Raw genomic sequence first — 115343 nt, 5'->3', positions numbered from 1 at the left:
CATGGCAGCACGGCGTCACACGGTCACGGCAGCACCGGATCACGGCGCCGCGGGGCCCTGATGGCACGGCGTCACAGCGTCACGGCGTCACCGCGAAGTTCCGCAGGATGGCCTCCGCCAGTTCCTGGTCGCCCTCCGTCTTGACGCGGTCCGCCACCGCCTCGGGGGTCACCCGCCCGCAGGCCAGCCGCACATAGGTCTCCCAGTCGAGGGTGAGGGAGGCCACCGGGCCGAGCGCCGGGGCGGTCTCCAGGGTGCCGCGGCCCTGGATGTCGACGCGGATGGTGCGCAGGAACTCCACGGGGCCGTGCACATCGAAGACGACGGCCGAACTGCGCGGCGCGTCCGCGTCCTTCGCCACGATCTTCGGCAGCGCGTCCAGCAGGAGGTCCCGGGCGACGTGCGCGCCGGGCGAGTCGAGGTTGCCGGGGCGGCCGAGGGCCGTACGCAGATCCTGTTCGTGCACCCAGACGTCGAAGGCGCGCGTCCGGTAGGCGTGTTCGAGGGTGATCTCCCTGCCCATCGGGCCGCGCACGGTGGCGCCGGGCTCGCGGTTCTCGTTGCGCATCTGGCGGTTGCGGCGGATGACCGTGTACTCCAGTTCGGCCGTCATCTCCGGCGCCGTGTGGTGGCGGCGGACGTCGACCTGCATCTCCATGTAGCGCTGGTGCTCGTTGGCGACGTGGAAGAGGTCGCGGGGCAGCGAGTGGATGGGGCGCGGGTCGCCGAGCAGTTCGCAGTCCAGGCCGATGACGTGCGAGACGACATCGCGTACCGACCACCCCGGGCACGGTGTCCGCCGGTTCCACTCGGACTCGGCCAGTGGCTGCACCATCTCTGATATCGCGTCGACGGAGTGCGTCCAGGCGTCGGCGTAGGGCTGGAGGGTGGGATGCAGACTCACGGAACGGGACCCCTCGGCGGTCGGTACACGGGCGGGTTGCGGCGGCGGTGCCAGCGGGCGGCGGCGGCACGTCGGCGGGTGTCTGGGAAGCTAAGTTACGCTGCTGGCAGGCACCCCGGCAGTGCTTTCGCGTGACGATCGTAGGCCCGTATGGACGACTCGAATGCCAGGACGGTGGTAGTGTGCGCGCCTCTCTGATCCAGATCGGCGTCGACGAGGGCGAAACGCCCGCCTCGCGCAGAAAGCGCGCGGCCGCGCTGGTCCGGGCCCAGGCCGGGGCCGATCTGGTGGTGCTGCCCGAGCTGTGGACCACCGGCGCCTTCGCCTACGAGGACTTCGGCCGCGAGGCCGAGCCGCTGCGCGGGCCGACGTACGAGGCGATGGCCGAGGCCGCGGCCGACGCGGGTGTCTGGCTGCACGCCGGGTCGATCCCCGAGCGCGCGGCGTCCGCCGACGGCTCCGGGCCGGACGACGGGACCCTCTACAACACCTCCCTCGTCCTCTCCCCCTCCGGCGAACTGGCCGCCGCCTACCGCAAGATCCACCGCTTCGGCTTCGACCAGGGCGAGGCCGTGCTGATGGGCGCGGGCCGGGAGCCGGTGACGGTCCCGCTGCCCGGCACCACGCTCGGCCTCGGCACCTGCTACGACCTGCGCTTCCCCGAACTCTTCCGCGCGCTGGTCGACGCCGGCGCCGAGCTGCTGGTGCTCCCGGCGGGCTGGCCCGAGCGGCGACGCGCGCACTGGACGCTGCTGGCCCGGGCACGGGCGGTGGAGAACCAGGCGTTCGTGCTCGCCTGCGGAACGGCCGGGACGCACGCGGGAGTTCCGCAGGCGGGTCACTCGATCGTGGTGGACCCCTGGGGCGAGGTGCTGGCCGAGGCCGGCGCCGGCGAGGAGGTCCTCACCGTCGACCTCGACCCGGCGAAGGTGGCGGAGACGCGCGAGCAGTTCCCCGCGCTGAAGGACCGCGTCCTCGGGCTGGCGCCGCCCCGGCGTTAGCCGGCCCCGCCCCGCGCACCGGACCCGCGGGCGGTACGGCGTCCCCGCGGGCGGCACGCGCCCCGGCGGCATGCCGGTCGTCCTCCCGCCGGGTCAGTCGTCCTCCCGCTCCTTGTCCGCGAGGTGGATCACGCACACCGCGACCGCGATGATGAGCGCCGGGTCCGCGTCCTCGCGCACGACGTCCACGCCGTAGGTCTCCCGCAGGTGCAGCCAGCGGCGGGAGATCACGGCCAGCACCTCGCCGTCGTACTCGACGACGAACTCGCGGTCGAGGATCTTGCCGCTGACGTCCAGTTCGGAGCCGTCGGCCAGCGCGACGCGGTAGTGGTTGCGCAGCAGCGACAGCCGCTTGCGCTTGATGGTGGCGAGGCCCTCGCCGTCCCGTTCGATCACCATCGTGTCGCGCAGGGCGAACATCTTCTGGTGGATGTCGATCAGGACCCGGCCCTGGGCGTCCTTCAGCTCGAAGGTGTCCCGCAGCCGCATGGCCTTGCCGTCGACGAGGAAGACCTTGCGGCCGTGCTCGTCCTCGATCCAATAGTCTTCGCCGATGCCGAGCAGCCGGTCGCGTACCAGGAATCTCATGTCCTGAGCCCTTCCCAGGTTCGGTGGATTCATCACGGGCGCGTGGGGCGATTCGCGGCGCGCGGACCGCTTTTCCACAGGCGGTGCGGGCGAGTTGTCCGGGTTATCCACAGGCCGAGCGGGATGCCGGGGGCCGGTGGCACTCTTGAGCCATGACCGATTCCGCACCACCCCGGCGCCCCCGCGTCCGTGCTCCCGAGCTGACCGGCAAGGGCGGCTGGCTGAACACGGGCGGCCGTGCGTACACGCTGTCCGACCTGCGCGGCCGCATCGTCGTCCTGGACTTCTGGACCTTCTGCTGCATCAACTGCCTGCATGTCCTGGACGAGCTGCGCGAGCTGGAGCACCGACACCCGGACACGGTGGTGGTGATCGGCGTGCACTCCCCCAAGTTCGCGCACGAGGCGGAACACGCTGCGGTCGCGGACGCGGTGGAGCGGTACGGCGTGGCCCACCCGGTGCTGGACGACCCCGAGCTGGCCACCTGGAAGCAGTACGCGGTGCGCGCCTGGCCGACGCTCGTGGTCGTCGACCCGGAGGGGTATGTCGTCGCCCAGCACGCGGGCGAGGGCCATGTGCACGCCATCGAGCGGCTGGTGACGGAGCTGGCGGCCGAGCACGGGGCGAAGGGCACGCTGCGCCGCGGTGACGGCCCGTACGTACCGCCGGAGCCGGAGCCGACGACCCTGCGCTTCCCGGGCAAGGCGCTGCTGCTCCCGTCCGGGAACCTCCTGGTCAGCGACACCACCCGGCATCAGCTGGTGGAGCTGGCGGCGGACGGGGAGACCGTCGTACGGCGCATCGGCCAGGGCGGCCGGAGGCTCGTCGACGGCCCCGAGGACCGTGCCCGCTTCCAGGAGCCGCAGGGGCTCGCCCTGCTGCCCGACGGCAGCGTGGTGGTGGCGGACACCGTCCATCACGCCCTGCGCCGCTTCGACCCCGGAACGGGCCGCACCACGACCCTCGCGGGCACCGGGCGCCAGTGGATGCAGGGGGCCGCCACCTCGGGACCGGCCCGCGAGACCGACCTCTCCTCGCCCTGGGACGTCGCCTGGTGGCAGGGCCGGGTGTGGATCGCCATGGCGGGCGTCCACCAGCTGTGGACGTACGACCCCGAGGACGGCACGGTCGCGGTCGCCGCCGGGACGACCAACGAGGGACTGGTCGACGGCCCCGCCGCCGAGGCGTGGTTCGCCCAGCCCTCCGGGCTCGCGGCCACCGCCGACCGGCTGTGGCTCGCCGACTCCGAGACCAGCGCCCTGCGCTGGGTGGACCCGGACGGGGCGGTGCACACCGCGGTCGGCACCGGCCTGTTCGACTTCGGGCACCGGGACGGCGCGGCCGGACAGGCGTTGTTCCAGCACCCGTTGGGCGTCACCGCGCTGCCGGACGGCTCGGTCGCGGTCGCCGACACCTACAACCACGCCCTGCGCCGCTACGACCCGGCGACCGGCGAGGTGACCACCCTCGCCACGGATCTGCGCGAGCCCAGCGACGCGGTGCTCGTCGGCGAGGACATCGTGGTGGTGGAGTCGGCCCGGCACCGGCTGACCCGGCTGCGGCTGCCGGAGGAGGCGGTGCGTGTGGAGTCGGTGGCCCACCGCACCCGGCGCGCGGCGACCGAGGTCGCTCCCGGCCGGCTGCTGCTCGACGTCGTCTTCCAGGCCCCGCGGGGCCAGAAGCTGGACACCCGCTACGGCCCCTCCACCCGCCTGCTGGTCTCCTCGACCCCGCCCGAGCTGCTGCTCCGGGGCGAGGGAGCGGGCACCGGCCTGAGCCGGGAACTGGAGCTCGACGCGGCCGTCCGGGAAGGGGTGTTGCACATATCCGCGATGGCCGCGTCCTGCGACGACGACGGGGAGAACGAGTACCCGGCCTGCCATGTGCACCAGCAGGACTGGGGTGTCCCGGTCCGCCTCACCGAGGGTGCGACGGACCGTCTGCCGCTCGTCCTCGCGGGGATGGACGAGCAGGAGAGCGGGTCTCAGACGCCGTAGCCGTCGGTGTAGCCCTCACCGGTGTGGTGATGGCGGTGGGGTCCTCCTCCACGATCGGCGTCGCGGGCGGTACGACGACCCGCCGGCGCCGTGCGATCCCGCTGAACGTGGCGACGCCGATCAGTCCGACGGCCATCAGGATCAGGCCGACGACCGTGAGGTTGACGCCGTGCATGTGCCAGTCGGTCGCGAACGTGAGGATGGCCCCCACGGCGATGAGGATGATGCATCCGCCGAGCCCCATGAGGCTTCGCCTCCCCTTTCGGTTCCGGAATCTCCGGTGCCGTCCGGATACCCCGCGCGGCCCCGAGTAGCCCTGCGCACGGCGGCAGTTCGCGATCCGTCTCTCCGAAAGGCCGTTCGCGGGCGGCCTTTCGGAGGACCGGGGGCCTATCCCTCCAGGAAGGCGGTGAGGGCGTTGGCGAGGAGGAACGGGTCGTCGGCGCCGCACAGTTCGCGGGCGCTGTGCATGGAGAGGATCGCCACGCCGATGTCGACGGTGCGGATGCCGTGCCGGGCCGCGGTGATCGGGCCGATGGTGGTGCCGCAGGGCATGGAGTTGTTGGAGACGAACGACTGGAAGGGGACACCGGCCTTCTCGCAGGCGGCGGCGAACACCGCGCGGCCCGAACCGTCCGTGGCGTAGCGGTTGTTGACGTTCACCTTGAGGATCGGGCCGCCGTTGACGCGCGGGTGGTGCGTCGGGTCGTGCCGCTCCGCGTAGTTGGGGTGCACGGCGTGCCCGGTGTCCGAGGAGAGGCACACGGTGCCGGCGAAGGCGCGGGCGCGGTCCTCGTAGCTGCCGCCGCGGGCGAACACCGAGCGCTCCAGGACGGAGCCGAGCAGCGGGCCGTCCGCGCCGGTGTCGGACTGCGAGCCGTTCTCCTCGTGGTCGAAGGCGGCCAGCACCGGGATGCGGGTGAGCGGGGTGCCGGAGGTCGCGGCGGCGGCCAGCGCGGCGGCGCCCGCGTGCACGGAGAGCAGGTTGTCCATGCGCGGACCGGCGACCAGTTCGCGGTCCCGGCCGAGGTAGGCCGGTGCCTCCACCGGGTACGTCATCAGGTCCCAGCCGGCCACCGAGTGCGCGTCCAGGCCGGCCTCCTGCTCCAGGAAGGAGATCAGGTCGCCGTCGAGCACCTCGTCGCCGAGGCCCCACACGGGCTGGAGGTGGCGCTGCTTGTCCAGCTTGAGGCCCTCGCTGCTGACCGAGCGGTCCAGGTGGATGGCGAGCTGCGGCACCCGCAGCAGCGGCCGGTCCACGTCGACCAGGACGGTGGAGCCGTCGCGCAGGGTCAGCCGGCCGGCCAGGCCCAGATCGCGGTCCAGCCAGGAGTTCATCAGCGGGCCGCCGTAGATCTCCACGGCGACCTGGCGCCAGCCGTGCGCGCCGGTGTCCGGGCGCGGCTTGATCCGCAGGTTGGGGGAGTCGGTGTGCGCGCCGATGATGTGGAACGGCGTGTGCGGCGCGGCGTCCTCGGGGACGTACCAGGCGATGATCGCGCCACCGCGCAGCACGTACCGGCCGCCGCTGGTGCCGTCCCAGGCGTCCGTCTCGGCGACCTGCCGGAAGCCGGCCTTCTCCAGCCGCTCGGCGACGTTCGCCACGGCGTGGTACGGCGTGGGGCTGGCCGCGAGGAAGGACATCAGGTCGTCGGTGTGGCCGCGGTCGAAGGCGAGAGGGGCGCGCGCAGCGCTCGCTGGAGGGGTGACGGCGTGCGACGGGCGGGATGGGGCGCTCATGGCATTCACCTTAACGACGGGCACGGGCCCGCTCCCGGTAAGGGGAGCGGGCCCGTGCACGGAAACGGCAGGGACGTCCGGAACGTCCGGCACCGGCGCCGGGAAAGGGCGCCGGTCCGGGGCGTCCTAGAACGCGGCCTCGTCCAGCTCCATCAGGTCCAGCTCGAGGCCCGTGGCGAGCTTGCGGGCCAGGGTGACGCCTGGCAGGACGTTCGCGGCGAAGAACTTCGCGGCGGCGATCTTGCCGGTGTAGAACGCCTTGTCCTTCGCGGAGGCCGTGGCGAGCTTCTCGGTGGCGACGGCGGCACCCTTGAGCAGCAGGTAGCCGATGATGACGTCGCCGGAGGCGAGCAGCAGGCGGGTGGTGTTCAGGCCGACCTTGTAGATGTTCTTGGCGTCGTCCTGGGTGGCGGCGAGGTCGGTCAGCATCAGGCCGACGATCGCCTCCAGCTCCACGGCGGCCTTGGCCAGGTGCTCGCGGGCGCCGGACAGGTCCTCGCCGCCGGTGCCGAGCGCCAGGAACTTCTTGATGTCCTCGGCGAGCGAGTTCAGCGCGGCGCCCTGGTTGCGGACGATCTTGCGGAAGAAGAAGTCCTGGCCCTGGATCGCGGTGGTGCCCTCGTAGAGGGTGTCGATCTTGGAGTCCCGGATGTACTGCTCGATCGGGTACTCCTGGAGGAAGCCGGAGCCGCCGAACGTCTGGAGCGACTGGGCCAGCTGCTCGTACGCCTTCTCGGAGCCGTAGCCCTTGACGACGGGCAGCAGCAGGTCGTTGAGGGCGTGGTCGGCGGAGGCGTCCTCGCCGTTCGCCTCCTTGACCTGGATCGCGTCCTGGACGGAGGCGGTGTACATCACCAGGGCCCGCATGCCCTCGGCGTACGCCTTCTGCGTCATCAGCGAGCGGCGCACGTCGGGGTGGTGGGTGATGGTGACCTTGGGCGCGGCCTTGTCCATGAAGTTGGCCAGGTCCGGACCCTGGACGCGCTCCTTGGCGTACTCCAGGGCGTTCAGGTAGCCGGTGGACAGCGTGGAGATCGCCTTCGTGCCGACCATCATGCGGGCGAACTCGATGATGCGGAACATCTGGCGGATGCCGTCGTGCTTGTCGCCGATCAGCCAGCCCTTGGCGGGGTGGCGGTCGCCGAAGGTCATCTCGCACGTGTTGGACGCCTTCAGGCCCATCTTGTGCTCGACGTTGGTGGCGTAGACGCCGTTGCGCTCGCCCAGCTCGCCGGTCTCGAAGTCGAACTCGTGCTTCGGCACCAGGAACAGGGACAGGCCCTTGGTGCCGGGGCCGGCGCCCTCGGGACGCGCGAGCACGTAGTGGAGGATGTTCTCCGACATGTCGTGCTCACCCGAGGTGATGAAGCGCTTCACGCCCTCGATGTGCCAGGAGCCGTCCTCCTGCTGGACCGCCTTGGTGCGGCCGGCGCCCACGTCGGAGCCCGCGTCGGGCTCGGTGAGCACCATCGTGGAGCCCCACTGCTTCTCCACGGCGATCGAGGCGATGTGCTTCTGGACCTCGTTGCCCTCCTCGAAGAGGATGCCGGCGAACGCCGGGCCGGAGGAGTACATCCACACGGCCGGGTTGGCGCCCAGGATCAGCTCGGCGTAGGCCCAGATCAGGGAGCGCGGCGAGGTGGTGCCGCCGATCTCCTCGGGCAGGCCGAGGCGCCAGTACTCGGAGTCCATGAAGGACTGGTAGCTCTTCCTGAAGGAGGCCGGGACCGGCGCCGTGTTGGTCTCCGGGTCGAAGACCGGCGGGTTGCGGTCGGCGTCGGCGAAGGACTCGGCCAGCTCGTTCTCCGAGAGGCGGGTCATCTCGTCCAGGATGCTCTTGGCGGTCTCGACGTCCATCTCCTCGAACGGGCCGGTGCCGTACACCTTGTCGCGCCCGAGTACTTCGAAGAGGTTGAACTCGATGTCGCGGAGATTCGACTTGTAGTGCCCCATGGCGACGGCTCCGTTGAGGGATCGGCGAGGCACTGACTCCTCGCATCTGTTTCACGTACCAATAAGTAGCTACGATGATGCTACCCGCCGGTAATAAGACGCAACCCCAGTCCGGCCAAGTGTGAGAAGGGTCTACTCCTGTGGGCCTTTCGGGTCCATCCCTGCGACGGCGCGGATCTCGGTACGCTTGCGCCCATGTACGGATACGGCCAGCCCATGGACGGCGGCGCCGCGCAGCAGCAGTACACGTCGGGGCAGCAGCAGATGGCGGGCGGGGCCGGCGGGTACGGCCAGCAGCCGCCGCTCTATCCGGAGCCGTCCCCGCCCTCGCTCGCGGACGCGGTGCGCGCGTTCACCACCGGGCAGATGTCCCCCGAGGACTTCCAGCAGATCTTCGCGACGTCGAAGGTGTACTGCCCGCGCGGTGACACCCCCGGCTTCCTCGCCCTGCACAACACCCAGCAGCCGGTGATCCCGATGTTCACCTCGCTCAAGGAGCTGCGGCGGTACGCGGGCAAGGAGTCCAAGTACTTCGTGATCACCGGCGCCGAGGTGATCGACCTGCTGCCGACCGGCTACGGCTTCGTCCTGGACATGGAGGGCGAGCACCGGATGGTGTTCGACGCGAAGGCCGTCGAGCAGATGGTCGATTTCGCGATGCGCCGCATGTACGGCTGACCGGACGGCCGGCCGGACGTACGGACGTACGGCAGATCGGCTGAGACTCGTCGTCGCGCGGGCCCGGAGGGAATGCCCTCCGGGCCCGCTCTGTTGTGGGTGGCAAGAAGTTCAACGCTCAACTAAAGTGAGCGTACGAAGGAGGTAGCCACCATGCCTGCAGTGACCGTCGAGAACCCGTTGACGCTGCCCCGTGTGACCGCTCCCGCCGATGCCGTGGCGCGCAAGGTGCTCACCGTCACCACCGCGCCGAGCGGGTACGAGGGCGAGGGCTTCCCCGTGCGCCGGGCGTTCGCGGGGATCAATTACCGCCATCTCGACCCGTTCATCATGATGGATCAGATGGGCGAGGTGGAGTACGCGCCGGGCGAGCCCAAAGGCACCCCGTGGCACCCGCACCGCGGCTTCGAGACCGTCACCTACATCATCGACGGGATCTTCGACCACCAGGACAGCCAGGGCGGTGGCGGCACCATCACCGACGGCGACACCCAGTGGATGACGGCGGGCGCCGGGCTGCTGCACATCGAGGCGCCGCCGGAGCACCTCGTCGTCTCGGGCGGCCTCTTCCACGGGCTCCAGCTGTGGGTGAACCTCCCGGCCGCGGACAAGATGATGGCCCCGCGCTACCAGGACATCCGGGCCGGCAGCGTCCAGCTGCTGACCTCGGCGGACGGCGGCGCGCTGCTCCGGGTGATCGCCGGTGAGCTGGACGGCCACGAGGGTCCCGGCATCACGCACACCCCGATCACCATGGTCCACGCGACGCTCGCGCCCGGTGCGGAGATCACGCTGCCCTGGCGGGAGGACTTCAACGCCCTGGCCTACGTGCTGGCGGGCCGCGGCAGCGTCGGCGCCGAGCGCCGTCCGGTCCACACGGGTCAGACGGCCGTCCTCGGCGCCGGGTCCTCGCTGACCGTGCGCGCCGACGAGCGGCAGGACGGCAACACGCCGGACCTGGAGGTCGTACTCCTCGGCGGCCGCCCGATCCGCGAGCCGATGGCCCACTACGGCCCCTTCGTCATGAACACCAAGGACGAGCTCATGCAGGCGTTCGAGGACTTCCAGAAGGGCCGCCTCGGCACGGTTCCCGCCGTCCACGGCATGACGGACGAGGGTCCCGCGTCCTGACCCTCCCGAACGGGGCGCCCCCGCGGCCGACGAAGTCCGCGGGGGCGCCCGCACGGTCGGCCGGCGCTCACCCGCCCGGGCCCGCACCGCGCGACACCCGGCGGCCGGCGTGATCGGCTGGGGGACGTGCATCTGTTGCCCGAGCCCGTACGGCGGCTTGCCGCGTGGTGCGCCGTGCTGCTGCTGGTCGCCGGGGTCGGATGGGTCGGGGTGCGGCTGTGCGGCGAACTGCGTACGGCCGTCACCGCGGTCCTGCTCGCCCTCCTCGGCACCGCCCTGCTCGGCCCCCTGCACCGGCGGCTGGTGCGGGCCGGCGTACAGCGCTCGGTGTCCGCCGGGCTGACCTGCGTCGCCGTCGTGGCCGTCGTCGGCGGCGCCGTCTACATCGTGGTCGCCGCCCTCGTCGACAGCGGCGACGAGATCATGGCCTCGCTGCGCACCGCCGCCAAGAGCGTCTCCCGGCACTTCGGGGCCGCCGGAACCGGCCTGGAGGACCTCACCACCAACTCCGGGGAGCTGCTGCGCCGGTTCGGCGGCACGGCCGCGTCCAACGTCATCAGCGGGGTGAGCGTCGTCGGCGAGAGCATCGCGCTGGCCGTCCTCGCCCTGGTCCTGGTCTTCTTCTTCCTGCGCGATTCCCACCTGGTGGCGGGCACCCTGCGGTCCCTCGCGCCCCGGGGCACCGGCGACACCCTCGAAGCCGTCGCGCGCCGCGCCTACCGGGCCGTCGAGGGCTTCATGCGCGGCACCACCCTGATCGCCCTGATCGACGCCGTCTGCATCACCGTCGGCCTGCTGATCCTCCGGGTGCCCGGCGCCCTCGGGCTCGGCGCGCTGGTCTTCGTCGGCGCCTTCATCCCCTATCTCGGCGCGTTCATCTCCGGCGCGGTAGCGGTGCTCGTCGCCCTCGCCGACCGGGGCTTCGTCATCGCGCTGTGGACGCTCGGGGTGGTGCTCGCGGTGCAGGTGCTGGAGGGGCATGTGCTCCAGCCGGTGATCCAGAGCCGTACCGTGCAGATGCATCCCGCGGTGGTCATGGTCGCCATCACGGCCGGTGCCTCCGTGGCCGGCATCCTCGGCATGCTCCTGGCCGTCCCGCTGACCGCGGCCGCCTTCGGCGTCCTGCAGGAACTGCGCGAACGCTACGGCCCCTCGGCCGCGGTCGGCTCCCCGGCGACCGGCACCCCGCCGCCCGGCACCCCGTCACCCGGTGCCCCGCCGCCCGGCTCGCCCGGCCCTTCGTAGAGCTCGAACCAGATGCTCTTGCCCTCGCCCCGCGGGTCCACCCCCCACGCGTGCGCCAGGAGCCCGATCAGCAGCAGTCCCCGCCCGGAGGAGGCCAGTTCGCCGGGCCGGCGCTTGTGCGGAAGGTCGTCGCCGCTGTCGAAGACCTCGACCCGCAGCCGGCGCCGCCCGTCCTCCTCGACGACCTCGACCAGCAGCAGCGCGTCCGCGTCGGTGTGCACCAGCACGTTGGTGACCATCTCGGAGACCAGCAGCTCCGCCGAGTCGACCTGGTCGGGGGAGGCCCAGTCGTGCAGCAGATCGCGCACGTTCCGGCGCGCCACGGCGATCCGCTCGGGCTCGTCCTGGCCCACCGACAGCAGCATGCGCCGCACCCGGGGCCGTACCGCCACCGTGTCGTCGCACCCGCAGCCCGGCCCCGGGCGGCACAGCAGCAACAGCGCGATGTCGTCCTCGCGCCGGTCGGCCAGCGGCCCCGTGGTGTGGTGCGAGGACGGCCCGTGCACACCCTGCACCAGCGCGTCGGCCAGCGACTCCAGACCGCCCTCCTGGCCCTCCAGGATCGAGCGCAGCCGCAGCCAGCCGCTGTCCAGATCGTGGCCGCCGGTCTCGATCAGCCCGTCCGTGCACAGCATCAGCGTCTCCCCTGGCTGGAGCGCGAACCGGGTCGTCGGATAGTCGGCGTCCGGGTCGATGCCCAGCGGCAGCCCGCCCGCCGTCGGCCGCAGCATCACCGTGCCGTCGGCCATCCGGATCACCGGGTCCGGGTGTCCCGCGCGGGCGATCTCCAGCCGCCCGCTCGCCGGGTCCACCGCCACGTACAGGCAGGTCGCGAACCGCGGGTCGGACACCTCCTCGTCGTGCGTCATCCCGTGCAGGAAGCGGGAGGCACGCGAGAGCACGGCGTCCGGGCGGTGCCCCTCGGAGGCGTAGGCGCGCAGCGCGATCCGCAGCTGCCCCATCAGCCCGGCCGCCCGTACGTCGTGCCCCTGCACATCCCCGATGACCAGCGCGAACCGGCCGGCGGGCAGCGGGATCATGTCGTACCAGTCGCCGCCCACCTGGAGCCCGCCGCCGGTCGGGATGTAGCGGGCGGCGATCCGCACCCCCGGGACCTCCGGGCCCAGCGAGGGCAGCATCGAGCGCTGGAGGCCCTCCGTCAGCTCCCGCTCCGACTCGGCGGTCTCCGCCCGGGACAGGGCCTGCGCCAGCATCCGGGCCACCGTCGTCAGCACCGCCCGCTCGTCCGGGGTGAACCCCACCGGATAGGCGAAGCCCGCCATCCAGGCGCCCATCGTGCGCCCGCCCACGGTCAGCGGCAGGAACGCCCACGAGCTGCGCCCGAAGGGCCGGGCCAGCGGCCAGGTCACCGGATAGCGGTCCCGGTACTCCTCCGGCGAGGAGAGGTACACCGCCCGCCCGGTGCGCACCACCTCGGCCGCCGGGTACTCCAGCCCCAGCGGCATGCTGGTGAACGGGCCCATCTCGTCGGACTGGTGCCCGTGGTGGCCGATCATCGTCAGCCGGTCGCCCTCCACCCCGAACACCACCAGGCCGTTGGGCGAGAACCCCGGCATCGACAGGCCCGCCGCGACCCGCAGCACCTCCGCCGTGGACCGCGCCTCGGCCAGCGCCCGGCCCGCGTCCAGCAGGAACGCCTCCCGCGAGCGCCGCCAGGGCCCGGTGACCGCGCTGCGGCCGCCCGCCGGGTCCGGGCCCGGCTCGGCGACCTCCTGGAGGGTGCCGGTCAGGACGTAGGCGCGCCGCCCGGTGTCGTACGACGGTTTCGAACGGCTGCGTACGACGCGCAGGACGGTGCCCTCCTCGTCCGTGATCCGCACCCGCACCTCGGCGAGCGTGCCCTCGGCGACCGCGAGCTGCACCACCGCGGTGATCTCGTTCCAGTCGGCCGGATGCAGCCGGGCCCGGGTCTGGGCCTCGGTGAGGGTGGCCGGCGCCGCGGGCAGCCCGAGCAGCCGCGCCGCCTCCGCGTCCACGGTGACCAGCTTGTCCGCGGTGTCCCAGTGCCACAGCCCGGTCGCGAGGGCGGCGAGGACGTCTCCGACGGCCGGGAGCGGCTCACCTGTACGCATTGTCCCCATTTAAGAAGATGCGCTCGATGCGTGCCACCGTAGGGCCGCGGGCCGTAAATCTGTGGGGAGCCGATCTTGGGGTGGCCGGTACCCTTGGATCAGCCGGGGCCGGCAACCCGGGCGATCACCAACTCGAAGCTCCCACGAAGGACGATGAACGACGATGCATCGGTACAGGTCCCACACCTGCGGCCAGCTCCGCGCCTCTGACGTCGGCACCGACGTCCGGCTCAGTGGCTGGCTGCACAATCGGCGCGACCTGGGCGGCATCCTCTTCATCGATCTGCGCGACCACTACGGCATCACGCAGCTGGTCGCCCGCCCCGGCACCCCCGCCTACGAGGCCCTGGACAAGCTCTCCAAGGAGTCCACGGTCCGCGTCGACGGCTCCGTCGTCTCGCGTGGAACCGAGAACGTGAACGCGGACCTGCCGACCGGCGAGATCGAGGTCGAGGTGAGCGAGGTCGAGCTGCTCGGCGCGGCCCAGCCCCTCCCCTTCACCATCAACGCCGAGGACGGGGTCAACGAGGAGCGGCGCCTGGAGTACCGCTTCCTCGACCTGCGCCGCGAGCGCATGCACCGCAACATCATGCTGCGGACGGCGGTCATCTCCGCGATCCGCCACAAGATGACCGCGCTCGGCTTCAACGAGATGGCGACGCCGATCCTGTCCGCGACCTCCCCCGAGGGCGCCCGCGACTTCGTCGTCCCCTCCCGCCTGAACCCCGGCCGCTTCTACGCCCTGCCGCAGGCCCCGCAGCAGTTCAAGCAGCTGCTGATGATCTCCGGCTTCGACCGCTACTTCCAGATCGCGCCCTGCTTCCGCGACGAGGACGCCCGCGCCGACCGTTCGCCGGGCGAGTTCTATCAGCTCGACGTCGAGATGAGCTTCGTCGAGCAGGAGGACGTCTTCCAGCCGATCGAGAAGCTCATGACCGAGCTGTTCGAGGAGTTCGGCGGCGGCCGCCATGTCACCTCCCCCTTCCCGCGCATCCCGTTCCGCGAGGCGATGCTGAAGTACGGCTCCGACAAGCCGGACCTGCGCGCCAAGCTGGAGCTGGTGGACATCACCGATGTCTTCGAGGGCTCGGAGTTCAAGGCGTTCGCGGGCAAGCACGTGCGCGCCCTGCCGGTGCCGGCGGTCCAGGACCAGCCGCGCAAGTTCTTCGACCAGCTCGGCGACTTCGCCGTCACGCTGGGCGCGAAGGGCCTCGCCTGGGTCCGCGTCGGCGAGGACGGGACGCTGACCGGCCCGATCGCCAAGTTCCTCACCGAGGAGAACGTCGCCGAGCTGACCAAGCGCCTCTCGCTGGCCCCCGGCCACGCGATCTTCTTCGGCGCGGGCGAGTACGACGAGGTCTCCAAGATCATGGGCGCGGTCCGCGTCGAGGCCGCCAAGCGCGCCGGCCAGTTCGAGGAGAACGTCTTCCGGTTCTGCTGGATCGTCGACTTCCCGATGTACGAGAAGGACGAGGAGACCGGCTCGATCGACTTCTCGCACAACCCCTTCTCGATGCCGCAGGGCGGCCTGGAGGCCCTGGAGACCCAGGACCCGCTGGACATCCTGGGCTGGCAGTACGACATCGTCTGCAACGGCGTCGAGCTGTCCTCCGGCGCGATCCGGAACCACGAGCCGGACATCATGCTGAAGGCGTTCGAGATCGCGGGCTACGACCGCGAGACCGTCGAGGAGAAGTTCGCGGGCATGCTCCGCGCGTTCCGCTTCGGCGCCCCGCCGCACGGCGGCATCGCTCCCGGCGTGGACCGTATCGTCATGCTCCTCGCGGACGAGCCCAGCATCCGCGAGACGATCGCCTTCCCGCTCAACGGCAACGCCCAGGACCTGATGATGGGCGCGCCGACCGAGCTGGACGAGTCCCGCCTGCGCGAGCTGCACCTGAACATCAGGAAGCCGCAGCCGAAGTAGTACCGCTGTCGTGAAGACGCCCGGAGTCCTTTGGGGTTCCGGGCGTCTTCACGTCACCGGGCGTCCGCCGCCGAGCCCTCTTCCCCCTACCCCTCGTCCTCTTCGTCTTCCTCGTCTTCCTCGTCTTCCTCGTCCGGCGAGGCGCCGTCCTCCAGCAGCCGCTCGGCGATGTCGTCCGACCAGTGCTGGGCCCAGGCCCGCAGCCCGGCGATCTCCGCCTCGTCCAGGCCGTACCGGGTGAACTGGGTGTCGGGGTAGAAGTCGGTGCCGGTCAGCCGGGACTGGAGGGTGGGCAGGTCGAAGGCGTCATCGGTGTGCCGGCGGCCCAGTTCCTCCAGGTCGGGCAGCGAGAACCGGGCCGCCGCGGCCCGCGCGTCGATCAGGTCGACGGCCGCGCCCCGGTCGTAGAGCGCGCGGATCTTCGTACCGACGGCGTCCTCCAGGCACAGGGCGGGCCCGTACCCGGTGAGGTCCGGCGGCCCCCACAGGCTCTCCTTGTGCAGCGCGAGGACCTGCGGCTCCCCGGTCGGCGGGTCGGTGACGGTCAGCCGGGCGGTCCGCGCGGTCGCGTCCTGTGCCCGGACGGTACGGCCCCTCGCCTCCAGGGCGGCCGCGACCGCGGCGGCGATGTGCGCCATGCCCTCGGCACTCTCGGTCGCGAGGTCGACATCCGCGTGCGGGCGCCGGACGAGTCCGTGCGCCTGGAGCGCGTATCCGCCGGCGAGGACCAGACCATGCGGTCCGCCCGCCGTGACGGCGTCCGCGATCAGCCGCCGGTGGGGTTCGGGAAGGTTCACGGGATCCGCACTCTGCCAGGGGGAACGGGGTGATGGAGACGGGCAGGGCCCGGAAGCCATGATGGCGTTCCGGGCCCTGTGTGTCGTGACGACTCGGCTCAGGCGGTCGTCTCGGCCTTGTCCTCGCCGCCGAAGCGCTCCTTGTAGGCGGCCAGGTCCTCGTCCGTCAGCTTGGCGAACAGGACCGGCGGGACGGTGAAGGGGGTGCCGGCCGGGACCGAGGCGAGGGACCTGGCCTCGTCCGCGCTCACCCAGCTCGCGGTGTCCGACGCGAGGGCGAAGGCACCGCGCATGGCCGCGGCCGTGGCCGGGATCAGGGGCTCGGAGACGACCGCGTAGAGGTGGATGAGGTTCATCGCCGTGCGCAGGGTGAGGGCCGCGCCGTCCTTGTCGGTCTTGATCTCCAGCCAGGGGGCCTTCTCCTCCAGGTAGGAGTTGCCGGCCGACCACAGCGCGCGCAGGGCGGCAGCCGCCTTGCGGAACTGGAGGGACTCCATCTGCGACTCGTACTCCGCGAGGAGCCGCGCGATCTCCTCGCCGAGCTTCGCCTCCGCCTCGCCCGGCTCACCGCCGGCCGGGACGTCGTCGCCGAAGCGCTTGCGGGAGAAGGACAGGACGCGGTTCACGAAGTTGCCGAGCGTGTCGGCCAGGTCCTTGTTCACCGTGGCGGTGAAGTGCTCCCAGGTGAAGGACGAGTCGTCCGACTCCGGGGCGTTGGCGATCAGGAAGTAGCGCCAGTAGTCGGCGGGCAGGATGGACAGGGCCTGGTCGGTGAAGACGCCCCGCTTCTGCGAGGTGGAGAACTTGCCGCCGTAGTACGTCAGCCAGTTGAACGCCTTGACGTAGTCGACCTTCTTCCACGGCTCGCGCACGCCCAGTTCCGTGGCCGGGAACATCACCGTGTGGAACGGGACGTTGTCCTTGGCCATGAACTCCGTGTAGCGCACGTCGCTGTCGGCGTCGTACCACCAGGACTTCCAGTCCCGGCCTGCCTGGTCCTGGTCCGCCCACTCCTTCGTCGCGCCGATGTACTCGATCGGGGCGTCGAACCAGACGTAGAAGACCTTGCCCTCGGCCGCCAGCTCGGGCCAGGTGTCCGCCGGGACCGGGACGCCCCAGTCCAGGTCACGGGTGATCGCACGGTCGTGCAGGCCCTCGGTCAGCCACTTGCGGGCGATGGAGGAGGCCAGCTGCGGCCAGTCGTCCTCGTGCCGGGCGACCCACTCCTCCACCTCGTGCTGGAGCTTGGACTGGAGCAGGAAGAGGTGCTTGGTCTCGCGGACCTCCAGGTCCGTGGAGCCGGAGATCGCGCTGCGCGGGTTGATCAGGTCGGTCGGGTCCAGCACGCGGGTGCAGTTCTCGCACTGGTCGCCGCGGGCCTTGTCGTAGCCGCAGTGCGGGCAGGTGCCCTCGACGTAGCGGTCCGGGAGGAACCGGCCGTCGGCGGGGCTGTAGACCTGCCGGATCGCCCGCTCCTCGATGAAGCCGTTCTCGTTCAGCTTGCGGGCGAAGTGCTGGGTGATCTCGCGGTTCTCGGCGGAGGAGCTGCGGCCGAAGTAGTCGAAGGCCAGCGCGAAGCCGTCGTAGACCGCCTTCTGGGCGTCGTGCGCCTGGGCGCAGAACACGTCCACGGGGAGACCCTGCTCCTTGGCGGCCAGCTCGGCGGGGGTGCCGTGCTCGTCGGTGGCGCAGATGTAGAGGACGTCGTGGCCGCGCTGGCGGAGGTAGCGGGAGTACACGTCCGCCGGGAGCATGGACCCCACCATGTTGCCCAGGTGCTTGATCCCGTTGATGTACGGAAGGGCGCTGGTGATGAGGTGTCGAGCCATCGCGGGCTGCTCCCAGGTCGGGTTGTTTTACGAACCTTGAAATGGTAGCCGAGACGGGTGGGCCGCCCGCTTCCCGTTTTACAGGGTGGGAAGGGGGCGGCCGGTGGCCGGACGGGGTTGCGCCTCGTGGCTACGGGCGCCAGGTGGCGAGGACGCCCTCGTAGAGTTCCGTGTCCGTCAGTTCGCGGGGGGCCGGGCCCGCGTGGAAGAAGGCGGTGTTGGGGGTCTTCAGCTTGCGGAGGTAGTCGAACGCCTTGTTGTCCAGGTCACCGAACGCCACGAAGGAGAAGAAGACCGTGGGGTGGGTCTTCGCGGCGGCGGTCAGGGCCTGGGTCGCGGGGGTCTTGGCGTCCGGGGCGCCGTCGGTCTGGAAGACGACGAGGACGGGGGTGCCGGGGGCGACGTTCGCGTCGTAGTGGGCGAGTACGGCTTCCACGGCGGCGTGGTAGCTGGTACGGCCCATCCGGCCCAGGCCCGCGTGGGTGTCGTCGATCCGCGTGGCGTGGTCCGGGTTAAGGGTGAGGTCGGTGGTGCCATCGACCTCGGTGGAGAAGAAGACGGTGTGGACCGTGGCCTCGGGGTCCAGGTGCGCGGCGAGGGCGAGGGTCTGGTCGGCGAGGGCCTGGGCGGAGCCGTCCTTGTAGTACGGGCGCATGCTCGCGGAGCGGTCCAGCACGAGGTAGAGCTTCGCCCGGGTGCCGGTGAGGTCGGTGTGCGCGAGGGGGGCGGTGGCGGCGGTGTAGGCGGTGGCGAGGGTGGGGGCGGCTTCCTGGACGGCGGGGAGGGGGGTGGCGGGGGTCCGGGTGCCGTCCGGTGTGCTCTCGCCGGTGTCCTTCCCGTCCGCGCGGGGGGTTTCGGGGGTGGGGGTTGCCGGTGGGGCGCCTTCGCCGTCGGCGGCTTGCGGGTGGTGGGGGGCTTCGGCGGGGGCCGGGGAGGTGTGCTCGGTGGCGGGAACGTCCGCCGTCGCCTCCGGCTCGGACCCGGGGGTGGCCGCCGGGTCCGAGGGCTCCTCGTCCGTGGGCGCGGTGGGCGCGGCGGCGGCCTCGTGCGTCTCTTCGGCGACCGGTTCCGGGGACGCTTCGGCCTCCGCCGTCTCCGTCGTGGGCTCCAGGCCGGAAGCCGGCTCGGAGGCCGGTTCCGTCTGCTCCACGGTCTCCGGCTCGGCTTCGGCCTGCGGCGCGATGTGCGCCTCGGCCTTCTGCTCGGCCTCGACCGGCACGTCGGTCGCTGCCGCCTGGGCTTCCGCTCGCGGCTCGGTGTCGGCTTCGGCCTCGACCGTCGCTCCGGGCCCGGCCTCCGGCTCGGCGTCGGCGTCAGCGGTTGCCGCAGACGCGGTCCGCTCCTCGGCCTCGGCGTCGGCCGCTTCCGCAGCGTCGGCCTCCGGCTCGTCCTGAGCCGCCGCCTTCGGTTCGGCTGCGGGCTCAGTGGGTGCCTCGGTGTCGGTCTGCGGCTCAGCCTCGGCGTCAGCCGACACCGCAGCCTCGGCCTGCGGCTCGGCGTCCGGCGCGGTTGCGGGCTCGGCGGGCGCCTCGGGCTCGGCTTCGGCCGTCGCCTCTTCAGCCTCGACCCCGGCCTCCGCCTGCGGCGCGATGTCCGTCTCGGTCGCGGTCTTCTCCCCGGCCTCGACCGGCGCTTCGGTCGCAGCCTCAGCCGTGGCTGCCTCGGCCTCCGGCTCGGCCTCGGCGTCAGTGGTTGCCGCAGACGCGGTCCGCTTCTCGGCCTCGGCGTCGGCCTCCGGCTCGGCCTCGGCCTCGACCGGCGCTTCGGTCGTGGCTGCCTCGGCTTCCGCTCGCGGCTCGGCGTCGTCGGCGTCAGTGGTCGCCGCAGACGCGGTCCGCTCCTCGGCCTCGGCGTCGGCCTCCGGCTCGCCCTGAGCCGCCGCCTCCGGCCCGACCTCGGCCTCGATCTGCTCCTCGGCCGCGCCGGCCGCGTCCGTGGCCTCGGCCTCCCGCTCGTCCTCGGCCGCCGCCTTCGGTTCGGCTTCGGACCCAGCGGTCGCCTCAGGCTCGGTCTGCTGTTCGGCCTCGGCGCCGGCCGCTTCCGCAGCGTCGTCCTCAGCCGCCGTCTCGGTTCCGGCTACGGGCTCAGCGGTTGCCTCAGTTTCGGTCTGCGGCTCAGCCGACACCGCACCCTCGGCCTGCGGCTCCGCTGCGGGCTCGGTCTGCTTCTCGGCCTCGGCCCCAGCGGTTGCCTCAGGGGCGATCTGCGGCTCAGCCTCGGTCCTCTGCTCGACCTCGGCCTCAGTAGCCACGGCAGGCGCAGCCTTGGCCACAGCCTCGGGCTTCACCTCCGCCTTGGCGTCGTCCTCGGCCTTCTTCCCGGCCTCGGTCGCAGCCTCGGCCTTCACCTCAGCCCCGGCCCCCGTCCCCTCGTCAGGTTCGCCCGCCTGACTCGGTACCCGTACGCCGTCGAACGCGGCGGCCACCAGGTCGTGTTCCTCGGTGGTCGGCGTGTCCTGTTCGAGGGACGGGGACTCGCGGGGTTCCGGGATGGTCGGGGTCGGTTCCGGTTGGGTCGTCGCACCCTCTGCCTCGGCGGCCCGGGGCTTGCGTGAGCGGCCGAATGCGTTTCGCAGGAGAGTGAGAATGCCCATGTGTGTGCAACCCTTCGCTGAGGTGACACCGTCAATCGCTGGCCAGGACGGACACGTAAGGTTAGCGGCCCTGGATGCGGTGCCCGTTCCGCGTCCGTGCCTACGCGGTGCCGTCCACGCGCGACAGGAAGGCGTGCAGCGCGCGGTTGAACTCCTCGGGACGTTCCAGATTCGGCAGATGCGCCGCGCCCTCGACCACCTCGACGACCGAGTCCGGCACCGCGTCGCCCAGAGACTCGGCGTCCGAGACGGGCGTGTAGGTGTCGTCGGCGCCGACCACGACCAGCGTCGGGACCGCGACCCGGGCCAACACGGGCCGGTAGTCGGGACGTTCGGCGCGGCCGCGCAGCGACGCCGCGGCACCCTCCGGCGGCGTGGCCGTCATCATGCCGTGGACGTGGGCCTTCACCCGGTCGTCGGCGTAGGGCGCGACCATCCGTTCCAGCACCTCGTCGGCGTACCCCCGCATGCCCTCGGCGAGCAGCCGGTCCGCCATCGCGCGCCGGGCCCGCTTCCCCTCGGGCGACTCCGGGGTGGCGAAGGTGTCCGCGAGGACCAGGCCCCGGACGCGGTCGCCGAAGCGGTCGCAGCACTCCATCGCGATCTGGCCGCCCATCGACAGGCCCGCCAGCACGAACGTCTCCACGCCCAGGAAGTCCAGGAGCCCGGCCAGGTCCTCGGCATGACGGGCGAACGGGACGGTACCCGGGGTCACCGGTGAGGCGCCGTAGCCGCGCAGATCGGGGGCGATCACCCGGCGCCCGGCCGAGAACCGCGTCACCTGCGGGTTCCACATCGTGCGGTCGAAGGGGTGGCCGTGGACGAGGAGGAGTGGGGCCCGATGGGAGGTTTCGGGGCCTTTGTCGGTGTAGGCGAGGTAAGGGGGCATGTGGGTGACCCTAGGATGCTCAACTCCTCGGTGCAATAAGATCTTTGCCCTCGGTGCAATCCAGGACCGCGCCGGGAGAGCAGGGCAACAGGGGGATCTGTGAACGACTACCGGCACATCGCCGACCGGATAGCCACCGACATCGCCAACGGACGGCTGCGGGCGGGCCAACGGCTGCCACCACAGCGGGCGTTCGCGCGGCGGCACGGGCTCGCGCCCTCCACCGCGGGGCGCGTGTACGCCGAACTCGTGCGCCGGGGGCTGGTGGTGGGGGAGGTCGGACGCGGGACGTTCGTACGCGCCGGGGCGCCGGACGGGCAGCCGGGGCGCGCCCTGACCGAGGCGGCGGGCGACGAACCCGTGAACCTGGAGCTCAACTACCCCTGTCTGCCGGGGCAGTCGGAGATGATGAGCCCGGCCCTCGCCTCGCTCGCGCGCTCGGACGCGCTGGGCGGCGCGCTGCGGCCGGCCTCGGTCGCGGGGACGCCGGCCGCCCGGGAGGCGGTCGCCGGGCTGCTCGCCCAGGGCGGTGTGCGCGCCGACCCGGAGCGCATCCTGTTCACCGGCAACGCCCGGCAGGCCATCGCCGCCACGCTCGTCTCCCTCGTCCGGCCCGGCGGCCGCATCGGCGTCGAACCGCTGACGTATCCGCTGGTCAAGGAGATCGGCGCCCGGCTCGGCCGGACCCTGGTGCCGCTCGCCATGGACGCGGAGGGACCCCGCCCGGAGGCCCTCGCCGCCGCCCACCGCGCGGCCCCGCTGTCCGCCCTCTACCTCCAGCCGACCCTGCACAACCCGACCACACTGACCATGGGCGCGACCCGCCGGGCCGAGCTGGCGGACGTCGTCCACAGGCTGGGGATACCGGTGATCGAGGACCGGATCTGGTCCTTCCTCCACCCGCCGGACGAGGGCGGCGCGCCCCCGCTCGCGGCCCTCGCCCCCGGTCTCGTGCACCTCGTCGACGGGCTCTCCAAGCGCGTCGCCCCCGGGCTCACCGTCGGCTTCGTCGTCGTACCCGGGGACCGGACGGAGGCCGTGGCGCGGGCGATCCGGTCCGGGGGCTGGAGCGCGGGCGCGTTCGCGCTGGAGGCGGCGGTGCGCTGGATCGGCGACGGGACCGTGGAGCGGCTGGTGGCGGCCAAGCGGCGGGACGCCGCCCGGCGCCGGCGGCTGCTGGCCAAGGGCTGGACGGGTTCGCCGTACGGTCGGACCCGTCCTCCTATTTCGCCTGGTGGGAGCTGCCGGCGCCGTGGCGGGCCGACGCCTTCGCGGCGGCGGCCCGGGAGCGCGGGATCGCGGTCACGCCGGGGTCGGCGTTCTCGGTGGGGCCCGGCGGGGCGCCGGGCGCGGTCAGGCTTGGACTCGGGTCGGTTCCTGAGCCGGAGCTGGCGCGGGCTCTTTTGGTCCTCGCAGACGTCGCACGAGGCGGGCGGGCCGCAGGTTCCGGGTCAGCCAGGTGGTGAGGGCCACCGTGAGGCCGAGGGCCAGCAGCAGCCAGGAGACGGTGCGCAGGGTCCCGGTCAGGGCGTCGTAGACGGCGCCGGCGGCCGGGTGGGGCACGTCGGCGGGCAGTCCGGCGAGGGTCAGGGAGCGGCCGACGGCGACCGCGAGTCCGAGCAGCGCGCCCGCGAGGGCGGTGCCGAGGGCGGTCGCGGCGATGGCCCGGCGGCGGCGCACGGCCAGGGCGATCCCCGCGGCGGCGAAGACCACGGCCGCGAGCGGAAGCCAGAATCCGGCGACTTCGAGCACGTGGAACCCCTTTCGTAGCGAGGTCAGTTCGTCGGCCGGGAGCACGGCGACCGCGGTGTGCTGCACCGGGATACGGGCGGCGAGCGGTATGTGCTCGTCGCTGAGCTGCTGTTTGACCTGGGCGGTGACGGGGGCGAAGTCCACGGTGACCGGCCCGGCGGCCGCGTCGTCGCGGTCCTCGCGCAGGGCCCGCAGCACCGCGTCGTGGGTGACCCGGTTTCCGGCGTCCCAGGCGAGCCTGAACGCCTGGGTCTGGGTGAAGGAGCGCACGGCGTCGTGCACGAAGGGCCGTACGGAGCCCCGCAGCGGGCCGGTGTCCAGCCCCCGGCCGGCCTCGCGGAGCAGGCTGTCGCCGACGGCGTCCGCGACGGCGTCCCGCACGTCCGGGTCGGTGGCGAGCGGGGCCATCGTGGTGACGTACCGGCCCGTGTCGGTGAGCCCGTACGCCGCCCAGAGCGCCAGCGCGCCGAACGGCAGGAGCAGGCAGGACAGGGTGAGCAGGACGGCAGACAGGGCTCTCCTCAGGCGTGACGGCACCCTCTCAGGCAACGGCCCGCGGGCCCGGCACGCGACCGGAGTGCGTCCGCTCGGGCGATCCGGGTGGATCGCGCCCGCCTCAGCGGATCCGCCGTCCGAAGGCGTCCTCGCGGGTGTAGTACCGGTAGAAGAAGACGACGAAGGTGGCCCCGGCGATCAGCAGGGACATCAGGATGGAGCGCAGGATCGAGTGGTCGCTCTGGCTGTAGAGCCAGCCGAAGGCGATGCCGGTGAACGCCGTCCACAGCAGCGCGTGCACCTCCCGGATCATCCGGGGAGCCAGCGTCAGCAGCGCGACGCAGACCGCGGCGAAGACGAGGGCGCTGACGAACCCGAGCAGCAGGTTCCAGCCGGTGATGGGACCGCCGGCGCGGTTGTCGGCCGCGACCCAGTAGCCGTAGACCAGGGCCAGCGCGACGGGGACCGCGATCCGGGCCATGCGATGGGTGCGGGCGTCGAGGATGTCGGGTGTCCGCCGCTGGTCGGGGGAGGTGCCGGCCTGCACCTCGGGCGCCGGGCCGCGCCGGGGTATTCCGCCGGATGTGGGTGCCGCGTGAGCCATGAGAGCACTCCTCTCTCCTCGCCCCCGGTTCCGCTATCCAATGCACACCTGGGGGCACGCTCCGGCAACTCGGCCGGACCTCCGGGCCCGGAATCACGGGGATCACGGGGTGTCCGGGCCCCTGGCGCCGGATAACCCCGCCGGTCTGCCGTGTGTCTGCCCGGAACCTGGAGACTCGGACGCCGTGAGCAGGAGAAGGCCCGAGCCGTGAACAGGGTGAGGTACCCGCGGTGGCGCCCCCGGGGCGTCTGCGGGCGCGGCTACGGCTGGCTGCTGCCGTCGCTGCTGCTCGTCGGCATCGCGCTGCTGGACTTCAACACCGACGCCGAGTTCCGCATCGTCTCCTGGATCGTCCTGGTGCCCGGCCTCGCCGCCGCGGTCTGCGGAGCCGGCACGACGGCGGGGTTCGCGCTGGTGTCGCTGGCCGCGTACGTCCTGCTGGACAACGCCTGGCCCGACCAGTACAAGGCGGGACTGCCCGACTTCGTCCTCGTCGCCCTCGGCGGCCTGCTGGCCACCCTGACGGCGGCGCTGCGCGTGCGGCAGGAACGGCACATGCTGCGCATGGAGGACGTCGCCGAGACCACGGTACGGGCCGTACTGCGCCCGCTGCCCGAGCGCTGGGCCGGTCTCGAACAGGCGGGCATGTACCTCGCCGCGGATGTGGAGGCGCAGGTCGGAGGCGATTTCTACGACATCCAGCCCGGACCGTACGGCATCCGGGTGCTTCTCGGCGACGTCCAGGGCAAGGGGCTCGGCGCGGTGGACGCGGCGGCCGCGCTGCTCGGCACCTTCCGGGAGGCCGCGTACCACGAGAAGGACCTCGGGACCGTCGCCGAGCGGCTGGAGATCCGGATGCTGCGGCACCGGGTGCACTCCGCCGCGATCGGCCGCCGGGACGTGGACCGGTTCGCCACGGCGGTGCTGGCCGACTTCTCCTGGGGCGAGCGCGGGACGGTCGACGTCATCAACTTCGGGCACTCGGCGCCGCTCGCGGTCGGGCCGCGCGGGGTGCGCGAGCTGCCCAGCGGGGACGGGGCACCGCTCGGGCTGAGCGAGCTGGTCGGCGGGCTGCCGCCGGCCCACCGGGTGCCGCTCGCCGAGGAGGAGACGCTGCTGGCGGTCACCGACGGGGTGACCGAGGCCCGCGACGCCGGGGGCGAGTTCTACGACCTGATCGGCGACGTCGCCCGCGCGGTCGCCGCCGATCCCCGCTGCGCCGAACCCGGCCGGCTGGTCCGGCGGGTGCGCGACGGGGTGCTCCGGCACAGCCGGGGCCGGCTGGCCGACGACACCACGGCCCTCGCGATCCGCCGCCTCCCGGAGACCGAGGAGTGCCCGGGGACCGAGCCGCTGCCGGAAGTCGGGGCGCCGCCGGGGAACCGGATCTCCTGAGGGGGCAGATCCGAGGGGACCGGAGGGCAGCCGGAAGCGCCCGAACGGTGATGTTCCCCGGGCGAAGGCGCGTCGCGGGGGTCGCAGCGGCTACGGTGCTGACGGGAGAGAGCGGATCCACAGGGACCGCAGGGCCTACAGGGGGAGGGACCATGCCCGGAACCGTGCTGCTGCTCGCGGCCTCGCCGCTGGGCCGGGGACGCCTGGTGGACGCGGCCGCCGTGCTGCCGGTGCTGGCCGCCGTCGCCCCCACCGTGCTGTCCGGCACCGACACCGCCAACGTCGTGGAACTCGCGGACCCGGTGGAGCCCCAGGGCGTCCTGACCCGGCTGCGCGCCGCCGCGGCCGCGCCGGGGCCGCTCACCGTGTATCTCACCGGCCAGCTGCACCTGGACCGCAGGCAGCGGCTGCCGCATCTGGCGCTGGCCCGCACCACCCCGGCCACCGTCCGCTACACCGCGGTGCCCTGGCACTGGATCCGTGAGGAGCTGCGGCTGCGCGCTCCCGGGCAGACGGCCCTGGTGGTCGATCTGCACGCGGACCCGGAGGTCTGGCGGCACCTGCACGAACACCCGCTGGACTGCGGGCGCACCACCGCGGTCTACGGCCGGATCGCCCCGCCGCACGGGCGCCGGGGCCCGGCCGAGCCGTCGTACATGAAGACGGTCGCCACCCTGCTGCGCAGCGGCCACCGCCCCGCGCTGGACGACCTCCACCAGCAGGCGCTCGCCCGCATCCCGGAGGAGACCCCGGCCAACATCCTGCTGGCCCCGGTCACCGCCGCGGCCCCGCAGCCGTATCCGGCGATCCCGCACCCGGCGCCGGGCGGGGGCCCCGGGTTCGGGCCGGCGGTGGGCGCGCAGCAGACGTACGGCGGTCCCGTCGGTGCGGGTGCGGGTGCGGGCGTGAGCATGGGTGCGGGTGCGGGTGCGGGTGCGGGTGCGGGTGCGGTCGTGGCGCCGGACGCCCTGCTCGACATCCCCCGGCAGCCCGCGTCCCCCGCCCTGGAAGACCCGGCATCGGAAGAACCGGCGCCGGAGGACCTGGCCCCGGAGGACCCCGCCGCCGACCCCCACGCCGCCATCAGTACCGCCGTACAGGCCGGGCGGCACGAGGAGGCGGACGCGATCGCCGCCCGGCACCAGGAGGCCGCCGCGGACGAGCACGGTCCCGCCTCCGAGGACGCCCTGCACTGGGCCGAGGTGCGCGCGGATCTCGCGATGTTCGCGGGGGACGCGGCGCGCAGCTGCCAGGGGTGGATGGAGATCGCCGGGCACCGGCTGGCGGCCGGCCAGGAGGCGGACGCGCCCGCCGTGGAGGCCGCGGCGGACCGGGCGCACCACCAGTGGGGCCGGATCGGCGAACCGGCGCGGGCCCGCGAACTGGGGCCCGCGCTGGCCGAGTTGCGCGCCCGGGTGCCGGGGCGCCGGCGGGGCGCGCTGGCGGATGTACGGCGGCAGCTCCAGGAGCTTCAGGAGATCTGAACCGCCGCCGTACGGCGACTACTTGGTGAAGGTGAAGTACTTCCAGGCGCCGTGCGTGGTGGAGTTCACGCTGTCGCCCGAGGTGCCGTTGATGTACGACGAGCGGACGCGGAAGTGCCAGCCGACGTCCTTGCCGTGGTCGCCGGTGATCTGGACCGGGGACGTGCCGTTGGGCGCCAGCCGGAAGTACTCGGCGTCGCCCGGGTACCACTTGCCCTGGTAGTACACCTCGAACTCGAACTTCTGCGACCGGCCCGGGTAGTACGTCATCTTGGTGTCGACGACCGGGTTCTTGCTCTGGTGGAAGAAGTAATAGGTGTGGCTCCAGGCGGACTTGGACGTGTACGAGCCCGACAGCGAGGTGGAGACGCTCACCCGGTCGTACGCCGTGCTCGTCGCGGTCGCCGACCGGTAGCGGGCGTCGCCGGCGAACTTCGCGGTCACCTTGGTGTCCCGGTACAGGTTCATCCAGACCGAGAGATTGCCGTGCGAGTCCACCTTGCCGGACTTCACCAGCTTGTTCGGCCGGTCGCCGCCGTAGGGGTCGGCCCAGATCTCCACCGAGCGGTTCTTGTACGTCGCACCGAGGTGCGCGGTGAACTTCACGGACTTGCCGTAGTCGTACGTCTTGCCGTTGCCGCTGATGCCGATCGACGGCTTGGCGCGGGAGACGTCGACCGTGCCGGAGCCGGAGCCCGCGGTGTGCTGCGCGTCGCCCGCGTAGGCGACCGTGTACTTCACCTTGCCGCCGGCCGGCGGGGTGTCGGTGAAGGAGAAGGTGCCGTCGGCCTTGACCGTGACCGCCTTCAGGGCCTTGCCCTTGGGGGACTCCAGGTCGGTGCGGGTGACGGACAGCGGGGTGCCCGCGGGCAGCGCGACCGTCGAGGTGACCTTGCCCTTGACGGTGAGCTGCTTGGCGCGGGCGGCGGTGGCCGGGGCGCCCACGGTGACGGTGGTGACCGCCTTCGCGGGCGCGCTCAGGACGCGCAGCGTGTAGGCGCCCAGGCTGTTGTACGACACCGCGAACAGCCGGGAGGCGTCCGGCGCCCAGGCGAGCGCGGAGTCCGCGAGCTCGTCCGCGCCGGACGAGGTGCCCGTGTTCGGGAAGTCGTACGTGCGCACCGCGCTCTCGGCGCCCGGCCGGTAGATGAAGATGTCCGGGTTGTACCAGCCGTCGACGCCCGCCGCGACCGTGCCGTCGGGTGCGATGGCCACCGCGTTCGGGTAGGTGTCGCTGGCGTAGACGCCGTCCGGCGTGAGGTCGGCGGTCTTGAACACCGGGTGGTGGTACGGGTATCCGCTCGCGGTGACGACGTCCTTGCCGTCGGGTGTGACGGCGAGGTCGCGCAGGCCGCCGCCCGCCTGGGTGCTCGCGAGCCGGGTGGGCGTGCCGGTGGAGACGTCGTACGAGACGACCGTGCCGGAGCTGTCCCCGCTCTCCCCGGCGACGAGCGTGTCCGAGCCGGGCGCCGCGTCCAGGAACGGCCCGGCGTACCAGCCGCTGCCCTGGCCGAGGGTGACCTCGTGCTGCTCGGAGGCGAGGTCGACGGAGCCGATGTCGCCGCTGCCGCCGGTGCCGTAGCCGAACCAGAGCCGGCCGCCCGCGACCGCGACACTGAGCGGCTGACTGCCCACGGCGTACGGCGTGCCGGGCGTGTCCGTGGCCGTGTCGATGACCGCGATCCGGTCGGCGCCCTTGACGGCGGCGTACAACGTGCCGGAGTCCGGCGACAGTTCGAGGCCGGTGACGCCCGGCAGCGAGGTCAGCTGCTTGCGCACCGCGCCGCTGTAGTCGGTGACGACGATCTTGCCGTTGGCCGGGTCGCTGATGAAGACCTGCTGGTGGAGCCCGTCGACCACGACGTCGCCGACATGCTTGACCGGCAGGGCGGTGGCGGTGTCGGCGGACGCCGGAGTGGCGGCGAGGGCCGCCGAGCTGAAGAGGACCGCCAAAGTGGTGGCGGCGGTGAGAGTGCGCATACGCACGCTGATTCGAACCCCCCGGAACGAATGAAGACAGGAACGCCTCCGGGCACGGCGGCGCGAGCCCCCAGCTGTGCGAGACCTGTGTGCCCGGTGTGGCGAGTATGCGAAGAGTAGGTCATGCCTCCGACAACAGGGCCAGCGCCCCCGAGACCAGGGTCCGCACCCCCGGGGCGACGGTGGACGGGTCGGGGGCGAAGTGGGGGCTGTGGTTGCTGGGGACGGCGGCGAGCTTCTCCGGGAGGGTGTCGCCGGGGGCGTCGTTCCAGGCGTCGTGGGGCGTGGTGGTGACGAACCAGTACGCGTAGGGGACGGCGCCGTCCAGGGCGAGTTCGGGGAAGTCCTCGCTGCCCATCGCCGGGCCGGGGTCGAACACCGTCGCCGTGCCGAAGAGTTCGCCGTGCACGGCGGCCACGGTGGTGTCGGTGGCGGCGTCGTTCACGGTCATCGGGAAGGTGGCGCCGAGGGTCACCTCCGGCTCGCGGGGGCAGCCTGCGGCCAGGCACTCGCCCTGGGCGATGCGGCGGATCGCGGCCAGCATCCGCTGCCGTACCGCCTCGGACTGGGTGCGCAGGTTCAGGGCGATGCGCGCCTCGTCGGGGATGATGTTGTGCCGGCTGCCCGCCTCGATGCGGCCCACCGTGAGGACGGCGGACTCGCCCGCGGCGACCTCGCGCGAGACCACGGTCTGGAGCCGGGTGACCAGATAGGCGGCGGTCACCACCGGGTCCACGGTCGCCTCGGGGCGCGAGCCGTGGCCGCCCCGGCCGTACACCACGATGTCCACGTCCGTCGCCGCGGACATGATCAGTCCCGGCGCGTGCGGGTACAGGCCCGCCGGGCCGGGCGCGGCATGCTGGCCGAGCAGCACGTCGGGCCGTCCGAAGCGCTCGTACAGGCCGTCCGTGAGCATCCGCCGGGCGCCCTGCCCGGACTCCTCGGCGGGCTGCCCCACCACCAGCAGGGTGCCGCGCCAGGTGTCCCGGCCCGCGGCGAGCGCGGCGGCGGCCCCGGCCAGCCAGGTGACGTGCAGGTCGTGCCCGCAGGCGTGCATCACCCCGTCGGCGGTGGAGGCGTACGGCAGTCCGGTCGCCTCGGTGACGGGCAGCGCGTCCATGTCGGCGCGCAGCAGCACGGTGGGGCCGTCGCCGTGGGCCAGCCGTCCGACGACGCCGGTGCCGCCGACGCCCTCCGCCGTCTTGAACCCGGCGTCCGCCAGCCGCCCGGCCAGCGTCCCGGCGGTGCGGTGCTCGCGCAGGGACAGCTCGGGGTGCCGGTGCAGGTCCCGGTAGAGGTCCTCCAGGCCGGGGAGCGGGAGGTCGGCGGTGAGGTCCCGCGCGGTGCGGGCGGCGGCGGAGGCACGGGCGGCGGCAGGGGTCATGCGGGCAGGCTAGGCGGGTGGCGGGGATTTGGACACCGGTGGTTTCCCGCGGTTCTGGTCAGCGGCCGGCCGGGGCCGAGGCGGTGACCCGCTCCCCGGGGGCCGCCGGGGAGCAGGCGCGGGCCGGGCACGCGTTGGCCGCGAGGATCAGGGACGTCGCGGCTATCACGGCGGCCGCGACGGCCCTGCGCGCGGTGGAGTGTCCGTAGGGAGCGGATGGACGTCCGTACACGGCGACCTCGCAACACGACAGCGGCGTATTAAGCAGGTTTAATACGCCGTTTAACCTAGAGGCATTCCGAACCGAACGGCAAGGTCCACCGGGCCAGTTGGGGGTTGCTGCGGTGCGCGAGCGGGACGATCCGGAGACGGTGGGGCGGCGGGTGCAGCGGCTGCGCGCGGAGCGCGGCCTGACCCAGCGGCAGCTGGCCGAACCGGCCTACACACCGGCGTACATCTCCACCCTGGAGGCGGGCCGGGTGCGCGCCTCCGACGAGGCGCTGCGACACCTCGCGCGGCGGCTCGGGGTGAGCTTCGAGGAGCTGGCCCTCGGCCGCCCCGCCCATCTCGCCACGGAGCTGCGGCTGCGGCTCACCGAGGCCCGGCGGACGCTGGCGGACGGGCGGGCCGAGGAGGCGGCACAGCGGTATGCCGGGCTGCTGGCCGAGGCGGAGGCGCACGGTCTGCCGGGCGAGCAGGCGGCCGCGCTGCTGGGCCTCGGCGAATGCGCCCTGGAGACAGGGGAGCTGGCGAGCGCCCACGCCCACTTCGAACGCGCCGAGGAGCGTCTCGCGGACGCCTCCCCCGCGGCCCGCGCCCCCGCCGTGCGCGGCCGGGCGGTCGCCCACTATCTGGCGGGCGAACTCCGGTACGCCGTCTACCTCCTGGAGACCACCCTCGACGAGCTCAACCGGGGCGGCCTGCACGACCCGGACGCGCTGCTGCTCCTGTACGCCAGCGTCATCGGCCCCTACCTGGACATGGGCGCCCACGCGCGCGCCGCCCAGGCCGCCGAGTACGCGCTCGCGCTCGCCCCGCGCGCCGGGGACCCGGCGCTGATCGCCCGGATGCACCGTTCCGTCGCCCGCACCCTGCTCGCCGAGGGCCGCCCCGCCGAGGCCGACGCCTCCCTCGCCAAGGCCGCCGAGCTGTACCGCCAGCTCCAGCTGCGCACCGAGCTGGCCAACTGCCACTGGATGCGCGGCTATGTGCACGCACAGAACAACCAACTGGAGGCGGCGGAAGCCGAGTTGCGGCAGGCCCTCGCCATGCTCTCGCAGACCAGCGCCGCCCTCTACCGCAGCCAGGCCGCGGTGGAACTGGCCGATGTGCTGCACCGCCTGGACCGCTCCACGGAGGCCGCCACCCTCCTGGAGGGTGTTTTGGGCGACTTCTCCTCCGAGCGCGGCGCCATGCACGCCGCCGCCGCGCACCGCCTCCTCGGCATCATCGCCGAGGACGCCCGCGACACCGAGTCCGCCGAGGAGCACTACGTCCGCGCTCTCAGCCTCCTGGAGCGCGCGGGCGCCGCGGGCGATCTGGCCGACCTCTGCCGCCTCCTGGGCGACCTGCTGCGCCGCACCGGCCGCACGGAGGCCGCGCTGGACGCCTACCGCACCGGCCTGGGCCACCGCACCACCCCCGGCACCACCACCCTGGGCCCGGCCCCGGCCCAGCCGCCCCTCTGAACCCCGCCCCGGCGACCCCCGGCCCCTACACGCCCCCCGCCCCTACACGGCCACCCGCCCCTGCCTGCGCACATCCGCCAGCCGCAGCGCGCCCACCTGCACGGCCGCCTGCGTGGCGTCGTTGGGGACATCGCCCAGACCGCCGTTGGTGAAGGCGAAGGCGTCGTCGCCGACCCGGACGGTGGCGACGTCCAGGGTGAGCCGGACGTCCTGGCCGTCCTCGGTGGTGGCGGAGACGGTGATGTGCAGGCCCTGGCGGGCGTCGCCGACCTCCGGCAGGGCGAGGTCCGAGACCTGGACGTCCTCCTGGACGTTCTGCTGGGTGACGGCGTCGAAGCGGGCGCAGTTCTCCGGCATCGTGCGCAGCCAGTTCAGCGCGGCGTCCACGTCGGAGGGGCGGCGGGCGCCGATCTGGTAGCGGAGCTGGGCGTCGGTGTCGGCGTCGTCCAGGCCGACCGCGACCCGGGCCGGGCCGCCGAGGAGCTGGTCGCTGTAGAGGGCGTCGAGGAGTTTCTGGCACTCGCCGGCCGAGGTGCGCGCCTTCAGCATCCCGTCCCGCCAGGTCGCCGCGCCGCGCGTCGCGGTCCAGGGGGCGCCGAGATCGCTCTGGCCGAGGAGCGCGGCCTGCGCCTGTGCGTCGGTGAGCGAGGAGCCGTCGGGCCGCACGGGAGCCCGGGAACTGCGGGCCGGCCGGTCGATCGTCGGCAACGGCTGCGGCGCCGTCGCCGGCTGCTCCAGCGTCAGCGCCGCGCACCCCCCGACGCCGAGCAGCCCGAGCCCGGTCAGAAACCTCGGCAGGCGGCCGCGCGGGCGTATCCCCTCGAACATCACGGTGCCTCCCGGTCCTGGTGCCTCCTCCCACGGCACCACCACCCCGCCCGCCCCACCAGCGCGGAAGGCCGGACGGGTGAGGCGTGCGAAGGGGACCGGCGAGAGGTGCGAACGGGACGGGCGCGGCGCACGAAAGGCTCCGCCGGCGCGCCCCGCGCGACCTGGCTGAACTACTGTGTGAGCCCCTCGCGCCCCCGGCGGGCCGAGCCGTGCCCCTCCGCCACGAAGGAGCCCCCATGTCCGGCCGTCCCGTGCCCGTGATCATGGACTGCGACACCGGGGTCGACGACGCCCTCGCGCTGCTGTTCGCCGTGCGGCACCCCGGCATCGAGCTGCGGGCGGTGAGCTGCGTGGCCGGGAACACCGATGTGGACGGGGTGGTGCGCAACACGCTGACCGTCCTGGAGCAGGCCGGGGCGCCGGAGATACCCGTGGCGCGCGGGGCCGAGCGGCCGCTGCTGGAGCCGGCCCGGCCCGCCACGCATGTGCACGGGGCGGACGGCATGGGGACCTGGGGCTGCCCGCCCCGACGCGGCGGCCCGCCGACGTGGACGCGGTCACCCTGCTGCGCCGCGAGATCCTCGCCTCGCCCCGCCCGGTCACCCTGGTCCCCACCGCGCCGCTGACCAACATCGCGCTGCTGCTGCGCACCCACCCCGAGGTGACCCGCAACATCGAGCGGATCGTCTTCATGGGCGGCGCGGTCGAGGTCGGGAACGCCACGCCCGTCGCCGAGTTCAACGTCTGGCACGACCCGGAGGCGGCCGCCGTGCTGCTCACCTCCGGGGTGCCGGTCACGATGTACGGCCTGGACGTGTTCCGGCAGGTGGTCGTGGCGGCCGAGGAGGTGCGCCGGCTGCGGGCGAGCGGGGACCGCGGGGCGCGGCTGGCCGGGGAGCTGCTCGCGCACCGTCCGGCGGCCCAGGGCGAGCCGCCCGAGGCCGAGGAGGCGGGCGGGCTCGGGGACGCGGGCGCGGTGTGCGCGGTCGCCGACCCGGGCGGCCTGACCACCCGGCCGCTGCCGGTCGAGGTCAGCCTCGCGCCCGGGCTGGGACGCGGGCAGACGATCGTCGACCGGCGGCCCCGCCCCGGCGAGGCCGAGATCCATCACGGGGTGCGCGAACGGCCGGTGATCGACGTCGCGTTGGCGGTCGACGCGCGCCGGTACGCGCGGCTGTACCTGGAGACGGTCGGGCGGCCCTGACGCCGGGTCCGGTTTCCAAGGTTCGCTTTCCGGGCAATGTGGACAGATTCTCTACGTCGCGTCCGCTTCGTCCGTCGTACCGAAGGGAACCCGTATGGCAGACCTCTCCTCCAGGAGCCCCGACTGGTGGCGGCAGGCCGTCATCTACCAGGTGTATCCGCGCAGCTTCGCCGACGCCGACGGGGACGGACTCGGGGACCTCAAGGGCATCACCCGGCGCCTGGACCATCTCGGGGCACTCGGCGTGGACGCCCTGTGGCTCAGCCCGTTCTACCCCTCCGAACTCGCCGACGGCGGGTACGACGTCGCCGACCACCGGGACGTCGATCCGCGCCTGGGCAGCCTGGACGACTTCGACGCCCTGGTCGCCGAGGCGCACCGGCTGGGCCTGAAGGTCGTGGTGGACCTCGTGCCCAACCACACCTCCCACCAGCACCCGTGGTTCCAGGAGGCGCTGCGGGCCGGGCCCGGGTCCGCCGCCCGCGAGCGGTACGTCTTCCGCCCCGGCCGGGGTAGCCGGGGCGAACTCCCGCCCTCCGACTGGCAGTCCGTCTTCGGCGGCAGCGCCTGGCACCGGGTGTCCGACGGCGAGTGGTACCTGCATCTGTTCGCCGCCGAACAGCCCGACCTCAACTGGGACAACGAGGAGGTGCGCGCCGACTTCCGCACCACCCTGCGGTTCTGGTCCGACCGGGGTGTGGACGGCTTCCGGGTGGACGTGGCGCACGGCCTGGCCAAGGAGCTGACCGAGCCGCTGCGCGACATCGGCGACATCGGCGCCTCCGGGGAGACCGCGCTGCTGCGCGTCCCGCCCGGCGACCACCCCTACTGGGACCGCGACGAGGTGCACGAGATCTACCGCGACTGGCGCAAGGTCTTCGACGCCTACCGGCCGCCGCGCAGCGCCGTCGCCGAGGCATGGGTCCCCGGCCCACGGCGTGCCCTGTACGCCCGGCCCGACGAACTCGGCCAGGCGTTCAACTTCGAGTACCTGGAGGCCGGCTGGAGCGCGGCGGAGCTGCGCCGTGTCATCACCGCGGAGCTGGACACCGCGCGGGCCGCGGGCGCCGCCGCCACCTGGGTGCTGTCCAACCACGACGTCGTACGGCACCACTCCCGGCTGATGCTCCCGCCCGGCACCGACCCCGGCGCCTGGCTGCTGTCCGGCGGTCACGCGCCCGCGGTCGACCGGGAGGCGGGCCTGCGCCGGGGCCGGGCCGCGACCCTGCTGATGCTGGCCCTGCCCGGGTCGTCGTACCTCTACCAGGGGGAGGAACTCGGCCTGCCCGAGGTCGCGGACCTGCCCACCGAGGTGCTCCAGGACCCGATCTGGGAGCAGACCGGGCATGTCCGCAAGGGGCGCGACGGCTGCCGGGTGCCGCTGCCGTGGACGGCGGACGGGCCGTCGTACGGCTTTGGACCCGGCGGGGCCTGGCTGCCGCAGCCGCCCGGCTTCGCGGCGTACGCCGTCGAGGCGCAGAGCGGGGTCGAGGGCTCGACGCTGGAGCTGTACCGCACCGCGCTGCGACTGCGCCGCAAACTGCTCGACGGGGAGTCGCTCATCTGGTCGACCGACTCCCCTGAGGGAGTCATGGACTTCAGCCGCTGCGAGGGCTGGCGGTGCGTCGTCAACCTGGGGGCACAGGCGGTGCCGATGCCCGCCGGGGACGTGCTGCTGAGCAGCGCGCCGTTGCCCGGGGCGGGGTCCTGCCGCCGGACACCACGGTCTGGCTCGGCTGACCGGCGGGGCGAAGGGGCCGGTCACCGGCGGGCCGGCCCCATTGCCGCGCTTTGGTGTACATGACACACGGTTGGGGAAACGTTGACCGGTCCCCGGGAGAAGGCGGGTGGAACGCGGCCCTAGATTCCCCGTATGCCCCCACAGCCACCCCCCAGGATGCCCGCGGCCCGCGCCCCGGGCGCGCTGCCCGTGCTGCCCTACCGCAAGCCCACCAAGGGCCGTGACTACTGGGTCCTGGACGACGTCCTGCCCGACGCGGACGCCGTGCGCGCGCGGTGCCTGGCCAAGGACGACTGGGTCGAGGGGTACCCGTACACCTCCGAGACCTGGCCGGGGCTGCGCGCCATGCCGGGCCTCGAACCCGCCGAACTGGCCGTCATCGAACGGCTGGTGCGCAAGGCGACCGGTGCCAGGGAGCTGTGGGTGCAGAAGGCGCCCGGCGGCGGCACGCTCAACCACAACTGCGTCCAGGTCGTCGGCGCGGGCGAGAGCGAGCCGCGGCCGCACACCGACTCGCGCGCGCTGTGCCGGTACGCGGCCGTGCTGTACCTCAACCCGGGCGTCCCCAAGGACTGCGGCACCAGCTTCTACCGCCAGCACCTGCCCGGCGGCCGGCTCGGCGGCAATGTCGTGCAGGCCCCGCACACCAACCTGGTCGAGGCCCTCGGCACCCGGTTCGTCGCCCCGGACGCCTTCGAGGAGGACGTCCGCGTCCCGCACAAGTACAACCGCCTCCTGCTCTACAACGCCAACCTCGTGCACAGCGCGACCGGTTACACCGGCGCCACGCTGGAGGAGAAGCGCATGACGGCCGTCTTCTTCTGGATGGCCTGACGGCCGGCCCGCCGGTCCGGGGTGCGCCCGGGCCGGGGGTGCGGTACGGATGGTGGGCGTGAGCGTTGTCGCCATCGTGGGCGCCGGTCCCGGACTCGGCGCCGCCGTCGCCCGGCGGTTCGGGCGCGAAGGGTACGCCGTCGCCCTCGTCGCCCGCGACCAGGACCGGCTGGACGCGCTGGTCCGGGAGCTGGCCGGGGACGGCGTCACCGCGCGCGCCTTCCCCGCCGACGTCCGCGAGCCGGAACGGCTGGCCCGCGCCCTCGCCGACGCCGCGCGGGAGCTGGGCGCCGCCGAGGTGCTCCAGTACAGCCCGGTCCCGCACAAGGACTTCATGCGGCCCGTCCTGGAGACCGGCCACCGGCAGCTGACCGGGCCCATCGAGTTCTCCGTGTACGGGCCCGTCGCCGCCGTGCAGCAGGTGCTGCCCGGGATGCGGGCCCTGGGGCGCGGAACCATACTGTTCGTGAACGGCGGGACGGCCGCCGTGCCGCAGGCCGAGCGCACCGGTACGTCCGTCGCGTTCGCCGCGCAGAGCGCGTACGGGCATCTGCTGCACGAACGCCTTGCCGCCGACGGCATCCACGTCGCCCAGCTCGTCGTCCCCGGCGCCATCACCCCGGGCCACCCGCGCAAGGACCCCGCCGTGCTCGCCGAGAAGCTGTGGGGCATGCACCGGGAGCGGCGCGGGTTCCGGCACTTCGCGGACGACCTCGACAGCCGATGACGCCGCTGAGCCGCTGACGGCGCCGACGCATCACGCGAAGGGGTGACGGCCTCTCGGCCCATCCTGCGTGAAGAGCATTTGTAGGCGAATATGGGGACGTTGGCCGTTTTGCTCCTCTCCAAGGGGGCCTTTCATGGCTGTCGAGATTCCGTCGCTGATCAAACCCTCCGCACTGCGGGCGAGGGCCGGCCTGCTGGGCGAGTGCCTGGCGGAGTTCCTCGGGACGTTCGTCCTCATCTGCTTCGGCTGCGGTGTCGTCGCGATGGCCGTCGCCGCGCTGCCCGGCTCGGGCCGCGCCGCCACCCCCACCACGATCTTCCTCGCCGCCGGCGACTGGCTGCTGATCACCTGGGGCTGGGCGATGGCCGTCGTCTTCGGCGTCTACGTGGCCGGCGGCGTCAGCGGCGCCCACATCAACCCCGCCGTGACGCTCGCGATGGCGGTGCGCCGCGGCTTCCCCTGGGTGAAGGTGCTGCCGTACTGGTTCGCGCAGCTGGTCGGCGCCTTCACCGGCGCGGCGCTGGTGTACCTGGTCTACCACCAGGCGATCGGCGCGTACGACGCCGCCGCCCCGGGCCCGAAGGTGAACGGGCATACGAACGCCTCGTTCTCCATCTTCGCGACCTTCCCCGCCGCGTACTTCCACGGCGGCATCTGGGGCCCGCTGATCGACCAGATCGTCGGCACGGCGTTCCTGGTGATGTTCGTCGTGGCCGTCATCGACCTGCGCAACCAGGCCGTGCAGTCCAACCTCGCGCCGCTGATCACCGGCTTCATCGTGGCCGCCATCGGCATGTCCTTCGGCGCCAACGCGGGCTACGCCATCAACCCGGCCCGCGACTTCGGCCCCCGCCTGCTCACCTACGCGGAGGGCTGGGGCAGCCTGGCCTTCCCGGGCAGCCTGGCCGGGGCGTTCAGCGGCTACTGGTGGATTCCCATCGTGGGCCCGCTGGTCGGCGGCGTCATCGGGGTCCTGGTGTACGACCTGTTCATCGGCGACGTCCTGATGGCCCGGCTCGCGCGCAACGAGCCCCCCGAGCCGGGCCGGGCGCGCCCGGAGCCGCCGCGGTAGCCCGGCCGGGACGCGCCGGTGCGGGGTGCGGGCGCGAGGCGCGGGGCGCGGGGCGCGGGGCGCCTCAGGCCCTGGGCTCGGTGAAGCGGATGCGGTTGCCGAAGGGGTCCCGCAGCCCGCAGTCGATCCCGTACGGGCGCTCGGTGGGCTCCTCGGTGAACTCCACGCCCTGGTCCAGCAGCGCCTTGTAGGTGCCCCGGCAGTCGTCCGTGGTGAAGATGAGCCAGCCGCCCATGACGCCCTTGGCGACCAGCTCGCGCACCTGCTCCGCGGTCTGCTCGGACATCGCGGGGGCGCCCGGCTTCTCCAGCAGGATCTGCCGCTCGGGGTGGCCGGGGACGCCGACGGACTGTGTGATCGCGTTGAACATGACGTCCACGCTAGCGAGCGCGGGGCGCGAAAACTTATCCGTAACTGCTCAACCGGGCCGGGTCCAGGCCATGGTGAAGCACGTCGGCACGGCGGCGGCCACCGCCTTTCCGCGGTACGCGCGCGGCGAGCTGCCGACGATGTCGCGGAACGTGCGGCTGAAGGTGCCCGGACTGCCGAAGCCGACCTCGAAGGCGATGTCCGTCACGCGCCTCTCGCTCTCGCGCAGCAAGTACATCGCCCGCTCCACCCGGCGGCGTTGCAGATAGCGGTGCGGTGTCTCGCCGAACGTGGCCCGGAAGGTGCGCGCGAAGTGGGCCGGTGACACATGCGCGACACGGGCCAGCGCGGGGACGTCCAGCGGCCGCGCGTAGTCGCGGTCCATGGTGTCCCGTGCCCGCAGCATCCGGCGGTTGCCGTCCTCGGCGGCGCGGCTCATGTCCCCATTCTCCCCTCCGAGCAGGCCCGTTGGGACGGCCTCCGCGGTGAGGGTCTGGTGATGTTCTCCCTTCGCGAGCCCGCCTTCTTCACCCGACTGCGCGACGCCGGCCGGGTCCTGGTCGCCGGGGCGGGCGGGGGCTTCGACGTCTACGCCGGACTGCCCCTGGCCCTCGCGCTCCGGTCGGCCGGCGCCGAGGTCCATCTGGCCGGCCTGTCCTTCGCGGACCTGTACGGCCTGGACCGGGGCTCCTGGGTCGCGGAGGACGTCGTCGCCGTCCGCCCGGACACCCCGCTGCACGGCGACTACTTCCCCGAGCGCTCGCTGGCCCGCTGGCTCCACTCGCGGCAACTGCCCGCCACCGTGTACGCCTTCCCCCTCACGGGTGTCCGGCCGCTGCGCGCCGCCTACCGGGCCCTGGCGGAGCACCTGGGCGGCGTGGACGCGATCGTCCTGGTGGACGGCGGGACCGACATCCTGATGCGCGGGGACGAGCACGGGCTCGGCACCCCGGAGGAGGACATGGCCAGCCTGGCGGCCGTCGCCGGGCTGGCGGAGGTCCCGCACCGGCTCGTGGCCTGCGTGGGCTTCGGCGTGGACGCCTACCACGGGGTGAACCACTCGACGGTCCTGGAGAACCTGGCCGCCCTGGACCGCGACGGAGGCTACCTGGGCGCGTTCTCCCTTCCGCGGGAGAGCGACGAGGGCGCCGCCTACCTCGACGCGGTGGCCCATGCCCAGCGTTGCCACGCGAGCCACCCGAGCATCGTGCACGGCAGCGTCGCCGCCGCCGTGCGGGGCGAGTTCGGCGATGTGCGCTTCACGGAGCGCACCCGCGGCAGCGAACTGTTCGTCAACCCGCTGATGTCGCTGTACTTCTGCGCCGACCTGCCCGCCCTCGCCCGCGCGCATCTCTACCTCGACCGGCTGGAGGACACGGTGCTGATGCGCCAGATCGGCTCCGCCATAGCCGGCTTCCGCGAGGAGCTCCCCCGGCAGCGGCCGCCCCGGGTGTTCCCGCACTGAGCCCGGCGGCACCCGGGCCCCTGCGCCGGTGCCCGGTCACGACGGGTCACAGCGGCTGGGTCGGCCAGTTCAGCAGCCGGGCGCCGATCACCGCGGTCTGGAGCATGTAGCGGTGCGCGGGGTCGGCGGGGTCGGCCGCGGTGAGCTGGTGGATGCGCTCCAGTCGGTAGGTGAGCGCGCGCACGCTCAGCGAGAGCCGGCGCGCGGTCTCGGCGGCCACACAGCCGGAGTCGAAGTAGGCGACCAGGGTGTCCAGCAGCGGTACGGCGCCGCCCCGGGCCGCGGTCAGCGGGCCCAGGGTGTGCTGCACCAGGTCGGCCATCGCCTGCCGGTCGCGCGCGAGCACCGGGTAGACCAGCAGGTCGGCGGCGTGCAGCACCGGCCCGGGCAGCCCGAGCCGCTCCGCCATCTCCAGCGCCGCGAGCGCCTCCTCGTACGACTGCACGACGCCGCCGGGGCCGGTCTGCGGGCGTCCGACGGCCACCCGGCCGCCCTCGGTGGCGGCGGACGCCTGCCGGGCGAAGTAGTCGAGGACCTCGCCGGTGTCGCCCGGCGCGACGCACAGCAGCCGGCCGTTCTTGGTGGTGAGCAGGATGCTGTGGGAGTCGAAGCGGGCGAGCACCTCGGCCTCCACCCGCCGGGCCACGGCGCCGCCCTCGACGTAGGACCGGGGGCCCTCGGCGACCGCGACGGCGTGCGCGCGCGAGAGCCGCAGCCCGAACCGTTCGGCGCGCTCGACGAGCCGGCCCAGGTCGCTGCGGCCGTAGAGCAGGTCGTCGATGAACTCCCGGCGGGCCGCCTCCTCCCGGCGTACCGTCAGCCGCTGGGCGCGCTCGTACCCTTCGGCGAACACGTCGACGGCCTGTTCCACGGCGGCCAGTGCCGCGAGGGTGCTCTCGGTCGAACCGGGTCCCACCGGCCAGGCGGCGCGGGCGGCGGCCAGATGCGCGACGACCAAGGCGCGCAGTCCGAGCCCCGCCTCGGCGGCCTGTTCGCCCAGCGTCCGGCGGGACTTCAGCTCCTCGCGGGTCAGCCGCCGGCCGGTGCTCGCGACCTCGGCCAGCACCCCCGCGAAGCCCTCCAGATAGCGCCCGGATATCCCCTGCTCGCTCACCCTGCCCCGTTCCCCCGTGATCTTGACGCGCCGGTGACGCTTTCCTAGCGCATTTCCGGCATGAAGACAGTAGTGAACACTGCCGGAAACCGGCAATGCGGAAACGGTCCTCCCGGCCGCACCATCCTCTGCGGGGAGCACTACGGAGGGTTCCGGTGCCGGGCATCGCGGGGGGATGCCCGGCACCGGCGCCTCGGGGGAGCTCCGACCCACCGTCTGACGCAAGGACGTATGCCATGGAAGCCCTCGGCGTGCTCGTCGCCGCCTGTGTGATCATCGCCGTGCTGTTGCTGCTCGGGTTCTCCCGGCTGTACCGCAAGGTCGACCAGAGCCAGGCCCTGATCGTGTCCAGGACGCGGCGGGTGGACGTGTCCTTCACCGGACAGGTCGTGCTGCCGATCCTGCACAAGGCCGAGGTCATGGACATCTCGGTGAAGACCATCGAGATCAGCCGCTCCGGCCGGGACGGGCTGATCTGCCGGGACAACATCCGGGCCGACATCCGCATCCTGTTCTTCGTCAAGGTCAACAAGACCGTCCAGGACGTCATCAAGGTCGCCCAGTCCGTGGGCACCGAGCGGGCCAGCCACCAGGACACGCTCCAGGAGCTGTTCCACGCGAAGTTCTCCGAGGCGCTGAAGACCGTCGGCAAGCAGATGGACTTCACCGACCTGTACACCAAGCGCGAGGAACTGCGGTACCACATCATCGAGTTGATCGGAGTCGACCTCAACGGCTACCACCTGGAGGACGCCGCGATCGACTACCTGGAGCAGACGCCGCTGACCCAGCTGGACCCGGCCAACGTCCTCGACGCGCAGGGCATCCGCAAGATCACCGAGCTGACCGCCGTCGAGCATGTGCGCACCAACGAGGCGAAGCGCACGGAGCAGAAGGAGATCACCCGCCAGGACGTCGACGCCCGCGAGGCCATCCTGGAGCTGGAGCGCCGGCAGGCGGACGCCGAGATCAAGCAGCGGCGGGAGATCGACACGTCCCGCGCCCGCGAGGAGGCCGAGACCGCCCGGGTGATGGAGGAGGAGCGGCTGCGCGCGCAGACCGCGTTCCTGCGCACCGAGGAGCAGCTGGGCGTGCAGCGGGAGAACCAGGCCCGGGAGATCGCGGTCGCCGCGAAGAACCGCGAGCGGGTCATCGCCGTGGAGAACGAGCGCATCGAGAAGGACCGCCTGCTGGAGGTCATCGCCCGGGAGCGGGAGACGCGGCTGACCCAGATCTCCGCCGAGAAGGAGGTCGAGGCGGAGAAGCGGGAGATCGCCGAGGTCATCCGGGAGCGGGTCGCGGTGGACCGTACGGTCGCCGAGCAGGAGGAGTCCATCAAGAAGCTGCGCCTGGTCGAGGAGGCCGAGCGCGAGCGGCAGGCCCTCGTCATCGCCGCCGAGGCACAGGCGCAGGAGAAGCTCGTCAAGGACATCAAGGCCGCGGAGGCCGCCGAGCAGGCCGCGACGCACCGGGCCGCCGAGGAACTCACCCTGGCCGAGGCCCGGTTGAAGACCGCCGACCTCGACGCGCGGGCCAAGCTGCGGCTCGCCGAGGGCGTGCAGGCCGAGTCGGCCGCCGAGGGCCTCGCCGCGGTGCAGGTGCGGGACAAGGAGGCCGAGGTCACGGTCAAGGCCGGGCGCGCCCAGGCGGAGGCCACCGAGGCGCGGCTGCGGGCGGAGGCCGAGGGCACCCAGGCGAAGGCGCTCGCGGAGGCCGAGGGCGCCCGGGCCAGGGGGCTGGCGGAGGCCGAGGGCGCGCAGGCGGCGGCCGCGGCGACGGAGGCGCGGCTGCGGGCCGAGGCGGAGGGCGCGCGGGCGAAGGCGCTGGCCGAGGCCGAGGGCGCCAAGGCGGCGGCGCTCGCGGAGGCCGCCGGTATCGGCGAGAAGCTGAAGGCCGAGGCGGCGGGCCTCACCGAGAAGGCGGCGGCGATGGCCGCGCTGGACGAGGCGTCGCGCGGGCACGAGGAGTACCGGCTGCGGCTCCAGGCGGAGAAGGAGATCCGGCTGGCCGGCCTGGAGACGCAGCGGCAGGTGGCCGAGGCGCAGGCGACGGTGCTGGCCACCGGCCTGGAGAACGCCGACATCGACATCGTCGGCGGGGAGTCCGTCTTCTTCGACCGGCTCGTCTCGGCGGTGTCCTTCGGCAAGGGCGTCGACGGCTTCGTGGCCAGCTCCCGCACCGCCCAGACCCTGGCCAAGCCCTGGCTGGACGGGTCGGGGAGCTTCACGGAGGACCTGGGCCGGGTGCTCGGGTCGGTGGGCACGGCCGATGTCCAGAACCTGACGGTGTCGGCCCTGCTGATGAAGCTCGTGAACGGCGGCGGCGCGGAGGCGACCCAGTTCCGCCAGCTGCTGGAGAAGGCCGGGGAACTGGGGCTGGCGGACACGCCGGTCGCGTCGCTGAACGGCGCTGCCCGCAACTGAGGTGCCCCGTCGGGGGCGCGGGGCCGCCGCATCGGCACGCGGCCCCGCCGCGTGGGCGCGAGCGGCCACGACGCACCCGCACCCCGCGGCGAACCCCGCGCCCCTGACGGCGAACCCGCGGCCCACCCCCGAACCACGAAAGGCGACCATGGCCACCGAGACCGTCGACGCCGGAACGTACGACGTCCTCCGCGACCGGCTGGCCGCACACGCCGCCGAACTGGCCCGGCGGGCCGAGGAACTGAACGCCCGCCGTGCGCGGGAGTTCGGCTCGCCCCCCCTCGAACTCGCCTCCACCACCAGCCTCAGGACCCCCACGCGAGCCTCCGGCAGGACATCGTGGCGGTCGGCGACCGACTCCTCCTCGGCAGCCGGACCCGCGGCAGCGAACCCGTCCTCGCCCTCTACGACCGCGCGGGCAACCGCCTCCCCGAGAGAGACGGCTTCCTCGACGACCCCGCGTTCGTCCGCGAGTTCACCGCCCTGACCCGCTACTACCGCGACGCCCACCTCCTGCGCCTGCGCCGCACCGACGGCCGTCTCCTCGCGGTGTTCCGCACCGGCGAGAAGGCCGACGACATCCGCGCCCTGCGCTGGAACCTGACCGAGGACGGCCGCGCCGAGTTCCTGGACGCCCGCGGCGAGCGCGACGACGCCGTACCGCCGGCCCAGGACGTGACCTGGACCGGCACCGGCCGCGCCGATCACGTGCTGGGCCGGGAGCCGTACGTCGCCGTACCCGGCGGGCTCGGCGTCGCGGCCCTCGGCGGCACCCTCACCGTCCGCGCCGAGGACGGCGCGCGGCTGTACGCCGAGCCCGTCGCGGAACCCCTCCAGTCCCTCGCCGACGCCGCCGTGGCGTACGCGAGCGTCGGCCCCCTGACGCTGCTGCGCGTACGGCCGTACAAGGAGGACACCGATCGCCACCTGGTCTTCAACGCCCTGACCCGGACGGTCGTCCGCCTCGACGGCCTCGGCCAGGCGTGCCGCCGGCTGCCCGAGGAGCAGGGCGTCGTCTTCCCCGGCGGGTACTGCCTGGCGAGCGGCCAGCACAAGACGTACGAACTCGACGTGACGGGCCTCGAGTTCGAGCAGGAGGTCCGCGCGCCCAACGGCGAGGACGTGCTCTACGCGTTCCGGGACCGGGCCGGCGGCGGCACGCTGCTGCTGTCGTACAACACCCTGCGCAAGGAGGTCGCGACCCCGCTGCCCTGCCAGGGCTGGGCGTTGTTCGAGGACGGCGCGCTGGCCGTGCTGCGCGCCGGGGGCGACGAGCCCGCGCACACGCACCCCCTCCAGTGGTGGACCTCGCCGTACGTCTCCGACACCCACGCCGCCGCCCTGCGCACCGGCACCGGCCCGCTCGCCCGCGTCGGCAACGCCGACCTCGTGCGCGGCCTCGCCGACTGCCTGTCCGTGGCCCGGCTGGTGGCCGACGGCATCACCACCGGCGAGGGCTACCGCGCGCTCACCGCCGCGTGCGTCCGCGCCGCCGACACCCACCACTGGCTCACCGACCCCGAACTCGGCTCCGTCCACGAGCCGCTGGCCGCCCTGCGCGAGACCGGCGAGCAGGTGCTGGCCGAGTTCGAGACCGTCCGCGAGCTGACCCGGCAGGCCGCCGAGGCGCTGGACGAGGCCGCGGAGCGGATCGCGTCCGTGGTGCGCCGGCTGCGCGGAGAGGCCCCGCGCGAGGCCGCCGCCTGGGTGCGGGGGCTGACCGAACTCCGCCACGCCCACGGCCACTTGCTCACCCTGCGCGAGCTGCGCCACGTGGACACCGAGCGGGTGGCCGCGCTCGCCGCCGAGGCGGAGTCCGACCTGGCCGCCTTCGGCAGGCGCGCGGTGACCTTCCTGTCCCGCGAGGACGCCTTCACCGCCCAGCGCGCCGAGGTGGAGCGGCTGGTGGCCGACGCGGACGCGATCGGCACGGTCGCCGACGCCGGGCCCGTCGCCGAGCGCCTGGACGAGCTGGCCGACGGGCTGCGCACCGTCACCGAGGTGGTCACCGGCCTCGACATCGCCGACGCCACCGTGCGCACCGCCGTACTGGAGCGGATCGCCGACGTCCTGGGCGGCGTCAACCGGGCGCGCGCCACCCTCGACGCCCGCCGCCGCTCCCTCAAGGACCGGGAGGGCCGCGCGGAGTTCGCCGCCGAGACCGCCCTGCTCGCCCAGGCCGTCACCGCCGCCCTCGCCGGCGCCACCACCCCCGAGACGTGTGACGACCAACTCGCCTCTGTGCTGGCCCGGTTGGAGGACCTGGACGGCCGGTTCGCCGAGTTCGACGACTTCCTGACCGAACTCGCCGGCCGACGCACCGAGATCTACGAGGCGTTCGCCGCCCGCAAGCAGTCCCTCGCCGACGTCCGGGCCCGCCGGGCCGAGCAACTCGCCGTGTCGGCCGGGCGGATGCTGGAGACGGTCGCCCGGCGCGCGGCCCAGCTCGCCGACGCCGACGCGGTCACCGCCTACTTCGCCTCCGACCCGCTGGTCGCCAAGATCGTCCGCACCGCCGGCGAACTGCGCGACCTCGGCGACAGCGTGCGCGCCGAGGAACTCGACGGGCGTCTCAAGGCCGCCCGCCAGGAGGCCGCGCGCGCCCTGCGCGACCGCGGCGACCTGTACGCCGACGACGGCCGCACCCTGCTGCTCGGCGGCCACCGCTTCGCCGTCAACACCCAGCCGCTGGACCTCGCCCTCGTCCCGGCCGGCGACGGCCTCGCCCTCGCGGTCACCGGCACCGACTACCGCGCCCCGGTCACCGACCCCGGCTTCGCCGCCACCCGCCCCTACTGGGACCGGCACCTGCCCTCCGAGTCCCCCGACGTCTACCGCGCCGAACACCTCGCCGCCCGCCTCCTCACGGCGCACGGCCCGGCCGCCCTCGCCGCCGCCGACGACCTGCCGGGCCTGGTCCGCCGGGTCGCGCAGGAGTCGTACGACGAGGGCTACGAGCGCGGCGTCCACGACCATGACGCGACCCTGATCCTGACCGCGCTGCTGCCCCTGTACGACGCCGCGGGCCCGCTGCGCCACGAGCCCGCCGCCCGCGCCCGGGCCCAGCTCTTCTGGGCCCACGGCACCACGGAGCCGGCCCGCGCCGCCTGGACCCGCCGCGCCGTGTCCCTGGCCCGCGCCCGGGACGCCTTCGGGCCGACGGCGGCCCTGGGAGACCTGGTGGCGGAGCTCGCGGCGGCCCTCGCGGAATGGGAGGCGGCCGGCGCCCGCGCGGGGGCGGCTGATGCCCGCGAGGGGGCGGGCGGGGGCTTCGACCGGTGGTCCGCCGAGGCGGCCGCCGCCTACCTCCTCGACGAACTGACCGGCGGCACCGGCCCCGAGGACTTCGTGCTCGGCGCCGCCGCCCGCGCCCTGCTCGACAAGTTCCGCCGGGCGCTCGGCGGTTCGGACTACGGCCGGGACCTGGAGGGGCTGACCGACCTGCGCGCGCGCCGCCAGGCGGTCGAGGCATGGCTCACCGCGTACGCCACCGCGAGCGGCAGCGACGCCGCCCCGGGCGAACTCGCGGAGGCGGTCGCCGCCGAACTGTGCCCCGCGCTGCCGCGCTACGACGGCGACGCCCCGCTCACCGCGACCGTGGACGGCCTCCTCGGCGCCCACCCCCGGGTGGCGGGCGGCCGGCTGGAGCTGCGCCTGGACGAGTTCCTGGCCCGCACCGCCCGGCACACCGCGCACGACGTACCCGGCTTCCGCGCCTACCAGCGCCGCCGCGGAGCGCTGCTCGACGCCGAACGCGAACGGCTGCGCCTGGCCGACCACCGGCCCCGGGTGATGCCGGCGTTCGTCCGCAACCGCCTCGTGGACGAGGTCTACCTCCCGCTGATCGGCGACAGCCTCGCCCGCCAGCTGGGCACCACCGGCGCCACAAAGCGCACCGACACCGGCGGCCTGCTCCTGCTGGTCTCGCCGCCCGGCTACGGCAAGACGACGCTCCTGGAGTACGTCGCCGACCGGCTCGGCCTGATGCTGGTCAAGATCAGCGGCCCGGCGCTCGGCCACTCCGTCACCTCGCTGGACCCGGCGGACGCCCCGAACGCCACCGCGCGCCGCGAGATCGAGAAGATCAACTTCGCGCTCGCGGCGGGCAACAACACCCTGCTCCACCTGGACGACATCCAGCACACGTCGCCCGAACTCCTCCAGAAGTTCATCCCGTTGTGCGATGCGACCCGGCGCGTGGACGGCGTGTGGGACGGCGAGCCGCGCACCTACGACCTGCGCGGCAAGCGGTTCGCGGTGTGCATGGCGGGCAACCCGTACACGGAGTCCGGGGAGCGGTTCCGCATCCCCGACATGCTCGCCAACCGCGCCGACGTATGGAACCTGGGCGACGTCCTGACCGGCAAGGAGGACGCCTTCGCGCTGAGCTTCGTGGAGAACGCCCTGACCGCCAACCCGGTCCTCGCCCCCCTCGCGGCCCGCGAGCGCGCCGACCTGGAGCTGCTGGTCCGGCTGGCCGCGGGCGACCCGACGGCCCGCCCCGACCGGCTGTCCACCGCCCTGCCACCGGCCGAACTCGACACCGTGCTCGCGTTGTTGCGCCACGTCCTCGCCGTCCGCGACACGATCCTCACCGTCAACGCGGCCTACATCGCCTCCGCCGCCCAGTCCGCCGACGCGCGCACCGAGCCGCCGTTCCGCCTCCAGGGCTCGTACCGCGACATGAACAAGATCGCCCAGCGGCTGCGCCCGGTCATGAACACCGCCGAGCGCGAGGCCGTCGTCCAGGACCACTACACGGCCGAGGCCCAGACCCTGACCACGGGCGCCGAGGCCAACCTCCTCAAACTCGCCGAACTACGGCACGCGTTGGACCCCGCCCAGTCCTCCCGCTGGTCGGACATCAAAGCCGCCCACCTCCGCACCCGCACCCTCGGCGGCCCCGACCAGGACCCCCTGACCCGCGCGGTCGCCGCGCTGACGGTACTGGCGGACCGGGTGGCGGCGGTGGAATCGGCGATCATCCGGGCGACCGGCAACGCCCCCGGCTGACGCGTCCGGCCGGCGTCGGCTCGCGCCACCGGTGGCGGTGCCTTTTTCGGCCTCGACGTCCACTCCCTGTGGGCGCTGCTCGCCGTCCGCCCGAACTTGCTGCGCGCCCGGTCGGCGGCCGGGGCGATCCTGCGTGAACGCCTGCCGGTGATGTTGGATGACTCCCGGCTTTCGCCGCAGACTCGGCGGGAGCTGGAGGGCATCCGGTACGCGATCCGCCTCTCCGAGGCGTGAAAGGGGACACCCGTGGATGACCAGGACCTGGCGGACGTGGCCCACTTCCTGTGGGAGGCGGGGACGTTGAAGGCAGCCCGGCGAACAGGCTGGTGGATGGCGGGTGTTCGCGATCCCGAGAGCGTCGCCGAGCACGCGTGGCGTACGTCGGTCATCGCCTCGGTCATCGCCACGCTGGAGGGCGCCGACGCCGCGCGCGCCGCGCACCTGGCGGTGTGGCACGACTCGCAGGAGACGCGTACCGGTGACGTGAACCACCTGGGGAAGAAGTACGCGCCCCCGGGGGACCCGGCCGCGGTGACGGCTGACCAGACGGCGGGCATGCCCGAGGTCCTCCGCTCCGCGATCCGTGCCGTCGTCGCCGAGTACGAGGCGCGTGAGACACCGGAGGCCGTCTGCGCCCGCGACGCGGACAAGCTGGAGTGCATGCTCCAGGGCCTGGAGTACAAGGGGCAGGGGTACGAGGCGGCTCAGCGGTGGGTCGACAACAGCCGGTCCCGGATCGTCACCGAGTCCGGCCGGCTGCTCGCCGACCAACTGCTGGCCCAGGCCCCGCTCGACTGGCTGCGCGCGGCCATGGGCGAGCACGGCTGATCAGGAACGCGCGTTCTTCACGGCTTCCCAGGTGTGGTGTTCGGCGTGACCGTCGAAACAGACAGCAGGCTTCACCGTCGGACCCTGTTGCGACCACCGGGCAGTCCGGCAGGGCGACCAGCTCCGCTTCGGCCCTTTCGCGCCAGCGAAGCCACGTCGCGGTCCCGTATTCGCCGGTGTCGCTGAACAAGCCGTAGTGCTCACCGCCGTCGTGCGAGGACAACTGGCACTGCACCGCCATGTCGACGTGTTCAGTGGCGGACTTCTCCCACGCTTCCTGCACCAGGTCCAAGGGCACCCGGCGCGAGTGCCTGCACCGCGTCACGACATCACCCGCCGAGATCCGCTGGAGTTCTGCTCCGCGCACATGGGGCACGCGCATGGTGGCAAGCGGCCGGAGTCGTCCGGCACCACCGGGTCGTTGCCCACGCGTACCTCCGTGGTAGGTCCCCACGTCCGGCCGGAGTCGTGCGAGACCCGCAGCGTCATCCGTACCTCGTCCTGTCCGTTCGCCATGGTCAGGAGCATCCCGATCCACAGGCTGGACGAGAAAGGCCAAGCGGGATACCCAACTTGGGTAGCATCACCAACGGTTGACCAAGCACAGCGGTCCGTAGTTCTCACGCCGGAGCGTGCCCGATGCCTGAGCCCCGCCGTTCGAAGGAACTCCCGGCCAGCCTGCTCACGGACCCGGCGATGATCGAGGCATGCCAGGCCAGAGACTTCAGCCGCATCTTTTGGCTGGTCAAAGTACGGGCAGGCATCTACCCGTCGATGATTGCGCGACGTTGCGATCTCACCCCGAGCCGCGTCGGCGAGGTTATTACCGGGCGGCGACAGCTGCTGCACATGGACGTGGTCGAACGGATCTCTGACGGACTGCGCATCCCGGGCCATCTGCTCGGTCTGGCCCGGCGTTCGTGGGAGACCCCACAGACCCTGACCGTCACACCACGAGAACCCTTCGAGGAGCCGACGTCCGTCAATGTGCGGTCGGCCGCGAGGCTACCCGGGGCTGACGTGGACAGCATCCTCGCCCTGGCAGCCGAGCGGGACCTCAGCCCGTCGATGCTGGACGCGCTGCATTCGTCGATCTCGGATTATTGGCGCCGGGACGACGAGCACGGCGGCGAGACCTTACGGCCGGCGGTCGTCGGCCAACTCCGCTATGTCATCGGCCTGCTCAAAGAGCAGCGACCCGCACCCATGCGGGACGGCCTGCACAGCATCGAGGCTGAGCTGGCCCGGCTCACCGGGTGGACCTACTTCGACGCTCGCCAGTACAACCAGGCACGCGCCTACTTCACGGAAGCCCTCGGGTTGGCCAAGACCATCGACGACCGTCAGTTCACGGCCAATGTCCTCGCCTGCATGAGCCTCCAGGCCACATATCAGGACAAGCCTGGGGACGCTCTCGCCCTCGTCGCAGCAGCCCAGGACCAAGCCCGAGGAGCGGAGGAGACGACACCGCGCGTGCTGGCCATGCTCGCGATGCGCGAATCGTTCGCGCACGCCACCCTCGGGAACCACAGTGCCACCCATGCCGCGATCTCGGAGGCCCACACTCACTTCGGCCGGATCAGCGCCGACGATCCAGATCCGGCCTGGGCCACCTACTTCGACGAGCCGAAGCTGATCGTGGACACGGGTATCGCACATGGCCATTGATCGAACCACCGGGGCCGTGCCTTCCACGCCTTCTGGCTCGCCCGCACTCAGCTTCAGCGTGGCAAGCTTGACGAAGCCTGCCACACAGCCATCGGTGCCCTCGTCCCGGCGGCGGCCGTCAGCTCGCAACGAGTCGTCGGCCACCTCCGGGAGTTCTACGAGCAGCTGGAGCCCTTCCGTCGGGAGCCGACCGCGATGGCGTTCGAGTCCCGGCTTCGGGAGATGCTGTCGTGCCAGGTCAGCGGGTGGCCTCATCCATGAGCACGTAGAGCAGGCCGACGAGGGAGCCGCTGCTGACGATCTCGCGGCGGTCGATCATGCCCCGCACGTCGGCCAGCGGGATCCACTCGATCCGGTCCGACTCGTTCTTCTCGGTCGGTGGTCCTTCATACGTTGCTCCGTCGGCCCGGAAGACATGGTGCTGGGAGTCGGTGATGCCGTTGGCCGGCTCGGCGTAGATAAGGGGCTTGATGGAACCAGGACGCCATCCCGTCTCTTCCAATACTTCGCGAGCCGCGGCTTCTTCCGGGGTCTCGCCCTCTTCGACCAGACCCATGGGCAGCTCCCAGGCCCACGAGTCCGTGATGAAGCGGTGTCGCCACATCATGAGAATCTCTTGGCGTTCATTGACGACGGCGGCCACGGCCAGGTGCCGAAGCCGGACGACGTGGTACTCCCACCTGCGCCCGTCAGGCTGTTGGACATCGACGAGGCATAGATTTACCCAGGGGTTCGTGTAGATCTGTCGCTCACCGTGCGTCTTCCATTCCATACCTGCGACCCCTCTCGATCGGCCTCCAGGATCTCAGAGCGCGTGGGAAGACTCCCGCGTGTCCCGGCGGCGGGGTCAAGAGTTCGTGAGCTGGGGCTCGGTTGGATTCAGGGTCGCAGCCCGCCCGAGCGCGCACCCTTCAGGGTCTCGATGAAGGAGGTGAAGACGGGGAGGGGGAAGGTGAGGGTGGCTCGGGTGGGGGTCTTGGAGTCGCGGACGGATACGTGGGTGGGGGTGTCGGTGATCTCCACACACGCGTTGCCGTCGCCCGGGCCCGAGTAGGACGACTTTCGCCAGTTCTCCATAGGGGGCATCACAGCTCCTTCGCCAGCCGGTTGATGAAGTCACGTGACCGAGAGGGGTCGAGGGACGCGGTTTCCACCTTACGGAAACTCGTTCGGTAGGCGTTGAGTTGAGCCTCGGAGTCGATGAAGGCCGAGCCGTGCAGCGTGTCGCGGAGCACCGTATCCAGCTTGGGTAGAGGGCCGCAAACGTGCGTCATCGTGCTGGAGGCTCTGGCGAAGTCGTCCAGGTCGAAGGGGATGACCCGCACGGTGACATGGTTCGACTCGGACAACTCCAGGAGTTGTTGAAGTTGGTGTCGTGAGGCGGCGCGGTCGCTGACCCTGATGCGCAGAGCAGCCTCGTGGATCACCGTCTCGTACGGTTGGGCGTGTTGCTGGCGCCGCATGCGGTGGCTGACACGCACATCCAGCTCTTCTTGGGTGAGCTCGGGAACTCGGGCGGAGAAGACCGCGCGAGCGTAGTCCTCTGTCTGAAGCAATCCCGGTACGTAAAGGACCGACACCTCGCGCAGGAGGCGGGCGTGGTGCTCCAGTTCGGCGAGGTCCAGGAACGACGTCGGCAGCAGCCCCTCATACTCCTCCCACCAGCCGTGCGTCCGTTCGGTGGCCATCGCCACCAGCGCGTCGATGAACTCGTGATCGGTGCAGGCATAGTGCGAGGCCAGGCGCCGGAGACGCTGTTCCCCCACGCCCGCGACACCGGACTCGATCTGACTGATGGCCGGACCGGAGACCCCGAGTAGCGCGGCCGCTTCCCGGACCGCGAGCCCCGCGGCCTCGCGAAGCCTGCGCAGTTCCAGCCCCAGGCGCAACTGGCGTGCGGTTGGTTCGCGCCTCAGAACCATCGGGTTCTCCTTGCTTCAACGCATCTGCTGATACCGCTCGTTCGGGGGCAGATTACGCGATTCGCTTGCTCCGGCTTACGCGTTAGCCCTACCTTCGGTGACGTACCGCACACGCAGCGGAAGTGCACCGCACCCTGCGGCAATGCCACCCTGCGCGCGTTTCAACCCCCCACTTACTCCCCGGAGTTGATCACCCATGCCCGAAGGCGAGTCCTGGGACTACACCCTTTGCATCCCCAACGACCCAAGGGCGGTCACGGTTTCCCGTCGAACTCTCCGCCTGATCCTGACCCTCCACGGTCTGATCGGCCTGGTGGACATCGCGGAGCTGCTGGCGGCGGAGCTGGTCTCGAACGCGGTCCGTCACACGAAGGGACCGGCGGCGCTTCGGGTGCGCCGTACCCCGGAGGGGGCGGTGTGGATCGGGGCGTGGGACACGGATCCGCAGTCGCCGCCCGTGGCGCAATCGCGCGCCGAGGTAGCCGAATTGGAAGGTGGCCGGGGGCTCGGGCTCGTCATGGCGTGTGCCGACCGCTGGGGGTGGCAGCCGTCGGCGCGGTTCGGGGAGCGGGGCAAGTTCGTGTGGTGTGAACTCGGTTTCAGGGCGTCCGTCGCGCTGAGTCCGGTGTGAAGCCCCCGGGAGTCCAGCGGGTGGCCTCAGGCGTGGTGATGGTCGGGCTCCCCGCGCCCGCCGCTCCCGCGCCCACCGTCTCCGCCGCTCTCCGGCGCCCCGCCCATCGTCCGCAGCATCGCCGTGCCGCCCGTGCGCAGGAAGCGGAGGAGGAGGGAGGCGGCGAGGAGGAGGAAGGCGATGTTGAGCCAGGTCGTGTAGTTCCAGCGGATGCCCTCCTCGGGGAGCCTCGCCGCCGCCTGGTCGGGGATGAGGCCGAGGCCGCCGAAGAGGAACTCCACCACGTAGCCGGCCACCACGATGGCGGCGAAGAAGGTGGCGAGCAGGAAGCCGGCCATGCGGGCGCCGTAGTACTTCCGGTAGATGTTGAGGATCGGCAGGATCAGCAGGTCGGCGTAGATGAAGGCGATCACTCCGCCGAAGCTGATGCCGCCCTTCCACAGGACCACCGCCAGCGGCACGTTGCCGATGGAGCAGACGAACGTGGCGACGGCGACGAGGGGGCCGATCAGCGGGCCGACCAGCTTGGCCGCGAGGGGGTGGCCGGCCAGGAAGAAGGTGTGCCAGAAGTCCTCCGGCACCCAGGCGGCGATGGCGCCGGCGATCAGCAGCCCGGCCACCAGGTCCCGCAGGATCGCGGCCCACTCCATGACGAAGATGTGCGACACGGAGGTCAGCCCCGCGCGCGAGAGGAGCCGGCGCAGGAAGCCGCCCTCGCCGCGGACCGACATGTCCATCGCCGCGTGGCCCTCCATGGACCCGGCGACACCGCGCTCGGCCTGCTCCCTGGCCGTGCGCAGCAGCCGTTCGCGCAGGAACACGCGGAACAGCGCCGCGAGGACGACGATCATGATCGGACCGCCGGTGAACTCCGCCGCCGTGAACTGCCAGCCCATCAACAGGGCGAGGATCACGCCGAGTTCGATGACGAGGTTGGTCGAGGCGATCTCGAAGGCCATCGCCGCCGTGAAGTTCGCGCCCTTGCGGAACAGGGAGCGGGCGAGGGCGACGGCGGCGTAGGAGCAGGAGGACGAGGCGGCGCCGAGGCCCGCGGACAGGGCGAGCGTGCGCGGGCGGTCGTCGCCGAGCAGCCGTACGACCGTCTCGCGGCGCACCACCGCCTGGACGACGGCCGAGAGGGTGAAGCCGAGGATCAGCGCCCAGGTGATCTCCCAGGTCATCGATCCGGTGATGAACAACGCGTGTCCGATCGCGTGCATGCGGCGCACTTCCTTCACGCTTCACGGTGGTGTGGTCCCGCCACTCGGGCGAGAGTACCCCCATGGGGTATTCCGAAACGCGGGGAAGGTCCCGTTCGGCGATCGGTATCCTCCCGGCATGGAGATCCGGGTAGAGGTCGTACGGGAGCCGTCCGAGGAACTGGTCGACGCCTTCGGGAGGCTGCTTCCACAGTTGTCCTCGGCCGCCGCGCCGCTGGACCGCGCCGCGATCGAGCGGCTGGTGGCCTGTGACGCCAACACGGTGCTGGTCGCCCGCACCGCCGAGGCGATCGTCGGCACCCTGGTCCTGGTCCTGCTGCCCCTGCCGTCCGGGCTGCGCGGCCGGATCGAGGACGTGGTGGTCGACGGCGCGGCGCGCGGCCGGGGTGTCGCGGGGCTGCTGATCGAGGAGGCGGTCCGGCTCGCCCGCAAGGCCGGCGCGCGCACGCTCGACCTCACCTCCCGCCCGGACCGCGCCTCCGCGAACCGCCTCTACGAGCGGATCGGCTTCCGGGCGCGGGAGTCCACGGTGTTCCGGCTCGGCGAGTAGGCGGCCGCCGCTCCGGCGCGAACGGCCCGCCCGTGTCAGCGAGCCGGCACGATCCGGCGCAGTGCCGCGCGGGCCGGCGGGGCCCAGCTGGGCTTGCCGCCGGGGCGGCCGCGGCGGCCCGCCTCGCCGATGAGGAGACAGCCGAGGGCGCGCAGGAGGGCCCAGCCCCGGGCGCGGCGCAGGGTCGCGGTGTCCGGAGCGGGCCCCGGTGCGGGAACGTGCCCGGGATCTCGCGCCGCCCGGTACCCGGGCCGGTACGCGGTGTGGAAGCGGTCGAGGGCGCCGTCCGGCAGCAGGGTCCAGGCGGCGGCGAGATCGCACGCGGGGTCGCCCGCGCAGAGGTCCCCGAAGTCGATCACGCCGCAGAAGGTGCCGTCCGCGGTGAGCACGTTGGCCGGGTGGAGGTCGCCGTGCAGCCAGACCGCGGGCCCTGACCAGGCGGGGGCGGCGACGGCGTCCGCCCAGAGCGAGCGCATCGCCCGGACCGTCTCCGGATCGGGCAGCAGGCCCTGTTCGACCGCCGAGGCCAGCCCGTGCTCGAACCGCCCGGCCAGCGGCGCCAGCGGGCCTCCGCGCTCCCGGCCGGTGGGCGCGTCCTCGGGGGCGGGCCGGTGCAGGGCGGTCAGGAAGGCGCCCAGCGCGTCGGCCGCCGCCGGGCCACGCGTCGCGGGGGCCTGGTCACCGGGTGCGCCCGGCACCCAGGTGGTGACGATCCAGGGCCGGGGAAACCGCGCCGAGGGGGCGCCGAGGCGCTGCGGGACGGGGACCGGCAGGGGGAGGCGCGGGGCGAGGACGGGGAGCCAGGTGTGCTCCTTGAGGAGCAGCGCGTCCGCGGTCGGGGTCGCCCAGGGCAGCCGCACCGCGAGGTCGTCGCCGAGCCGCCACAGCTGGTTGTCCCAGCCGCGCGCGCCCAGCCGCAGGGACCGCTCGGCGAGGTCCGGGTGCTGGGCGCGCAGGAGGTCGCGGACCGTGTCCGCGGTGAGTTCGGGGCCGTCGGGGGTCATGCGGGGCAACCGTAGCCGCCCCGCGCGGGGTGCCGGAGGGGTCAGGAGGGCTGGGACGTCAGCAGGGGGCGCAGGGCGCCCGTGCGCAGCCGTTCCACCAGGGGCGGGGCGATCCGGCGCAGCACCAGGACGGTGACGAGGGAGACGACGCTGCCGACCAGGGCGCCCACGGCGACGTCGTGCGGGTAGTGCGCGCCGACGTACACCCGGGAGGCGCCCATCGCGATGGCGGTGACCAGCGCGAGGCCGCCGAGGCGGCGGCTGATCAGCAGCAGGGCCACCGTGAAGGCGAAGGCGACGGTGGTGTGGTTGCTGGGGAAGGCGTAGTCGTCCGGCGCGGGACACGCCTCCAGCAGGAAGTCATGGGGGAGCGCGCGGCACGGGCGGGGCTCGTCGAAGACGTTCTTGATGCCGCTGTTGACCACGTAGGCGAGGACGACGGCGACGGGTGTCGCCAGTACGGCGGCCATCACGGTGCTGCCCTGGCCTCTGGCCCGCCACCACGCCACCAGCAGGTACACCGCGAACAGGCCGATGCCGATGGCGCTGAACACCGACACCGGTTCGTTCAGCCAGTGCGTGTGCCGGGCGAAGTCGGTGACGTCGGTGTACAGGCCGCCGTCTATCGCCGCGCCGTCGAGCGCCTGGGTGGTCGGGGCGGAAGTCGTCATCAAATGGGTCTCCGGGCCGTGCTGCTGTGCCGCGGGCTCCGGGAAACGGGCGCGGGCACCGATCGGACGTACGGATGAAGCGCGGACGTCCCCGAGGTGAACGTCTACAAGTATGTAGACGATATCAGGTGACCGCGCGGGGTGCCGCCCCACCCTTGCCGCCCGCGGATGCCGCCCCCGGCGCGCACCCGTGCCGCCCCATCCGTCCCGCCTGACCCGAACGGCCCCGCCCTGCTCGCGCCCGCGTGCGCGAGGCGGTGCGCTGGTGATCTGTACGGCGAGGAGGTGCCAGTGACGAACGGTGCGACCCCCGACCACCCCGACGACCCGGACCGCTCCACCCGCCCTGGCGACTCCGGCGACCCCGGCCGACCGAGCGGGCCCGGTGACTCCGGCCGCTCTGGCGATTCCGACGGCTCCGGTGACTCCGGCCGCCCGAACCGGCCCGGTGGCCCCGGCCGGCCGGGCCGCCCTGCCGATCCCGACCGCCCCGGCGACCCGGACCGCCCGAACCGGCCCGGTGGGCCCGGTGATTCCGGTCGCCTCGACGACCCCGATGCCCCTGATCGATCCGGCGTCCCCGACCGGTCCGGCGTCCCCGACCGCCCCGGTGACCCGGATCGCTCCACCCGCCCTGGCGACTCCGGCGGCCCTGGTGACTCCGGCCGACCGAGCCGGCCTGGCGACTCCGGCCGCCCTGGCGATCTCGGCGGCTCCGGTGAATCCGGCCGCCCGAAGCGTCCCGGTGGCCCCGGCCGGCCGGGCCGCCCTGCCGATCCCGACCGCCCCGGTGACCCGGATCGCTTTACCCGCCCTGGCGACTCCGGCGGCCCCGGTGACTCCGACCGACCGAGCCGGTCTGGCGACTCAGGCCGCCCTGCCGATCCCGACCGCCCCGGCGCCCCCACCAACCGGCCCGCTCCGAGCCCCCGGAACGACACGACCGGCCCGGCGGTCCGGACCGGCCCGGCCGCTCCCACCCCTCCGAGCTGGAGGATCTCCGGGCCCGGCTCGCCGCGCTGGAAGCGGAGCGGCACGCGCGGCAAGGGGAGGGGGCGCGGGCCCGGCGCCGGCCCCTCTCCGCGCTCGCCGCCGTGCTCCTCGTCATCGGCTGCCTGCTCGCCCCGCTCGCCGTCGTCGCCACCTGGGCCGCCGACCTGGTCGGCGACACCGACCGCTATGTCGCCACCGTCGCCCCGCTCGCCCGCAACCCCGCCGTGCAGGACGCCGCCGCGAACCGGGCCACCGACGCGCTGATGGACCGGATCCAGCTGCCCACCCTGCTCTCCGACGTGGCGCCCAAGGACCGGCCCCTGCTGGAGAAGGCGCTCGGCGGGCTGGGCGGGGGGCTGGAGAACGCCGTACGGGGGTTCGTGCACGACCAGGCCCGCAAGGCCGTCGCGTCCCCGGCCTTCGCCACGGTCTGGACCGACGCCAACCGCCGGATCCACGCCTCCCTGGACAAGGCGCTGACCGGCACCGGCGGCGGCGCGGTGCAGCTGAAGGACGACACCGTCACCCTCGACCTCGCCCCGCTGATCGAGGACGTGAAGAAGCGCATGGTCGACGCGGGGATGACCTTCGCGAGCCATATCCCGGTCATCCACGCCCAGTTCACGCTCCTGGAGTCCCAGCAGGTCGGCAAGGTGAAGACGTACGTACGGCTGCTGCGGATCGCCGGCAACTGGCTCCCGGTGCTCGCCGTCCTGCTGATCGCCGCCGGTGTCCTGCTGTCGCTGCGCCGCCGCCGCGCCCTCGTCGCGGGCTGCCTCGGCGCGGCCGTCGCCACCGCCCTGCTCGGCATCGGGCTGCGCGTCTTCCGCGTGTTCTACCTGGGCCGGCTGCCCGCCGACGTCTCCCCGGGCGCGGCCGGCGCGGTCTACGACACCCTGACCCGCTTCCTGGAGACCGCGGTACGGATGGTGATCGTGCTCGGTGTCGTGATCGCCCTGGGCGCCTGGCTCAGCGGGCCGGGGCGGCGGGCCGGTCTGGTGCGGGGCCTGTGGAGCGACGGCATCGGCGCGGCCCGCGGCACCGCCGACCACGCGGGGCTGCGCACCGGCCCGGTCGGCCCGTTCACGCGCCGGCACCGCGCCTGGCTCACCTGGATCCTGGTCGCCGTGGCGGCGCTGGTCTGCCTGCTGTGGCCGTACCCCACGGGCTGGGTGATCCTCGGGATCGCCCTGTGCCTGCTGTGCGCGCTGGCGGTGGTCGAGTTCCTGGCGGCGGATTCCCCGCACCGACTTCCGAGGGAGAGCCCCGCACCGCGTTCCTGACCCATCGGCTTCGGGGGCGCCGGCCACCCCGCTGCGCACAGCCGACCGAGGAAGATCACCCCTCTACAAGCTGAACCGAGGGCTCCGGAAGCCGACTTGTCCAGACACCTTCCCTCACCTTCCCTCCATGGTCCGCTCCACCGGCGTTCTTCCGGGCGTACCCGCGCGCCCCTAGATTCCTGCTGTCATGTACGCGCCCCGGTTACGGTCAGGGGCTCACTTCCAGCAGGAGAGCGCATGGTCTCGCGTCGTACCGCTACCGCCCTCGCCACCACCGCGGCCGCCACGCTCCTCGGGTTCGCCGGATACACGGCCCCCGCGGCCGGCGCGACGGGTACCGGCACCGGCACCGGCCTGTCGGTGTTCGCCTGGAACGTCGACCTCCCCACCGCGATCGTGGACAGCACCCAGAACCAGAAGGCCGCCCAGCGCACGCCGGTCATCGAGTCGATCGTCCGGGGGCACGGCGCGGACGTGGTGGTGCTGGACGAGGTCTTCAACAACACCTCGGCCGCCGATATCGCCGGCAAGCTGTCGGACCTGTACCCGTACCACACCCCGGTGGTCGGCCAGACCTGCTCCGGCGGCGGCTGGACCGGCGTCAGCGGCGACTGCTCCAGCTCGCCGTTCGTCATCAACGGCGGCACGATGATCCTGTCCAAGTACCCGATCACCGCCCAGTACGCGCACGTCTTCGCCAACTCCGCGTCCGGCACCTGGGACTACCGCGCCAACAAGGGCGCGGCGCTGGTCCGGATCGCCAAGGGCGGCACGCAGAGCTGGGTGGTCGGCACCCACCTCCAGGCCGACGAGTCCGGCACCTCCACCGACACCACCCAGGCCACCCGGCTCGCCCAGCTCCGCGAGCTCCGCTCCTGGGCGGACTCCGTCGCCGGCACGAGCGGCCCGGTGCTGATCGGCGGCGACCTGAACGTGGAGTACTACGGCGGCCGGGCCCGCGGCGACTACGCCAACGCGCAGACCGCGGTGAACGGCGTCCTCGGCACCCCCGCCACCGACCCGGGCCAGACCCTGCGCACCATGGACTGCCCGGTCTCCGCCTGGTGCCAGCGCACGGCCGTGGCCCAGGGATACCCCACGGACTACCGCGACGACATCGACTACCTCGGCTACCTCAACGCCCCGGGTCGCCCGGTCCCTTCGGCCGTCTCCCCGGTGAAGGTCGACTTCGACCCCCAGTCCGGCTGGACCACCGGCCAGACCGACACCAACGCGCCCAGCGACCACTACCCGATCGAGACGACGTTCCAGCTCGGCTGACCGGGAAGAGCGGACGGGAAGAGCGGACGGGAAGAGCGGACCGGGAAGAGCGGCGGGTCCGGCCCTCCGCCGCGTCGGCGGCCTCGGTCGCCTGCCCCACCGCGCACCGCAACACCGCGCACCGCAACACCGCGCATCACTCACCGGAGAACCGGTGGCCTACCCCGTCCCGGTGGGCCACCGGCCTTTTCCCCGGGGCGCATCGGCCCCCTTTCTCCAGGGCGGCCGACCGGTTCCGCGGGCTAGGATCCCGGTCATGGCCCTGACGGTGGACGACGTGGAGCGGTTCGAGGCGTCCAGGCACCGTCTGGAGGCCATCGCCTATCGCCTGCTCGGCTCCGCGAGCGAGGCGGAGGACGCGGTACAGGAGACGTACCTGCGCTGGCAGGCCGCCGACACCGGGCGCGTCGAGGTGCCCGAGGCATGGCTGACCAAGGTGCTCACCAACCTGTGCCTCAACCAGCTCACCTCCGCCCGCGCCCGCCGCGAGACCTACGTCGGCGCCTGGCTGCCCGAGCCGCTGCTCGCCGGGGACCCGATGCTGGGCCCCGCCGACACCGCGGAACAGCGCGAGTCGGTGTCGTACGCCGTCCTCACCCTGCTGGAGCGCCTCACCCCGAACGAGCGCGCGGTGTACGTGCTGCGCGAGGCGTTCGACTACCCGCACCGGGAGATCGCGGCGATCCTCGACCTCACCGAGACCGCCAGCCAGCAGATCTTCCACCGCGCGAAGAAGCACGTCGCCACCGGCCGGGCCCGCGCCGAGATCGACGAGGCGGCCGCGCGGCGGATCGTGGACGAGTTCCTCGCCGCCGCCACCAGCGGCCGCACCGAACCGCTGGTACGGCTGCTCACCGAGAACGCCATCGCGGTCGGCGACGGCGGCGGCAAGGTCCCGGCCCGCGCCAGGGCGTTCGAGGGGGCCCGCGCGGTCGCGACCTTCATGCGGGGCCTGTTCAAGCCCGGCAAGGCCAAGCGCGATCTGGCCGGCGGCTCGCCCGACCTCCATGTCTCCCTGGTCAACGGCGCCCCCGCGCTCGTCGTGGTGCTCGACGCACGGGTCATCGGCATCACCTGCCTGGAGATCACCGGGCAGGGCATCGCCGCCTTCCGCAGCCAGGTCAACCCCGACAAGCTCGTGCGCGCGAGTCGGCGCTGGGCGGCCTGCGAGCACGGCGACCCCGTGCTGAAGGTCTTCTGACACTCCGCGATGAGCATGTGACGCGGGTCACGCCCTGCTCCTGTCAGGAAACGGCGGGCCGCCCGGTTCAAGGGGCGAACCGCTTGGGATCCCTCCCATGAGCGACAGGAGCAGGCCATGCAGCACCGCGTCATCGTCCTCGGCGCCGGATACACCGGAGCCATCGCCGCCGGCCGCCTCGCCCGCCGGCTGCGCCGCGAGGACGTCGCCCTCACCCTCGTCAACGCCGAAGCGGACTTCGTCGAGCGCGTCCGGATGCACCAGCTCGCCGCCGGACAGGAACTCCCGGCCCGGCCCCTCGCCGCCATGTTCACGGGCACCGGCGTCACCCTGAAGCTCGCCCGGGTCACCGCCGTGGACGCCGACCGCCACACCGTGACCGTCACCGGGACCCGGGGCACGGCCGAGGAACTACCGTACGACACCCTCGTGTACGCCCTCGGCAGCGGATGGCACGACCAGGGCGTCCCCGGTGTCGCCGAGCACGCCCACGACATCGCGGGCCGCCCCGGCGCGCTGCGGCTGCGCGCCCGGCTGGCCCAACTGGCGGCCGGCGCCCCCGTGGTCGTGGTCGGCGGCGGGCTCACCGGCCTGGAGGCCGCGACCGAACTCGCCGAGGCCCGCCCCGACCTGGACGTCGCCCTCCTCGTCCGCGGTGAGCTGGGCGACCGGCTCTCGGTCAAGGGCCGCCGCCATCTGCGCGCGGTGTGCGACCGGCTCGGCATCACCGTGCGCGAGCACACCGCCGTGACTGCGGTGGCCGCCGACCACGTCACCACCGCCGACGGCACCACGCTCCCGGCCGCGGCCACCGTGTGGACCGCCGGCTTCGCCGTGCACCCGATCGCGCGGGCCACCACCCTGGAGACCGGCGCGAACGGTCAGATCGTCGTCGACCGCTCGATGCGCTCCGTCTCGCACCCGCGGGTGTACGCCATCGGCGACGCGGCTCTCGCCCTGGGCCCCGGCGGCAAGCCGCTGCGGATGTCCTGCGCCTCGGGGGTGCCCGTCGCCTGGCAGGCGGCCGACGCGATCGCGGCACGGCTCAGCGGCGGGAAGGTGCCGGTGACGCCGGTGCGGTACTTCCAGCAGTGCGTCTCCCTGGGCCGCCGGGACGGTCTGATCCAGTTCGTCACCGCCGACGACCGCGCGGTCGACCGCGCCCTGACCGGCCGCCTCGCCGCCCGCTACAAGGAGGCGGTCTGCAAGGCCGCGACCTGGGGCGTCGCCCACCCGCTGCTGGTGCCGGGCCGGGCGCGGCGGGTGGTGCCGGAGGCGGGCGCGGCCGGCGCGGAGGCCGTCGGGACGGTGGTCTGAGCGTCCCGTTCCCCGCGAACCGCGCCTGTGAGCGCGGGAGTCGGCGCTACTTCCCGGCCGTACGGAGGTAGTCGATCCCGGTGTCGATCGCCGCTCTGAGGTGGGTCGAGTCGCCGGTGGACATCATGAGGGAGACGCCGCCCTGGATACCCGCGAGCAGGGCGGCGGAGGCCCGGTCGACGTCGAGGCCCAGGGAGACCAGGCCGGCCGCCCGGAGGGCTCGCATGCCCTCGGCGAGGTGGTGCTGCCACTGGCGCATCAGCTCGGTGACGATCGCGCGGGCGCCGGGCCCCCGGCGGCCGACCTGGAGGAAGAGCGAGCCCAACGGGCAGGTGTCGCCCTGGCGTTCGTACCGCTCCACGACCACGTCGCGCCAGCGCTGCCAGGACTCCCAGGAGTCGAGACAGCTCAGATGCGGCTGCTGGTCGGCGAGGACGCGGTCGGCCTCGAACCGGGCGACGGCGAGCAGCAGTTCGTCCTTCCCCTCGGGGAAGTAGTGGAAGAGCTGGCTCTTGCTGGTGCCGGTGCGGGCACGGATGTCGTCCAGGGTGGCGGCGGGGCCCTGCTCGCGCAGCAGCCCGGCGGCGCCCTCGATGATGCGGGCGCGGGTGGCCCGGCCCTTCGTGGTGAGTGTCTCCGGCACCTTCGGCTCCTTCCGCTGAGGCCACCGTAGCCCCGCCCATTCTGGACTTGCTGGTCCAATTTTGGCGGCGCACAGTGGGCGGCACACCGCGAGACAAGGGAGACCGCGTCATGAACGACACCACAGGCGGCCGGCTGGCCGGCAGGACCGCGCTGGTCACGGGCTCGACCAGCAATATCGGGCGGGCGATCGCGGAGGCGTTCGCGGCGCAGGGCGCGCAGGTGATCGTCTCCGGCCGGGACCGGGTGCGGGGCGCGGAGGTGGTCGAGGGCATCCGGGCCGCGGGTGGCCGGGCCGACTTCCTGGCGGCGGACCTGGACGGCGGCGCGGAGGCGTCCCGCGACCTGGCCGAGCGGGCCCGCGCGGCGCTGGGCGGCCGGATCGACATCCTGGTGAACAACGCCGGCGTCTACCCGGGCCGGGACACCGCCGGCACCGACGAGAAGACGTTCGACCAGGTCTACGGGGTGAACGTCAAGGCGCCCTTCTTCCTCACCGCCGCCGTCGCCCCGTGGATGGCGGAGGCGGGCGGCGGGGCGATCGTCAACCTCGGTTCCTGGATCGCCCGTCTCGGTGTCCCGGTCGGCGCGCTCTACAGCTCGACCAAGGGCGCGATGGAGACGCTGACGCGGGCGTGGGCGGCGGAGTTCGGGCCGCGGGGCGTGCGGGTGAACGCGGTGTCGCCGGGGGTGATCCTGCCGCCGTCCCCGGCGGGCACCGCGCCGCATCCCGGCGAGCTCATGATGCGGGGTACCCCGGCGGGCTCGGTCGGGACGCCGGACGCGATCGCGCATGCCGTGGTGTGGCTGGCGAGCGACGAGGCGGCGTTCGTGCACGGGGCGGTGGTGGACGTCGACGGGGGCCGGACCGGGGTGGCGGTCGTCGCGGCCTGAGTCGTACGGGGGTGGCGGTCGTCGCGGCCCGAGCCGCACCGGGGGCGCCCGGAAAGCCTGCCGTCACACGGCGGCCGGCCCTGGTTCACCGGCCCTTGACGCGGCTTCACACCGGCCGCACTCGCGCACTACGTTAGAGATTGAACGACCGGTGCCACCCTGGGCCGAGCCGTGGAGAGGCGGCCGCGTGCGTTCCGTCCCGAGCGCGCAAGGAGCCGCATGCTGCCCTCGTCCTCGCCACCGACCGCCCGCCATGTCACGGGTGTCGACCGACTGCTGACCGCCGCCGTGCGGCTGTCCGGCACCCTTCCGGCGACCCGCTCCACCCTCGGGGTGGTCCGGGGCCGGCACCGCTCCGAACACGAACGTACGACCGCCTTGCGGGCCCGGCTGTCCGAACGGGGCGTCCCCAGCGTGGAGTTGAACCCGGTGCCGGAGCCGGGCGAGCGGGGCGGCGTCCAGCACGGGCTGCCGCCGCGGTCGGTGGGGCTGCTGGTGCACACACCGGGGGTGCGGCCGGAGCAGGCGATGCGGGCGGCGGCGTTATGGCGGCTGCCGCTGCTGATCGACCGGCCGGACGGGGTGGCGGGCGCGGGGGCCTGCCACCAGGACGTCATCGGTATCCACCTCGCGGGCCGCGGCTACGAACTCGCCCTGCGGCAGGTCGACCTGGCGTCCCAGAACGCCGATCCGGGTCCCGTCCGTCTCATCCTCGACAACGAGAAGATCACCGTGCCGGACGGCCGCCGCCTCGGCGTCACGACCACCGGGGCGGGGCTGCTGGAGGTGCGGGGAGAGTCCTTCGGGGTGCGCCGGGTACGCCGCCTGCGCTTCGAACGGGCCTGGGGCACGCACCGGTTGGACGTGGACGGGGTCCCGGTGCGGGAGGTGCGGGCACCGCTGCGGATGGAGGTGGACCCGGGGCGGCTGCACCTGGTGCGGGCCTGAGAGGTTCAGGCCCGAGGGGCTCAAGAGGGGCCGCCCCGCCTCCACGAGCGGGGAAGGGCGGCCTGCGTGGCGCTGCGACTGCTTACGAGGGCGGGAACGTCGGCGGGTGGAATGCTATCGCAAAGAGCATGCATGTCATGGCCACGTAAAAAAGTTTGCTCAAGAGGGTTTCTTTCTAAGTGGCTGTGCAGGGTGAACCGCGCTGCGTAAGAGCGGCCGAGAGGGGCGCTCCGCAGGAGCGGGGGACGCCATTCATATCCCACGGAAGGGCTCTGGATCAACGCGCGCGTGCGGTGCTCTGAAAGGGCCGGTCAGTTCGCGGCGGTTCGCCCATTGGCGCGCAGGACGGCGAGAGTGCGCGAGGCGCGGTCCGCTTCGGCGTGAGCGCCGATCCGCATACTCAATTGGAAACTTTCTTTGGCATATGCCAAAGCCTGCGCCGCGCGGCCGGTGTCCATATGGGCCAGGGCGGCGTCATGGGCCGCGTCGACCACCTCGCCCGCGGCGTCGATGCGCCTGGCCAGCGCGAGAGCGGCGACATGCAGCGGTATGGCCTGCTCGCTGCGGCCGGCCGTGCGATGCGCCCGGCCGATCCGGTTGAGGGCGATGGCCTCCCTGCGCCGGTCGCCCACGCTGCGGAAGAAGTCCAGGCTGTGATGCGAGAGAGTCAGCGCCTCGTCGGCTTTCCCCAGGTCGATCAGGGCGTTGGCCAGGTTCATCCGAAGCGTGGCCAGCTCTCTTCTGTCGGACCTTCTCAGTGCCAGTCGGATGGCTTTACGGTAGGCGTGTTCGGCGCCCTGTGGATCCCCTGTTCTCGTGGCGAGTTCGGCCATGTTGTTGAGTGTGCTGAAAATTCCACGCTCATGATTGATGGCCGTGAATTGCCTCAGGGCGGAGTCGAAATAATCGCGGGCCGAGTCGATTTCCGAGAGGTGGAGATGGGTGACGCCCAGGATGTTATGGCTGCGCGCGATCTGGAGCACATTGCCTGTTTGCATCAGGGAATCCGATACGCCTTCTTGCAGGGACTTGATCACCCCGTACCGGCCCAGCTGCCACAGCGATATGCACATCTGGTCGACGCATTCGATCTCCAGTTCCGCGTCTCCCAGCGCACGGGCCAGCTCCCGCGCCTCGCCCGCCACCGAGATCGCCTCCTCGTAACGGGAGTGATGACTGTGCGCGACGCTGAGGTCGAGCAGGGCGCGCGCCTGTGCCCCGCTGTCCCCGCTGGTGGACCAGTGGTCGACCGCCCGCCGCAGCAGTGACTCCGAGGTGGCCAGGTGCCCCCGCATGTAGAGGAGTCCCATCAATACATGCACGGACAAGGCGAGTTGCCGCTCGGTCCCCTGCGTACTGATCCAGCCCAGCGTGTCCGCCAGGTTGCCGCTTTCGGTGATCAGCCATTGCTCGGCCGCGGGTACGTCATCGATCGCGGGAAGGGTAATGAAATCGTCGGCGTCCAGACTGGTACGGGAACGGTAGGGATGCACTAGACGGTCCGCGCGGTCAGCCGCCCTCATATAGAACGCCGCCAGCCGTTGCGTCGCCGCCCGTGACCGCGTTCCTTCCGCGTCGGTCAGCGAGCGGGCGTACTTGCGCAGAAGATCGTGCAGGGTGAAGCGGTGCGGGGCCGGTTCGGAAACCAGATGCTGGGTGAGCAGCTGCTCCAGTGCCCGTTCCGTCGCGCCGAGGGAGAGACCTGTCAGTGCCGCGACCGCGTGCGCTCCGAACTCCATTCCGGTGTGGAGGCTGATCCGCCGGAACACGAGTTGTTCCTCGGCATTCAGCGCCCGATAGGACAGAGCGAACACATGCTCCAAAGTCCGTTCCCCGTCACGGAGTTCGTCCAGACCGCCCGCCCCCGCGGTCAGCTGGTGCAGCAGGTCCGCCGCGGTCCACGACGACCTGGTCAGCAGCCGGCTCGCCGCGATCTCCACCGCCAGCGGCAGATGCCCGCAGATCCGTACGATGTCCGCGATCTCCGCCGCCCGGGACCGCCCGCCCGTGCCGAGGCGCCGCTCGAAGAGGGCGATCGCGTCGGCGTGGGGCAGGACGTCGAGCGAGACCTGCCGCGCGCCCGGCAGACCCGTGAGCCGGCGGCGGCTGGTCACCACGACCGCCGTCGGCGAGGCCCCGGGGAGCAGCTGCCGTACCTGCTCCGAGCAGACGGCGTCGTCCAGGATCACCAGCATCCGCCGGTCCCGCGCCGACGACCGCCACAGCGCGGTGAGTTCCTCGATGTCCTGCGGCAGCTCCCTGCCCTCGGGGCCGAGCACCCGCAGCAGCGTGGTGAGCGCGCGCACCGGGGCGCCGGCCGCCCCGTCCGCGTCATGGCCGCCGAGCCGTACGAAGCAGCGGCCGTCGGGATAGCGGTCCGCCACCTCGTATCCGAGGTGCACGGCCAGGGCGGTCTTGCCGACGCCCCCCATCCCCTCGACCGTCACCACCGCCCCCGGCTCGCCCCCGCCCTCGCACAGTGCCGAGGTGAGCCGCCGCAACTCCTCGCGGCGGCCGATCCAGGGGACGTCCCGGGGGAGGTTGTCCGGCGCGGGACGGCTCGGCCGGGTGGCGGGGCGGCGGGGGTCCTGGCCGTGGAGGGCGCCGGCCGGGGTGCCGGCCAGGATTCCCTCCTGGATGCGGCGCAGGCGCCGGCCCCCGTCCAGGCCGATGTCCCGGATGACGCGCTGCCGGGTGCGTTGCAGCAGCCTGGTCGCCTCCGCCGTACGGCCGCCGCCGTGCAGCGCGACGGCCAGCAGCCCCACCAGGGCCTCGTCCACGGGGTGGTCGGCGACCAGGGGCGCGAGGACCGGCACCGCCTCGGTGAACTGCTGCGCGTTCATGAGGAGTTCGGCGCGCGTCATGGCGGCGACGAGCGTCGTCTCGCCCACCGCGCCGCGCAGATGCTCCGGCCAGGAGCCGGTCATCCCGGCGAGCGGCTCGCCGTACCGGTGGGCCTCCGCCCGCTCCAGCAGCCTGAGGGCCGCGTCGTCGTCGCTGCCCTTGAGCGCGCGGGCCTGTTCGACACAGCTGGTGTAGGCGCGCAGGTCCACCCGGTCGGGGTCGACGTGCAGGACGTACGAGTTGGTCCCGCTGGTGATGGTCGGCGCGTCGGGGGCGGCGGTCCGCAGGGCGCGGCGCACCCGGGAGATATGGGTGTGCAGGGTCTCGCGGGCGGTGGCCGGCGGATGGTCGTCCCAGATGCGGTGGACCAGGCTGTCCACGCTCACGGACCGCCCCGCGTCCCAGGCGAGGGAGGCGAGGAGCAGGCGCGTCTTCGTGGGGCCCAGCGGCCCGCGCCGCCCGTCGACGAGGACCTCCACGGTGCCCGAAAGCCGTATCTCGAACTCCACCAGAGTCCTCCCGCCGGTAGGACCTGTACGGGCCGGGCCTACGAGGGTGTCATGACCCTGATAACGCTGGCTATGCGTACGCCGCGCGATCCCGAATTTGACCGATAAACAAGATTTTTTCCCCGGCCCGGCGCCCGGGAACAGATGCTTCTAGGGGAGGCGGTCGGCATGCGAAATCCCGGGTGGAGCAGGGACGAGGTACTGCGGTCGGCGTTGGCCGCGTGCGCGGGAAGTCAGGGCTCCCTCGCTTGGCGGGAGTTGGCTCAAGTCGTTCGGATCGCCGATCGTTTCGACGAGGGCCTGGAGTCGTTCTGGCCGCCACAGGATTCCGGACACGCCTCCCTGCGCGCCGCATGCCACCGTCTTGCCCGCGAACTGGACAGGCTCGCTCGCTGTGATGCCGAGACCGACGGGGCGGTGAGGGACTGGTTGACGCGGCACGCGGAGCATACGGTCCCCAGGATCGGCTCGCCGCCCATGGTGAACACCATCGGCGGCGACGCCGTACTGCACGGGTCCAGTGTGCAGGCACGTGACATCTCCGGCGGGGTCCACATCCATCCGGAGCCCAGGCCGACCGACTGGCGGCGTCCCCGGCCGCGTCAACTCCCGCCGATGACCGCGAGTTTCCTGGGGCGGGATGCCGACCTGCGGCGGCTCGACGCACTGCGCGCCCGCTACCCTGCCCGCGTTCCTCAAGTACTGGTGGTCAGCGGACTCGCCGGCGTGGGGAAGACGGCTCTCGCCGTACGTTGGCTGCGTCGGCAGATCGACTCCTTCCCCGACGGCCATCTCCATGCCGACCTGGGTGGACACTCCGTGGGCGACGGATGTGGTCCCGTGTCCGCCGACGCGGTCCTGGAAGCCTTCCTCGTCGCGCTCGGGGTGCCCTCGATACCGTCCGGCACGGCACAGCGGTCCGCCCTGTGGCGTTCGCTGACCGAGAAGCTGGAGCTGGCGGTGCTGCTGGAAGACGCCGCTTCGGCGGCCCAGGTACGTCCTCTTCTGTCGGCTGGTCCTTCCGTACTCACCGTGGTGACCAGTAGGACCAGCCTCACCGCACTGTGTGCCGAAGGCGCCCGGGGGTACCGGCTGGAGGGTCTCTCGATGGGTCCGGCCCTCGAACTGCTGGCCCAGGGTGGCGGCGCGCGCGTGCGTCGGGAACGCCGAGCCGCACGCGAAGTCGTCCGGCTGTGTGGTCGACTTCCGCTCGCAGTCGGCCTCGCCTCCGCCCATCTCGCGCTGAGACCTCACCGGTCCGTGTCCACGCTCGCCCGGTATCTGTCCCAGGAGCCTGGCGCCGTCGACACCCTCCGAGTGAACGGTGAGTCCGTGATCCGAACCGCGCTGGACATGTCGTACCGCCTGCTGCCACCGGACCCGGCAAGGCTCTACCGCAGGATGGGCCTGCTGCCGACGGATCGCTACGACTTCGTCCTGCTGGCCGCGCTCCTTCCCGAGGATGTGCTGTCGGCTGTCCCCGGGCACCGGCACGAGTCCGCGGTCCGGGTGGCCGATGCCGCTGTGCACACACTGGTGGAGGCGAACCTCCTTGAGGAGACCGGCCCGGACGTGTACGAGTTCCCTACCCTCGTACGATCACACGCGCGTCGGCTCGGCGAGACGAGTGCGGACGCCGAACGACGCGATGTTCTGAACCGGCTCGCGGACTGGTGCCTGGCCACTGCCGCCGTGGCGGAGGACATCCTCGTCCCTGGCCACCGGCTGCCGGGGTACGACGACCTTCTGCTGGCCGTTGCCCCTACCGTGCTCAACGGCCCGCAGGGGGCGCTGAGATGGCTGGACACCCGGCGAAGCGCCTTGATGGAGGCTGTGCGGCACTGTGCCCGGGAGGGGCGGCACGCACACTGCTGGCGTCTGACGGACGTCATGTGGCCCCTGTTCCTCCGCTTCCGCCCTTCGGGGTTGTGGATCGAGGCCCATCGCCTTGGCCTCGACGCGGCCCGGCGGTGCGGCGCACGAGCGGGCGAGGGCCGCATGCTCACCTCGGGCGCCATCGGCCTGCGGGCGGCCGGTCAGTACGCGGAGGCCGCCCAGTGGTATCAGCAGGCGCTGGACATGGCAACCGCCGACGGCGATGCGCGGCTACAGGCACAGGCGGTCAACGGGCTCGGGCACCTCTGCCTTCTCACCCACCGGCTGGACGAGGCCCGCGCGTACTTCGAGACGGCACTGAGCCTGCGAGAAGCGATCGGCTACCGGCGTGGGGCCGCGCTCTCCCGGCGTCGCCTCGGGGAAGCGCTTTTGGCCGGCGGGGACCTGCCGGGCGCTGCCCGCTGCCTCCGCCACGCACTGGAAGAGCTGCGGTCGCTCGGCGAGGACTACGAAATGACCCGGGCCCTCGCCCTTCTCGGCCACGCGCGCTGCCTCGCCGAGGACCACAAGGGGGGCGTACGACTGCTGCGGCAGGCTCAGTCGGGATTTCACGCCGACGGAGCGACCCACTCGGAACACTGGGAGGGGCGCTGCCTGGAATGGCTCGGTGCGGCGGCCGAGTCGCAGGGCGACCGCGCGGAAGCGGCCCTGCTCTACAAGGCCGCCCGAAGGCTCTTCCGGAGGCTGGACCTCACCGACGCGGGGCGTCTCGACGAGAGGCTGCGTCACCTGTGATGAACGCCGTGCGGGGTACACCGCGACAGCGGCGCCGGACGCCATCCGTGCGCGACCGGCGCCACGTCCCGACCGGCTACAACCACTCCGCCGAGTCCGGGGAGACCACCCACCGCTCCAGCGGCGGAGGCGCGGCCAACGGGCCGACAGCAGGCGGCAAGGCGGGCTCACCCAGGTGCAACAGACGGTAGACGAGCGAGCGCATACGCCGGTGGAACTCCCCGGGTACCGAGGAGAGCGACGCGGCCACTGCGCGGTACTGGTCCGGACGGCGCCGACCGGCCGCGTACTCCAGCTGCACGCCCAGCGGATCCATGGGGGAGAGCACGGGCGCGACGGCGGCCAGGAGCGCCACCGGTGAGGACGGTGCCACCTCGCGCTCCGGGTCCTGGGTGAGCAGAAGGGTCGCCTCGGTGAGGGAGCCGTACGCGGTCAGGGAGCCGTGGTCGCCGATGATCCAGTCGGCCGCGACCAGCAGGGGTTGCCAGTCCGCCTCCGGGGGAGGATCGCGATTCCCCGCTCGCTGCACGAAGCCAGCCAGGCGTGTACCTGTCGGTCGCCGTGCCCGGCGAACACATTGGGATGGATCAGCAGAGCGATCCGGTAGCGGTCATCCTGAGACTGCTCCAGCAGCTGTGGCAGCAGCGAGCCGAGCCGACCGAACGTGGAGGTGGTGCCCCAGGTCGAATTGACCGCCACGAGTCGCTGGCCGGGCTGGAGCCCAAGCGCACGGCGGTAGTGCTCCCGACGCGGCAGGGCGGCCGTGATCCGGTCCACGCAGGGGTCGCCGACCACATGCGCGAAGGGCAGTGCCGTGGGGCAGGAACTCCCCAGTTCCTTCAGATCGCGCCTGTGTGCGTAGGCGATCGCGGTGGGGACCACGCGGCCTTCGTGCACCAGATGCCGGGGATTCAGCATCCCGGGCCACCGTCGCTCGCCGGGTTCGAGAACGGAGGTATCGGTCAGCGGCTTGATGTGTCCTGCTCCGTGCGAGATGCGGACGACCGGTGCCTGGAGTTCATGCAACCCGCGGGAACCCGCCGCCAGTGCCAGATCGAACTCGGCGCGCCGCGCCTCGTCCCAGTCCAGCGCGGTGATGCCCTGGCGCTCCAGATGACGGGAGACCCCGCTGCTGAACGCATGCGGCGCGATCGTGAAGACCATCTGGACACGGATGTCGCGCTCCAGAAGGCAGTAGACCTCCTTCAGCCGTTGGCCGAACGTCAGGGTGTGCACCACGACCAGCACCCTTTTGCAGCGCGGCACGGTCGGCCAGTGACCCTGCTCGATCAGCGCGGGTCCCGTGGTGCGGAGGGCCACACGTTTCTCTTCGACGTGCGCCGGTGGACACACCCGCCGGCCGGACGGTCGTGGCGCGGGCAACGGGTCCACCGGCCGGGCCCAGCGGAGGGGCACGCGGCGCGGGGAAGCTCTGTCGATCATGGTCGGCTCCAGGGAGGTTCGTTGTACGGTCCGGGGCCCGGGCGTGTGCTGACGGCAGGCGAACTGCTCCGTCGGTGCGCGCGTCGGCCACTGGGACCGGGCCGCGGCGAAGTCCCGCCGCTCGCTCCCGTTTCGGTGACCGGTCGAACGCTTGGTCACTCTAAGTAAATGCGCGGCGTTTCACCGCGCATTCGACAGCAGCTGGACCAGTAGGGTTCCTACCCGTCGGGCTCTCATGGCCCATGAACGGCAATTCTGGGAGGACGGATCGTGCGCAGACCACTCGGATGGCCTAATCAGAACGTGTCGCCGTCATGAGCGTCGGTGGGATGGGAATTCCACGACTTCAGGAACTCTCTTACATCGAGACGGCGGCGCTCGCGGTGGCCCGAGGCGACTCGTTCGAGCAGATCCGGGTGGCCATGGTGAACCAGGCCGAGAACGTCGCCCGGGAAGCGGATCTGGACGGTTCGTTCGTCACCGCGAAATGGGATGCGATGCGCTCGGATCACCGGTCACATGTCCACAACACGGTCGACGTCCTGAAAGAGCTGATGCGCCTCGGCTGGGTGAAGCATCATGTGCTGCCCTCCACGCCGCAGTCCGCCTTCGCGCATGGCCATGTGGTCTTCGAGCTGACCGAGCGGGGCTGGGAGTGGACTGCGGCCGTCACCCAGGACAAGCGGGCTGGCTACAACACCTTGGTCGGTGAACTCCTCGCCGCGCACCCACAGTTCGAGGGGTTCCTGCGAGTGGTCGGGGCACGGCCGGACAGTGTGTCGGACCAGCTGACGGTTCCGCTCCTGCGCTGGGAGGAGGGAGTCCATCGCAACGTCGACGAGTTCTTGCCGGCCTTCGTGGCGCACATGGTCGACTGCCTGCGGCGCGGCGGACTGGGGTGGACCGCAGAGCCGGAAGCTGTCGAGACCGCCGTACTCGACTATGCGACGACGGCCATGCGGCGGGTCGAGACGCGGATCAAGCGGTGGGAGGCCCAGCGCCTCGCCGAGGAGAGGAAACGAGCTGCCGGAGCGCTCGAAGAGCGGGAGCAGGGGAGGACGGCCAAGGCGCCGCCGGCGCTGACGCGCAAGCGGATCGCCTCGTTCTGCGAGGAGGCGGCGGTCCGGTTCGCTTTCGCGGCGGCGGGCTGCCCGATGGACTACATCAGCCATGAACTGCTGCGTCGCTGGAGTGGTTTCATGGGCCTGGCCAACTTCAGCTACTACGCGCCCGGCCCGTCCGCCTTGCGGCTCTGGGCCACCGGGAGCGTCACGGGCAGCGGTCCACAGGCCGAGTTCCGGCGGTCGGTCGGGCAGCCTGTGCGGAGCGCTCTGCTGACGGCCCTGCCGCGCATCTGCCAGGAGGAGGCGGAACGCTCCGCAGAAGCAACCGGGTACTGCGCGGTGTGGCGCGTCCGGGCAGCCGCCTGCTGGCAACAGCGCATCAGCAACGCCGAGTTCGACGCCGCGGTCTGTGACGCCTACCGCGGTCATGTCGAGGGTCTTCCCTTCCGGCTGCATCTGGACGAGGCGTCCGCTACCAGGACCCCGGGGTCCACCCGGCCGCTCGTGGTGAAGACCCATCCGGGGGTTCGCCGGGTCTTCCACGTCATGCGCCTCTTCGAGAAGCAGCGGGAGGTCGCGGCCCCGTGACCACAGCGCGCACAGCTCCCGGGATCGTGTGGATCAAACGCGAATGGCGTATGCGGAAGAATCCGTTTCCGTCTACGGGGATGGCCGGGTTCGGCCGTCAGGACGATCGTGAGAACGGGCTTCTCTATGAACCCGGAGTGCATGCCGAGCAACTGCAGGAGGCAGTCGAGAAGTTTATCCTCGGCATGTCGTACTCCGGTCTCAAATTCGGCTACTTGTGGTCGGTCGGCATCGTACCGGGTGACTCCGACGCACGCGGATTTGGAAAGTCCGTCCTCATGCAGCATCTGGCGAGGGAGGTCAACAAAGATTTCGGAGAATGGGCCTATCTTCAAGCCGGCCTGGATGAGGAGGACGCCTCCGAGGTACCGGTCTGCTGTCTGGTCACCGGCTTCGACACGGCCAATGTGCGGTCCCTCGGGGCCGCGCTGTTCGCCGCGGTGGAGTACGCCGTCACCTATTCCGCAGGCGGGGAGGAACGGCCGTTGGCCGAACGGCTGCGGGAGCAGCTGGTCCAGCGGGTGGGCAGCGACGACGTACGCGATCTGGTGAAGGCGGTCACGGACGAGCACCGGTCGATCAAGGGCCGTACGCTCGGGCCGCCCGACGACAAGCTCATTGTCGCGCTGTGCGAGGACGGCGGGGAAGCCGCAGCCGAGCACCTGCGGCTGGTCACACCGGTGTCACGCAGCCGCAACGGCGCCTCCTGCATGGCCACGTTCCTCCTCTTCGCGGCGGCGGCCGGAATGAAACACGTGCTGGTCTTCTGCGATCAGCTGGAGGATCTGGCGAGCACGACGACGGCCAGGGCGAAGCGCATTCTGGAGGTCGAGAAGTTCCGCGACGTACTCGTGGAGACACTGCCGATGGCCGACATGGTCACCATGGTAGTGACCATGCATCCCCGGGCCTCCCTGGCGATCGGCACGGCCTGGGCCCTCGCCGATCTGCCCCCTTTCGAACTGACCGAGGCCAACAGGCAAAGCACCGTCAGGTTGCCCGCCCTGCGAAACGCCGCCCAGGCCGCTCAGCTCCTCAGGCCCTATCTGACAGCGGCCACCAAGGAGGGAACGGTCAGGGAAGAGGGGGACGAGCTTTTCCCGTTCACCCCCGACGCCATCGCCTGCCTCTTCGACCGTTCCACGCGCAAGCCGCGTGATGTCCTGCGCAAAGCGCACATCGTCACTTCTGCGGCAGCGGCCGAGAACCTGTCTCGCATCGATACCGCGGACGTCCTGAGGTATCTGGACACACCGGTGCCGCCTCAGCCCCATGAGGCCGGTCTCACGGGGATTACGAGCGCCATCGACTGGAGTCAGGAGTGATCTCAAGGTCGCGCAGGCGGACGGGCCCTGGCAGTTTGCCGTTCTTCGGCATCGACAGCTTGTGTACGGCGCTGCCCTCGACCCAGTAATTCCACGCCTTCACATAGAGACCGGTCTGGGGGCGGGTCGTCCTTCGGCGACGGCTGGAGCGACCGGGAACGCTCATCGCGTTGCGCAGGGCGAGGCGAGCGTCGCCCGCGTCGCCCTGCGAGAGGTCAGCTCCGGAGGCGAGCCCGGACAACGACTCCTCGACCTGTGTCGCCGAGGTGCTCCCGTCCACGGTGACGCAGTACCCAACGGCATCGGCGGTGGGCAGGATATGAATTTCGGCTCCGAGCCGGCGCCCGACGGCGGCTGCGCGCCGGTACCCGTCCGGGTCCTTCGCGAGTGCCTCGAGCATCTGATCGTTCGACATCCGGGACTTGGGGCCCGTCCACGGAGCGTTCGGCAGGTTCAGATAGAGGTGGACGTGGCGCACGGTGGAGGCGAGCAGCGCCGCGTCCTTCTCACCGCTGAGTGACAGGGTGTCCGCCGCGCTGCGCCGACGCCCGGTGTCGAGGACGGGCAAGGTCTCCCGGGACATGTTCTCGAAGACCATCATGGGAACTGCCGCCAGCCGCCAGCCTCGGTCCGCCACCCGCCCGCCCCAGACCGGGGCTCCGGGGCCGGCATCCGTTCCTCGTGCCGTGCATCGGTCGCCCCGCACAACTCCCGTCCGCTCACCGGCCGTTCCGGCGCACGGTGAATCGGTGGAACCGCCGCGCGACCGGTCCCCCCGTCCGTCCCGCAGGCCCCTCGCGTCCCTCCGAAACGGCCCCCGGGGACTATCGCGAGCGGTCGTGGGCGGGGGTGACCGGCCGCGCGGACCCGCGGCCCGCGAACTTCTTCACGGCCGCCGGGGTGACGGGCGTGAAGAAGTTGACGAGGTTGCCGTCGGGGTCGCGCAGCAGCAGTGAACGGTTGCCCCAGGGCATCGTGGTCGGCTCGGTGACGAACTCGGTGACGAAGCCGGACAGGTCCCGGTGGACGCGGTCCACGTCGTCGACCAGGAATTCCGTGATCACGCTGTGGTTGTCGGCCGGGCGGGCCGAGCCGGGCGCGAACAGCGGGACGGTGCGGGTGCCGGCGATCGCGAGCGTGGCGCCCGCGGGCCTCAGTTCGGCGAAGTCCTCGGTGGCCCAGTCCGCCCGCACCCCCAGGGCGCGTTCGTAGAAGGCGACGAGACGTGCCACGTCGCCGGTGATGATGCGGATCGAGACGAAGTCCATGGGTTCTCCCTGGCTGGGCTGGAGGCGTGCTGCGTCCCGCAGGCTAGGAGAAATAGGGGACAGAATCGGTCCGCTATCGGGTTTCACGGCGTTAGATTGTGCGCATGCCCCGACCCACCGGCCGCGTCCTGACCCTGCTCGACCTGCTCCAGTCGGGCGGCACCCGGACGGTGGCCGAACTGGCCGACCGCCTCGGCGTCGAGGGCCGGACCGTGCGCCGGTACGTGAACCAGCTGATCGACCTGGACGTGCCGGTGGAGTCGGTGCGCGGCCGCTACGGCGGCTACCGGCTCGCCCCCGGGTACCGGCTGCCGCCGCTCATGCTCAGCGACGAGGAGGCGCTGGCCGTCCTGCTCGGCCTGATCGCCGGGCGCCGGGCGGGGCTGACGACGGCGCAGCGCACGGCGAACGAGACCGCCGCGGCGAAGATCCGGCGCGTCCTGCCCCGGCACGTCGCCGCCCGCCTGGACACCCTCCTGGACGCTTTGGCCTTCACGGACGAGCCCGGCACGTCCAGGGCCCCGGACCCCCCGGACAGCGCCGTCCTCCTCGGCCTCGCCGACGCGGTGCGCCACCGCAGGCCGGTCTCGATCCGCTACACCGACCGCGAGGACCGCCGCAGCGAACGCACCCTGCACCCGTACGGGATCGTCGCCCACGCGGGCCGCTGGTACGTCACCGGCGAGGACGCCGCACTGACCGAGGACCGCACCTTCCGCCTGGACCGCATCACCGCCACGCGCACCCTGCCCGGCACCTTCGAGGCGCCCTCGGGCCCCGACCCGGCCGAGCGCGTCAGGGCCGCCTTCGCCACGGCCGAGTACCGCCACCGGGTCACCCTGCGCGTCCACGGCGCCCCGGCCCGGATCCGCACCCGGCTCCCCGCCACCGTCGCCACCTTGAACGACCCGGCAGCGGACGCGGGCGCGGACCCGGACGCGGACCCGGGGACCGAACGCTGGCTGCGCGTCGAGCTGCGCGCCGAACGCCTCGACTGGCTCCCCCCGCTCCTCGCCTCCCTGGACCGCCCCTTCGTGATCGAGGGCCCGGACGAACTGCGCGCCCTCATGGCGGAGTTCGCCGAGCGGCTGACGTCCCGCGCCCACGCCCGACCGGGCCCGCCGTGATCCAGGGCATGCCGCCTGGCGCGCCCGGCCGCGCGGCGCCCCTCCCCCGCCGCGCCCGGCCGCGCGATGCCCCTCCCCGCCGCGGCCTCGTCACCACCGATGCCAAAAAAGACGCGTCCTCGGACCTGTCGAAGGCCCGAGAACGCGTCCACTCGTCTCGTCAGCGTGTTCCCGCCACGGGTCGGCACTCCAAGGCCCGTCCCGTCAGCGCGTACCGGCTACGGGTTGGTCCTGCGGGGCCGGCGCGCCTGCGCCCCGCCCCGGCCGTTCCCGCCGCGGCCGGCGGCACCCTGACCGCCCTGGCCGCCACCGCTCTCGCCGCGCACGGCGGCACCCTGGCCGCTCCTGCTCCGGCCCGCGCCCTGCCCGTTCGCGCCGCCGCGGCCGGTCGCCTGGCCCGTGGCGCGTCCGGCGCCGCCCTGGCCGCCGCGGCCCCGGCCACGGCCCCGGCGACGGCCGGTGGAACCCTCGCCGCTCTCGCGGCGGTCGTCGGCCGGTACGGCGAGGACGACCGGTATGCCGGAGGGCGTCCGGGCGCCGGTGATGCGCTGGAGCTCGTCCTCGCCGGGGCGCACCCGGGCGGTGCGCGGGGTGATGTCGGCGTCGGTCATCAGCCGGTCCATCGCGCGCCGCTGGTGCGGCAGCACCAGGGTGACGACGGTGCCGGACTCGCCCGCGCGGGCGGTACGGCCGCCGCGGTGCAGGTAGTCCTTGTGGTCGGCCGGGGGGTCGACGTTCACGACGAGGTCGAGGCCCTCGACATGGATGCCGCGGGCGGCGACGTTGGTCGCCACCAGCGCCGTGACCTGGCCGTTCTTGAACTGCGCCAGCGTACGGTCACGCTGCGGCTGGGACTTGCCGCCGTGCAGGGCCGCCGCGCGCACCCCGACGGACAGCAGGTGCTTGGCCAGCCGGTCCGCCGCGTGCTTGGTGTCCAGGAACATGATCACGCGGCCGTCGCGGGCGGCGATCTCGGTCACGGCGTCGTGCTTCTCGGTGTCCCGCACCTGGAGCAGGTGGTGCTCCATCGTGGTGACCGCGCCGGCGGACGGGTCGACCGAGTGCACGACCGGGTCGTGCAGGTAACGCCGCACCAGGAGGTCGATGTTGCGGTCCAGGGTGGCCGAGAACAGCAGCCGCTGACCACGGGCCGGGACCTGGTCGAGCAGTGCGGTCACCTGCGGCATGAAGCCCATGTCGGCCATCTGGTCCGCCTCGTCGAGGACGGTGACGGCGACGTGGTCGAGACGGCAGGCACCGCGGTCGATCAGGTCCTTGAGGCGGCCGGGGGTGGCGACCACGACCTCCGCGCCGGCGCGCAGCGCGCTGGTCTGGCGGCCGATCGACACACCGCCCACCACCGTGGCGAACCGCACGTGCAGGGCGCGGGCGTACGGGGCGAGCGAGTCGGTGACCTGCGTGGCCAGTTCCCGGGTCGGTACGAGGACCAGGGCGAGGGGCTGCTTGGGCTGGGCCCGCTGCCCCTGCAGCCGGGCCAGCACGGGCAGGCCGAAGGCGAGCGTCTTGCCCGAGCCGGTACGGCCCCGGCCCAGGACGTCGCGGCCCGCGAGCGCGTTCGGCAGGGTGGCCGCCTGGATCGGGAAGGGCTCGGTCACGCCCTCGTCGACCAGTGCCTTCAGCAGCTGCTCGGACATGTCGAGATCGGCGAACGCCTCGACCGCGGGCAGCGGTTCGGTGACCGTGGTGGGCAGGGCGAACTCCTGCCGGCGCGCGGCGGGCCGGGCGCTCTGGCCGGTCTTGCGGCCGCCGGTGCCGGGACGGGGGCGCGCGGACCTGCGGGGGGCGCGGAGGTCACCGGTGGTGCCGTTGGTGCGACGGGTGCGGTTCATGGGGGAACCCTCCTCGATGCGGCGTATCGAGGAATTCCGTCCGGCGGTGCCGACCGCGTGAGGATTCGCAAGAATGAGCCGAAGAAATGGTGAAGAGCCGGGCCGCTCTTGGCGCTGGAGACGTCCGCCTTGGCACTGGAGTCGTCCAGGAAAAGGCCGGGGCCCGGAAAAAGACAATGAGCTGGGGCCCGCACCCCGAGAGCGCGGGCCCCAGCCTCATGATGTGCGAGCCGCTCGGCTCGCGACGACGCGTGTCAGCGTCAGGCGACCGGAACGATGTTCTCGGCCTGCGGGCCCTTCTGGCCCTGCGTGACGTCGAAGCTGACCTTCTGGCCTTCCTGAAGCTCACGGAAGCCGGAGGTGGCGATGTTCGAGTAGTGGGCGAACACGTCAGCGCCGCCGCCGTCCTGCTCGATGAAGCCGAAACCCTTTTCCGAGTTGAACCACTTCACGGTGCCAGTTGCCATGTGAATCTCCCTTTGGGGGCAGTGCCGGACTTCGCACCTTGCGAAGCCGAGTCGCCGCTGTGATCACCCCTCCGGAAAGATCCGGAAAGCTCTGCAAAGAAAAAATTCTCTGGCAACCAAAACTGCAACGCGTATCACGCTAACACACGTCCCCTGGCGGCACCGTGGGGTTTTCCGGCGGTCCGGCCGATTCTCGTCCCACCGTGCTCAGCAATTCTGCACCGGCGGGACTAGATATCGGTACCGCGCGCGTCCAGCTTCCGACGCAGTTCCTGGTTCAGCCGGCGGGCGTCCGTCAGCTGGTCCTCCAGCGAGACGATGCGGCACGCGGCCTCCACCGGAGTGCCCTGGTCGACCAGCTCCCGGGCGCGGGCGGCGACGCGCAGCTGCCGACGGGAGTAACGGCGGTGCCCGCCCTCCGAACGCAGCGGGACGATCAGTCCGGTCCGGCCCACGGCCCGCAGGAAGGCGGGGGTGATGCCGAGGACGGCGGCGGCCCGCCCCATGGTGTAGGCGGGGTAGTCGTCGTCGTCGAGATTGCCGACGCCGGGGGCGCTCTCAGCGGGCATTGACACCTTCGTTCCAGGGACTGCGGCGAGGGGCCCGACGCCCGCCCACCATGGATCCGGCGCCGTTCACCTCGTAGGACCACATTAGTGCCGCCGTACGAGGAGATGTGTCCCGGCCGCTGCACTTTTTCGCGCGTGCCGGACCGGCCGGGCCGCACGGCCCCGCCGCGGGGACCGGCTCGGGAAAACACCCTTCTGGTGCACAAGCCGAGGTGATACCTTCGCGAAGGAATTTTTATCAGCGCCCGGCACCCCGCCGGGCCCCGAGGGGAGGTTCCGACGATGACGGTGCTGGCAGGAACGGGGAGCACGGCGCTGGCCGAGGACCGGGGGCAACCCGCCCACCTGGTCTTCTGCGATGTCGACGAGACGCTGATCGACCGCAAGAGCATGTTCGACTTCCTGCGCTTCCGGCTGGTGCGGCGGCACGGGGACGCGGGGGAGGAGCGGTACCAGCGGATCGCCGGGGAACTGCGGGAGCGGGCCGCGCGGGGCGCGCGCCGCGAGGACGTGAACCGGGCCTACTACCGCGCCTACGCCGGGGAGGGCGTGGCCGAGACGGCCGCCCTCGGCAGGGAGTGGTTCTCCCTCGCCGCCGCGGACCCCGGGTTCTTCATCGCCTCCACTGCGGCCGAACTGGCCCGGCACCGGGCCGCCGGCGCCGAGATCGCGCTGGTCTCGGGGTCCTTCGCGCCCTGCCTCGACCCCCTCGCGGAGCACATCGGCGCCCGGCACGTCCTGTGCAGCGCGCCCGTCGTGCGCGAGGGCCGCTACACCGGCGAGCTGACCGAGCCGGTGATCGGCGAGGGCAAGCGGGCGGCGGCACTGCGGCTGCTCGCCGGGTATCCCGGCGTCGACCCGCGCGACTGCTACGCCTACGGCGACCACCCCTCGGACGAGCAACACCGGCACGACTCTTCCTGACGTCGGACCGCCGCTTACAATACATTCCCGAAGGTATCTTTCAAGGAGCGCCCGGAGGATGGACAGCATGGCCGTGGAACCCAGTGCCCCCAGGCCCCTGCCCGACCGGGGCACCGCCCCCCGGCACCGGGACACGGGCCTCAAGCAGCAGCGTGCCGTGCGGACCCGGGGCAGGTGCTCGACGCCGCGGCGGAGGCGTTCGCCACCCGGGGCTTTCCCACCGTGACCGTGCAGGACGTGGCCGAGCTGGCGGGGGTGACCAAGGGCGCGGTCTACTTCCACTTCGCCAACAAGGAGGCGCTCGCCCTGGCGGTCGCCGAGGAGTTCTACCACCTGCTCGGGATCATCGGGCAGGAGGTGAAGGACGCCGGCCTGCCCCCGCTGGCCGCGGTGGCACAGCTGCTGACGCGCACCGCGGTCGCCTTCCGCGACGAGACGATGGTGCAGGCGGGCGCGCGGCTCCAGATCGAGCGCTCGCTGATCGGCGCCGAGCTGCCGATGCCGTACCTCGGCTACACCGAGTCCGTGACCGGCTGGCTCCGCCAGGCCCATGAGGCGGGGCAGCTCCCCGGGTCCGTGAACCCCGAGGCCACCGCCCGGGTCCTCGTCTCCGCCTTCTTCGGCGCCCAGCACATGTCCTGGGTGCTCAACGACCGCGCCGACATCGCCGAGCGGGTGCGGGAGATCCTCGCGGCGGTGGTGCCGGCGGCGTCGGCGGGGAAGGCGTAGGGGGAGAGAGCCGGGAAAGCCGAGAGGGCGGCGGGAGCGGCGAGGGGGACGGGGCCGCCCCGTTCGGCGGGTCCGGCCCGGATCGAGGGAGGTTCCCATGAACCCTGGCATCCCCGCCCCGCGGACCGGTCCGCGCGCCCGCCCGCGTCATGCCTGAGCTGCCGGACGTCGAGGGGTTCCGCCGGGTGCTGGAGTCCTGCGCCCGGGGCCGCGTCGTACGGCGGGTCGAGGTCCGCGACACCGGTGTCCTGCACGGCGTCGGCGCGCGCGGGCTGCGTGACGCGCTGGAGGGGCGGCGGTTCGCCGAGCCGGAGCGGCAAGTGGCTGCTGGCCCGGACCGACGGACCCACCCTGCTGCTGCACTTCGGCATGACCGGCCTGCTGCTGTGCGACGACCCGGACGCCCCGGCCGCTGGCCCGGACGCCGCGCCGGACGCCCCGGCCACCCCGCCCCAGGCCCATGACCGCGTCCTGTTCACGCTGGACGACGGCCACCGCCTCCGCTACCGCGACCAGCGCAAACTCCGCGGCCTGTGGCTGGCCCACGACGAGTCGGACCTCGACCGGCTGCTCGCGCGCCAGGGCCCCGACGCGCTGACGGTCGGCCGGGACGACCTCGCGGCCGCCCTCGCCACCCGCCGCGGCCGGCTCAAGACCACGCTCACCGACCAGTCCGTCCTCGCCGGCCTCGGCAACCTGCTCGCCGACGAGATCCTGTGGCGGGCCCGGCTGCGCCCCGACCGCCGGGCCCGCGATCTCACCCCGGCCGAACTGCGCCGCCTGCACGCCCGGATGCGCGCCACCCTGCGCTCCGCGGTGCCCGCCGGCCGGGTCCCGCCCAGCGCCTCCTGGCTCACCGGCCACCGCGACGACCCGGACCCGGTGTGCCCGCGCTGCGGCACCCCGCTGCGCCGCACGCGCATGGGAGGCCGGGGGACGGTGTGGTGCCCGCGGTGTCAGGGGGACGGCGACTGAGCCGCTCCCGGCGGCCCGGCCCCGAAGCCCGGCGTACAGCCGTCGCCCTAGTCCCCTTCCGGGTAGTCCGGGTAGAGGGCCGGCCGGGCCTCACGGGCGAAGAACGTCTTGGCCCGTACGACCGCCCGCTCGTCGTCGAGCACCTGCCCCGGCTCGGTGCCGTTGCCGAGCAGCACGCCGCCGAAGTTCATCCCCAGATAGGCGGCCGAGTGGTGCAGGGTGAGCTCCAGCGGCCGGGCCACGTTCTCCTCGCGGTGCGCCATCGCCGTCACGCCCCACAGGGTGCGCCCGGCCATCGCCGCCTTGAAGCCCGGGTCCGGCGTGGACAGCCACTTCGACCAGTAGTCGAGATAGCGCTTGGCGTACGAGGACACGGAGTACCAGTACAGCGGGGAGACGATCACGATGTCGGTGGCGGCGAGCGTCGCCTGCCGCAGCGTCTCCTCGTTCTCCTGCTCCGGCCAGGGCATGTCGGCGTGCCGGGTGTCCACGAAGTCGGGCAGCGGCAGCCGCGTCAGATCCAGCCAGCGCCGCTCGGTCGCCGCCGGCAGCTGCTCGGCCGCGGCCCGGGCCAGCAGCTCGCTGTTGCCGCCCTGCCGGGCGCTGGCGAGAAGGAAGAGAAACGAACGGTCCACGTGAACCCCCCGAGTGCGTACGGCCGAGTACCTCAGGTGCAACTCCACGCGCCGACACGGTATTTCCCGCCGCCGTCATCGCGCCCCGGCCCACGGGAGCGGCTGCCCCGCCCGCCGGAATCGCGACTGACAGATCGCCAAAGCGGTGCTTATGTTGCTCGCGATGAAGAACTTCTCCTCGTACGGATTGGGGGAATCGTTCGCTCAGGGTGAGTGCTGATGGCACCTCACCTCGCGGACGACCTTCCGCCCCACCTGCTGATGTGGCAGCGCGTGCGCGAGTACGCCGTGCCGCCGTCCATGATCGAGACCGCGACCGCACGCCGTGCGGCCGGCGACTGGGCGGGGGCCTGCGCCGCCGCCCGGATCGACACCGATCTCGATCTGCGCGCCGTGCGCCACCGCCACGGCACCGAACTCACCGCCCGATTGCGCGCGGACCTGCGCCGGCTGGCCCCCGATCTGCTGCGCTGGCACATGCCCCGGATCGCCCCCGACGGACTTCTCCGCCCCGGCCTGACCCTCCGCCCCACCCCCTGCCGCACCGTCATCGGCCTCTTCCCCCGCCCGACCCACCCCACGGACGACGAGGACCCCGACCACACCCCGGACACCCCACCGTCCTGGGCGCGGGTGGTCACCATCGGCTGAGGGGGACTCCGTGGTGCGCGGAGCTTTCCCGACAAGGTGAGTCAGTCATCGCAGAGTTGACGCGAACTTCCCATGAGGGGACAAAGTCCCTATACACTCCGCAGACCTTGTTCGGCTCTCGCGCGGCAGCTGTCGGTCGTGACGTGGTGGCGGCCGATCAAGGCGGCTCCACTGTCTGTCAGTCGAGGGGAACAGCGGCACGTCATGACCGACCGCGGTGAGGTCCTGGACATCAAGATTGCCGACATCAAGGCGACTGCACCCCGGTTCCACCATCAGAGCGTCGCCCTCGCGCATGCCCTGGCGAAGCTGAAGCAGGGCCTGGAGACAGCCGGTTCGCCGTGGGGCGGCGATGAGCAGGGCGAGAAGTTCCACCAGGCGTACGGCCCGCACGTCCAGCGGATCGAGCATGCGACGCGGATCCTGGCCGATGGCCTGGCCGGCATCCACGAGGCGATGACCGACATGGCCGACGGCCATATCGCCAACGAGGAGTTGATCCGGGACATGTTCCGCGGCGTCCGCATCGGGCACGGCGGCACGGGCGACGGCGGGTGAGCGCCGCGGACAAGGCCCGTGAGGTCGTACAGGACCTCACCGGCACGTGGTGGCCCGCCGCCGACGAGGGCGGACTGCGGGACGCGGCGAGGGCGTGGCGGGGCTTCGCCGACGACGTCGACGATGTCACCGTGGCCGCCGACAGAGCGGCCCGGTCGCTCATCGAGCACAACAAGGGGGAGGCCGTCTCCGCCTTCGCCGATCCGTTCTGGCGCCGCTACCACCGGGACGGCAGCGGCTGGCTGAAGGACCTGGCCGAGGCCGCCCGCGCCATGGCGAAGGCACTCGACACCTATGCCGACTCCGTACACAGCGCGCGGAAGAAGCTGGAACACGAACTGGAGATCGTCGGGGCGACCCTCGTCGCCGGCACCGCGCTGGCCCTGTTCACCGCGGGCATCTCGGAGGGCGCCGCGGTCGCCGCCGCGGCCACCGTCGCGGACGTGGCCGCCGGTCTCGGCGTGGCCGTGACCGAGGAGATCGCCGCCATCGCGGGCACCACATTGGCCACCGCGGCCTTCGCCGGTGTCGAATCCGTCACCGTGGACCTGGCCGTCGCCCAGCCCGTCTCCGTCGCGCTGGGCGAGAGCAAGGGCTTCAGCCTCGACGAAGCCGCCGACGCCGGTCTCTACGGCATGGCCTTCGGCGGGCTGTTCGGCGCCGGGGCGGGCACGGTCAGGGCGGCGACGGAAGCCGGTGACCTCGGCTCCTTCTTCGCCGGTCCGGCCGGGTCCTCCCGGCCGGGTGCCGGGCTTCCCGGCGAACTCGACGCGCTCGGTCCGGACCAACTGCGCCTGATCCGCCAGGACGACGACTTCGGCGGCACCCACAACTCCGTGGGGCTGAGGAAGTCCCGCTTCGATCCGGACAGCGGAATCGTCCCGGCGGACCCGGACGGCGGGATCACCCCTCTCCAGCATGTGCTCGGCGGCAAGAACAGGGCCGCCAAGGAATCCAGCCAGTACACCTCCTTCGCGCCGAAGGACGGCACCGGCAAGGTGTACGGGAGCCAGGAGATCGACCTCGACTACCAGCGGCTCCAGAAAGACATCGACGCGGGGCATGTGCACGGCGTCGAGGTCCTCCCTCCAGCACAGGTCCAGCGATCCATCGGCGACGAGATCGACCGGGCCGCCGGACACCCTGTCGAGGTGCCGCCCACGCTCAAGCCGCACGAGGTCCCCGACTTCGTCGACGGCCTCGGTCTGAGCAGGGGCAAGTCACGTAAGGTGACCGACAGGGTGATGGCCCTGCTCAACACCCGCCGGGACGGCGAGTGGCTGATCAGCGGTGTCGTACCGAAGGAGTACGTCACCGGTCCCTACGCCACCTCGCGACCCTGACCCCGGAAAGGAGCGCCCCCGTGCCCGACGACGCCCCCTGGGAGCCGGATCCCGTGCTGAGGGATCTCCTGTTCACCGACTTCGACGGCGCGCCCGCCGACCCGGACGACGTCATCGCGGACGCCCTCGACGGCGGTTACCGGGAGCGCACGGCGGGCCTGGTGACGATCCTGCGCGACGAGCACGCCGACCCCGCCGCGCGCTTCCTCTCCTGCTGCGCGCTCGCCTCATGGGCCGACCCGATCGGCTACGCGACGGTCGTGGACGCGGCCCGCGCGCCGGACGAACCGGCGTGGCGCGGTCAGTCGTACGACCGTTTCCACAGCCAGGACGACACGTTCGCGCAGCTGGCCGAGGCGGTGGGCCGCAGCCGTGACATGGTCGACGAACGGGGCACCGCGGCCGAGCGCGTCGAGGCCGCGCGCGCACTGATCCGGATCGCGGACCGTGTCCAGCTCGACCGGGGGGCGAACGACCTGCTCTACCCGGAGATCGTCTCGGCGTGCGACGACGACCTGGTCGCCGCCGTCGACCGTGGCATCGACCGCCTCGCGGCAGGCAACCCGCCCGACTGGGACCTCGGCCTGCAACTCGCCCTGTTCATCAACGCGCTTGCCGCGTCCCGGCCGTCCTGGGCCGCCGGCGCCCGCGACCGCCTGTCGGCCGCCCACCCCGGCGATCGCGCCCTGCGCGAACTCACCGAGTCGGGCGGCAGCTCGCTCTGGCTGCTGTAGGCCAAGCCCTCGGCCTGACCCTCCCCTCTCATCGCCGGCGACCTCAACTGGCAAACAGCAGACCGGCCTTACCAACCCCGCCCCGGCACCGGTCAGCCTGGCGCCCCCCTGGTGCCCCCGCCGCCCGATGCCCCAAGCTGACCCGCATGGACTCGCTGCCACTGCTCTCCACCCTGGCCGGTGCCGCGATCGGCATCGTCGCCACCGTCGTCGCCGACCGGAACCGGTGGAAGCACGACGACGCCAAGGAAGCCCTTCGGCTGCGGCTCGACATCTACACGCAGTACACCACCACCGTGAAGGTCCTCGGCGAGACCCTGCGCGCCCTGGCCCAGCGGGAGCACCCGTCCGACGACGAGCGGGCCCTCGCGCTGCGCGAGGCGTTCCGGGACTCGGGCATAGGCATCGCCTCGGAACGGATGTGGCTCATCGCCCCCCAGCCTGTCGTCAAGGCGTCCAACGGCGTCTTCCACTGCCTGCGCCGCATCTGCGACGGTTACGTCGCCGGCACCGCGGTCAGCAGCCCGGAGGACCGCGCCCGCTGGGAGGCACGCGGCCTGGCCGCGGCCAGGATGCGCAAGCTCATGCGCGAGGACCTCGGCGTCGGCCCCCTCACGGAACGCCACAGCCCCCTGCTCGACGACCACGACGAGCCCACCGGGCAGGGAGAGTGAGGCCGCGGAGTCGTCGTAGTACCTGAGGTGCTGACGCCCCGTCAGGCCGCAGCGACAAAGGAAACCCCCACATGCCCGCAGCCCCCGCACCCCCGCCCGGACCGAGAGGCCCCCGGCCGGTACCGAGAATTCATCGGTGAGCTTTGTGCTCTCGCTGACGAGGCTGCCGGGCACTGCCCGACCGGCTGACATGACGTGGTCAGTGGGTGCCGGTGACCGGTCGGCGGTCGGAGCACATGGAGTCGGGCTGTGCGTTCGCGGCCTGCCAGCCCTTGATGTCCACCCGCGTGCCGGGCCCGACGGCGTCGTACAGCTCCTTGCCGGTCTCGTACGGGAGGACGAGGGAGCCGGAGGTGTTGCGGGCGACGCTGAGGAAGGTCTCGGAGGGGTCCAGGGCCCAGAACAGCAGCCGCTCGTGGTGATCGCGGTCGGTGAAGGTGACCGCCCACCGCTTGAGCGGCGATGCCATGCCGCTGCCGGCCGGACCGGGCATGGCCAGCGTGCGGTACTTGGCGGTGACCGTGACCCTCGTCTCGCCGATCGGGCAGACGGGCACGGGCACGGCGATGCCGTACGGCGTCCCCTTGACCTCCACGGATTGGGAGTTCAGGTCGACCGTCACCCGCTGGACGGGCGGAGGGGACGGGACGGGCCGGGGGGTGTGGGACACGGACGTCACGGGAGGCGCGGCCGGCTTGGCGGGGGAGTCGAGGACGCCGGTGGTGACGACGGTGAGGGCCGCCGCCGCGACGACGGTGACGGAGAGCGCGGCGCGTCGGTTGCGGCGCCGGCGTACCGCCTGGTCTCTGACCTGCGCGCCCGAGGTCGGGACCGGTGCCCTGCCGTCTTCGGCCAAGCGGCGGAAGCGGGCGGACAGTTCCGACTCGGTCAGCGACTGCGGGGGCTGCTGCTCAGGCACAGGCTTCCTCCGTCGGGTGCGGTGCTTCGCTCACGAGGTGAGCGGCGAGTGCGGTGCGGCCGCGTGAGAGGCGCGCCTTTATGGTGCCGGGAGCCGCGCCGGTCTCGGCGGCGATCTGCTCCACGCTCAGATCGCACAGGTGATGCAGCACGACGGCGGTCCGCTGGGCTTCCGGCAGGCACCGCAGAGCGGCGACCAACGCCACGTGGTCCGGGCTCGGTTCGGCCACCGGCCGCGGGGCGTGCTCGCCCCGGACCAGCTGCCACCAGTGGCGCGCTCGCCGCCACCGGCTCATCGCCAGGCGGTGTGCGACCGTGCGGAGCCATGCCTCGGGATCCCGGTCGCCGTTCAGGACGGACGCCCGCCTGTCCCAGGCGCGGATGAACGCCTCCTGGACCACGTCCTGGGCCTCTGCCTGGTCGCCCGTCAGGGCGTACAGCTGGCCGACCAGCCGCGGATAGGCAGCCGTGTAGAAGAGGTCGAACTCGGCTTCGGTCACCTGGTGGTGCTCTCTCGCTGCGGCGCGGGGCGGGTGGTGTACCGCCGCCGTTGCGACGGGGGTCATGCGGTCGTGGTGGCGCCCGCGGCGCTGTGGTCGAGCCACTGCTGCCAGGTCAGGTTCCAGTCACCGTAGCCGTTCCCGGCGGCGACCGTGTCCTTGTCCGACCCGGTGACCTTGATGACGTCGCCGACCATGACCTGGCCGTAGAAGCCCTTGGCGGTGGTGGTGGCGAGGCCGACGCAGCCGTGGGTGACGTTGCTGTGCCCGGCCGCCGTGTCGGCGTGCGGGTTCTGGTGCACGTAGGTACCGGACGTCGTCAGGTGCAGGGCCCAGTAGTAGTAGCCGTGGTACGTGTCGTTCGGGCCCATGCCCACGGTGCGGGAGTCCATGAACACCTTGGGCTGCTTGTCCATCACGACCATCGTCCCCTTCCAGGTGTCCAGCCCCGGCTTCCCCGCGGTGATCGGGACGCGGTTCGTCCTCCCGCCGGTGTCGACGGTCATCATGTCCGTCTTCGTGTCGACGGTGGCGATCAGCGAGCGGCCGATGGTGAAGCGGCTCACGCCGTGCGAGCCCCGGCGCAGAGTGACCTTGGTGCCCGGCTTCCAGTACGTGCCACTGGGGCGGAAGTCCACCCGCTGCCCGTCCAGGAGGTTCCTGTCCCGCACCCAACTCCAGGCGCCGGTGGTGCCGGAGGAGGTCTGCACGCGCAGCCAGCTCTCCACGGCCTTGCGATCGGCGGTGGGGACCGGCCGGGGGAAGGTGACGGAGATCGGCATGCCCACACCGACCGTGTCCCCGTCGGATATGTGCACCTGCGCCCGCGCGAGCACGGCGGGCTCCGGCACGGACGGGGCGGACCGGCCGCCGGACGGGTCGCCCTTGCCGTCCTTGTGGCCGCCCCCGGCCTTCGCGGCCGCCGCGGCGGACGCCTCGGCGTCCGGTGTGCCGGCCGTCCGAACGCCGGTACCCGCGTCCGCCGAGCAGCCGACGGCCGAGAGCAGAGCGACACAGGCCGCGACAGCGGCCCCGAGACGGCCGACGGCCCGCCCGGCCGAACGGTTCGAGTGCATGAGGAACTCCCCGTGAGCTGTGGTTGTCGACTCCTCTACGCACGGGCTCGGCACCGGGTTGCATCGCATCGGAAACTTTTCCGGCCCGCGCCGCTTCACGGGCAGGAACAGCAAAAAGGCCCAGGTCTCCGACCTGGGCCTCAATCATGGAGCGGGTGACGAGAATCGAACTCGCGCTCTCAGCTTGGGAAGCGACGGCGCTTGGGCGGGTGCTATGCCTCTGACCTGGGCATACGTCATCTCTTCGGGTGGTCGTGCGGGTCGGTTTGCGCCGCTGTTGACCGCTGCTTTCCGCTCTTAAGGGCACGCTATGGGCACGACGTCGCTGAGCTGTCTGGCTAGGGGCGTGGGTGGTGCTTGCGTCGGCCGATCACCGCTGTTTCCCGGGCGGCTCGACAGCCTCGGTCGCGATTGCACATGTCGCAGGAAGTTGTCGGTCCCGGCACCCGTCGACGGTGACCATTTCGCCGACGAGCAGGGTGTCCATGCAGCCGATGTTCCCGACGCGAACGGCCGCGAGGGGGTGCGACGGTACAGCAACTCCTCAGCCGGTCCCGGGTGTTCGCGGTTTGATCAGCACCATTGTCAGAGGGGTGCGGCAGACTGTCGGTGATTCCTGTGGGAGCCGAGGTGAGGAGCTGACTGGTGAACACCCCCAGGCAGTCTGGCCTGTTGATCCGGTACGCCCTGGATACTCTCGGGGAGCGTAACGCGCATCACGAGTTCGAACAGCTCTGTCTCGACGTGGCCCGTCTGGTGCTCGTGAGCAATTTGGTGCCGGCGACCGGCCCCGTGAGCAGCGGGGGCGATCAGGGTCGGGACGCCGAGAGTTTCTGGACGAACCTTGTCGCGTCACCGTCGCCGGTCTCGGCTTTCGCGCGCCTGGCTTCCAGGGAGAAGGTCGTCTTGGCCTGCACGATCCAGAAGGACCGCGTCCCCGCCAAGATCAGACGGGATTTGGCCTCAATCTGCGGTCAAGGCAGTCCCGTACACCGCGTGTTGTACTTCACAGTGGCCCCGGTGCCGGTCAGCACACGACACACGCTGGAGGACGAGGCGCGCGATGTCCACCAGGTCAAGCTGGAGATCTTCGATGCAGTTGCTCTGACAGATCTCCTGACCAGGCCCGAGCTCTACTTCCTGGCCGAGCGATATCTGAGTCTTCCGCCGCTGCCGGGTATGAGCACCGCGTCCGTCGGCGACCTGTCGGTGGCGGTGCCCGAGGACTTGGTCGAGCACCGGATCCGAGGGCGGGAGGTGCTGCTGACCGCGTTGGAGGAGCGGGTGGCGAATGCTGGCGGGCGATTGGTCCTATGCGGGATGGGCGGCACCGGCAAAAGCACGGTCGCGCTGGCGCTCGCTCGACGGGTCGCCGCACAGCGGACAGTGTGGTGGGTCGACGCCGCGACCCCGTCTGCCTTCGTGGCGGCGTTGCGAGAGGTCGCCGTACAAGCAGGGGTGGAGCGCGCCGAAGCGCGTGAGGTGTGGCGCAACCACGAGGCGGCCCGGGATGTGCTGTGGGACGCTCTGAACAGCTCGACCGCTGGGCCCTGGCTGCTGGTCGTCGACAACGCCGACGACCCGGCCGTGGTGCGGGACTGGATCAGGCAGCCGGTCGCGGGCAACATGGTGGTGGTGACGAGCCGCGACCAGAACTCCGGCTCTTGGTGGACGTCGGCGGCGGTCCATGCCGTTGCCCCGATCTCCGAGGCCGAAGGCGCCGAGATGCTCCGTGAACTGGCGCCGGACGCCGGCTCTGAGCGCGATGCAGTACACCTGGCGCGGCGACTCGGCGGCCTCCCTCTCGCTCTGCTACTCGTGGGCAAGTATCTGGCGATGACCAGCGGCGACCTGGTGCTCCCCGAGTCGGAGGTTCCTCGGACATTCACTGCGTATCGGGACGCACTGGACGCGGAGTTCGCCGAGGCGGTCGCAGCGCTGCCACACGATCCACACGGCCCGCTTGCCCGTACATGGGAGATGTCGCTGGATCTACTGGAGATGCGGGGCATAATGGCCGCGCGGCCACTGTTCCGGCTGATCTCGTTCTTCGCACCTGAGCCGCTGCCGGTCGCCCTGCTTCGTAGGAGCGTGCTCGCTACCGCAAACGACTTCAAGGACTTGTCCTCTCCCGGGCTCGAAGCTGCGGTACGCGGTCTGCTGGGGTGCGGACTGCTGCACCGTCGGCGCTTCGAGGGGCTCGGTTCGACGGCCGAAACTTTGATCGTCCACCCGCTCGTCCGGGAGATCACCCGTACCCAGCCGGCCGCCGTCGAGGCGGCACCGTTGTACACGACGCTGTCGACCGCCCTGCTCGCGATGGTGGCGAAGGGGCTCGACCCGGTAGCCCCGGCGAACTGGCCTATGTGGCGGCTGCTGCTGCCGCACTGCGTCCACGTGGCGGCAGACACGACGCACGCTGCCTGGCTGGAGCACCGGATGCGAGGCGATCTCGCGAACCGGGCGGCGGTGTACGCGCAGCAGTCAGGCCAGTGGTCAGTGGCGGAGGAGCAGTTCAGCCATGCCCTGACCGCGTACGCACGCACCGCTCCCGATGACGGTCCCAGAACCGTCCTGGCGGCACGGCACAACTTCGCCCTGCTGAAACGCGATCAAGGTCGTCTCGACGAAGCGGAGGCAGACTTCGGTGACGTTCTGCGCACAGCGACGCAGGTCCTCGGTCCGGATCACGAGAACACGTTGACCGTTCGCCACGAATTGGTCCGGATTCGCCTCCAGCGGGGAGACGTCGAGGGCGCGCACGCGGAGTTCTCTGGACTCGTTCCGCATCTGACCGCCGTCCTGGGCCCCGAGCATTCGACCACCCTCGCGGCGCGCCACGAACTTGCCAGAGCGCTGCGTGGCCAAGGAAACCTCGCCGAGGCCCGCAGCTCGTTCGAGCAACTGCTCCCCGACATGGCGAACGCGCTGGGCGACACCTCTCCCACCACGCTCATCGCCCGCCACGAACTGGCGGACCTGCTGCTCGAACTCGGTGAGGTCGAGCAGGCCCTCGTCGAGTTCGAGGCGACTCTCCGCCTGGAAGGACAGACGCTGGGCCACGATCATCCGAGCACTCTGGTTACCCGGCACAACGTCTGCTACGCGTTTCTGCATCTCGGTCGGTTCGACGAGGCGGAGGCAGAGCTGCGCGATATCCACGCGACGTGGGCCCGTATTGCCCCCCGAGGGCATACGTCCTCCCACCGGGCCCGGGGTACTCTCGCTGGGTTGCTCGCCGAGACGGGAAGGCCCGCCGAGGCCGAGGAACATTTCCGTGCTGCGGCCGAGGCATTGGCAGCAGCGCTTGGTCCCACTCACCCTGAGACAGTCGACGCTCGCCTGGGCCACGCCGACACGCTTCGTCTGCTCGACAGACACGTCGAGGCCCAGGCCGTGCTGCAGTCCCTGTCGACCTATCTCCTTGCCTCCCACGGCACCGGCCACCCCATTCTGCTCTCGGTGCGTCGACGCCTGGCGGACCTGTACTTCGAGCTAGAGCAGGACACCGCCGCCGAGCATCAGCTGCGGCTCTTGGCTGAGGCGCAAAGCGACGTCCTGGGCGCGAGGCACCCTGATACCTTGAGAACGCTCAGTCAGGCGGCGGCGGTCGCTCTGCGTCAGGGCCGAGTAGGCCTTGCCGCTCGCGAACTGGATGCCCTGGTCGACCCACTGGCCTCGCACCTCGGCAGCGACGACGAGGAAACCCTGAGCGCCCGGCTGAACTTGGCCTACGCGTATCTGCTCCTTGGCGAACCCGCAGCGGCAGATCGGCAACTGATCGATGTCGTGATGGTGTACGAGAATGGTTGTCGCGCCCCGGACGGGCTGTTGGCATCTGCACGGGACATGCAACGCCAACTCGGCTAAAACTGCTCTGAATTGGTTCCAGGCATGGTTGGCATGAGCAGTCGGCACGGCCACGGCCACGCCAACGTCCTCGTCGCCCAAACCCTCGCCGAGGGCAGCGGCAAGTGATCAGGCTGGGACGCTGAGCCTGTCGGTCAAGCTCAGCGTTTCGGCATGGTCCGCCTCGCCTGTGCTGCTTCGGGGGCGTCGCTTGGGGGCGGATCGTCGGCTACCAGCGCCCTAGACGTAGCTGGGGACACTCTCGTAGTACCGGTAGTGATCCGCGTCATAGGCGTCGTGACCTCTGTTGACCTTCCTGAAGGTGATCTCGAAGTTGTCGTACTGGCCGTCGTCATAGGAGACGCCATCGTCGCCGAGCCGCTGACGCAACGTGTACTCGTCCATCGGCCGCTCGATCTCCTCAGGCTGCCAACTGCGGTAGCCGTACAGGTAGTCGAGATACCAGACGAATCCGCCGTGCTTGTCGTCGTAGAAGACACCCCGCGGGCGAATCTCGTGCCCAACGGGCAGTGAGATCGAGGCGACCCTGTCCAGGCGTTCGTCGATCCAGCTGAGCGGGAATCCGACCGCGCTCCCGTGTCGGTTGGCGACACGGAGGTAGAAGCCCCGGGTGATGCCAATGAACCGGTTCGGCTCACTGGTGGCGAAGACCTTCCAACCGCTGGCTTCGGCGCTCACCGGGAAGAACCGCTGGGCCACCGCCCAGCCTCGGGGACTCGCGAGCATTCGTTCGAGCTCCACCCCGTCCCACACGTGGGTGTGCACGCCCTTGGTTCGCTCGATCGATTCCAGCCTCGTTACCAGAGCGCTTGAAGGTTGGGTGGAGCAGACGAGGAGGAACCCATCAGCGTCATGCTGAGAAACGGCATCCACGATGCCGCCAATGCTCCCAACGTCCTCACCGTTGACCGAACGTCCGGCACCATCCTTGGCGTGGGCCATGTGCTTGCAGGAGATCACCCATCTCCGTGTCTTCGCCCCGAGCAGGGCATCACCTGGTTCTTCCAGGAGGAGATCGCGTCCGCCGTCGGCTCCCCGACCGGACCACTTGGCTCTGTAGCCGAGAGCCAGGGCGAGCTCTCGGACTAGTTGCTCCAAGCCCTCGCCATCTGGCGCCAACTCGCGAAAGTCGAGCATGGGTGCTCCCTGTCAGTGAAGTGCGGTGTCGATCAGTATGGGCGGACGCCCTGCGCTGAGCGGGCGGGGCTGGGCAGCGCTGGGCTTGTTGGTTGAAGGACAGGCTTACCAGCCGTCACTGACACGGCTGATCTGTCGCTTTGAGTAGTCAAGTGGCGGGCTCCCGCCGGCTGTGCTCCGGTCGATCGCACCCAGGCCGAAGTCGCCGGGCAATCGCAGGCCCTCACGATCACCACAGCCAGAGAGCGCAACCGGTGAGTCGAGAGTGGTTCAGTTCAAGCGTCGCGGCGAGGGCCCGGCCACTGGCCCTACTTGGCTGGCGCGCTGCTGCGGGCACACAACCATGCCGGTGAGGTGACCCCTGACATGCTGGCCGGTGATGTGGTGAAAGCGGCCTTAGAACAACCCGAGGCCCCCGTCCTGATAGGACGAGGGCCTGGCGGCTGCCGTGGCACGATCACCGGCTGACCGCCAACGGCGGTTTAGCCCCCTTACAGAAAGCCAGACCACGAAACTTGTTGCGGATGACCGTCAGTGGCTGGCGGGCGCGGGTGTAATGGAGCTTGTTGGTCAGCAGGTCCGCCACCTGTCCTGGGCGGGGGAGACCCACATGCCGGTGCCCGTGGGTGGTGCCGAGGGCTGGGTGCCAGAACAGGCCGCGCTCGGGCTGCAGGTCGCCGGTCTGCACGGTCAGGGAGTAGGCGCTCCACTCTGGCGCCGAAGCCGGCCTCTGCGGCGCGGTGGTGGGGTTGAGCAGGTAGCGCAGGAAGACAGCCAGGTCGTCGAGGACGGTGAAGGTGCCGGCGATGCCGCACAAAGTCGCGGCCGTCGCCGTCGCTGCCCAGCACGCAGGGCCCCTTGGCCTCGACGGCGCTGACCAGCCCAGTGATCACCGAAAAGAGTGACCGAGGTCCGCTCTGTTGACGAAGAGGGTGGAAGTGCCAGGAAGAGCTGCAGGCGTCCGAGTGATCGTTGTGCTCGGATGGGGCGTGCTCGCGTATCGTCCGTGGGGTGATTGATGCCACCGTGGCGGCCCGAAGCGATATCGCCGAGAGCGTGCTCGGAGAGTTGATCGATGCCTTCGGCCTCGGAGAGGTGCGAGAGCGCCGCTATCTTGCTGACGGGCTGATGAACGCGAACTGGAGGCTGGACACCCCGGTCGGGCAGTTCGCTTTGAAGCGGGTCACGGATGTCTCGCTGGAGCGGGTGCAGCGCAATCTTGGCGTGCTGGCGACCCTCAGTGCTGATGGTGTTCCGGTGAGTGCCCCTGTCCCCACGATCTCGGGGTCGCTGGTGGCGCAGGTCGAGGGTGCCGCCTGGTGTCTGTTCCCGTGGGTGGCCGGTTCTCATCTCCGAGGTGTTGATCTCATCTTGTCCCAGGTGAGCGCACTGGGCACCCACCTGGGACGTCTGCACATGAGCCTGGGCAGGGCTTGCGGTCGAGGGCTGCTGCCCGGGGTGCCAGAGACGATCACCGTAGACGTCACGTCGCCGGAGCGGGCGGTGGAGAAGGCCGAGCGGCTGTCCGCAGCCGTACGCGACAAGGGCACAGGCAGCGACTTCGACAAGGAAGTCGCTGCTGCCTTGGACCACCGGCGGGCCCTCGTCCTCAAGTACGCCGATCATCGTCCGCGATCTGTGACGCCTGAAGGTGGTCACGGGTGGACGCATGGTGACGTGCAGTACCGGAATCTGCTCTGGCAAGGCGGGGAACTTGCCGGCGTCCTGGACTGGGACCGGATCGCGGTGCGCCCGTACGCGGAAGAGGTCGTACGGACAGCGCAGGTGCAGTTCGGCGTGGGCGGGGTGTTCGACCTCGCGCGGGTCTCCGCGTTCGTCGAGGGGTATCGGTCGGTGGTGCCGCTGGAGCCGTCTGCGCTGGTGGATGGTGCTCGTCGGCTGTGGTGGAAGCGAATGACGGACTTCTGGCAGCTGGAGTTCCACTACGACCGCGGTGACTTCTCCTTCGATGAGCTGTTCACCGCGGACGAGGCGTTGCTGCACTGGTGGACAGACCGGCTGGATCAGGTCGAGGGCGCGTTCGCCGCAGGGTAGATCCCGAGGCGTTCGAGGTCCGGTAGACGGGGGCGGGTGAAGGCGGTCGCTCGTTGCCGAGCTTCCTTTCCCAGGGTGTGGTGGTCGGCGGCGCGGAGGGCCTCCGCCCACTCCTCCGCGCCGGCCTTGGCGGAGAGCACGATCCCCGTGTTGCCCAGGGCTTCGGGGATGCCGCCCCGGTCGGTGCCGATGCTCGGGGTCCCGTGCAGTGCAGCTTCGATGATCACGCGGGGGAAGGCGTCCTCCACCGTGGAGGGCACGAGCAGGAGGCGGTGGCTGCGGTAGAGGGGACTCATGTCGTAGACCCTGGGCATGTAGGTCACGTTGGGGTAGCTGGCGAACTCCTCGGTGGTGTTCCACCAGCCTTCCACCAGGGTGAAGCGCTGCTCGGGCATGCGTCGGATGAGCTGGTGAAGGAGGTCGGCGCCTTTCGCCGGGATCGGGTTGACCATGAGCACGGCGTTGGTTCGCTCGCGGCGGCGCTGCCCCGGCTCCGGCAGTGTGAAGGGCGGGTACAGGACGGACAGCCGGGTGCCGTCGGTCCGGGGCGCACGTCGGAGAACGAATTGGGAGACGGCCAGTCCATGGTGCGGGCGCCCGGTGAGCACGCCGAGTCCCGTCTTGGAGACTGAGTGCAGGATGCCTGCGACGAGGGCGCTGGGCCGGGCTTGGGCGGCGATGCCGGCCGCGCCTTCCTGTGAGGTGAACACTACGTCCGGCCGCACCCGGGCCAGAAGGCGCTGCAGAACTGACGTGATCTTCTGCTGCGGCACTGCGATGCAGTCCATTCCGTTCCACCTGTAGCGCAGCTCCTCCTGGGACTCCTCGTACGCGGTGTCGTGCTCGTCGAGGAAGGTCCGCACCTGGGTGACCTGTGGGGCCCGGTCCCAGGGCGCTTGGTGGGAGCCGAGGTAGACGGTGCGCCATCCGGCTGCCGCGAGTTCTTCGGCGAGGAGTTGCTGGGTGACCTCGGCTCCGCCGATGAGGAACGGAGGCGGGGTACGCCGCCAGGCGAAGAGGGCTGTGGGCATCGGCCGGTCACCTGGCCCAGTACGTTACGAGGGCTTCCACCGCATGCGCGACGGCATCCGGGCTGGCGTCGGCGGGGATGACGGTCACTTCCCGCGACAGAGGTGGCTGAGCTGCGGAGACGAAGTAGTCCCGCGTGTGGGTGAGGAACGCCGGCTCGTGGAGGAAGTACTCGGACTCCGCCGCCGTATGCCCGGCTGCCTTGCGGCGCAGGGCCAGTTCTTCGGCCGGCACGTCGAGGTAGAGGGTGTGGTGGGGGCGCAGGAAGGGCAGCTCCTGGAGGCGGTCGCGCAGGCGGTGGTGGATGTCGTAGCCGAACAGGGCGTCGAGCGCGTGGGCGTGGGCCAGGAGGGTGTCCACCGAGCGGTCGAGGAGGACGACGGGCTTGGAGCTGGCGAGTGCCTGGCGCACGCGAGCGCCTTCGATGCCCATGAAGGTCTCGAACGCGGCGAGTTGTTCGGCCGCGGATGCGGTGTGGGCGGGCGGGATGTCGGTGCGACGGGCGATGTGTTGGACGTAGCAGTCCGAGACGAAGGCCCGCTCCTGGATGCTGCGCGTGCACAGGTGGCGAATGGCGGTGGACTTCCCGGCGTACGACGGCCCTTCGAGCGCGATGATCTTCACAGCGACTCCGTCCGGTAGAAGCGCTCGGCGAATGCGCCCGTGCTGCTCAGGAGGTCGGCCGCTGTGGTCCAGGCGTGCCGGATCGGCCGGTACATCTTCCGCGCGGGGTGCATCTGCGAGCCGTGCATGTGCAGCAACGTGACCTTGTCGAGCACGACGTCGGTGATGTCGACAAGCTCGGGGAGCAGGGAGGAGCGGGTGCGTGCTCGGAAGAGGTGCTGGTCGCAGCCGGCCAGGGCGTAGGTGGGCCAGAAAGCGAGGTCTTCCCAGAACCAGCGGCATCCGAGTCGTACGGCTGCCGCATGTACGAGGAGGTGGTCGGGGTGGCGGGTGACGGAGGCCGGGGCGAGGAGTTCGGCGTCGGGGTGGGCTTCGGCGATCTCGCGGAGCTCGTCCGTGATCCGGTCCAGACGGTCCTGGTCGAAGGGGCGGTACGGGGGTTCGGCGTCCCTGTGGCCGAGGAGGATCCGGTCGGCCGCCAAGGGTGCCAGGGCGGCGGCGCCTTCCCGGTTGCGCAGGTCGGATACGGCGGACTCGGTGCCGTAGGTGCCTTCCAGGGTCGGGTGGACGCTGGTGGAGCGGGTGAACACCGTGGTCACGGTGAGCGGTCGGGGATGGGCAAGGAAGGTGCCGGAGGCGGACAGGGCGAAGTCGTCGTGGTGCGGTTCGATGACAAGCACCGGGCGGCCGGCCGGGCGGCGCATCTCGATGAGGTAGCGATGCCTGCTGTGCGGGGCCTTGAGCTCGATGATCCGGTGGTTGTGGGCGCGGTGGCGCTCGGCCAGGTGCTCGGTCCACCGCTGGTGGGCGTGCAAGAGGCCGTTGGGGAAGGTGTAGATCCCTTCCGCGTCCGGTACGGGCAGCGTCGCGGTCATGATGGGCTCCGGGGTCATCGGACGGTGGTCTGGTACCAGTGACGCCACATGCGTGGGGAGTTGAGCCGCAGCCGGGCGGTGACGGGGTTCTGCCACCACAGCATCCGGAGGCTGGACCACTGGTCGTAACGGCGGGTGGAGGGGCGTACGCGCAGCTCGTCGAGGATCACGACCGGTGCGTTCGTGCTGCGGCCGTGGGCCGTCAGGCGGCGGAAGAACTCGACGTCTTCGCTCATGAACAGGTCGTCGCGGTATCCGCCGACCGCCCGGAAGGCGGCGGCCGTTGCGAACTGGGCGACGCCTTGCGCGCCGCCGTGCGTTTCCCGGTAGTGGTCCCAGTAGGCGCACAGCAGCCGTGCGCCGAGCCGCTTGGGGGTGTACAGGGGCGGGATGGCACCGCCGACGGCGCCGTTGTCCATGGCGGTGGCCGCGGCGGTGATCGCCTCCATGGGCAGGGCGACGTCGGCGTCCGTGAAGAACAGCCTGCGGCCCTCGGCGGCAGACGCTCCGGCGTTGCGGGCCCGGCCGATGTTGCGGACGGTCTCGCTGATCACCCGGACGCCGAACGAGGCGGCCATGTCGGCGGTGGCGTCGGTGGAGGCGTTGTCCACCACGACCACCTCCCCTCGTTCGCCGCTCGTCTCCTGCCAGCGTTCGAGGGAGGCGAGGACGGTGGGCATGTAGTGGGGCAGGTAGGCGGCTTCGTTGTGGGCAGGAATGACCACCGTCAGTCCAGGGCTGGTCATCGGGGTGTCCCTTCGCTACGTGGCGTGCGGAAGAGGTGCGGTGTCTGACGGGCCAGGTCGGCCAGGCGGTCCGACCACAAGCGGCGGCTGGTGCCGGGCGTGGCGTGAACCCAGCAGCGCGCCGTGTGGACGACCACCCACGCCGAGAGCCGGGTGTCGTTCAGGGGCGCCGCGTAGGCGTCGAGCAGGGTGCGGCGGTCCCATGGGGCGTGGGCCGCGGTCATGACGAGGGCGTGAGCGACGTCTGCCTCTCGCCGACCCGGGGCGGCATCGGTGAAGTCGACCAGGTAGCGCGTGCCGTGCGGGCCGGAGAGGACGACGTTGTCGAAGTGGATGTCGCCGTGGCACCACACGGTGGGTGCTCGCTCCGGCGTGTCGGCGATGACGGCGAGGGCGGGGCCGATCTGGTTGAGCAGGTCGGGTGGGCAGCGGCGGGCCAGGGAGGAGACCGAGTCGAAGAACGGGCGGCGGGGCACCGCCTGCTCGACCGGGGCTCGGTGGAGGCGTGCGAGGAGGCCGCCGAGGTCTTTGAGGGCTTGGGCATGCGGGATGCGGCCGGAGCGCACGGCGGCACCGAGTGTGTGTCCGCCGAGGTCAGAGGTGATGAGCGCGGTGGCCCCCTCGCGGGAGATAGTGCCGCTGCCGAGCACCTGCGGGGCGGGCACAGCACTGCCGGCTGCGCGGATGGCGGCGGCCTCGGTCAGTGCGTTGCGGCGGGCGGTGTGGTCGTACAGCTTCACGATCACGCTTCGGCCATCGCGGAGGCCCACCCGGAACACAGCCGTCCGCGAGCCCGCCGACAGGCGCCCCGCAGTCCGGGCGGGTGTCCCGAGGAGGGTGCTGCACGCGCGGGAGACCATGGCGGGCGGCGTGGTCATCGAAGCCCCGCCGGCTCGGGATGGGCAGCGCCCAGCGCACGGACATGCCGCAAGGCCCGCTTCAGAAGCGTGCGGTACTCCCGCACGTCGTCCGTACCGGGACACGTCGCCTGCCAGGGCTTTTCCGGGCCGACGAAGTGGATGAGGCGGGCGGCCGGGTCCGGGCGTAGGGGTCGGGTGACGACGCGGCGTACCCAGTCGCCGCGTTCGAGGTATCGGCCCACCTCGAACCGGTTGTACGCGGCCTCGGCCGCCCGCACGCGGCCGACGTGGAGGAGCCACAGGTTCAGGGCGTCCTGGTCGTTGTGGAGGATGTGCTGCCGGTGTCTGGCCAGGGCCTGCTCGACGCCGTGGCGGATCCGTGGCAGATCGGCGGTGTGAGCCCACAGGAGACCGGCGTTGTAGTAGGGGCGGTCCCGCAGACGCGGCCAGCGTTCCGCGACGCCCGGCAGGGCAGGACAGCGGCCGACTGCCGGGTTGAACTCGTCACGTACAGCGCCGACCTCGCCAGGGCGGAGAGCGTCGAGCGGGGCGGTCAGGTCGCCGCGGACCAGGACGTCGGCGTCCACGTAGATCAAGTACGGGCGGCGGACGAACTCGGGACTGAACTCGAAGCGCAGATAGGTGGTGACCGTGATGTACGAGGCGTCCGCCATCCGCGCGGAGCGCAGCGGGGAGCGACGGGCCAGGGCGAAGGAGCCGAAGCCGACCCGTTTGGCGAGGTGGGCCAGGAGCTGCACCTGGGACGCTCCGAGGTCGAAGGTGAGGAAGCGCAGCGCCGCGGCCTTGCGGGCGCTGGGGCTGAGGCTGTCCGCCAGGGAGGTGATCGTGGCGAGGCCGGGGGTGAGGTAGTGCCGGTCGATGCAGATGCCGAATGCGTACACGGCGGGTCCGCCTTCCGGGCGTGGTCTGGGGAAGTGATCTGGTGATGAGCTGTGAGTCGTGAGCTGCCGCCGCCCAGCGGCTGAGCTGGCAGCGAAGCGCAGGGGGCTAGAACGCGCGGTCGGCCTCGTCCGGGCTGGCGTCCGGTTGGCTGACCGTCGGCCGCTGGCTGGTGGCGAGGTCCTGATGGTCGTTGGTAATCAGCGTGCCGAGGGTGACTGCGGCAGCGAGGTGGCCGGTGAACCACACGCCGACGCAGAACCGCTGGACGGAATCGACAGCCCCGCCACGGGCCTTGTGGCGGCTGCGCATCAGGTGGTCTTCTCTCGGCTCAGGCGTTCTGCGCGTCTCGATGACGTCGAGGGTGCCGGGCTCGTCCGTCTCCCGCTCAGTCGTGGGGCTGCCCGACTCCGGACGCAGGACCCAGTCGGTGCCCTGCCTGATGTCGGTGACGATGGCGTGACGTCCGTTAGCGTCCGAGACCAGGTCACCGACCTCCGCCCGTGCCCGGGTCACGAGGCGGCTCCCGGCACGAGGTCTCCCCACAACCACCAGCCCGAAGAGGCTTCGAGCAAGATGCGGCGGCGTTCGTGCTGCCCCGGGGTCTGGCGCGCCGACGGCGACGTCGCCTCGGCGAGGAAGCCGCCCCGGTCACGGATGAGGACACCGAGCGTGGCGAACTGACCGGCGTCTTCGGCGAGGTGGGAGGTTGCGGCGACGACGATGCCGCGGACCAGACCGGAGGACAGTGCGCTCGTGACAGCGGCCCAAGCCGGGCGGGCGTCCAAGGGCACGCTCGGGTCGTCATCGGACCAGGTGCCGGCCACATGCCAGTGCCGGACGTCGGCGTAATGGCGTGCACGCCGCTCGGCCTCGCGGACAGCGGCCGACTCGGCCGCACAGGAGTAGACGGCAACCGGCACGTGTCCGATACCGCCGGAAGGGGATTTCGGCATGCGCTCAGCGTGCTGTCGATCCCGTGCGCGGGACAGGCACGGCTCGTGGCGGCGCCAGGAAGTCGTGCGGCGATGGGCTGCCACGCACCGTGCTGCTGCGCTGCCGTCCTGCGGCAGGACTGCCATGGAGCGTGGCAGTGGAGCTGATGGCGGCTTCGTGGACTGCTACAGGGCGTGGTGGTGAAAGCGGTCAGCGCACGGCGAGGGGCACACCGGCCGAGTGAGCGAGCCCGCGGAGCCGTGCGACGGACACTCCGGCGAGGCGAGAGATGATCACTCCGGGCAGCATTTGGTGCCGCACCCACCCGGGCGCCATGCCGCAGACCTTTTCCAGGGTGTCGGCAGCCTGATCCCACCTACGGCACTCCACGTGCGTCAACGCCACGTCGAGGCCGTAGCGGGCCCGAGTGGCGAGCGGCACCGTGTCGTCCAGCCGGATGGTGTCCATGAGCCGGAGCGCACCGCTGGTGTCGCCGAGGGCGACGGCGATGCTCATCGCCTGCGTGGCAGCGTAGAGCGGCCCGAAAGGCTGAGCATGCCGGCCACGAGCATGCTCCGTACCGAGGCGGGCGCCGACCGCATGCGCCTGGGAGAGGTACTCCCGCGCGGTGTCCGGCGAAGCGCCGCCCCGGGACGCGGCCACAGCAGCATTCGTGACGAGCTGCCCGTACACCGACAGCCGGTCTGGATCGTGCTCGGACATCTTCGGCTCGATCCGGTCGGCCTGGGCCGCGGCGAGCGCGAAGCCCTGGGCCGTCCGCCCGTCGCGGAGATTCACCCACGCCGTGGTGGCTGCGAGGTGCGCATCCCGCAGATCGTCGCCAGCCTGGACGGCGATCTGCCTGCCGTAGGTGAGCGCCGCATAGGCCAGGTCCCGTGAACCCCACACGTTCGCAGCCATCCCGGCAGTCTGGAAGACATCGGCCAGGACGCCGGCCGCGGCCTCCCGCTCACCAGTGTCCGCAGCGTCGTACCGAGCGCGGGCTTCGGGCAGCAAGGCGCCGAGCAGCGCACCGAGTTCCGTGTAACGACCCGCCCAGTAGGCCGCATCAGCACGCCGAACGACAGCACGCAGCTCCTCCACGGTGCCCGGCTCACTGTCGGTGGGAATGCCGATCGCGGCGTCGTGCGTGGCGGCAGACAGCGCGCGCAGTGCTGCGCGCTCGTCTCGGTCCATGGCGCGACGGGGCGCTTGCTGGCCGAGAAGGACGGCGATGTCCGTCCCGAGGGCGGAGGCGATGGACAGCAGCGAAGGAAGGGAAGCGGTGCCGCCCCGTTCCAGCTTCCGCACGACACCCACGGAAACGTCGGCAGCTTCTGCCAACTGCTCCTGTGTCATCGGGCCGCGCAGCCTCTTGATGCGTTCAGCGGTGCTGTACTCGGACCACTGCATGGCAGCAACTCCTCCCCGACCGGCCAGGCACGGACCGTACCCACTCCTTTACGATCGGCAACACCCATCAGTACCGTCGGCACAGTGAGTTGGCGGGAAGTCGCCGCTAGACGGAAAGCGTGGCGCTCACTCCGAACAATGCCTCAAGCTCGGCCACCGTTGCGGCCTCATCCCTCGCAAGGACGGTAGTGATGCCCAGGGCTTCGGCAGGTGGCAGGTTGCGAGGGTGGTCGTCGACGAACACGCATGCCTGGGCAGGTAGCCCGAGACGTTCCAACGTCAGCTCATAGATGGCAGGGTCGGGCTTCGCGATGCGGACCTGCTCGGAGATGACGTGCACATCGAACAGTTCCCAAATCCCTGCCTGCGCGTACGGGTTGAAGGGGTGTGTGCCGAAGCTGTTCGACAGGAGAGCGAGACGGTACCCCACGCTCTTGGCAGCTCGTGCAAGCGCGGCCATGCGCCGAGCTGGGGGCACTGCGGCCCAGGCGCGCCCCATCAGGTTGTCTGGTGCGACATGCGCACCGAGAAGAGCCGCAGTACGCCTGTTCCACTCCGTCTGGTCGATCTCACCGACTTCCAGCGCCGCATACAACCGCCGGCCTTCAGGGTGGTCGTTGAGAGTGGCACGCCATGCTTCTGGGGGAAGCCCTTCCGACTCGCACCAAGCGCGGTGCACGGAACGCGGGTCAGCGGTCAACACCCCGGCGAAGTCGAGGATGAGCCCATGCTCGGCTTGACGGTCCGTGGTATCCATGGGCTGCGGCATGCTGAGTGCTCCCTCTCCTTCGGCCTCACAGAGACGCTACCGCGCACCGAGTACGCGGATGCCGCCAAGCCTTGCACTTCGTCCGACGACTACGGCCCAACTGATACGTTCCCTGGCCGTGCTCCAAGCTGCGGGATGTACGCATGCCACTGGCGGAGGTCGTTCAAGCGCGTCGCCACCAGTGCGTCACTTTGCAAGCCGCCCAATCACCCTTTCGTACTTCCGAAAACGACCACCGGCGTGTCCGGCATGAGAGATCATCTGATGACATGAGTCAGAGTGAGTCGCATGGGTAAGCGCCAACGCCGTCGCCAGCGGGAACAGGCACAGAAGAAGCTGACTGCCCCATCCCCGCTGATCATCGAGTTCCCACCCGGCGAGCCGCGCATCCGCGCCGTCATCAAGGCCGACTGTCCCAAGCAGGCACAGGAAGTTGCCGCCCAGTACTGGGAGATCACCGAGGAAGGCACCTGGGCCCGCACGGTAGGGAGCATTGGCGACCAGCAATGGGTTGCAGCGACGGCCACGTCCGTCTCCCACGCCGTTCTGCTCAAGTCGCTCTGCCGGAACTGTGATGAACCCATCCGAGTCAGCAACCGGTCGTGGGCCGTCAAGGTCGGCGGCAAGTACTTGGACCGGCTCAACGACAGGTACCTCTGTCCAGAGTGCAGCGACGTCCAGCGGCAGGACGAGGAACGTGAGCGCGAGCGGAGACTGCAGGCGGCGCGCGCCGAGAAGGAACGGGAGAAGCTGAAGGCCGAGGAAGAGGCGCGGACCATCGCCGAGGCCCTCGCCGACGAAGAGGCGAAGGACGGATCAACGAGCCGTCTGCCCTACGGCCGTCCGACTGCTCTCGCCCTGTACCTGGTCCTGGTCAATCACGCCGCCTGCAACCCTGGCAATCCCCTGCCCAGCGTGGCCGACCTGGGCTCGCTCGGATGGACAGGCGACACAGAAAGGGACACGGAGGCCCTTCTCGATTTGTACCGCGCCCACCTGGTCGCCATCGCCTCGGAGACGCCGAGGAAGGCATTCGACGTCTCCGAGGAGGACGGAGAACTCCGCTTCTTCGGCCCGGAGGTGAAGTGGCGCCTGGTAGGCGGAAGCCCGACGTCCATAGCCAACGCGCGGGCTGTCAGGGCACACTTCATGACCGCTCCCGGCCAGGAAGCTCACGACGACCGTCAGGCACTGGCCGAGCTCGTCGACCGCATGGAGATCATCAACGTCATCTCCTACCTCGATGGGCTTCTGACCAAGAAGTACGACTACCCCGCCGTGCCTGAAGGCCGGCGCCAGGAACTGGCCGACATCGTCAGGAAGGGATTCGCGGCGGGATACACGTCGGGCCAGATGATCTGCTTCGCCTGGCGGGCAGCGGACTCGGCGGCGGCTTGGAAAGAGCGCAACGCGCACATGGGCCCGCCCGAGGCGTCCTCTGGTGCGGTCACCATCCTCAACAACAAGATCGACACCGCGATCGAGGTCCACCATGCCATCCCGGAGTACGACCCGCCGCGCTGGCACCAACAGCCGCCTGCGCTGGCAGTGCTCAGGCAGTTGAACGCTGAGGTCAAGCGAGTGCGGGACCGCTCCGTGATCAGCGCCTGCCCCCAGTGTGACCACCAGGGGCTGCGCGAGACGGACACGGGAGCCATGGTCCGCTGTATTCACACGGCGACCGTCCCTGAGCAGGCTGAACCACAGGAGGATCCAGCCGAAGCCTGATCAGCGCCGACGGACGGTGCCGTTCGCTGCCCCGCTCGCGGGTTGTGCGGTGGGCGCCGGGGAGGGGGCGCGGTGCTTATCTCGGATGGTCGTGTCCTGGGGGTTTTCCGGGGCGGCGGGCAGGTGGGCGCTGCGGCGCAGGCGCCAGACGAGGACATCGCTGATCGAGGTCGCGGTGTCGAGCTCGCGCCGCCGGGCGGCGTCAGCCAGCAGGGCTGCCGGGTCGTGGCCGGCTCTGCGGGCGTCGTCGAGGGTGGCGACCAGGGCGGGCCAGCCGGGTTCCGCCTGGACCTGTGCGGCCAGGTCCGGTAGCACTTCGTGCAGGAGGTTGGCTTGCCGCTGGCGAACACGCGGGGCCAGGCGTTGGCCTCGCTGGCGGAGGGCGGCCATGGGCTGGTCTGCGGCGGCTTGGTAGGCGGCGTGTAGGTGTTCGGCCGCCTGCTGGGCTGCTGCGGCCTGCTGGGCGTGGTGCTTCTTGGCGTGCCAGTTCGCTGCGGCGATGGCGAGGAAGAGGGCCATGTCGATGAGCATGGCGGTGGTGGCGCCGTCCTCACCGCGGCCCAGAGCGGGTCCGCTGTGGACGAGATCGCGGGCGGCCTGGCGCAGGGCGCGGTCGTGTCCGCGCTCGGCCTTCACACGGGAGCGGCTGGCCCGCTCGAACACGAACGCCGCCTCCCGGAGTTCAGCGCGGGTGTGGGCGGCGGAGGTCTTGGCCAGCGCGTCCAGGACCTCACCCGCCGCAGCGATCTGGGCCGCTGCCGCTCCGTCGTCGCCTTGGTCGATGATCAGTAGCGCCTGCCAGGCGGCGGCGGAGGCCCGGCGCCGCGCGAACGCGGGACCGGTCACGTCCGGCAGGGCCGGCTGCTCCGGCCCGGATCCATCCGCCGAGGCGGCAGCCTCCGCGGGCAGCGTCCAGCGTTCGCGGATGCGGGGCAGGGACAGATCGGGTGCGAGCGTGGAGCCCGCGTAAAACACCGGCTCCTTCTCACCGTTGCGGTCGTCGGGCAGCGCGACCTTGTAGCCGAGCAGGTCCCCGGAGGGCGCGACGCGCTTGCGGATCAGCAGACCGGCGGCGGCCAACCGGTCGAAGAACTCCTCCTCGCCCGTCGTGTCGGCCACCGCCCGCCGCACGGTCTCCCGCAGCTCCTCGCGCGCCGGACGCTCCCGCCCCTCGCGTTCGGCCTTGTGCCGCTCCGCGCTGGTGGCCCGCTTGGCGGCGGTGCCGTCCCCGGGCGCGACCTGGTGCAGGCCGAGTTCCTTTTCGATCAGCCGGCACTCGGCCTGCGCGCGTTTGCCGGAGCGGTGGTGGTCGGGGCGGCGGCCGTCCTCCCGGATGAGGGTGGCGATGATGTGGATGTGGTCGTCGGCGTGCCGGACGGCCGCCCAGCGGCAGCCGGCCCCGTCGCCAGGGTCGATACCAGTGGCGGCGACCATACGGCGGGCGATGTCGCCCCACTGCTCGTCGGGCAGAATCGGGTCGCCTGGAGCGGCGCGCACCGAGCAGTGCCAGACGTGCTTGTCGGGACGCCGGCCCGCGTCGAGCAGCGACAGCGTTTGATCGAGGAGGTGCTGGAGGTCCCTCTTCGTCGCCGAGGGGTCGCGTCCGGGGTCGGGGGCCATGCCGTCGAAGGAGGCGACCAGGTGCGGGTCGATGTGCTCCTCGTGGGTGCCCTTGCCGTACAGGTAGTGCAGGAGCCCGAGGGTGTTGCTGCCCTGCTGGTGGATCCGGGGGATCAAGCCGCTTCGCCCTCCTGCCTGTTGGTGATCCTGTCGGCTGCCCGTTGGACGGCCTGCGCGGCACGCTGCAGGTCGGAGAGGGCAGCGGCGAAGTGCGGTGCGTCGGCACCGGAGTTGAGTGCTTTGACGGCCTGGTTGACGTTGCTGCCCGCCCAGCCGAGCTGACGGCGCACACCGAAGAGGGCAGTCAGGATGTCCCGCTCGGTGGCGATGGCCGCTGCGGTGCGGGCCTGGTCGCGGGCAGCGGCCAGGGCGGAGTGGGCCAGGAACCCGGCCACGCTCATGCCGACGTGGTCGGCGCCGGACTGGATGATGGCGAGTTCTTGTTCATTGAGGCGGACGCTGTGAGCGGGGCGCTGCTTCTTGTCACGCGGACGCGACTTCCCCTTCCTGGCCTTGCCTGGCTGCTGTCCGCCCTCGGTCGCAGCCTTCCCGTCCGGCGCCCCCTGGTGCCGGACGGACCCCGCCACCCCCGGGGCGGGGTCGGGTTCGGGCGCTCCCCCTGCGGGGGAGTGTCCGGACCTCCAACTTGCTCCGCCCGCATCCGAGGTGGATTTCACCTCGGCGGAAGCGGGGAAAGGGCTTGGCACGGTCTTCGTCATGTGGTCCTCGTGGCGCGGAGGCGGTGCCATCCGGCTCCTCATCGGGTCTTCTTCGTCGTCCGGGGCAGGTGCGCGAGCGTGGGATCGGCGTGGAGCCGGGCCTGGAGGTCACTGAACAGCTCATTGCTGACCTTGACGCCGTGTTCGCGCAGGTGCGGGCGTATGGCCCGGCGGGTCATGCGCCCTTCGGCGAGGGCGGCCTGACGGGCGACCTCAATCACCCCTTGCGGGATCTCCTGGTGGCCAGCAGAGCGGTCCCCAGGGCGCAGAGCTGGATCAGCCCGCTGGTCTGGAGGCGGAGCGGCGTGGTCCGCGGAGAGGGATACGGCCGCCTTGTCGGTGGCCCGCCCGGCGTGGTCCGTGATCAGCGGGTGGTCCCGAGCCGGTATTTGATCCGTAGGTGCACCTTGTACCGGCTGGGCGGGATCAGACGTGTCGGCTGGTCCTTCAGCCTGTACGGCCAGCTGGTGGTCCGTGGGCTGCGAGGACTCGGCGGAGGCTTGGCCTGCGGCTTTGCTGGTCCGCAGCTGGGGAGCGGCCTCCTGCGGACCACAAATAGCCGCCTGCTCCGGGCGATCCGGGGCTGGCTCGGTCCGCTGGTCCGGAGCCTCCAAGGCATGGTCCGCGGGGGCGGGCTTCCTGCGGCCCGGACCAGTCTGATCCGCTGGTCCGCAGGTGTTGTCGTCACAAGGTCGCTGGTCTGCGGTCCCCTTTGTGGTCCGGAGCAGCGGGGTGCTCTCGGCAGAGGGCGCGGCCCGGTCAGCGTTGACTGCGGCGCCGAGGTGGACGGCAAGGGCCGCAGCGAGAGGCGGGACGGCGGACACTGCGATCACCAGGAGGGGACCGGTCGTGAGGTGCCCGGTCGACACCAGGTGCCCGACCGCGTTGAGGAGGACGGACACCCCCACGGTGATAAGGGTCAGGGCGCGCCCCAAGTTTCGGCTGGCGCCTGCCGCGAGCCAGGCGAGGCCGGCGACCAGGGCCAGGACGTCGATGCTGACGGGAAGGGACCACGCAAGTCTGTGACCCCAGCCCACCGAGCGACCGAGGTCGGCCAGGGTGTCGGCGCTCGCGGTCATGGCGACGGCAGCGACCAGGGCAGCGCCCGCGACGATCGTGATGCGCTGCGCTTTGGAGGCGGACACCGGCGCAGGGATTCCGGCGGGATGGTCTGCGGGCAGGAGTACTCCTTGTCTCCGGCGGTCAGCGGCTGTAATGGGCCGTGCGACGGCGGGGTGGGTCACGTCACCTGCCGCTGGTTCATCCGGGCAGCGGCGAGGTCCACACGCGAGGGGTGCGGAGTGGCGCGGACGGCATTGCCTCGGGCGGTGCCGCCGAGGTCCAGGCGCCGCTGGCGGCACGGCTCGCCCACGCGAGCCTGGCACCACCCGCAGGGGACGCTGAGCACGTCGGGACGCCCTTCGGCGACAGCGGCCTCGCGTGCCGCACGGGTTGGCCGGTAACGGGCCAGCTCGGCTCGGACGGCCGGCGGGAGGCACGATCCGTTGGCGCGCAGGCGTGTCTCGATGTCCGGACGTTTGTCGGTCCTGGTGATCTGCCGGTATGTCGCGGGTGCGGTCTGCCCGACGGCGACGGCGTGTCGGGTGCCGACCAGTTCGGCTCGTCAGGCGTCGGGGTCGTCGGGGTCGGCGGCCGGTGTGGGGTCGGTGTGCCGGTCGAGGCGGTCACGCCGGTGGGCACGCCAGGCTCGGGCGATGTCCACGGGCAGGATCGGATAGGGAGAGTCGAGAACGTGCGTCCGTACCACGCGGCGGACGTCCCAGCCGTGGTCGGTGGCGAGCGGTACGTCGTGGAGCAGCTCGTGCCACTGGGCGATCTGGTCGCGGGCCTCACCGGTGCCGGTTCGGGCGGTCCGGGGGTCGAGGCGGCCGATGTAGGCGAGGATGGCGGCGATTTCACGTCCAAGGGCGGGTTACTCCGTTCCGGTCGGTTCGTCGAGGGCGGCGAGCAAGGCGGCGGTGTGGGCCTCAGCGCGGGTCATGCCGGTCGCTGGGGTGGGGCCGCCGCCGGGCAGGGCGTAGAGATTCGGGCGGCTGGCTGCGGGGGAGTGCTCGCGGGCGATCCACGCGCGCCAGTCGGCAGCCCATGCGGCGGCGGTGCGAGGCACCCACGCTGCCCGGTACGAGCGCCACTTCGCGTCGGCCGTTTGTAGGGCATGTTCGCCGAGCCGGTCGATGTGACCGTGGTGCTGTAGCCAGGCCCGGGTGGCTTCGTCGATCTGCCAGTCGGTGGCGGCGATGAGCTGGGCAGAGCTGCTGCTCTTACCGTTCACCTTCGGTTCACTACTGTTCTGGGGGCCGGAATCCGTGCCTCCGACGGGTCGGGATCCGTACACCCCCGGGGTTGAATTCCGTTCCCCGGGGCCGGATTCCGGTCCCCTTTCGAATAGGTCGGCAGGGTCAGATGCCGGCACCCCAGGGGTCGCATTCTGATCCCCCAGCAGAGTCGGATTCTGTTCCCCCTGGGCGGCCCGTTCCGAAAGAAACCGGGCGGCGGCCGGGAGGTGGTAGTACGTCTCTCCCCGAGGCCCTTTGCGACCGACGAGCTGCACCAATTCGCCATCGGCGACCAGCTTGGCCAGGGCGTCACGTACGGCGGTACGGGAGGCGTTGGCGCGTTTCATGAGGGCGGGCACGGACGCGTACGCGATGCAGCGCCGGTCGCAGCACCGGTCGGCGATCAGGGCGAGGACCATGCGGGCGGTGCCCTTGCTGCGGCTGTGATCCCACACCCATTCGCGGGCGTCGTAGCTCATGGGGAGGCGGCTCCAAGGTCGAGGGGGCAGGCGCGAGCGCCCTGAGCGGGCGATACGCGAGTAGGCGTGGCGCCCAGCCTCGGGCCGGAAGGCGCAAGTGGAGGCTGGTGGCATCGCATCGCCAAGACAGCCACACCGACGCCGTGCAAGTCCAGCAATTCCTCCGGGGAATCAGACAGCTGACGGCGAACACGTCCTGCGCGGAATTACTAAAACGATAGACCGGAAGCGGCGGTTGACCAAAAAGTTGTGCCGCAGACGGAGCCAGAAGGATCACATCGGGAAACCGTTGACCCCTGCGGAAGCGCAAGCTACAACACAACACCCCACGTCGCAGTGCCTTATCAGGCTGGCGTCGTCATCGCCTGACGGACCCTGAGAGCAGCTCAGGGGGAAGCGCACCTACGCACGTCGGGCGCAACATAGCCGACGATCGCCGGTTAACCAAACCGGCGAATGCAAGTTACAACGGAGCCATGGCAGCACGGTCTCTGGAAATCGGTTCTGCAGGAATGCGGACCGCCCGCACCATCGAAATCCTCCGCGCCGAACGCGGCCTCGCCCAGCGCGAGCTCGCCAACCGAGTCACGTCCCTCGGCCGCCCGATGTCCAACACGATGCTGTCCCGCATCGAACGGGCCCAGCGCCGCTGCGACGTCGACGACCTCGTTGCCCTCGCCCAGGCACTCGGCGTGTCGCCCCTGGCCCTCCTCCAAGGGATCCCCGCCGAATAGGGCCGCGTGCTGCCGATCCGAACGGACTCTACGAGCAAAGGACCCGACCGCCCTTGCGCCGCCCCGCAATACCCCCTGCCTTTGCCTGCTCCTGCGATGCCCCGAAGGAGGCGACCGCGAATGGCTGACCGCCTCCTGACGGTTGCCGAGGCCGGCGAAATGCTCGGCACAGGCGAGCGCTTCATCCGCCGCCTCATCGCCGAGCGCCGTATCCGCTACGTGAAACTCGGATGCCCAGTACGCATCCCGGAGAGCGCCGTCGCAGAGTACGTCGAGGCGCGCACGGTCGAGCCGCTCCGCCGTACCCGCATGCGTTATGGGAGGGCAGCCTGATGGCACGACGCAGGACACAGCGCCGACGCGAATTCGGCACGGTGCGCCAACTGCCGTCGGGCCGGTGGCAGGCCCGTTACCTGGGGCCGGCCGGACAACGCCACAAGGCTCCCGAGACGTTCGACTCGAAGACCGAAGCCCAGGACTGGCTCAACCTGGTCCGCGCCGACATCGAGCGCAATCACTGGCGGGACCCGGACGCCGGTGCCGTCAATTTCGAGAACTACGCCCTGCGGTGGCTGGAGGAGCGCGGGCTTGCGCCCACCACCGTCGACCGCTACAGCGGTCTGCTACGGCTGCACATCCTGCCGACGTTCGGCGGCAAGGACTTGGACGAGATCACACCGCCCTCGGTGCGTACCTGGCGAGCCGAGCGGCTCAAGGCGACGGGTGCCACCACGGTGGCCAAGTCGTACCGGCTGCTGAAGGCGATCCTGCAGACGGCCGTCGACGACGACCTTCTGCGCAGCAACCCCTGCCGCATCAAGGGGGCCGGCAAGGAGGAAGCCGACGAGCGCCCGACCGCTACCGTGGAGCAGGTCTTCGACCTCGCCGATGCGATGGGCCCGCGTTGGCGGCTGATGGTCCTTCTCGGCGCCTTCGCCTCACTCCGCCCCGAGGAACTGGCCGAACTGCGCCGGCACAGTGTCGATCTCGACGAGTGCTCTCTGCGGATCACACACGCGTCCCCGGAGCTGACGAACGGCAGACGGGTGACTGGGGATCCCAAGTCGCGCGCGGGCAAGCGAACCGTCTACCTGCCGGACTTCGTGCTGCCGGAGCTGCGCCGACACCTCCGATGGTTTGCGGAGAAGGAGCCGGAC

The 115343-nt window shown here is 71.8% G+C and carries 91 protein-coding genes and 10 pseudogenes (1 of these 101 only partly in view); 46 read left to right on the top strand and 55 right to left on the bottom strand.

Annotated elements, in window-relative coordinates; translation table 11 throughout:
- Positions 1-79 precede the first annotated feature (79 nt).
- Positions 80-904: a maleylpyruvate isomerase family mycothiol-dependent enzyme gene (locus tag GHR20_RS17735; protein WP_153813723.1), complete on the bottom strand. Its 825-nt coding sequence runs from the start codon at positions 902-904 to the stop codon at positions 80-82.
- A 182-nt stretch (positions 905-1086) separates the two neighbouring features.
- On the opposite strand from GHR20_RS17735, the gene GHR20_RS17730 reads away from it, so the two are divergent.
- Positions 1087-1905 carry a carbon-nitrogen family hydrolase gene (locus tag GHR20_RS17730; protein ID WP_153813722.1) on the top strand — a complete coding sequence of 273 codons (819 nt, stop codon included), beginning with the start codon at positions 1087-1089 and terminating at the stop codon, positions 1903-1905.
- A 93-nt stretch (positions 1906-1998) separates the two neighbouring features.
- Here the strand turns inward: GHR20_RS17730 and GHR20_RS17725 are convergent, their stop codons facing one another.
- Entirely contained in the window at positions 1999-2493 is a 495-nt protein-coding gene (locus tag GHR20_RS17725; protein WP_111583280.1) for an LURP-one-related family protein, read from the bottom strand.
- A gap of 152 nt (positions 2494-2645) precedes the next feature.
- Between GHR20_RS17725 and GHR20_RS17720 the strand changes: the two genes are divergently transcribed.
- Complete coding sequence (locus GHR20_RS17720; RefSeq protein ID WP_153813721.1) at positions 2646-4490, top strand: NHL domain-containing thioredoxin family protein; 1845 nt, start codon at positions 2646-2648, stop codon at positions 4488-4490.
- Here the strand turns inward: GHR20_RS17720 and GHR20_RS37565 are convergent.
- The 3 genes and pseudogenes from GHR20_RS37565 to GHR20_RS17705 form a co-directional block, all read right to left on the bottom strand.
- Positions 4478-4734, bottom strand: a pseudogene (locus GHR20_RS37565) (DUF6458 family protein). The gene GHR20_RS17720 and the pseudogene GHR20_RS37565 sit on opposite strands and share 13 nt — an antisense overlap.
- 146 nt (positions 4735-4880) lie before the next feature.
- On the bottom strand, positions 4881-6230 hold the full coding sequence (locus GHR20_RS17710) for a M18 family aminopeptidase (protein WP_275549693.1): 1350 nt from the start codon (positions 6228-6230) through the stop codon (positions 4881-4883).
- A 126-nt stretch (positions 6231-6356) separates the two neighbouring features.
- Positions 6357-8183, bottom strand: coding sequence for an acyl-CoA dehydrogenase (locus GHR20_RS17705; protein WP_153813720.1), 1827 nt, complete (start codon positions 8181-8183; stop codon positions 6357-6359).
- 195 nt (positions 8184-8378) lie between these two features.
- Between GHR20_RS17705 and GHR20_RS17700 the strand changes: the two genes are divergently transcribed.
- The 3 genes from GHR20_RS17700 to GHR20_RS17690 all read left to right on the top strand — a co-directional run bounded on the left by GHR20_RS17700 (position 8379) and on the right by GHR20_RS17690 (position 11237).
- Complete coding sequence (locus GHR20_RS17700; RefSeq protein ID WP_111583275.1) at positions 8379-8861, top strand: SseB family protein; 483 nt, start codon at positions 8379-8381, stop codon at positions 8859-8861.
- A gap of 153 nt (positions 8862-9014) precedes the next feature.
- The gene (locus GHR20_RS17695) at positions 9015-9992 is read left to right on the top strand and encodes a pirin family protein (RefSeq protein WP_111583274.1); all 978 of its coding nucleotides are present in this window, start codon (positions 9015-9017) and stop codon (positions 9990-9992) included.
- A 126-nt stretch (positions 9993-10118) separates the two neighbouring features.
- The gene (locus GHR20_RS17690) at positions 10119-11237 is read left to right on the top strand and encodes an AI-2E family transporter (protein ID WP_153813719.1); all 1119 of its coding nucleotides are present in this window, start codon (positions 10119-10121) and stop codon (positions 11235-11237) included.
- Here GHR20_RS17690 and GHR20_RS17685 read toward each other — a convergent pair.
- Positions 11135-13330, bottom strand: a complete 2196-nt coding sequence (locus tag GHR20_RS17685; protein ID WP_111583272.1) for a SpoIIE family protein phosphatase — start codon at positions 13328-13330, stop codon at positions 11135-11137. The two genes, GHR20_RS17690 and GHR20_RS17685, sit on opposite strands and share 103 nt — an antisense overlap.
- A 163-nt stretch (positions 13331-13493) precedes the next feature.
- Here GHR20_RS17685 and aspS point away from each other — a divergent pair, with 163 nt between their 5' ends.
- On the top strand, positions 13494-15257 hold the full coding sequence (gene aspS / locus GHR20_RS17680; RefSeq protein ID WP_111583271.1) for an aspartate--tRNA ligase: 1764 nt from the start codon (positions 13494-13496) through the stop codon (positions 15255-15257).
- An 86-nt stretch (positions 15258-15343) separates the two neighbouring features.
- Here the strand turns inward: aspS and GHR20_RS17675 are convergent, their stop codons facing one another.
- The 4 genes from GHR20_RS17675 to GHR20_RS17660 form a co-directional block, all read right to left on the bottom strand.
- Entirely contained in the window at positions 15344-16054 is a 711-nt protein-coding gene (locus GHR20_RS17675) for a hypothetical protein (RefSeq protein ID WP_153813718.1), read from the bottom strand.
- 98 nt (positions 16055-16152) lie between these two features.
- Positions 16153-17883 carry a methionine--tRNA ligase gene (metG, locus tag GHR20_RS17670; protein ID WP_153813717.1) on the bottom strand — a complete coding sequence of 577 codons (1731 nt, stop codon included), beginning with the start codon at positions 17881-17883 and terminating at the stop codon, positions 16153-16155.
- Between the two features lie 130 nt (positions 17884-18013).
- Positions 18014-20476, bottom strand: a complete 2463-nt coding sequence (locus tag GHR20_RS37560) for a VWA domain-containing protein (protein WP_243878061.1) — start codon at positions 20474-20476, stop codon at positions 18014-18016.
- Positions 20477-20576: 100 nt separating this feature from the next.
- Complete coding sequence (locus GHR20_RS17660) at positions 20577-21365, bottom strand: alpha/beta fold hydrolase (protein WP_111583267.1); 789 nt, start codon at positions 21363-21365, stop codon at positions 20577-20579.
- A gap of 99 nt (positions 21366-21464) precedes the next feature.
- Here GHR20_RS17660 and GHR20_RS17655 point away from each other — a divergent pair.
- A pseudogene (locus GHR20_RS17655) lies at positions 21465-22831 on the top strand (PLP-dependent aminotransferase family protein).
- Here GHR20_RS17655 and GHR20_RS17650 read toward each other — a convergent pair.
- Together GHR20_RS17650 and GHR20_RS17645 are read right to left on the bottom strand one after the other, a co-directional pair.
- Positions 22719-23654 carry a hypothetical protein gene (locus tag GHR20_RS17650; protein ID WP_153813716.1) on the bottom strand — a complete coding sequence of 312 codons (936 nt, stop codon included), beginning with the start codon at positions 23652-23654 and terminating at the stop codon, positions 22719-22721. The pseudogene GHR20_RS17655 and the gene GHR20_RS17650 sit on opposite strands and share 113 nt — an antisense overlap.
- A 79-nt stretch (positions 23655-23733) precedes the next feature.
- On the bottom strand, positions 23734-24216 hold the full coding sequence (locus GHR20_RS17645; protein WP_153813715.1) for a hypothetical protein: 483 nt from the start codon (positions 24214-24216) through the stop codon (positions 23734-23736).
- 207 nt (positions 24217-24423) lie between these two features.
- On the opposite strand from GHR20_RS17645, the gene GHR20_RS17640 reads away from it, so the two are divergent.
- Both GHR20_RS17640 and GHR20_RS17635 read left to right on the top strand, forming a co-directional pair.
- A complete protein-coding gene (locus GHR20_RS17640; RefSeq protein WP_153813714.1) occupies positions 24424-25611 on the top strand; it encodes a PP2C family protein-serine/threonine phosphatase in 1188 nt (395 codons plus the stop codon).
- 152 nt (positions 25612-25763) lie between these two features.
- The gene (locus GHR20_RS17635; protein WP_153813713.1) at positions 25764-27095 is read left to right on the top strand and encodes a hypothetical protein; all 1332 of its coding nucleotides are present in this window, start codon (positions 25764-25766) and stop codon (positions 27093-27095) included.
- An 18-nt stretch (positions 27096-27113) separates the two neighbouring features.
- Here the strand turns inward: GHR20_RS17635 and GHR20_RS17630 are convergent, their stop codons facing one another.
- The 3 genes from GHR20_RS17630 to GHR20_RS36805 form a co-directional block, all read right to left on the bottom strand.
- A complete protein-coding gene (locus GHR20_RS17630) occupies positions 27114-29081 on the bottom strand; it encodes an Ig-like domain repeat protein (protein ID WP_153813712.1) in 1968 nt (655 codons plus the stop codon).
- Positions 29082-29196: 115 nt separating this feature from the next.
- On the bottom strand, positions 29197-30459 hold the full coding sequence (locus GHR20_RS17625; RefSeq protein WP_153813711.1) for an amidohydrolase: 1263 nt from the start codon (positions 30457-30459) through the stop codon (positions 29197-29199).
- Positions 30460-30517: 58 nt separating this feature from the next.
- On the bottom strand, positions 30518-30691 hold the full coding sequence (locus GHR20_RS36805; RefSeq protein ID WP_181516263.1) for a hypothetical protein: 174 nt from the start codon (positions 30689-30691) through the stop codon (positions 30518-30520).
- 112 nt (positions 30692-30803) lie between these two features.
- Here GHR20_RS36805 and GHR20_RS17620 point away from each other — a divergent pair, with 112 nt between their 5' ends.
- Complete coding sequence (locus GHR20_RS17620) at positions 30804-32147, top strand: transcriptional regulator (RefSeq protein WP_153816024.1); 1344 nt, start codon at positions 30804-30806, stop codon at positions 32145-32147.
- A gap of 42 nt (positions 32148-32189) precedes the next feature.
- Here the strand turns inward: GHR20_RS17620 and GHR20_RS17615 are convergent, their stop codons facing one another.
- Positions 32190-32975: a hypothetical protein gene (locus tag GHR20_RS17615; RefSeq protein ID WP_148024256.1), complete on the bottom strand. Its 786-nt coding sequence runs from the start codon at positions 32973-32975 to the stop codon at positions 32190-32192.
- A gap of 239 nt (positions 32976-33214) precedes the next feature.
- Here GHR20_RS17615 and GHR20_RS17610 point away from each other — a divergent pair.
- The 5 genes and pseudogenes from GHR20_RS17610 to GHR20_RS17590 all read left to right on the top strand — a co-directional run bounded on the left by GHR20_RS17610 (position 33215) and on the right by GHR20_RS17590 (position 38556).
- Positions 33215-34182 (top strand): annotated as a pseudogene (locus tag GHR20_RS17610) (nucleoside hydrolase).
- A gap of 94 nt (positions 34183-34276) precedes the next feature.
- A pseudogene (locus GHR20_RS17605) lies at positions 34277-35922 on the top strand (glycoside hydrolase family 13 protein).
- 133 nt (positions 35923-36055) lie between these two features.
- Positions 36056-36757 carry a DUF6445 family protein gene (locus GHR20_RS17600; protein ID WP_153813710.1) on the top strand — a complete coding sequence of 234 codons (702 nt, stop codon included), beginning with the start codon at positions 36056-36058 and terminating at the stop codon, positions 36755-36757.
- A gap of 58 nt (positions 36758-36815) precedes the next feature.
- Positions 36816-37484: an SDR family NAD(P)-dependent oxidoreductase gene (locus tag GHR20_RS17595; RefSeq protein WP_194858908.1), complete on the top strand. Its 669-nt coding sequence runs from the start codon at positions 36816-36818 to the stop codon at positions 37482-37484.
- Between the two features lie 133 nt (positions 37485-37617).
- Complete coding sequence (locus GHR20_RS17590) at positions 37618-38556, top strand: MIP family channel protein (RefSeq protein ID WP_111583253.1); 939 nt, start codon at positions 37618-37620, stop codon at positions 38554-38556.
- A 64-nt stretch (positions 38557-38620) separates the two neighbouring features.
- On the opposite strand, the gene GHR20_RS17585 is transcribed toward GHR20_RS17590, so the two are convergent.
- Both GHR20_RS17585 and GHR20_RS17580 read right to left on the bottom strand, forming a co-directional pair.
- Positions 38621-38926, bottom strand: coding sequence for a VOC family protein (locus GHR20_RS17585; RefSeq protein ID WP_153813708.1), 306 nt, complete (start codon positions 38924-38926; stop codon positions 38621-38623).
- A gap of 48 nt (positions 38927-38974) precedes the next feature.
- On the bottom strand, positions 38975-39364 hold the full coding sequence (locus GHR20_RS17580; protein WP_194858907.1) for an AraC family transcriptional regulator: 390 nt from the start codon (positions 39362-39364) through the stop codon (positions 38975-38977).
- 60 nt (positions 39365-39424) lie between these two features.
- Between GHR20_RS17580 and GHR20_RS17575 the strand changes: the two genes are divergently transcribed.
- On the top strand, positions 39425-40390 hold the full coding sequence (locus tag GHR20_RS17575; protein ID WP_148024250.1) for a DUF1152 domain-containing protein: 966 nt from the start codon (positions 39425-39427) through the stop codon (positions 40388-40390).
- Between the two features lie 46 nt (positions 40391-40436).
- On the opposite strand, the gene GHR20_RS17570 is transcribed toward GHR20_RS17575, so the two are convergent.
- Positions 40437-41504, bottom strand: a complete 1068-nt coding sequence (locus tag GHR20_RS17570) for a helix-turn-helix domain-containing protein (RefSeq protein ID WP_153813707.1) — start codon at positions 41502-41504, stop codon at positions 40437-40439.
- Positions 41505-41740: 236 nt separating this feature from the next.
- On the opposite strand from GHR20_RS17570, the gene GHR20_RS17565 reads away from it, so the two are divergent.
- From GHR20_RS17565 to GHR20_RS17545, 4 genes and pseudogenes are all read left to right on the top strand, one after another.
- A complete protein-coding gene (locus GHR20_RS17565; RefSeq protein ID WP_153813706.1) occupies positions 41741-43927 on the top strand; it encodes a flotillin family protein in 2187 nt (728 codons plus the stop codon).
- Positions 43928-44075: 148 nt separating this feature from the next.
- Positions 44076-48940 (top strand): annotated as a pseudogene (locus GHR20_RS17560) (DNA repair ATPase).
- A gap of 246 nt (positions 48941-49186) precedes the next feature.
- A complete protein-coding gene (locus GHR20_RS17550) occupies positions 49187-49768 on the top strand; it encodes an HD domain-containing protein (RefSeq protein WP_153813704.1) in 582 nt (193 codons plus the stop codon).
- 639 nt (positions 49769-50407) lie between these two features.
- A pseudogene (locus tag GHR20_RS17545) lies at positions 50408-51697 on the top strand (hypothetical protein).
- Here GHR20_RS17545 and GHR20_RS17540 read toward each other — a convergent pair.
- From GHR20_RS17540 to GHR20_RS17530, 3 genes are all read right to left on the bottom strand, one after another.
- On the bottom strand, positions 51675-52208 hold the full coding sequence (locus GHR20_RS17540; protein ID WP_153813703.1) for an NUDIX hydrolase: 534 nt from the start codon (positions 52206-52208) through the stop codon (positions 51675-51677). The pseudogene GHR20_RS17545 and the gene GHR20_RS17540 sit on opposite strands and share 23 nt — an antisense overlap.
- Before the next feature lie 107 nt (positions 52209-52315).
- Positions 52316-52513, bottom strand: coding sequence for a DUF397 domain-containing protein (locus tag GHR20_RS17535; protein ID WP_153813702.1), 198 nt, complete (start codon positions 52511-52513; stop codon positions 52316-52318).
- An 8-nt stretch (positions 52514-52521) separates the two neighbouring features.
- A complete protein-coding gene (locus GHR20_RS17530; protein ID WP_153813701.1) occupies positions 52522-53358 on the bottom strand; it encodes a helix-turn-helix transcriptional regulator in 837 nt (278 codons plus the stop codon).
- A gap of 196 nt (positions 53359-53554) precedes the next feature.
- Between GHR20_RS17530 and GHR20_RS17525 the strand changes: the two genes are divergently transcribed.
- Entirely contained in the window at positions 53555-53989 is a 435-nt protein-coding gene (locus GHR20_RS17525) for an ATP-binding protein (RefSeq protein ID WP_153813700.1), read from the top strand.
- A 26-nt stretch (positions 53990-54015) separates the two neighbouring features.
- Here GHR20_RS17525 and GHR20_RS17520 read toward each other — a convergent pair whose 3' ends face one another.
- Positions 54016-55209 carry a permease gene (locus GHR20_RS17520; protein ID WP_153813699.1) on the bottom strand — a complete coding sequence of 398 codons (1194 nt, stop codon included), beginning with the start codon at positions 55207-55209 and terminating at the stop codon, positions 54016-54018.
- 118 nt (positions 55210-55327) lie between these two features.
- On the opposite strand from GHR20_RS17520, the gene GHR20_RS17515 reads away from it, so the two are divergent.
- Complete coding sequence (locus GHR20_RS17515) at positions 55328-55759, top strand: GNAT family N-acetyltransferase (protein ID WP_153813698.1); 432 nt, start codon at positions 55328-55330, stop codon at positions 55757-55759.
- Positions 55760-55794: 35 nt separating this feature from the next.
- Here GHR20_RS17515 and GHR20_RS17510 read toward each other — a convergent pair whose 3' ends face one another.
- Positions 55795-56763, bottom strand: a complete 969-nt coding sequence (locus tag GHR20_RS17510) for an aminoglycoside phosphotransferase family protein (RefSeq protein WP_153813697.1) — start codon at positions 56761-56763, stop codon at positions 55795-55797.
- A gap of 41 nt (positions 56764-56804) precedes the next feature.
- The gene (locus GHR20_RS17505) at positions 56805-57434 is read right to left on the bottom strand and encodes a phosphatase PAP2 family protein (RefSeq protein ID WP_153813696.1); all 630 of its coding nucleotides are present in this window, start codon (positions 57432-57434) and stop codon (positions 56805-56807) included.
- A gap of 989 nt (positions 57435-58423) precedes the next feature.
- On the opposite strand from GHR20_RS17505, the gene GHR20_RS17500 reads away from it, so the two are divergent.
- The 4 genes from GHR20_RS17500 (at position 58424) to GHR20_RS17485 (ending at position 63509) form a co-directional block, all read left to right on the top strand.
- On the top strand, positions 58424-59710 hold the full coding sequence (locus GHR20_RS17500; RefSeq protein WP_153813695.1) for a hypothetical protein: 1287 nt from the start codon (positions 58424-58426) through the stop codon (positions 59708-59710).
- Between the two features lie 237 nt (positions 59711-59947).
- Entirely contained in the window at positions 59948-60991 is a 1044-nt protein-coding gene (locus tag GHR20_RS17495; protein WP_194858906.1) for a sphingomyelin phosphodiesterase, read from the top strand.
- A gap of 256 nt (positions 60992-61247) precedes the next feature.
- A complete protein-coding gene (gene sigJ / locus GHR20_RS17490) occupies positions 61248-62192 on the top strand; it encodes an RNA polymerase sigma factor SigJ (RefSeq protein ID WP_153813694.1) in 945 nt (314 codons plus the stop codon).
- Positions 62193-62309: 117 nt separating this feature from the next.
- Positions 62310-63509, top strand: a complete 1200-nt coding sequence (locus GHR20_RS17485; RefSeq protein ID WP_153813693.1) for an FAD-dependent oxidoreductase — start codon at positions 62310-62312, stop codon at positions 63507-63509.
- 46 nt (positions 63510-63555) lie between these two features.
- On the opposite strand, the gene GHR20_RS17480 is transcribed toward GHR20_RS17485, so the two are convergent.
- Positions 63556-64152 carry a TetR/AcrR family transcriptional regulator gene (locus GHR20_RS17480; RefSeq protein ID WP_153813692.1) on the bottom strand — a complete coding sequence of 199 codons (597 nt, stop codon included), beginning with the start codon at positions 64150-64152 and terminating at the stop codon, positions 63556-63558.
- A gap of 110 nt (positions 64153-64262) precedes the next feature.
- Here GHR20_RS17480 and GHR20_RS17475 point away from each other — a divergent pair, with 110 nt between their 5' ends.
- Together GHR20_RS17475 and GHR20_RS17470 are read left to right on the top strand one after the other, a co-directional pair.
- A complete protein-coding gene (locus GHR20_RS17475) occupies positions 64263-65045 on the top strand; it encodes an SDR family oxidoreductase (RefSeq protein WP_111583240.1) in 783 nt (260 codons plus the stop codon).
- Between the two features lie 219 nt (positions 65046-65264).
- A complete protein-coding gene (locus GHR20_RS17470) occupies positions 65265-65993 on the top strand; it encodes a hypothetical protein (RefSeq protein ID WP_111583239.1) in 729 nt (242 codons plus the stop codon).
- 311 nt (positions 65994-66304) lie between these two features.
- Here the strand turns inward: GHR20_RS17470 and GHR20_RS17465 are convergent, their stop codons facing one another.
- Entirely contained in the window at positions 66305-69346 is a 3042-nt protein-coding gene (locus tag GHR20_RS17465; protein WP_153813691.1) for a tetratricopeptide repeat protein, read from the bottom strand.
- A gap of 615 nt (positions 69347-69961) precedes the next feature.
- Between GHR20_RS17465 and GHR20_RS17460 the strand changes: the two genes are divergently transcribed.
- The gene (locus GHR20_RS17460; protein WP_243878060.1) at positions 69962-71977 is read left to right on the top strand and encodes a tetratricopeptide repeat protein; all 2016 of its coding nucleotides are present in this window, start codon (positions 69962-69964) and stop codon (positions 71975-71977) included.
- A gap of 76 nt (positions 71978-72053) precedes the next feature.
- On the opposite strand, the gene GHR20_RS38355 is transcribed toward GHR20_RS17460, so the two are convergent.
- Both GHR20_RS38355 and GHR20_RS17455 read right to left on the bottom strand, forming a co-directional pair.
- Positions 72054-72506: a hypothetical protein gene (locus tag GHR20_RS38355; protein WP_343336010.1), complete on the bottom strand. Its 453-nt coding sequence runs from the start codon at positions 72504-72506 to the stop codon at positions 72054-72056.
- Positions 72410-73297 carry a hypothetical protein gene (locus tag GHR20_RS17455; protein ID WP_343336009.1) on the bottom strand — a complete coding sequence of 296 codons (888 nt, stop codon included), beginning with the start codon at positions 73295-73297 and terminating at the stop codon, positions 72410-72412. Before GHR20_RS17455 ends, GHR20_RS38355 begins: the two co-directional genes overlap by 97 nt.
- A gap of 437 nt (positions 73298-73734) precedes the next feature.
- Between GHR20_RS17455 and GHR20_RS17450 the strand changes: the two genes are divergently transcribed.
- A complete protein-coding gene (locus GHR20_RS17450; protein ID WP_153813690.1) occupies positions 73735-75072 on the top strand; it encodes a hypothetical protein in 1338 nt (445 codons plus the stop codon).
- A complete protein-coding gene (locus tag GHR20_RS17445) occupies positions 75069-76397 on the top strand; it encodes a hypothetical protein (RefSeq protein WP_153813689.1) in 1329 nt (442 codons plus the stop codon). Before GHR20_RS17450 ends, GHR20_RS17445 begins: the two co-directional genes overlap by 4 nt.
- On the opposite strand, the gene GHR20_RS17440 is transcribed toward GHR20_RS17445, so the two are convergent.
- A complete protein-coding gene (locus tag GHR20_RS17440; RefSeq protein WP_153813688.1) occupies positions 76366-76998 on the bottom strand; it encodes a hypothetical protein in 633 nt (210 codons plus the stop codon). The two genes, GHR20_RS17445 and GHR20_RS17440, sit on opposite strands and share 32 nt — an antisense overlap.
- A 223-nt stretch (positions 76999-77221) precedes the next feature.
- Positions 77222-77665 carry a VOC family protein gene (locus GHR20_RS17435; RefSeq protein ID WP_153813687.1) on the bottom strand — a complete coding sequence of 148 codons (444 nt, stop codon included), beginning with the start codon at positions 77663-77665 and terminating at the stop codon, positions 77222-77224.
- Between the two features lie 104 nt (positions 77666-77769).
- Between GHR20_RS17435 and GHR20_RS17430 the strand changes: the two genes are divergently transcribed.
- On the top strand, positions 77770-78792 hold the full coding sequence (locus tag GHR20_RS17430; protein ID WP_153813686.1) for a YafY family protein: 1023 nt from the start codon (positions 77770-77772) through the stop codon (positions 78790-78792).
- A gap of 218 nt (positions 78793-79010) precedes the next feature.
- On the opposite strand, the gene GHR20_RS17425 is transcribed toward GHR20_RS17430, so the two are convergent.
- The 3 genes from GHR20_RS17425 to GHR20_RS17415 all read right to left on the bottom strand — a co-directional run bounded on the left by GHR20_RS17425 (position 79011) and on the right by GHR20_RS17415 (position 81678).
- Positions 79011-80642, bottom strand: a complete 1632-nt coding sequence (locus tag GHR20_RS17425; protein ID WP_111583234.1) for a DEAD/DEAH box helicase — start codon at positions 80640-80642, stop codon at positions 79011-79013.
- A gap of 260 nt (positions 80643-80902) precedes the next feature.
- Positions 80903-81109 carry a cold-shock protein gene (locus GHR20_RS17420; RefSeq protein WP_111583233.1) on the bottom strand — a complete coding sequence of 69 codons (207 nt, stop codon included), beginning with the start codon at positions 81107-81109 and terminating at the stop codon, positions 80903-80905.
- Positions 81110-81339: 230 nt separating this feature from the next.
- The gene (locus GHR20_RS17415) at positions 81340-81678 is read right to left on the bottom strand and encodes a MerR family transcriptional regulator (protein WP_153813685.1); all 339 of its coding nucleotides are present in this window, start codon (positions 81676-81678) and stop codon (positions 81340-81342) included.
- A 282-nt stretch (positions 81679-81960) separates the two neighbouring features.
- Here GHR20_RS17415 and GHR20_RS17410 point away from each other — a divergent pair, with 282 nt between their 5' ends.
- The 3 genes and pseudogenes from GHR20_RS17410 (at position 81961) to GHR20_RS17400 (ending at position 84306) form a co-directional block, all read left to right on the top strand.
- Positions 81961-82602 carry an HAD-IB family hydrolase gene (locus GHR20_RS17410; RefSeq protein ID WP_153813684.1) on the top strand — a complete coding sequence of 214 codons (642 nt, stop codon included), beginning with the start codon at positions 81961-81963 and terminating at the stop codon, positions 82600-82602.
- 174 nt (positions 82603-82776) lie between these two features.
- A complete protein-coding gene (locus GHR20_RS17405) occupies positions 82777-83331 on the top strand; it encodes a ScbR family autoregulator-binding transcription factor (RefSeq protein WP_243878059.1) in 555 nt (184 codons plus the stop codon).
- A 149-nt stretch (positions 83332-83480) separates the two neighbouring features.
- Positions 83481-84306, top strand: a pseudogene (locus tag GHR20_RS17400) (DNA-formamidopyrimidine glycosylase family protein).
- A 47-nt stretch (positions 84307-84353) separates the two neighbouring features.
- On the opposite strand, the gene GHR20_RS17395 reads toward GHR20_RS17400, so the two are convergent.
- Positions 84354-84941: an NAD(P)H-dependent oxidoreductase gene (locus GHR20_RS17395; RefSeq protein WP_153813683.1), complete on the bottom strand. Its 588-nt coding sequence runs from the start codon at positions 84939-84941 to the stop codon at positions 84354-84356.
- 219 nt (positions 84942-85160) lie between these two features.
- On the opposite strand from GHR20_RS17395, the pseudogene GHR20_RS17390 reads away from it, so the two are divergent.
- From GHR20_RS17390 to GHR20_RS17370, 5 genes and pseudogenes are all read left to right on the top strand, one after another.
- Positions 85161-85466: pseudogene (locus GHR20_RS17390) on the top strand (hypothetical protein); the annotation flags it as partial.
- 330 nt (positions 85467-85796) lie between these two features.
- Positions 85797-86150, top strand: coding sequence for a hypothetical protein (locus GHR20_RS17385; protein ID WP_153813682.1), 354 nt, complete (start codon positions 85797-85799; stop codon positions 86148-86150).
- Positions 86147-87493: a hypothetical protein gene (locus GHR20_RS36800; protein ID WP_194858905.1), complete on the top strand. Its 1347-nt coding sequence runs from the start codon at positions 86147-86149 to the stop codon at positions 87491-87493. The genes GHR20_RS17385 and GHR20_RS36800 overlap by 4 nt, the downstream gene beginning before the upstream one ends.
- Before the next feature lie 20 nt (positions 87494-87513).
- Positions 87514-88227: a hypothetical protein gene (locus GHR20_RS17375; RefSeq protein ID WP_153813681.1), complete on the top strand. Its 714-nt coding sequence runs from the start codon at positions 87514-87516 to the stop codon at positions 88225-88227.
- 146 nt (positions 88228-88373) lie between these two features.
- The gene (locus tag GHR20_RS17370) at positions 88374-88901 is read left to right on the top strand and encodes a hypothetical protein (RefSeq protein WP_243878058.1); all 528 of its coding nucleotides are present in this window, start codon (positions 88374-88376) and stop codon (positions 88899-88901) included.
- A 199-nt stretch (positions 88902-89100) separates the two neighbouring features.
- On the opposite strand, the gene GHR20_RS17365 is transcribed toward GHR20_RS17370, so the two are convergent.
- From GHR20_RS17365 to GHR20_RS17355, 3 genes are all read right to left on the bottom strand, one after another.
- Complete coding sequence (locus tag GHR20_RS17365; protein WP_153813680.1) at positions 89101-89820, bottom strand: hypothetical protein; 720 nt, start codon at positions 89818-89820, stop codon at positions 89101-89103.
- On the bottom strand, positions 89813-90319 hold the full coding sequence (locus GHR20_RS17360) for a SigE family RNA polymerase sigma factor (protein ID WP_241670633.1): 507 nt from the start codon (positions 90317-90319) through the stop codon (positions 89813-89815). The genes GHR20_RS17365 and GHR20_RS17360 overlap by 8 nt, the downstream gene beginning before the upstream one ends.
- A gap of 62 nt (positions 90320-90381) precedes the next feature.
- Entirely contained in the window at positions 90382-91395 is a 1014-nt protein-coding gene (locus GHR20_RS17355) for a L,D-transpeptidase (RefSeq protein ID WP_153813679.1), read from the bottom strand.
- Between the two features lie 645 nt (positions 91396-92040).
- Here GHR20_RS17355 and fxsT point away from each other — a divergent pair.
- Positions 92041-95265 carry an FxSxx-COOH system tetratricopeptide repeat protein gene (gene fxsT, locus GHR20_RS17350; RefSeq protein WP_153813678.1) on the top strand — a complete coding sequence of 1075 codons (3225 nt, stop codon included), beginning with the start codon at positions 92041-92043 and terminating at the stop codon, positions 95263-95265.
- Positions 95266-95484: 219 nt separating this feature from the next.
- On the opposite strand, the gene GHR20_RS17345 is transcribed toward fxsT, so the two are convergent.
- Together GHR20_RS17345 and GHR20_RS17340 are read right to left on the bottom strand one after the other, a co-directional pair.
- On the bottom strand, positions 95485-96402 hold the full coding sequence (locus tag GHR20_RS17345) for a restriction endonuclease (protein ID WP_153813677.1): 918 nt from the start codon (positions 96400-96402) through the stop codon (positions 95485-95487).
- A gap of 457 nt (positions 96403-96859) precedes the next feature.
- Positions 96860-97219 (bottom strand): annotated as a pseudogene (locus GHR20_RS17340) (serine hydrolase); the annotation flags it as partial.
- 194 nt (positions 97220-97413) lie between these two features.
- On the opposite strand from GHR20_RS17340, the gene GHR20_RS17335 reads away from it, so the two are divergent.
- The gene (locus GHR20_RS17335) at positions 97414-98457 is read left to right on the top strand and encodes a phosphotransferase (RefSeq protein ID WP_243878057.1); all 1044 of its coding nucleotides are present in this window, start codon (positions 97414-97416) and stop codon (positions 98455-98457) included.
- Here the strand turns inward: GHR20_RS17335 and GHR20_RS17330 are convergent.
- From GHR20_RS17330 to GHR20_RS17285, 10 genes are all read right to left on the bottom strand, one after another.
- Positions 98427-99488, bottom strand: coding sequence for a glycosyltransferase (locus tag GHR20_RS17330; RefSeq protein WP_153813675.1), 1062 nt, complete (start codon positions 99486-99488; stop codon positions 98427-98429). The genes GHR20_RS17335 and GHR20_RS17330 overlap by 31 nt on opposite strands.
- 7 nt (positions 99489-99495) lie before the next feature.
- Positions 99496-100110, bottom strand: coding sequence for a hypothetical protein (locus GHR20_RS17325; RefSeq protein ID WP_153813674.1), 615 nt, complete (start codon positions 100108-100110; stop codon positions 99496-99498).
- Complete coding sequence (locus GHR20_RS17320; RefSeq protein WP_153813673.1) at positions 100107-100985, bottom strand: PIG-L family deacetylase; 879 nt, start codon at positions 100983-100985, stop codon at positions 100107-100109. Before GHR20_RS17320 ends, GHR20_RS17325 begins: the two co-directional genes overlap by 4 nt.
- Positions 100986-100999: 14 nt before the next feature.
- Entirely contained in the window at positions 101000-101731 is a 732-nt protein-coding gene (locus GHR20_RS17315; protein WP_153813672.1) for a glycosyltransferase, read from the bottom strand.
- Positions 101728-102591 (bottom strand): aminoglycoside phosphotransferase family protein, encoded by an 864-nt coding sequence (locus GHR20_RS17310; protein ID WP_194859126.1) that lies wholly within the window; start codon positions 102589-102591, stop codon positions 101728-101730. The genes GHR20_RS17315 and GHR20_RS17310 overlap by 4 nt, the downstream gene beginning before the upstream one ends.
- Positions 102592-102605: 14 nt before the next feature.
- A complete protein-coding gene (locus tag GHR20_RS17305) occupies positions 102606-103493 on the bottom strand; it encodes a glycosyltransferase (RefSeq protein ID WP_153813670.1) in 888 nt (295 codons plus the stop codon).
- 106 nt (positions 103494-103599) lie between these two features.
- On the bottom strand, positions 103600-104007 hold the full coding sequence (locus GHR20_RS17300; RefSeq protein ID WP_153813669.1) for a hypothetical protein: 408 nt from the start codon (positions 104005-104007) through the stop codon (positions 103600-103602).
- The gene (locus GHR20_RS17295) at positions 104004-104447 is read right to left on the bottom strand and encodes a hypothetical protein (protein ID WP_153813668.1); all 444 of its coding nucleotides are present in this window, start codon (positions 104445-104447) and stop codon (positions 104004-104006) included. Before GHR20_RS17295 ends, GHR20_RS17300 begins: the two co-directional genes overlap by 4 nt.
- Before the next feature lie 190 nt (positions 104448-104637).
- Positions 104638-105840, bottom strand: coding sequence for a helix-turn-helix transcriptional regulator (locus tag GHR20_RS17290; RefSeq protein WP_153813667.1), 1203 nt, complete (start codon positions 105838-105840; stop codon positions 104638-104640).
- 106 nt (positions 105841-105946) lie between these two features.
- The gene (locus GHR20_RS17285; protein ID WP_243878055.1) at positions 105947-106609 is read right to left on the bottom strand and encodes an HAD-IA family hydrolase; all 663 of its coding nucleotides are present in this window, start codon (positions 106607-106609) and stop codon (positions 105947-105949) included.
- Between the two features lie 288 nt (positions 106610-106897).
- On the opposite strand from GHR20_RS17285, the gene GHR20_RS17280 reads away from it, so the two are divergent.
- A complete protein-coding gene (locus tag GHR20_RS17280) occupies positions 106898-108337 on the top strand; it encodes a hypothetical protein (RefSeq protein ID WP_208446850.1) in 1440 nt (479 codons plus the stop codon).
- Here the strand turns inward: GHR20_RS17280 and GHR20_RS17275 are convergent, their stop codons facing one another.
- The 5 genes and pseudogenes from GHR20_RS17275 to GHR20_RS17255 form a co-directional block, all read right to left on the bottom strand.
- Complete coding sequence (locus GHR20_RS17275) at positions 108338-110074, bottom strand: relaxase/mobilization nuclease domain-containing protein (RefSeq protein WP_153813666.1); 1737 nt, start codon at positions 110072-110074, stop codon at positions 108338-108340.
- Positions 110071-110676 carry a mobilization protein gene (locus GHR20_RS17270; RefSeq protein ID WP_243878054.1) on the bottom strand — a complete coding sequence of 202 codons (606 nt, stop codon included), beginning with the start codon at positions 110674-110676 and terminating at the stop codon, positions 110071-110073. Before GHR20_RS17270 ends, GHR20_RS17275 begins: the two co-directional genes overlap by 4 nt.
- Before the next feature lie 38 nt (positions 110677-110714).
- The gene (locus tag GHR20_RS37550; RefSeq protein WP_243878053.1) at positions 110715-110897 is read right to left on the bottom strand and encodes a hypothetical protein; all 183 of its coding nucleotides are present in this window, start codon (positions 110895-110897) and stop codon (positions 110715-110717) included.
- A gap of 1019 nt (positions 110898-111916) precedes the next feature.
- Positions 111917-112591: pseudogene (locus tag GHR20_RS17260) on the bottom strand (hypothetical protein).
- Positions 112592-112609: 18 nt separating this feature from the next.
- Positions 112610-113452 (bottom strand): helix-turn-helix domain-containing protein, encoded by an 843-nt coding sequence (locus tag GHR20_RS17255; RefSeq protein WP_153813664.1) that lies wholly within the window; start codon positions 113450-113452, stop codon positions 112610-112612.
- A gap of 476 nt (positions 113453-113928) precedes the next feature.
- Here GHR20_RS17255 and GHR20_RS17250 point away from each other — a divergent pair, with 476 nt between their 5' ends.
- From GHR20_RS17250 to GHR20_RS17240, 3 genes are all read left to right on the top strand, one after another.
- Entirely contained in the window at positions 113929-114186 is a 258-nt protein-coding gene (locus GHR20_RS17250) for a helix-turn-helix transcriptional regulator (RefSeq protein WP_153813663.1), read from the top strand.
- A 120-nt stretch (positions 114187-114306) separates the two neighbouring features.
- Positions 114307-114519, top strand: a complete 213-nt coding sequence (locus GHR20_RS17245; protein ID WP_153813662.1) for a helix-turn-helix domain-containing protein — start codon at positions 114307-114309, stop codon at positions 114517-114519.
- Positions 114519-115343, top strand: partial view of a site-specific integrase gene (locus GHR20_RS17240; RefSeq protein ID WP_153813661.1) — the 5' portion only. Its footprint extends 327 nt past the window's final position; the window shows 825 of its 1152 coding nt (coding positions 1-825); the start codon lies at positions 114519-114521; its stop codon lies beyond the right edge, outside the window. Before GHR20_RS17245 ends, GHR20_RS17240 begins: the two co-directional genes overlap by 1 nt.

The sequence above is a fragment of the Streptomyces sp. SUK 48 genome, assembly GCF_009650765.1.
In the GTDB taxonomy this organism is placed as follows: domain Bacteria; phylum Actinomycetota; class Actinomycetes; order Streptomycetales; family Streptomycetaceae; genus Streptomyces.
The sequence above is the reverse complement of the archived record's forward strand: the minus strand, read 5'-3'. Positions and strand labels throughout refer to the sequence as shown.

Coding starts and splice junctions, on each gene's coding strand:
- GHR20_RS17725 (WP_111583280.1), bottom strand. CDS start 2,493: ATGAGATTCCTGGTACGCGACCGGCTGCTCGGCATCGGCGAAGACTAT.
- GHR20_RS17720 (WP_153813721.1), top strand. CDS start 2,646: ATGACCGATTCCGCACCACCCCGGCGCCCCCGCGTCCGTGCTCCCGAG.
- GHR20_RS17710 (WP_275549693.1), bottom strand. CDS start 6,230: ATGAGCGCCCCATCCCGCCCGTCGCACGCCGTCACCCCTCCAGCGAGC.
- GHR20_RS17705 (WP_153813720.1), bottom strand. CDS start 8,183: ATGGGGCACTACAAGTCGAATCTCCGCGACATCGAGTTCAACCTCTTC.
- GHR20_RS17700 (WP_111583275.1), top strand. CDS start 8,379: ATGTACGGATACGGCCAGCCCATGGACGGCGGCGCCGCGCAGCAGCAG.
- GHR20_RS17695 (WP_111583274.1), top strand. CDS start 9,015: ATGCCTGCAGTGACCGTCGAGAACCCGTTGACGCTGCCCCGTGTGACC.
- GHR20_RS17685 (WP_111583272.1), bottom strand. CDS start 13,330: ATGCGTACAGGTGAGCCGCTCCCGGCCGTCGGAGACGTCCTCGCCGCC.
- aspS (WP_111583271.1), top strand. CDS start 13,494: ATGCATCGGTACAGGTCCCACACCTGCGGCCAGCTCCGCGCCTCTGAC.
- metG (WP_153813717.1), bottom strand. CDS start 17,883: ATGGCTCGACACCTCATCACCAGCGCCCTTCCGTACATCAACGGGATC.
- GHR20_RS37560 (WP_243878061.1), bottom strand. CDS start 20,476: ATGGGCATTCTCACTCTCCTGCGAAACGCATTCGGCCGCTCACGCAAG.
- GHR20_RS17660 (WP_111583267.1), bottom strand. CDS start 21,365: ATGCCCCCTTACCTCGCCTACACCGACAAAGGCCCCGAAACCTCCCAT.
- GHR20_RS17645 (WP_153813715.1), bottom strand. CDS start 24,216: ATGGCTCACGCGGCACCCACATCCGGCGGAATACCCCGGCGCGGCCCG.
- GHR20_RS17635 (WP_153813713.1), top strand. CDS start 25,764: ATGCCCGGAACCGTGCTGCTGCTCGCGGCCTCGCCGCTGGGCCGGGGA.
- GHR20_RS17625 (WP_153813711.1), bottom strand. CDS start 30,459: ATGACCCCTGCCGCCGCCCGTGCCTCCGCCGCCGCCCGCACCGCGCGG.
- GHR20_RS17615 (WP_148024256.1), bottom strand. CDS start 32,975: ATGTTCGAGGGGATACGCCCGCGCGGCCGCCTGCCGAGGTTTCTGACC.
- GHR20_RS17600 (WP_153813710.1), top strand. CDS start 36,056: ATGCCCCCACAGCCACCCCCCAGGATGCCCGCGGCCCGCGCCCCGGGC.
- GHR20_RS17590 (WP_111583253.1), top strand. CDS start 37,618: ATGGCTGTCGAGATTCCGTCGCTGATCAAACCCTCCGCACTGCGGGCG.
- GHR20_RS17585 (WP_153813708.1), bottom strand. CDS start 38,926: ATGTTCAACGCGATCACACAGTCCGTCGGCGTCCCCGGCCACCCCGAG.
- GHR20_RS17580 (WP_194858907.1), bottom strand. CDS start 39,364: ATGAGCCGCGCCGCCGAGGACGGCAACCGCCGGATGCTGCGGGCACGG.
- GHR20_RS17575 (WP_148024250.1), top strand. CDS start 39,425: ATGTTCTCCCTTCGCGAGCCCGCCTTCTTCACCCGACTGCGCGACGCC.
- GHR20_RS17565 (WP_153813706.1), top strand. CDS start 41,741: ATGGAAGCCCTCGGCGTGCTCGTCGCCGCCTGTGTGATCATCGCCGTG.
- GHR20_RS17540 (WP_153813703.1), bottom strand. CDS start 52,208: ATGGAATGGAAGACGCACGGTGAGCGACAGATCTACACGAACCCCTGG.
- GHR20_RS17535 (WP_153813702.1), bottom strand. CDS start 52,513: ATGGAGAACTGGCGAAAGTCGTCCTACTCGGGCCCGGGCGACGGCAAC.
- GHR20_RS17530 (WP_153813701.1), bottom strand. CDS start 53,358: ATGGTTCTGAGGCGCGAACCAACCGCACGCCAGTTGCGCCTGGGGCTG.
- GHR20_RS17525 (WP_153813700.1), top strand. CDS start 53,555: ATGCCCGAAGGCGAGTCCTGGGACTACACCCTTTGCATCCCCAACGAC.
- GHR20_RS17520 (WP_153813699.1), bottom strand. CDS start 55,209: ATGCACGCGATCGGACACGCGTTGTTCATCACCGGATCGATGACCTGG.
- GHR20_RS17515 (WP_153813698.1), top strand. CDS start 55,328: ATGGAGATCCGGGTAGAGGTCGTACGGGAGCCGTCCGAGGAACTGGTC.
- GHR20_RS17510 (WP_153813697.1), bottom strand. CDS start 56,763: ATGACCCCCGACGGCCCCGAACTCACCGCGGACACGGTCCGCGACCTC.
- GHR20_RS17505 (WP_153813696.1), bottom strand. CDS start 57,434: ATGACGACTTCCGCCCCGACCACCCAGGCGCTCGACGGCGCGGCGATA.
- GHR20_RS17495 (WP_194858906.1), top strand. CDS start 59,948: ATGGTCTCGCGTCGTACCGCTACCGCCCTCGCCACCACCGCGGCCGCC.
- sigJ (WP_153813694.1), top strand. CDS start 61,248: ATGGCCCTGACGGTGGACGACGTGGAGCGGTTCGAGGCGTCCAGGCAC.
- GHR20_RS17485 (WP_153813693.1), top strand. CDS start 62,310: ATGCAGCACCGCGTCATCGTCCTCGGCGCCGGATACACCGGAGCCATC.
- GHR20_RS17475 (WP_111583240.1), top strand. CDS start 64,263: ATGAACGACACCACAGGCGGCCGGCTGGCCGGCAGGACCGCGCTGGTC.
- GHR20_RS17470 (WP_111583239.1), top strand. CDS start 65,265: ATGCTGCCCTCGTCCTCGCCACCGACCGCCCGCCATGTCACGGGTGTC.
- GHR20_RS17460 (WP_243878060.1), top strand. CDS start 69,962: ATGACCGCGAGTTTCCTGGGGCGGGATGCCGACCTGCGGCGGCTCGAC.
- GHR20_RS17450 (WP_153813690.1), top strand. CDS start 73,735: ATGAGCGTCGGTGGGATGGGAATTCCACGACTTCAGGAACTCTCTTAC.
- GHR20_RS17440 (WP_153813688.1), bottom strand. CDS start 76,998: ATGATGGTCTTCGAGAACATGTCCCGGGAGACCTTGCCCGTCCTCGAC.
- GHR20_RS17435 (WP_153813687.1), bottom strand. CDS start 77,665: ATGGACTTCGTCTCGATCCGCATCATCACCGGCGACGTGGCACGTCTC.
- GHR20_RS17430 (WP_153813686.1), top strand. CDS start 77,770: ATGCCCCGACCCACCGGCCGCGTCCTGACCCTGCTCGACCTGCTCCAG.
- GHR20_RS17425 (WP_111583234.1), bottom strand. CDS start 80,642: ATGAACCGCACCCGTCGCACCAACGGCACCACCGGTGACCTCCGCGCC.
- GHR20_RS17420 (WP_111583233.1), bottom strand. CDS start 81,109: ATGGCAACTGGCACCGTGAAGTGGTTCAACTCGGAAAAGGGTTTCGGC.
- GHR20_RS17415 (WP_153813685.1), bottom strand. CDS start 81,678: ATGCCCGCTGAGAGCGCCCCCGGCGTCGGCAATCTCGACGACGACGAC.
- GHR20_RS17410 (WP_153813684.1), top strand. CDS start 81,961: ATGACGGTGCTGGCAGGAACGGGGAGCACGGCGCTGGCCGAGGACCGG.
- GHR20_RS17385 (WP_153813682.1), top strand. CDS start 85,797: ATGACCGACCGCGGTGAGGTCCTGGACATCAAGATTGCCGACATCAAG.
- GHR20_RS17370 (WP_243878058.1), top strand. CDS start 88,374: ATGGACTCGCTGCCACTGCTCTCCACCCTGGCCGGTGCCGCGATCGGC.
- GHR20_RS17355 (WP_153813679.1), bottom strand. CDS start 91,395: ATGCACTCGAACCGTTCGGCCGGGCGGGCCGTCGGCCGTCTCGGGGCC.
- GHR20_RS17345 (WP_153813677.1), bottom strand. CDS start 96,402: ATGCTCGACTTTCGCGAGTTGGCGCCAGATGGCGAGGGCTTGGAGCAA.
- GHR20_RS17330 (WP_153813675.1), bottom strand. CDS start 99,488: ATGCCCACAGCCCTCTTCGCCTGGCGGCGTACCCCGCCTCCGTTCCTC.
- GHR20_RS17320 (WP_153813673.1), bottom strand. CDS start 100,985: ATGACCGCGACGCTGCCCGTACCGGACGCGGAAGGGATCTACACCTTC.
- GHR20_RS17315 (WP_153813672.1), bottom strand. CDS start 101,731: ATGACCAGCCCTGGACTGACGGTGGTCATTCCTGCCCACAACGAAGCC.
- GHR20_RS17310 (WP_194859126.1), bottom strand. CDS start 102,591: ATGGTCTCCCGCGCGTGCAGCACCCTCCTCGGGACACCCGCCCGGACT.
- GHR20_RS17295 (WP_153813668.1), bottom strand. CDS start 104,447: ATGCCGAAATCCCCTTCCGGCGGTATCGGACACGTGCCGGTTGCCGTC.
- GHR20_RS17290 (WP_153813667.1), bottom strand. CDS start 105,840: ATGCAGTGGTCCGAGTACAGCACCGCTGAACGCATCAAGAGGCTGCGC.
- GHR20_RS17285 (WP_243878055.1), bottom strand. CDS start 106,609: ATGCCGCAGCCCATGGATACCACGGACCGTCAAGCCGAGCATGGGCTC.
- GHR20_RS17280 (WP_208446850.1), top strand. CDS start 106,898: ATGGGTAAGCGCCAACGCCGTCGCCAGCGGGAACAGGCACAGAAGAAG.
- GHR20_RS17270 (WP_243878054.1), bottom strand. CDS start 110,676: ATGACGAAGACCGTGCCAAGCCCTTTCCCCGCTTCCGCCGAGGTGAAA.
- GHR20_RS17255 (WP_153813664.1), bottom strand. CDS start 113,452: ATGAGCTACGACGCCCGCGAATGGGTGTGGGATCACAGCCGCAGCAAG.
- GHR20_RS17250 (WP_153813663.1), top strand. CDS start 113,929: ATGGCAGCACGGTCTCTGGAAATCGGTTCTGCAGGAATGCGGACCGCC.
- GHR20_RS17245 (WP_153813662.1), top strand. CDS start 114,307: ATGGCTGACCGCCTCCTGACGGTTGCCGAGGCCGGCGAAATGCTCGGC.